Raw genomic sequence first — 112034 nt, 5'->3', positions numbered from 1 at the left:
CGTCCTGCTGTCATTCCGGTTGAACGATAACGAGGTGGTCGATGGCGGATCGGCTGGCGCTCCGGCATTCGACAAGGTGCCGAGCAAATTTGCCGGCTGGGGCGAGAACCGCTTTCGCGAGGCGGGTTTCCGCATCGTGCCCGGCGCGGTGGTGCGGCGTGGTTCGCACATTGGGCGCGGCGTGGTGGTGATGCCCAGCTTCATCAACATCGGCGCCAATGTCGGCGATGGTTCGATGGTCGATACTTGGGCCACGGTCGGCTCCTGCGCGCAGATCGGCAAAAACGTCCACCTGTCGGGCGGGGTCGGCATCGGCGGCGTGCTCGAACCCCTTCAGGCCGGTCCTGTGGTGATCGAGGACGGCTGCTTCATCGGCGCGCGCAGCGAAGTGGTGGAAGGCGTGCGGGTCTGCGAAGGCGCAGTCCTGTCCATGGGCGTGTACATCGGCGCTTCGACCAAGATCGTCGATCGCGCCACGGGCGAGGTCCACTATGGCCGCGTGCCGCCCTATGCCGTGGTCGTGCCCGGCTCGATGCCCGGCAAGCCCCTGCCCGATGGCTCGCCCGGACCCAGCCTCTACTGCGCAGTGATCGTCAAGACCGTGGACGCCCAGACCCGCTCGAAGACCGGCATCAACGAGCTGCTGCGCGACTGATCGGCGTTCCCCGACACCGCCCCGACGGAACGATTCGCCCGGTGAACCGTAGATTCCCCACTGGCAAACAGGCCACTGAAGGGATCGACAATGGAACGCCGCGGAGAAGAAGTTCATACCGAAACCAACGAGGCGCGTGCCGGATCCACCCCGGGCATCGTGCGCTATGTGCTGGGCTTCAGCCTGCTCCTGGCCGTGATCGCCATGTCCGCCGTGTGGATCATCCCGGCAATGACGCAAAGCGATACCGTAGATGAAACGAATCGCACCGCCGATCCCGCTGTAACCCAAGGCATGGAATAGCCGCGCCCTTTGGCGGCGAGCTAGTTAACCGGCGTTTCGAGTGGAGCCATGCCCGTCAGGCTGGCAGCGTGCGCCTCTACCTCGCGCAAGACCCGGAGCATATTGCGGTTGGCGATCTTTTCCAGATCGGTCCGTGAATAGCCGCGCCGCGCCAGTTCGGTGAACAGGGCGGGATAGCCCGAAACGTCCTCCATCCCGACCGGTCCCGTGGCCATGCCGTCATAGTCGCCGCCGATGCCGATGTGATCGATACCCGCTACCGCGCGGACATGGTCGATATGGTCGGCCATGTCCGAAACCGTCGCCAGTGGCGCGGCATTCGCCCTGTCCCATTCGGCCATACGGGCGGCAACTTCCTGCGGCTGGCCGAGGAACAGGTTGTTGAGCCGCGCCTGTTCGGCGGCCCGGTTGGCGCCGTGCTGGCGCAGGTCTTCGTCGAGGAAGGCCGGCAAGCCCACCACCATCACGATGCCGCCTTCCTGCGGCAGGCGTTCGAGCACGCTATCGGGCACGTTGCGCGCATGGCCGTTCACCGCCCGCGCGCCCGAGTGGCTGAAGATCACCGGCGCGCCGATGGCATCCAACGCATCGTGCATCGTCTCCTCGCTGACATGGCTGAGATCGACCATCATGCCCAACCGCGCCATCTCGCGCACCACCAGCACGCCGAATTCGCTCAAGCCCCCGTGGCGCGGCACGTCCGTCGCGCTGTCGGCCCAGCGGGTCGTGGCCGAATGGGTGAGGGTGAGATAGCGTGCGCCCAGCGCGTGCATCTGGCGCAGCACCGCCAGGCTGTCGGCGATCGCATTGCCGCCTTCCATCCCGATCATCGAGGCGATCCGGCCACGCCGCATCGCCGCCTCGACTTCGGCCGCCGTGGTCACGAGTTCGAGCTGGTCGGGGTAACGGGCGATCAGCCGCTTCGTCACGTCGATCTGCTCCATCACCGCAACGGCAGCTTCGGGTCCGGGCAGGCTGGCCGAGACATAGACCGACCAGAACTGGGCACCCACCTGGCCCTGGCGCAGGCGCGGCAGGTCTGTGTGCATCGAAGGGCTGCCCCACCCGCTGGGCGGTACGTCGATCCCGTCGTTGAAATCGAAACTGCCGATGACGTTGCCGAACCTTTCACGCAACTGGCCGGGCATGTCGTTATGGCCGTCGAACACCGGAGCATTCTCCAGCGCGGCACGGGCGACTGCCTCGGGCGACTGGCGCTGGGCGGCGGCGGGATAGGCGAGGAGGGCGAACGCGGCAAGCGGGAGGAGATATCTCACGGCGGGGTTCCTTTTGCGCCGGCACACATGGCCGCGGTTGCACTGCAACATGGCGCAGAATCCCTGCCTTGAAAAGCAGATCGGCGGCCCTCCGAGGAGGACCGCCGACCGATTTTTCCTGATCTGTATCCGAAAAGGATCAGAACTTGATGCTGGCACCCACGCCGCCGCCAACCGCGTCTTCCGAGAAGCCGATATTGGCACCGATGCCAAAGCCGTTTTCGGTGACGAACTGGGCGCGGACGGCACCGGCGTATTCACCTTCGAACACGCCGCCGCCGACTGCGATACCGCCTTCGCCATTGGCGAGGTTGAGCGGCGCAGCGTTCATCGCGAAGCCCATGGCAACACCCTGGAAGGCCTGTGCAGAGCGGCCTTCGAGGTCCGTCACGCGCAGGTTGGTTGCATCGATGCGGGCGTTCAGCGTTGTGACTGCGCCGTTAAGCTGGCCGAGGTTGACCGCATCGGTCGCCGCAACACCGTTCGACACACCGGTGATCCGGCCGGTCGAGCTGTCGAGACGGATCCCGCCGGCCACAACGTCACCGGTCACGGTGACGATGTCGCCGCTGGTGGTCGAGATGTTGCCGCCAGCCGTGATGCTGGTGCCGACAGCCAGCGAGGTGCCGATCGTGGCAGCGCCGGTGGTGGTGAGCGTGCCGGTGCTGGTCAGGCCGGTCACCGTGGCCGAGCCGGCGTTGACCGCACCCGTCGTGGTGATCGAACCTGCGCCGGTGTTGATCGTGCCGCCGGCCGTGGTGATGTTCGCACCATTGGTGGCCAGGCCGCCGTTGGCATTGGTGAGGCCAGCCACAGCCAGATCGCCACCGATGGTGGCGTTGCCGGTGGTGCTGAGCGTGGTGGTGGCGATGTTGCCATCGTTGATGATGCCGTCGGTGGTCGTGACACCATCGACGTCGAGGTTGCCAACGACCGTGGCATTATTGGCGACAAAAAGGGTGCCGGTGTTCGTTGCCGAAGAGTTCACCGTGCCGATGTTGGCCGTGTTGCCGTTTGCCACATTGAAGTTCACCGTGCCGACGTTGGCGGTGGTGGCGTTCACCGTGCCGATCGTGGCGGTGGTGGAGTTCACGGCAGAGGCGTTGACCGTGGCAATGTTGCCGGTCGTGGCGTTCACCGTGCCCAGGTTGCCGGTGGTCGCGTTGACCGACCCGGCATTGACGGTGTTGGCGTCGACCGTGTTGGCGTTTACGTCATCGGCATTCACTTGATCGGCATTCACGGTCGGTGCGTTGACGCTGCCGGTGAAGTTGCCATCCACTGCCGCCACGTTGCCGGCGAAGGTGCCGTTGCCGGCATCATCAAGGGCGAAGGTCTGACCGTTGGTGGTGTCTTCCACCAGGATGCCGTTGTCATCGATTGTCACCGTGGTCGAGGACGAGCCGCCATGCAGCACAATGCTTTCCTCGTTGATGGCAATGTTGCTCGGCCCGGTCGAGCTGAGCGTCAGCGTGCCGGTGGCCGAGGTCACCTGATCGGTTTCCACATCACCCGCGGCCAAAGTGCCCGCCACACCGACATCGCCGCTGAAGCTGCCATCCTCTGCGGCCACATCGCCAATAACCGTCAGGTCATCGGCAATGAGGACGTCCGAGAAGGTCGAGGAGAAGATTACACCGTCGACATCCAGGTTGCCGGCGATATCCACGCTGCCGCTAAAGTTGCCGTTGGTGGCCGACACATCGCCGGTTACCGCCAGATCGCCGCCAACGGAGGCATCATTGTCAACTACCAAATTGTTGTCGACAAAGGCATCGGTAGCCCCGATCGCGCCGACAACACCCACGTCGCCAAACACAACAAGATCACCGCCCACGGCAGCATCACCGGAAGTGGTAAGTGTGGTGGCCGAAACGGTTCCACCAGTAACATTGCCGGTCAGGTCGCCAGTCACATTACCCGTGACGTTGCCGGTCAGGTCGCCGGTCACATTACCCGTGACATTGCCGGTGAAGCTGCCCGCCGAGACATTGCCAGTCGCGCTGAGGGTGGTGGTGGAGATATTGCCGTCGTTGGTGATGCCATCGGTGGTGGTGAAGCCATCGACATCGAGATTGAGTGCGACCGACACGTTGCCGCCGAACGAGCCGGCGTCTGCGACGATCAGGTCGTTGCCAGTGGTCAGGTTGCCCGATGCACTCACATTGAAACCGTTGATGTCGCCACCTTGGGTGAAGATGTCGCCCCCGCCAAGTTCGATATTGCCACCATTGGTGTCGAGCGTTGCACCATTGTTGATCCCGTCGGGAGCACCGTCGTTAACTTCGATCGGATCGAAACCGATGGTGATCTGTGCTTGCGCCGGAAGGGCAAACACCAGCGCCGAAAGGGCGGTGCCGCACAGAATGGTTTTTCTGACTTTGATCATCAATTGTCTCCAATAAATCGAATACGAAACGCTGCAATTGCTAGCATGACGCTTGTCGGGTGTAGGGACTTCTCGAAGACAACGACCTCGCATAGAATGGGACTGCGACCTTACGGCCCGCAAGCGGCAAACAACGCGCCCGCCCTCCATCCAATGTGTGAAATGCCCCTGTTACCCTGTTCTCCCCAAGACCCCATGCCCGGGCCTGCATTATCCTTAACGCACTACGTGTATTTACGTAAAGAGCACTTTGATGACAAAGTTTGACAATCTCGGGCCAAAACGGGACTCGATCAGGTGGGTGGGCTGGAATCCCATACCGATGCCTGCGAAACCCCGGTTTTTGCGTGACGGCCCATGCGGCCGCCCAACTAAAGGCGAAATGAACAAGATGGTTAAGATTTTGAGGATGCTGGTCATTCCGCCGCTACTTGTGGCGGCAGCGGCGGCGCTCCCTGCTCCGGCGCTGGCTGAAGGTTTCGTCAACACCCGGGCCGGCTGGATCGCACTTTCGGCCGAGGCCAAGGCGGCCTATGTCCAGGGCCTCAATGACAGCCTGAACTACTTCTTCGTGGACGACTCGCTGACCGAGGCGCTGGCCAAGCGCGGACGCACCCGTTGCCTGGTCGAACAGCGCATTACCGCTGCTGTCCTGTCGGCCCAGATCACTGCCGCCTACGATGAGCCCCAGTTCAACCGGTTCTCGCCGGTGGCCGTCTATATCCTCAAGATCGGCGAACTGTGCCGGCCCTATATCAACCGGGAAAGGGCCGAGTTCGGGCTCGGCCCGCAGTAGGGTTCATGGGAGCGTCACGGCAGATCATCCAGCAGCTGGGCCTCCAGCCGCATCCGGAAGGCGGCTGGTATCGCGAAACCTGGCGCGGCCCGGCGGGTCGCGAGACTGCGACGGCGATCCACTTCCTGCTTGCAAGCCACCAGTCCAGCCATTGGCACCGGGTCGATGCCGCCGAAACATGGCTGTGGCACGCTGGCGATCCGTTGTTGCTATCCCTCGCCAAGGCCGATAGCGATCCGGTGCGCGAGATCGTGCTGGGCGGCAATGTCCTGGCTGGCGAACAGGTGCAATACGTGGTGGAACCGGACGAATGGCAGGCCGCAGCGCCGCTTTCCGGGCCACAGGGCTACACGCTGGTGTCCTGCGTCGTTGTCCCGGCCTTCCGTTTCGAGGGCTTCGTGCTTGCCCCGCCAAGCTGGCGGCCGGGGGCATGATCCGCGCTGCCCTGCGCCTCCTCCTCGCCGCCTTCTATGCCTATGCCGGCTATGCCCATCTCGTCCGACCCGAACCATTCCTGGCAATCATGCCGTCCTTCGTGCCGTGGCCAGAACAGGTCGTGCTGCTGACCGGGATCGCCGAGCTGTTGGGTGCCACTGCCCTTGCCCAACCCTTTTCTGCCTGCTTGCGCCAGGTGGGAGGCGTGGGGCTGGCACTCTATGCGCTGTGCGTCTGGCCGGCGAATGTGAATCACATGCTGATCGATCTGGCCGTTCCGGACGGTGGCTGGGGCCTTGCCTATCACGTGCCGCGCATGGCCGCCCAACCACTGCTGATCTGGCTGGCACTGTGGTGCAGCGGTGTCACAGGCTGGCCTTTCCGGCGCCGTCCTCGCCCACCTGCCGCATAGCCATGGCAATTGGCCCGCTCTCCTGTTAGGGGGCGCCGCCATGCTGACCATTTCGGACCTGACCGTGCGCCTTGGCGGACGCACAATCATCGAACGCGCCAGCGCTTCGATTCCGCCCGGCGGGCGAGTGGGCCTGATCGGCCGCAACGGTGCAGGCAAGTCCACCTTGATGAAGGCGCTGATCGGCGAGATCGACCCGGACGACGGCGTCATCGCCATGCCGCGCCGCACGCGATTGGGCTATATCGCGCAGGAAGCCCCGCACGGCATTGCCACCCCGCTGGAAGCCGTTCTCGCCGCCGATACCGAACGGCTGGAACTGCTGGCCAAGGCAGAAGAGGCCGCCGATCCCGAACTGCTGGGCGATATCTACGAACGGCTGATCGCCATTGATGCCTATACCGCCCCCACCCGCGCCGCGGTGATCCTGACCGGCCTGGGTTTCGACGAAGAGATGCAGAATCGCCCGCTCGACAGCTTCTCGGGCGGCTGGAAAATGCGCGTGGCGCTCGGCTCGCTGCTGTTCTCGCAGCCCGATGTGCTGCTGCTGGACGAACCCTCGAACCACCTCGACCTCGAAGCCACGCTGTGGCTGGAGAACTTCCTCAAGAGCTATCCAGCCACGCTGGTGGTGATCAGCCACGAACGCGACCTGCTCAACAACGTGGTCGATCACATCCTCCACCTGCAGGGCGGCAAGCTGACGCTCTATGCCGGCGGCTATGACAGTTTCGAACGCCAGCGGGCCGAGCGGGCCAGCCAGCTCGCCGCCGCCAAGGCCGCGCAGGATGCCCAGCGGGCGCGGCTGCAGGACTATGTGGCGCGCAACTCCGCCCGCGCCTCCACCGCCAAGCAGGCGCAGAGCCGGGCCAAGATGCTCGCCAAGATGCAGCCCATCGCTGCGCTTGCCGAAGATCCCAGCCTGAGCTTCGGTTTCCCCGATCCCACCGAACTGCGCCCGCCGCTCGTCACGCTGGACATGGCGGCAGTCGGCTATGGCGACACCCCGATCCTCAAGCGGCTAATGCTGCGGATCGACCCGGATGACCGGATCGCGCTCTTGGGTCGCAACGGCAACGGCAAGACCACGCTGGCCCGCCTGCTGGCGGCGCAACTGGCGCCGATGGAAGGCGCGATGGCGGCTTCGGGGCAAATGAAGGTCGGCTACTTTACCCAGTACCAGGTGGAGGAACTGGCCGGCGGCGATACTCCGCTGGAACACATGACCCGCGCCATGAAAGACAAGACGCCGGGCGCCGTGCGCGCGCAGCTTGGCCGGTTCGGCTTTTCGGGCGCGCGCGCCACGCAGCAGGTCGGCAAGCTGTCGGGCGGGGAGCGGGCGCGGCTGGCGCTGGCGCTGATCACCTATGAAGCGCCGCACATGCTGATCCTCGACGAACCGACCAACCACCTGGACGTCGATGCGCGCGAAGCGCTGGTCCAGGCGCTCAACGACTATTCCGGCGCGGTTATCCTGATCAGCCACGATCGCCACATGGTCGAACTGACCGCCGACCGGCTGGTGCTGGTCGATGACGGCACGGCGCGCGATTACAACGGCAGCATGGAAGATTACATCGACTTCGTGCTGGGCCGCAACCAGCCCAAGGGCGATGCAGCCTCGCGCAGCGGCGGCAAGAGGGACAAGAAGGCGCGCGAGCAGGCCAATGGGCAGGCTAGCGAGGAATTGCGCGCGCTGAAAGAGCGGCTGAACGCCGCCGAGCGCGAACAGACCAAGCTGCAAAAGCAGCTGGCGGCCATCGATGCGGCCCTCGCCAACCCTTCCAACCGGCAATCGGACCTGAAGCGCCTGTCGATGGAGGAACTGGCCCAGCGCCGCGCCTCCGTCGCCGACGCGCTGGAAATGGCCGAGGCACTGTGGCTTGATCTGGGCGAGCAGGTCGAGGCGCTGGCCTGACGTCCGGGGCCTAACCCACCGGGTCGGCCTCTACCGAATAGTTGATCGCCGCATTCCGGGTCTTCTGGAATTCAGGTACAGTCATGCCTTTCATCGCGGCATAGACATCAATGTTGCCCAGCCCCACCACTGGCGCCAGCTTCTCAAGGTTAAAGAAGATCACGCCGTACCGGATCATGCCGATCCAATCGAGGTCGCGGATCAGGGTCTTTTCCTCCTCGGTCAGCGCGTGCTCGTCGGCCAGGGACTCGAAATCGGTCTTGAAGCGGGCGCGAAAGGCCGGATCTACGATGGTGTGGAGGAACTGGTTGATCCGCCACGCCCTGGCACTGCGGGTCACGGTAAAGGGATAGGTGCCTTCCAGCTCCAGCGCCGGCGCCACGTCCCAGTAGATGCGCTTGGCGTAGTCCTCCATGCTCTCCGGCGAGGGATCGGGCTCGGCATCCTCGAACACCATTGACGCGATGGAAGTCATGCTTGGCAGGAAGAAACTGCGGTGCAATTCACTGACCTTGGGTGCGAGAGCCCCGCGCATCAGCATCCACATCACGATTTCGGCGCCTTCCATGCCGCCCAGTTTCACCAGCTCGCCCACCGGAATGTCGATCAGGCTGGTCGGATCGTTGGCCAGCCGGTCCATGAATTCGTGGTCCCAATCCACGTTGTTGAAACCGCAGCGTTCGCCGTGGACCTGGTGCGACAGGCCGCCGGTGCCGGCAATAGCCACCTTGATGTCGGCCGGATAGTTCTGGATCGCGCGGCGCAGGGATCGGCCAAAGTTCCAGAACCGCCTGGCTTTGGGGATCGGCAGTTCGAGCACACCACACTGCAGCGGCACGATCTTGCACGGCCAGCCGTCCTCCTCCGAATGGGGCAGCAGCACCGACAACGGCGAAAACGCGCCGTGGTCCAGCCCCATGCCCTGCCAATAGGACAGGTCGAAGTCATCGGCCACCATGCCGAAGGCGAGGTGCTGGGCGAAATCGGGATCGCCCTTGATCGGCGGGATGTGCCGCGGGCCGCCGCCTTCGTCTGCTGCGGCATATTCCTCGCCGATACCGATGGCGAAGTGGCTGTAATGCTGCATCCAGAAGCTGGTCATGTGATCGTTGTAAACATAGACGATCACATCGGGCTTCACTTCGGCCAGCCAGTCCTTGACCGGCTGGAAACCGTCGAAAATCGGCTTCCATACCGGATCGTCCTGCTTGCCCGCGTCCTGCGCGAAGGCGATAGTGGGGGTGTGCGAAACGGCGAACCCGCCGACGATCTGGGCCATTGCTGCTATCTCCTGCGGACCGAATCGACGGCCCAATGCAGAAGGGGGGCTATGGCATGCAGCGCTGACGATCCTTGAGCGGGGTCAAACCGGGGCTGCGGTAAAGCCCTGCAGATACTGGCGATAGGGCCCGGCAGAGCCGATGCCCCGGCGGTTAATCGGCTGGCGCACCTGACTGGCGCTGGCCGTGGTGACCGCGCGGCGGGTGTGGTGCGGGGTGAACACCTGCGGTTCCGCCGCCAGCCCGCAATGGTCCAGGATGCGGCCGATCCACGGCGCGGGATCGCCGGCCAGCTGTTCGTAAGGCACTACCAGCAGCCGGTCACCCAGCAGGTCCTGCCAGCGGGCGAGCAACTGCTCCTCCTGCCGGAAGAGCCAAGCGATATCGGCCATGTCGTAAGTCCACGGCATGCTCTGCGGAAAGAAGGTGCGGAAGCATGACCAGGCACAATCCAGCGGATCGCGCTGCACCCAGATCACCGGCGCGCCGGGCGCGATACTGGCGGCCAGCCCCAGGAAGCGGCTGGTGTTGAGCGACTTGTCCACCACCAGCCCCGGTGCTGGGAAGCGCTGCCCCAGCAGGTGATCCCACAAGCCCGCCAGCGTTGCCGCATCGGCAGCTCCTGCACTTGAGCAAGCCTCCTGCGCCAGCAGCGGCAGCAGGCTCAGCTCCCCGCCGCCGGCCACCTTGCTGTGGCTGGCGAGGATCTGCTCCACCAGCGTGGTGCCCGATCGCGGCAGGCCGGTAACGAACAGCGTGCGATTGGGCAGCTCGGCCGCCTGCCGTCCCGCTGCCGCCAGAGTCTCGCGGGTAAGCTCGGCGCGGGTAAGCCCGGTCACGGCCGCCGCGGCACTTTGGGCATCGGCAGCGCGGTTGAAGGGCTCGACCCGGCGCATGATCGCCGCGCCCGAAGCATAGCTGGCAAAAGCCTGGTGGTGATCACCCTGCGCATCAAACAGGTTGCCCAGCGCATAGCGATAGGCCGCCTGCGGGACCGGCGCGGCCCGTGCGGCATGGGGCGCGGCGGCCAGCATGGACCGGGTCAGCGCGGGATCGCCTGCCAGATTGCTTACCATCCCCAGCGACAGCCAGGCAAAGCCGTTGCCCGGATCAAGCCGCGCCGCTTCGGCCAGGTGCTCGCGCGCTTCGTCTGCCCGCCCCAGATGCAACGCACTGGTGCCAAGGCCGAAGGCGTGCGCGGCGGGCGAGGGAATATGGCGTGGCACCAGCGCCATCGCGGCGCGCGCCTCCACCAGTCGGCCCGCCTGTTCCAGCACCGCCGCCTTCAGGCAATGCGCCAGCGGCTCGCCGCCGGTGTGCGCCAGATGGATCTCGGCGATCTGGCAAGCCAGGTCCACTTCACCAAGGCTGAGGGCGATCTGCGCCAACTGCTGCCATTGCGGGCCCAGCGGCGCATTCAGCGCCACCAGTTCGCGCATGATCGCCACCTGCCGTCCGCGATCGCGCCGCGCCATGGCGGGCGAAAGCTGCTGGAGCAGGCGCAGGGCGGCAGCAATATCGCGCTGTCCGCTGGCTGGAGGCCGCGAATTCAGGGGCACAAGGGTAAGGTCACTTCACGTCAGGTTTGGGGGGTGATCAGGGTCAACCTTGCCAGCCGGGGCCTGTGGTTCAAGCGCGGAAATGTCGCGATTTGTAATGCCGCAGTCATGCTCGCCGATGGGCTGCAGATTTGTCGTAAATTGTATTGAACGCAGGCAGGACTCAGGTCATACCAAGGCGGGGAGCACGGGACACGGACCGCATAAGGCATCCGGCCCGTCCAGTTGGGGAGGCTGGGTCGTCGCATAGGGACACCAACGGGGCGCGTTGCGCCGCTGCATATTCGCTCATCAGCAGTAAAGGGCGCGGGCTCATCCCTGCGGATTTGCACGGGTAGCGGCATGACCGCCTTCCCGCTTGACGCCGCCCAGCCCGGCCCGGCCCCGATGAAAAGCGGCATCTGGCGCGAGCAGGACTTGCGCCGCGCTCTGGCCTTGGCCCGCAGCGCCCGGTTGCGCGACTACCGCGTGGAAATCGCCCCTGATGGCACCATCAGCATCGTGGTGGGCGACGCCTAGGCCCAACCGCCCAGTGGGCGGAGCTTACTTCTCCTTGCCCGCCACGCCATAGTTGATCGCGGCGTTCCGCGTCTTCTGGAACTCCGGAACGGTCATGCCCTTCATGGAGGCATAGATGTCGATATTGCCGATGCCGGTCACCGCGCCGAGCTTTTCCAGCATGAAGAAGATCACGCCGTAATGGATCATGCCGATCCAGTCGCGTTCCCGCACCAGGCGCTTTTCCTCGTCGGTCAGGCCACCCTTTTCATAGGCGGCTTCCTCGTCCTCGCGGAACAGCTTGCGCATCTCGGGCTGGGTCAGGGAGTGCAGGAAATGGTTGAGACGGAAGCCCTTGACCGCGCGTTCGATGGTGAAGGGATAGGTGCCTTCCATGTCTTCCGCCCCGGCATAGTCGCGGTCGGCACGGGCGCGGGTCACGGCTGGATCTTCCACCGGCGCATCCATGCTGCGCTCTTCCATGATCATAGTGGCGATGGGGCACATGGAGGGGAGGAAATAGGTCTTGTGGGTGCATTCGACTTCCGCCGACAGCGCCCCGCGCATCATCAGCCACATCACGACTTCCGCGCCTTCCCAGCCGCCCAGCTTGGCCAGGTCCGCCACGGTCATGTCGAGCAGGCTTTCCGGATCCTTTTCCAGCCGGTCCATGAACTCGTGGTCCCATTCGGGATTGTTGAATCCACAGCCTTCGCCGTGGACCTGGTGCGACAGGCCACCGGTGCCAGCGATGGCGACCTTGATGTCCTCGGGATAGGACAGGATCGCCTGGCGCAGGCTCTTGCCGAACTTGTAGAACCGGCGCGCGCTGGGTAGCGGTACGGTCAGCACGCCGCAGACCACCGGCAGCAACTTCAATGCCCAGCCGTTCTCGTCGTCATGGTCGACCATGACCGACAGCGGGCTGAACGCGCCATGGTCCAGCCCCTTGCCCTGGAAATAGGACAGGTCGAATTCGTTGGCGACCATCACCCGGGCGACATGTTCGGCAAACTTGGGATCACCCATGATCGCCGGGATATCGCGCGGCCCGCCGCCCTCGTCGGCCGCCTCGAACTTCTCGCCCACGCCCAGCGCGAAGTGGCTGTAGTGGTCGAAGAACGAGGTCATGTGATCATTGTAGATGTAGATCAGGACGTCGGGTTTCTTGGCGCGGAACCACTCCTGCACCGGCTTGTAGCCATCGAAAATGGGCTTCCACACCGGATCGTCGAACTTCTTGGCATCCTTGGCAAAGGCGATGGTGGGGGTATGCGACGTGGCGACGCCGCCGACGATGGTTGCCATGGTCTAAGATCCTGTCCTCTCGCGCTCGGCGGAAATGCACCTGCGCAGCCTGTCATTTGGTGGGCGAATTGTGCCAGCCAAGCGAGGGCGCGGCAACAGGGTTTTACAGGTGAGTGAAGTTTTCACATAGGTGAACCCGGAACTGCCCGAAGGTCCCGCTGGTTTCGATTGCTCCCCTTTGCGATAAGTTGTCCCGTCATGTCCCGATACCTGCCTCTGCCCCCGCCCCTGCTTTGCGCCGCGATTGCCGTGGCAGCGCCCCTCCCCGCCTTGGCCCAGGGTGGCCCTCCGCCGCAGGAGGATACGATCACCGTGGGCCTCGGCCTGGGGGTCACCACCGACTATGACGGCGCGAACGAATACAAGCTCATCCCCGGCGGTGTGCTGCAAGGGACGGTCCGGGGCCACGACTTCCGGCTCAACGGGCCGCGCCTGTTTATCGATGCCATTCCGAACGATCCGGCCCGGCGGGTCGAGCTGGAACTGGGCCCCGTGGTCGGCCTGCGCACCAATCGGACGGGCAAGGTGGAAGATCCGCAGGTCAATGCGCTGGGCAAGCTCGACACCGCGGTGGAACTGGGCCTGCGTGGCGGAATCGGCATCAGTGGCATCGCCAGCCGGACCGACAAGCTGTCGTTCACCGCCACCGCCGTCCGGGATGTGGCAGGAGCGCATGACAGCTACCGCCTCAGCCCGGCCATCGAATATTCCACCCTGGTGGGCCGCCGCACCTTTGTGCGTGCAGCGATTACCGCCGATTTCGCGCCCGGTGACTATGCCCGGTACTACTTCGGCGTGACCCCGGAAGGCAGCGCGGCGAGCGGGCTGGCGGCGTTCGATCCGCAAGGCGGGCTGGAGAGCGTCGGCGCCAATGTGCTGGCCACCTATTCGCTGTCGGGCGGACGCAAGGGCTGGTCGCTGTTCGGTATTGCCAGCTACAGCCGCCTGCAGGGCGATTTCGCCGCCAGCCCGCTGGTGCGCGATGCCGGATCGGCCAACCAGTTCTTCGGCTCTGCCGGGGTGGGCTACACATTCTAGGCAAAACAAAACGGGCGGGAAGCGCAATCGCCTCCCGCCCGCCAAGTGTCTCTGCCCCGAAAGGCGGATGACTTAGCTCAGGTGCTTCGACACCGCAGCGGTCATCTTGAACATCGAGATCTGGTCCTTGCCGATCACCGCGCCCAGCTTGGCATCGGGGTTGATCTGGCGCTTGTCCTTGCTGTCCTGCAGGTCGTTGGCCTTGATATAGACCCACACCTTGCTGGTCACTTCGGCGCGGGTCATCGGGCCCTTGCCGACCACGTTTTCCAGCTCGCTCGACAGGGTAACCGGCTTGTTCAGCGCGTTGTTCTTGGCAGCCATAGTACTTTCCTTCCCTCTTAAAAATGATCATCCGAACCTGTGGGCTCGGTCCCAAACTCAGTCTTCGTCCTCGTCCTCGAAATCGTAGTCGCCACCCTCTTCCCGGGCATAGGTCCCGGTCAGCAGCGCAACGGAGGTTACATGGCCACGGATGGCCTCCACCAGTTCTTCGCGGCTGGCCCCCGGCATCAGGGTGAGCGGCAGGTCAAGCGCGAAGAGCTGGAATAGGTAATCGTGCGGGTCCGCGCCGGTCGGCGGATCGGGCAGCAGCCATTCGGAATTGCCGAAGCTGTTCTTGCCCACGCGCGGCGGCACTTCGCCTTCCAGCAATTTGCCGCGTTGCCCGGCAAGGCCCCACACTGCCCAGTGGCAGAACGGCGCGCCGTCCTTGGCGGCCACCGCATCGGGATCTTCCACGATCAGCACCAGTTCGAAAGTGCCCGGCGGCGGTGCGGTCCATTCAAGCGGCGGTGCCACCGAATCTTCCTCGTCGGCCGTAAAGCTGGGGTCCAGCGCCTCGCCATCGGCAAAGGCGGCGCTGGTCAGCTTCAACCCGCCCTTGCCCAGCATGCCTTCGGTAATTTCGCCAGCAGCAGCCAGCCGCGCAACAACCAGCCCGGCATGGCCGGGACGCGGGTTGTGCAGCGCCTTGGCGAGCCATTGGGGCACAACATCGGACATGGTGACTTCGCGCTTCCTCAATTTGCCGCCCGTCGATGCGGGCAGGCGTAAACGATTCAGTCCCTCCCCAAAGGACTGCGGTGGGCCGATGTGCCTCGCAACAAGCGCCTTGGCAAGGGCGCGAGCGGCTTGTTCTGTCGATCTTTCGCCTTTGAGCGCCACTTTTCAGCAGAATGGCCGCTTTACTCCGCTTGCCAGCAGCCCGACCCGCCGATAGCCTCCCCCCAAGGGCGCAAGAACCCTAACCCCCAGACATCCATGACGATTCCCTTATGGAGAGAAGCCGCCGCCATGAAATCCTCGCATCTCGCGCTGACGCTGGCCTGCGCGGCCATGGTGGCATCCTGCGGCGGATCGAGCGGCCCGACCGGCGGGACCGGCCCCACCCCAACGCCCACCTCCACGCCTACGCCCACGCCTACGCCCACGCCCACCAGCGCGACCTGTTCGCTGTCGTCGCGGCAGGACTGGGTGCTGGCGCAGATGCAGGAATGGTATCTGTTCCCCGACCTGCTGGCATCGGGCGTGAACAAGGCCGCCCATACAAGCGTACAAAGCTATATCGACGCGCTGGTAGCCCCGGCCCGCGCCCAGTCGCGCGACCGATACTTCACCTACATCACCTCGATCGCCGAGGAGAACGCCTTCTTCGAACAGGGCGAGACTGCCGGCTTCGGCTTCCGCCTTGGCTATGACACAGGCGCCCGCCGGGTCTTCGTGATCGAGGCATTCGAGGGTACTCCGGCCCTGGGCCAGGGGCTCGACCGCGGTAGCGAACTGCTCGCCATCGGCACCAGCGAGGCAAACCTGCAGACAGTCAATTCGCTGATGGCGACGCAAGGCCCGTTCGGCGTGATCGAGGCCATGGGGCCCGACAGTCCAGGCACCACGCGCGTCTTCCGCATCCGCGATGCCGGCGGGGTGGAGCGTGTGGTAACCATGGCCAAGGCCAATTACGCGCTCGATCCGGTTTCCAACCGCTATGGCTTCTCGATCATCAACGATGGCGGGCGGCACGTCGGCTATATCAACCTGCGCACCTTCATCGACACCGCCGATGCGGACCTGCGCGCGGCCTACCAGTCGTTTCGCGATGCCGGTGTCACCGAACTGGCGATCGACCTGCGCTACAACGGCGGCGGGTTGATCTCGATCGCCGAACTGATGGGTGACCTGATGGGCCGCAATCTCAACGGCCAGGTGTTCGATTACATTACGTTCCGCCCATCGAAAGCGGGGCAGAATTCCACTTATCGCTTCCGTACCCAGCCACAATCGATCCAGCCCACCCGCATCGCCTTCATCACCAGCCGGGGATCGGCCAGTGCCAGCGAGATGATCATCAATTCGATGCAGCCCTATCTGCCCGCAACCGAACTGGCGCTGGTGGGCGAGAACACTTTCGGCAAGCCGGTCGGCCAGATCGCGCTCGACCGCGCCGCCTGCGATGACCGGCTGCGCGTGGTGGCGCTGCGGGTGGAGAACGCCAACCGCCAAAGCGACTATTACACCGGCCTCGCCAGCACCGTTCCGCAAACCTGCCGTGCCAATGACGATATCCGCTTCCAGCTTGGCGACCCGCGCGAGGACATGCTGTCGGTCGCGCTCGATTTCGTCGGCGGGCGCGGCTGCACGCCGTTCGGCACCACGGCCACAACCCAGCGCGCCAGCGGACGCGAGCTGTTGCAACCGGAGCGGCCCGATACCGTGCAGCAGAACGTGCCGGGGATTTTCTGACCACAGCGGGAAAGGTTGCCGGGCCGGCCGTGCTGACCGGCTTCCGCGCCTTTCCCGGCGTGGCCGCCAACCCGACCGAGGCGCTGGTGGCCCATCTGGCAGCGCGGGATCCCGGCCTGCTGCCCGCTGCCACGCGCCTCGCCATGCTCGATGTCGATTACCGGACAGTAGGCCCTACGCTCGATCTGTTGCTCGATGAAGGTCCCGCAGCCCTGGTCCTGACCGGCTATTCGCACCGCGCAACGGGGATCACGCTGGAAGCGCGGGCAACCACGATGTGTGCGCCCGACGCGCCCGATGTGGCGGGCTTCGTGGCCCGGCAGGGCAATGGCCCCGCGATTGCCACCCCGATTGACCTTGGTGAATTGCGGGATATCATCGCGCCCCACGCGCCCTGTTCGATCTCGCACGATGCCGGACAGTACCTGTGCAACTTCGCCTACCGCCATGCGCTGGACCGGGTGACCACGCGCGGCCTGTCAACCAGAGCGCTGTTCGTCCACCTGCCTGCCATCGCCGGAACGCCGCTGGCAGCAAATGCCGCTTCCACCTTGCCGCTCGATGTCATGGCCGATGCCGTGGCGCGGATCGTGCGGACGCTGGCCGGCTATTCGCCGCCCGAATAACCCTCGTTCTCGCTCCAGGCGCAGCCGTGCAGTTGCTGGTCGCCCAGTTGCACCGTGGCGACATAGGGATAGGTCCGGTCGCTCATCCCGTCGGAACACGAGGCCGGGGTTATAGCGATGTCGAACAGGCGCATGTCGAGCTCGCCGCTGAACGACAGCCCGCCGCGCCCGGCAAACCGGGTGACCGGCACCCGCTCGCCGTCGATGTTTTCAGGCGTGGACCAGGTGAGCATGCCATGGGCAATATCGCCGCCCCAGAACGGCTCCGTGCCGACAAGGCGGATCGTCTCGTCCTCGCCAATGGCGGCAAAGGGCTGGTCGTCTGCTGCATTGCCGGGCAGGTCGGCCTCGGGCCCGCTGTTGCAGGCGGCCAGGGCCAGGGAGAGCGCCAGGGCGAGATTAATGGCTGTAGGTGTTCGCATGGCCCCGGCATAGCGGGGCCGGCGGCAGCGCGCCAGTCGGCTATTCCGCCGCCTGGCTGTAGTGCGCTACCTGCTCCTGTTCGAGCTGGGCGGCCTGTTCCTGCGCCAGTTCATCGGCCTTGCGGGCAAGGCGTTCGACTTCGGCGCGGGCGCGGTCGGATTCAACCTTCAGCGCCTTGTCGGCCATGGTGCGCCAGGTCGTGGCGGAGCGCATTGCGCGTTCGCGGACGTTGTCGAGGGTGGCGCGGGCAGCCTCTGCCTCGGCCTCGCGTGCGCGGGCATCGAGGAATGTGAAGGACTGGTTCATTGCAGCTGCTCCTTTGTGCGGGCCTGCCTGTAAGACGGAGCCGCAAGGGAATTGCCGGGCGCAGCAGGATGCCGCGCCCGGCAGTCAGCTGAAATCAGTCGGCCGACGACAGGTTGACGGCGCTTTCCTTGCCGTTGCGGCCCTGCTCGATCTCGTAGTTGAGGCGCTGGTCCTTATCGAGCGAGGTCATGCCCGCGGCCTGCACGGCCGAAATGTGGACGAAGCTGTCGGCCGAGCCGTCGTCGGGCTGGATGAAGCCATAGCCCTTGTCCGAGTTGAAGAATTTGACGGTGCCAGTCTTGGCCATGATGTATTCCTTTCACAGAACATTGGTAGTGACTGCAACATGCAGCCAGGGTCGTGCGTCAGTGCGTCCAGAGAAAGGAAGTCGTCGTCTAATTTGCGCCGTTAGGCGGTCGTCAAAAGCCGAAGTCCGTCGCAATATTCGACGTCAGCGATTGCCTTGTAGCATGCCTGCGGCGGAAAACCTAACGATCGCTTCCCTCGCCCGCCCAATGGTGCCATGCGGCCCTCTGCAACCGAGGGAACAGAGCCATGAGCGACGAAGACTATGTCTATGACGAGGACAGCGGCGAGTGGCTGCCTGCCTCCGAACTCGCCGCCCGCAACGAACTGGCGCGTGAAGCCGAGAACGTGGTCGAGGTGCGCGATGCGGTGGGCAACCTGCTGGCGGATGGCGATGCCGTCACCCTCATCAAGAACCTCGACGTCAAGGGCGCGGGGCAGACGCTGAAGCAGGGCACCGTGATCCCCTCCATCCGCCTGACCGGCGATCCGCAGGAGATCGACTGCCGCTATCCCGGGATCAAGGGCCTGGTCCTGCGCGCCGAATTCGTCCGCAAGAGGTAGCGCCTATCACCAGCCTCACCATCCTCGTCGATGCCGATGCCTGCCCGGTGAAGGAGGAGATCTACCGCGTGGCCCTGCGCCACAAGGTGCCGGTCAAGGTCGTCAGCAATTCACCCTTCCGCATTCCCGATAGCCCCTCCATCACCCGCGTCGTGGTGGACGGCGGGTTTGACGCGGCGGATGACTGGATCGCCGACCACGCCAGCCCCGCAATCGTGGTCATCACCGCCGACATCCTGCTGGCCGACCGCTGCCTGAAGGCGGGGGCGACCGTGATCGGCAACAACGGCAAGCCGTTCACCCAAGGCTCCATCGGCGGGGCCATTGCCACCCGCGCCATCATGGCCGACCTGCGGGCCGGGGCCGACGGCATCACCGGAGGCCCTGCCCCTTTCAGCAAGGCCGACCGGTCGCGCTTCCTGCAGCAACTCGACACCGTGCTGGTCAAGCTGGCCCGCAGCGGCCTATAGCCTGCCCCGGGCATCCCGCCCGCGATCGGAACCACCATGGCCAAGGGTCAGAAGAAGTCGAACAAGGAAATCCGCAAACCCAAGGCGGAAAAGCCCAAGACCAACGCCGCGCTCGCCCCGCTTGCTCCCGGCGGCGTGAAGGGCCTCGAGAACATGAAGAACCGCTAGGCCCCCACGCTCAAGCCTGCGTCCCTGCCTTGCCCGCCACCTTGGCCCCCAGCTTCGCATCGGCCTTCGCCTTGTGCTCGGCCAGCAGGCGGTCGAGCTCGTCGATCCGCATTCGTTCGGGGGTGCCTTTGGGCAGGCCCTTCAGCCGGCAGGTGGCCCACAGCTGCTTGCGCTCGGCCTCCAGCGCTTTCAGGTAAAGGTCGGCCATCAATCGATGACCGGTTCTTGTGGAGCCGGGTGACGCCCCGCCTTGCCGAACTGGCGGTCCAGCACGGTGACCAGCTTGTTCGCCGCATCGCGCGCGGCGGCATCGACAGTGGCGGAATTGGCCGTGACCGACAGCGGATCGCCCCCGCGCGGCCGCGCCTCGATCATGCAGCGCACATCGTCGGCCCCGCCCTTGGCGCCATTGGTATCGGTCAGGTGCACCTCCAGCCGGGTGAGCCGCTCGGCAAAGCGCGAGAGGCGATCGCGCAGATGCGCTTCCACCCGTTCGGCCACGTTCTCGGTGCCCATGATGCTGCTGTCGGTGTTGAACTGGATATCCATGATTGCTCCGTTTTGTGGTTGGCGGTGATACCCGGTCAACCGGACAGGCTGCACCGGGGTTCCCCGTCTCCCCTCCGCTGGCGATCATAGATCAGGCGGCCAGCGGGATAAAGCGGCAAAGGTGACAGAAGTGACAGGGTGTCACCTTTGTCGCGCGCTGGAAATGGCGGATTTGTGCGGGTTTGCGCCGGGTTTCGGGCGGGTGGACAAAGTGACACCCCCCCCGGGAGAAGCGCGGACCCATCCCTGCCCGCCCCCAACCCCTCCCACAGGGAGGGGAGCAGGAAGGAAGGCGCTGGAAACTCCCCTCCGGGGGGCGGGCAGTCTGTGTCTCGAGCCTCACTCCCCCTCCTCACAATCCCCCACATCATCCGCCCACAGCTCGTCGCCGCCAGCCACCCGCTCCACCAGCGCCTCGAAATCATCGGGCGCGAAGTCGTATTGTTCGGCGTGGCGATCGGGCGGGATGGGGGTGAGGCGGTGGTGGCGGGCGAGCAGGCCCAGGGTCAGCGTTTCGTTGAACACCCGGTGCGTGCCGACCAGCTCGCCCCGGTAGTAATGCGGCACCTCCACCCCGTTCATCGCCCGGTCGAGCGCGGCCTCGGCCAGGGCATCGAACTGGCGGCGGAATGCGCAGGCCCAGGCAATGTCGAACGGCTGGCCCTTCAACCGGTTGCGCAAGCGATAGGCCGATTGCCGCGCCATCCCGACAGACCGCGCTGCCGTGCTGACGCAGTGCGTGGCGGCAAGCTGCCGCAGGAACTCCGCCTGCTTGGCCTGCGTCCACTCGCGCGGGTTCTGCACGCGGGCGAGGCTGGTGTTGGGGCTGGCGCCAGATGCTGACAGTGCGGGAGCGGGCGCGGCGGCGGTGGGGAGGTTTTGCTGGGTCATGCGCGGGAGCCGAGCATGGTTTGGGGGGTGTAGGAAAGGGTTTTAGAAACTCTCAGAGACTGGGAACATTAACCACACAAACCATCTGGGAACTTGGCACGTCAATTTGTCATTCACCGGATATCAAGGGCCTTCAAAAGGCCAACGTGAATACAAATGTTTTCCCTCGGGTTCAGTTTTTTATTATTAGAGGAATAAGAAAAGACTTGATGATTCGAACCTCTAACAACGTTTCCTATGACATTAAAATGATATAATAGCTTCAATACCTCGTTCGCGCCGAGTTTATAGCTATCAGAAACGTCATTTTTAAACTCTGCATCATACAGCTTTCTAAATTCATCTTGTGAAAATATGTATTTTCTGTGCTCCGCAAGCATATCTAGTATTTCTTGGATATTTTCCAAAATAGAATATGTCTCGTCGATGATTTCTCCTCTCAAGTACTCCGAGTGACCCTCGTTCGCGCGCTTAATCATTGCCCCCGAAACAAAATCGACACCATCATTTAGAGCTAATTTTGCGCATTCACGGATATAACTCACAAAATCCCTAGGTCTACCGTAAGTAAAACGTCGAACATAAGTAAATGCGTCCTCCGTCTTTCGATGCCTTCGGTCATGCCTCACAGCATCGGAAAAATATTTCCCCCAAATTTTTTCGAAATCTTGCGGACTTGCATTAGCATCCAATGCCCGAGTTAACCTATAGGCAACGAGCTTCTTTATTGAGCTCAAATTCCAGTCTAAAACTATCGCCCGATCTAGCCATTTGTTCTTGTCAGGATCCCTGCACAAATCAAATATATCATCTCTCAGGAAGACTAGCGGAACCACGTTATGCGTTTCACCCAATGAGCGCCTAACGTTCTGAACCGCTTTAAGCAATCCTATCAAAAGATCGAAATATTTTTCCTTTCTATCCGGACGAAGGACTCCCTTATAATCCTCATCGAGTGCATCAAATAAAATGTAATATGATCTTTTCGAAATATTCTGTGATATATACTTTTTTAATATTTCATTTCTTTGAGAAATTTCAAGAAATGCATTTTTGTCTTTAGCTCCACCAACTCCACCGCCGAGGCCCAATATATTTAAACTAAATGAACGATCGCTGATCTTCTGTATTGAGTTCGACAATGCATTCTCGATATCAATATCAAAAAAGCCCCTAAGCTGCCTCCTCCTAAGTTCATCAACTGTATTATCTTCGATCATCATGCAGCATATCGTGCAATAAATAACATATTCCCAAACAGAAATATACTGATTTGGCGAAGTGTAAGAATTGTCGTCAAGGCTATAAAGCTGGTTGAATGGAAAATTCTTAAATGAAAGAAGTTTTGCGACGCCAATATTTTTACTTTTATTCCTTATGTATTCCGCAATGGCTGTCTTTCCTGTTCCCTTCCTTCCAATTACTACGTTTCTTTTACCGCCCTCAATCAAAGATACGTCCTCAAAGTGGTAAAAGTACCGTGCAATATCTTCGTCGAGCGCTTCAATAGGCCAACTAGATATCTCCTTGAAAAAATCCCGAGGTTGGCTCATTCGATCCTCACTTCAAATTTGATTTGCGCGAGATAATGGGCAAACAGCTCTGGATATGTCCAGAGATTTTGTTGGAAGTTGGTGGATTGGTATAGGTGTCGGAAGCAAGGTGCCCATCTTTGCGGCAGACCTTCCTGGCAATGAGAATGGAAATATCAGTCAGGGTTCCCTCCAACAAAAAAGGGCAGGCCCTCCACGGACCCGCCCTCTCTTGGCTCACGCCGCTTTACGCCGCGCTATGCGATAGAAATCATTCCGGCATCAGCACCGTGTCGATCACGTGGACCACGCCGTTGGAGGCGTCCACGTCGGTCATGGTCACCATGGCGGTGTTGCCTGCAGCGTCGGTCAGCTGCACGCCGCCTTCGGCCATCATGGCAGTCAGCGTCGCGCCGTTCACCGTGGTGATGGCATAGCCTTCATCGCCCGCGCCCTGGATGGCGGCGATCAGGTCTGCGGCCATCACTTCGCCGCTCACCACGTGATAGGTGAGGATCGAGGACAGCTGCTGGGTCTCGGTGGTGGTGAGGGTCTCGACCGTGCCATCGGGCAGCTTGTCGAACGCCGCGTTGGTGGGGGCGAACACGGTGTAGGGGCCATCACCGTTCAGCGTTTCGACCAGTCCGGCGGCCTGCACGGCGGCGACCAGGGTGGAGAAATCGGGGTTGCCGCTGGCGACATCAACGATGGTGTTGCCTTCTTCCATCGTCATGGTGTCGGCCATGCCGTCATCCATGGTGGTGTCTTCGGCCGCGTCGTTGCCGCAGGCCGAGAGGGTCAGCGCGGTGCCGAGCAGCAGGGGGAGCATAAAGCGTTTGGTCATGAGTGATCCTTCCGGGACAGGTGTCGTTAAGGGGGGAGATTCCCGTCCACAACGCAGATGCAGCACGAAGGGTTCCGTGGCGACCTGTCCAAAGGTTCAGGGTTGGGTCAGCTTCGCTCGCGCCGGATGGTCTCGGTCAGGCGGGCCACGGTGATGCCGAAACGGCGGATGCGCATGACGTTCTCCGCGCTCTGCCCGCCGGGGTTCACCGTCACGACCTGGTGGACGTTGAGGTTGTTATCCAGCGTATAGGTCAGCGTCAGGGCATTGCCCGATACCGAGCCGCTGACCGGCCCGGCATCGGTAATCGTACCCGCAAAGCGGCCCGGCGCAGTCTCGCGCAGGCGCCAGGTGCGCTGGCGGGTGGGTTCGTTGCCGATCGTCACCTGCTGGTCCAGTTCCATGTCGCCGGGGGCACGCAGGGTGCCGAAGGTGGTGACATTGGTCTCCTTGGTGGACGAAAAGATCTGCGACAGCGTGCCCTGGCTCACCGTGCGGCCGGTGAAGAAGGCGGCGGGATCGAAGGTCGCGGCCCTGGGTGCCGACTGGGCGTGCAGCCCCGCCGAACCCACCAGGGCGAGCGCGGCCATGGTCAGCTTCATGGTGCGGCGCACGCTCAATCGTGCTCCCTGTCGCCCTGCCCGATATAGAGCTCGCGCCCGCCTTCGTTATAGACCCGGCTCATCTGTTCCATGCCTGCTTCCGCTTCCTCTGCCGCAACAAAGGTTTCGATGCCGGAGTTTTGTTTCGCCGCGAAGTCACGCACTTCCTGGGTGATCTTCATGCTGCAGAACTTGGGCCCGCACATCGAACAGAAGTGCGCGGTTTTCGCGCCTTCGGCAGGCAGGGTCTGGTCGTGGTACTGTTCCGCCGTATCGGGATCGAGGCTGAGGTTGAACTGGTCGCGCCAGCGGAATTCGAACCGGGCGCGGGACAGGGCATCGTCGCGCACCTTGGCCGCCGGGTGGCCCTTGGCGAGGTCCGCCGCGTGGGCCGCCAGCTTGTAGGTCACCACGCCCACCTTCACGTCATCCCGGTCGGGCAGGCCCAGATGCTCCTTCGGCGTGACGTAGCAGAGCATGGCCGTGCCATACCACCCGATCATCGCCGCGCCGATGCCGCTGGTGATGTGGTCGTATCCCGGCGCAATGTCGGTGACGAGCGGCCCGAGGGTGTAGAACGGCGCTTCGCCGCAGGCCTCCAGCTGCTTGTCCATGTTCTCCTTGATCTTGTGCATCGGCACGTGGCCGGGGCCTTCGATCATCACCTGCACGTCCTGCGCCCAGGCGCGCTTGGTCAGCTCGCCCAGGGTGTAGAGTTCGGCAAACTGCGCCTCGTCGTTGGCATCGGCGATGGAGCCGGGACGCAGGCCGTCGCCCAGCGAATAGGCAATGTCATAGGCTTTGCAGATCTCGGTGATGTCGTCGAAATGCTCGTAGAGGAAGCTCTCCTTGTGGTGGCTGAGGCACCACTTGGCCATGATCGATCCGCCACGGCTGACGATCCCGGTCACGCGCTTGGCGGTCATCGGGATATAGGGCAGCCGCACGCCGGCGTGGATGGTGAAATAGTCCACGCCCTGCTCGGCCTGTTCGATCAGGGTATCGCGGAAGATCTCCCAGGTAAGGTCCTCGGCCACGCCGCCGACCTTCTCCAGCGCCTGATAGATCGGCACGGTGCCGATCGGCACGGGGCTGTTGCGGATGATCCATTCGCGGGTGTCGTGGATGTTTCGCCCGGTCGAAAGGTCCATCACCGTGTCCGCACCCCAGCGGATCGACCAGACCATCTTGTCCACCTCGTTCGCCACATCGCTCGCCACGGCACTATTGCCGATGTTGGCGTTGATCTTGACGAGGAAGTTGCGCCCGATGGCCATCGGCTCGGCTTCGGGGTGGTTGACGTTGCTGGGGATGATCGCGCGGCCCCGCGCCACTTCGTCGCGCACGAATTCGGGCGTGACATAGTCGGGAATGCTCGCGCCGAAATCCTGCCCGTCGCGAATATGCGCCCGCACCATCTCGCGCCCGATATTCTCGCGCACGGCGACATATTCCATCTCGGGCGTGATGATGCCGCGGCGGGCATAGTGCATCTGCGAAAGGTTCATGCCCGGCTTGGCGCGCAGCACCCGCTTGTGGACATTGGGAAACGGCGCCACGCCGCCGCTGCGATCGGGGCCGAGCTGGCCGTTGTCCTCCGGCTTGGTTTCGCGCGCTGTGTATTCCTCCACATCGCCGCGCGCCAATTGCCATTCGCGGCGCAACTGGTGCAGGCCCTTGGCGATGTCGATCTGCACACTGGTATCGGTATAGGGGCCGGAGGTGTCATAGACCCGCACCGGCGGTTCGCCGCTCGAAGGCTCCAGCGAAATCTCGCGCATGGCCACTTTCAGCGGCCCGACATGGACCTTGGCAGAACCACGGATCGGACCCGTCGTAACGCCTATTTCGAGCTTGCTGTTAATGTCAGCCATTTGATCCGTCTTTCTCTTGTAGATTGATTATCAGAAACGCAGCAGGGCGACGCAGATCAGCACCAGCCCGATGCCGAAGGCCAGCAACGCCCACACGCGGTTGACCGCGCCCAGCAACAGCGATGCAAAGTGCAAGAACGGGCGGCCCCAGGCCAGGATCACCACGCCTTCCAGCACCATGCCCGCGCCGATCAGGGTGACCACCACGCTCAGCCAGTCGGCGGAATTGTATGGGTTGACGAGGTAGATCGCGGCCCCCAGCGCCAGCACCACGATGCCGGTCAGGAAGCGCAGCCCCTCGCCCTTCTCGAAGTTGTCGAGCATGACGGCCCAGCTTCCCGGACTGCGCAATTCGCCCATCGCCGCGCCCAGCGCATAGAGCCCCATGAACAGGGCGATCCAGGCGGAAATATCGGATTCTTGGGCCATGTGCGTGCTCTCCTGCGATAGGCGGGAGAGGGTTCTGCGGCATGTGCGCCGGCCCTCCCTCCGCCCGTGCTAACGGGTTCAGGTTCAACGGGTCGGGTGGAGCCTAGCCCACCCCTCTCAGCGCAGGCGCGCTCCCCGGGGATGGATGGAGGTTAGGGGAGTGGGGGGGATGTGGCAAGCGGTGTGGAAGGGTGAGGTGACGCGCCGCGCTGACTGGCGCCCGCTCCTTGCCTTTTGGGCAGGCGCGCAGCCGTTAATTGCGCCGCGCGTGGCCTGTGAGCAGGAGGTGGCGTTCGGTAAGGCCGTCATTGTTCTGGTCGAGAAATGCCGAAATCACAAAGCCCGTCTCGATGCCGCCGGGGCCAAAGAAGCCGCCATTGATGGAATACTCCAAAACACCCGGCAGTGCCGTAGAGGGGCTTGCTTCCAGTTGTGAGGTATAGCCCAGCCGATTGTTCGTTTGGTCAAAATCCGATGTGCCGGTAAGCGGCCCAACCATCACCGGACTGCCAGAGGTGTTTAGCTGAAATGACAGCGAAAACGACACCTCGCCTGTCTGCGTGTTGCGCGTGATTGTGCCGCTACCTTCGGTAATGCCGATCGAATCTGTTGGCGAAGTCGAAGTCGCGGTGAAGCCTTCTACATCGATGATCGTGTAGGTGACGGCGGGCGCGGCGGGTATATCTGCAGAAAAGGAAGGGATGCCGAAAGCACACAAGGTGCCGCCGGTCTCGTTGCTCGCCTGCAGGACTTTGTAGTGCCCAAAGCGGCCATATTCAGCAGCATCAGCGGTGGCCGATCCGGGATTGGTGAGAAGCAAGGTTTCGGTGGGATTGAGATTGCTGGGGAAGGAATAGGCAGTGAACTGGGGCAAATTGGATGTGATTTGCTCGGGCAAAAATGTCCTGACCCCGTCCAGCGTCCAGCCTTGATTGGCTGCGGTGTATTTCCCCTGCCCGACAGTGTTGAATAAATCGGTGCCATTGAGGGCGAAGGCGCCGCTGGCGAGCCGTCCATAGCGGATGCAGGCAGTGGCGAAACTCTGATCCGCCGTCAGCGCGTTGATCTTGGCATAGGAAAATATCGGAGCGGTAGTGGGAGTTGGCGTCGGAGTTGGCGTCGGAGTTGGTGTCGGGCCAGGCGTGGGTGTCGCCCCGCCGCCGGAACCGCCACCACTTCCACCACAACCGGCGAGAGCGAGTGAACTGGCAGCTATTGTCGCCAACACAGTGATCAAACGCATGAATACCCCCCTTGCCCGAGCCCCCTATCGAGCAATGGACGCGGATTTTGTTATCGAGCCATCCGGCGCAGTCAACTTGATTGGCGGCAGTGCCTTGCTGCGAACACAACCCCGCCCAGAGCCCCGCCCAGAGCCCTGCACCGAGCACTGTTCCATGGGTTTAGACCGTGGGCCCGAGGCGACATACCGTTGAGTTGGGCCTTGGCACCGGGCTGGCGCTAGTACTCCATTTCCTCATGCTGCCAGGGTACATCAGTTGCGGCGGTGCGCGGCCAACCTGGCGCTGCTGCTTGCCCGCCCATCTCATCCGCGCCATCACGTCGGCACATGACCATGCTCTACCGCCTCGACGCCCCGGCGGCCCATATCGCCCGCGCCTTTGCCGCCCGCGCCGGGGACGATCCGTGGGCGGGCGGCTATGTCGCGCCGGGCAATTTCGCGCCGGTCATCACGGCGGGGCGCGAGTTCATTGCCGGACCGAGGCCGGAGCGGGGGCCGCGGCGGATGGTCCCCAGGCTGTGGGGCGTGCCGCCGCCGCCGTCGGCCCATGATGCCGGGCGCGCCATCACCAGCGTGCGCAACACCGACAGTCCGTTCTGGATCGGCAACCTGCGCAACAGCGAGTTCCGCTGCCTGGTGCCGGCCACAAGCTTCTTCGAATGGGGCGCGGGCGTGGATGTGGAGGGGCGGCGCGAGCGGTTCTCCATCACTTGTCCCGGAACTGGCCCGGGCCAGCCACTCATCGCCTTTGCCGCCGTGTGGAAGGATAGCGAGGTGCCGGGCTTTGCCCTGCTCACCTGCCCGGCCAATGGCTTGCTGAAAGGCCTGGGGCGCGAACGGATGCCGGTGATCGTGCCGCCCACGTCTGCCGCGCAGGACCTGTGGCTCCACGCCGGGTGGGACAGGGCCAGCGCGCTGGTCGCGCCCTTTCCGGCCGAAGCAATGGAAGCCCGCCTGCTCGATCCCTTCGCCTGAGGCGCGACCTGTGCTATAACCTGCGTCCGAGGGGATGAACGCACAAGGAGATTGGCCCATGAAACGGTCCCTTATCGCCCTGCCCGCCGCTGCCGCCGCCGCCGCGCTGGCTCTTCCGCCTACCTCTGCCGCCCACCACGGCTGGGGCTGGACGCAGGATGCCGAAAGCCGCCTGACCGGCGAGATCCTGTCGATCACTTTCACCAACCCGCACATGCATCTGCGCCTGCGCGATACGATGGGCATGGAATGGTCGGTCGATCTGTCCCCGCCGATCGTGGCCGAAAGGTCGGGCTTTGGCGCAGACCATGCCGCTGCGGGCGACCGGGCAACCGTTACCGGCCACCGGGCGCGCGATATGTCGGTGCGCAGTTTCAAGGGTGAGACGATCACCGTGCGCGGGCGGACGTTCGACGTCTATCCCCAGCGCGAGAAAACGCTCTCGCCAACAGGCTGAACGGCAACCGAAATCCGCGCCGCCTGCCGCCAGGGCTCTTGCCTTGTCCTGACCAGCGGCTATGGCGGTTACACCCGTAACCTGATTCCACGAGGCGTAGCCCCCCATGAACACGACCCGCCGCGCGCTGCTTGCCAGCGCCCTGTTGCTGTCCGCCGCCATCGGCCATAACGCCCATGCCCGTCCGATGACGCCCGAGGACGTGGCGCGGATCGAGTTCACCGGATCGGTGGCGATCTCGCGCGACGGTTCGCACATCGCCTATACCACCGCCTCACGCCCCGATGTGACGGCGGGCGAGGATAACGGCGGGCTTACCCAGCGGCTCTACCTCGCCGATGCCCCGATGCAGGCCCGCGCCTATCTGCCGGAAGATGTCAGCCCGGGATCAATCGGCTTCTCGCCCGATGGATCGATGATCACCTACCTGTGGGCCGATAGTGACGACAAGCGCGCCGTGTGGGGCGTGCCGGTGAACGGCGGCGCACCGCGCAAGCTGGCGGCCGTGCCTGAAGTCAACGTGCTGGCCTATGCCATGGCCCCCAGCGGCGAGAGCACCTACCTGCTGGCCGGCCCTGCTCCCGATACCGCCCGCGAAGCTGAAGCAGGGCGCGGTTTCAATGCCCGCGTTTACGAGGAAGAGCAGCGCTTCAACCGCCTGTTCGTGGCCGCCAGCGGCACTGCCGAGGTGGATGCAGCGCCGCGCGAGCTGGAAGTTCCCGGCCACGTGGACCAGATCATGCTGGCCCCCGATGGCACCTTCATGGTGATAACCTCGGCCCCCACCACGCTGGTGGACGACAACCTGATGGCCCGCCGCCCCCATATCCTCGACCTTGCCAGCGGCACGGTGCGGGTGGTCGAAACGCCGGGCAAGATCGGCGATATCGAGATCTCGCCCGATGGCCGCCACCTGTCGCTGATCGCCGGGGTCAGCATCAACGATCCGGCGGAGACCACGCTGCACCTGGTCGATGTCGCCACGGCAGAAATAACCGCGCTCAATGCCGGCGCCGCCGAAGCTGCGACCGATGCCGAATGGATGGCCGATGGTCGCCTGGCCGTGACGGTCGATGTCGGCGTGCAGAGCGTGCTGCGGTTCTATGATGCCAATGGCCGGCTGGAACGCGAGATCGACCCGGATGGCCTGATCTTCACCCGGCTGGAGCAGGGCGGCAACCGGCTGGTGGCCCTGGCCAACAGTCCTGCCCATCCGACCGAACTGTTCCTGCTGACCGGCGGCGAGTTCCAGCGCTGGACCGCACACAACCCGTGGCTGGCCGAGATCGACATGGGCGTGCAGCGCGCCGTGACCTTTACCGCGCGCGACGGCCAGGAGATCGAGGGCGTGCTGATCGAACCGGTCGGCGGCGTCCCGTTCGAACGCGCACCGCTGATCTTCGATGTCCACGGCGGGCCCGAAGCGCACGAGAGCAACGGCTGGCAGACCGGCTATTCAAAGCCCGGCCAGGTGGCGGCGGGCCGCGGCTATGCGGTGTTCCTGCCCAACTACCGTGGCTCCACTGCCTATGGAGTGGATTTCTCGATGCAGCACCAGGGCGACTATGCCGGCAAGGAATTCGATGACCTGGTCGATGCCAAGTATGCCCTGGCCGAAATGGGCATTGCCGATCCGGACCGCGTGGGCATCACCGGCGGGTCATATGGCGGCTATGCCAGCGCCTGGGGCGCGACCTATTATAGCGCGGAATTTGCCGCATCGGTCATGTCCGTGGGCATTTCCAACAATATCAGCAAGTTCGGTACGAGCGACATTCCCAACGAATTGTACCTCGTGCATGATCGCAAGTGGCCTTGGGAGGAATGGGACCGCCTGCTGGAAGGCAGCCCCATTTTCCATGTCGACAAGGCCGAGACCCCGCTGCTGATCCTGCACGGCGAGGAGGATACCCGCGTGTCCGCCACCCAGAGTATGGAGCTTTACCGCCACCTGCGCATCCGCAAGCCGGAAACCCCCGTGCGGCTGGTGCTTTATCCGGGTGAAGGCCACGGCAATGCCATGGCGGCATCGCGCTATGACTATACCCTGCGCATGATGGACTGGTTCGACACCTACCTGATGACCGGCAACCGCCAGGCCGAAATGCCCGGCCCCCGGCCCATGGTGGCAGCGGTGGAGGATGAGGGGGAGGATTAATCTCCTCAGCCCCCCGCCTGTCCTAAGCTGTCTGCCCTAGCCCGCCTGCTCTATCCCGCCTGCCATTGGGCCACGGCGTCAACCGGATAGAGCAGCATCAGCACGTTCAGCGTCAGGTTGTCGCGGATCACCGCCAGGGCAAGCAGCTCGAGGAACAGGCCTAGCGCCACGCTGGCCCAGCCGGGCAGGCGCAGGGCGAGGAGGAAGCCTGCCACCATCCAGCCGATGTCGGCGGCAGAATTGACGATGCTGTCGCCGGTATAGCCCAGGCTGATCGTCGCCTCGCGGTAGCGGTTGATGACCATCGGCGTGTTTTCGGCGATTTCCCAGGCGGCTTCAACCACCACTGCAATGGGCAGCGCCCATCGCGAGGGGTAGCCGCCGAACAGCTTCCACTTGCGCCACAGCAGCCAGGCCGCGCCCGCCATCAGCAACCCGTGAGTGAAATGGCTGGGGGCATACCAGTCGGTGATGTGCTGGCTGTTCTCGCTCGATTGCACCACGCCGTGCCACAGCTTGACCGTGCCGCAGGTGCAGATCGGCGGGCGGTCCATGGCGAACAGCACAGCCACCGCCGCCACGAAAACCACCAGCGCCGCAATCCACGCACGCCTGTGCGGCCACAGCCTCCTGCCCTGTATCATCCGACCCTGCGACCCCCCGCAATATTTGCCTTGTATTTACCTGATCTTGTTCCCTGTCCGCGCCTGCTTGGCAAGTGCCCCTTCTGCCCCTTGGCCCATACCGCCTTGCGCCCATGATTGCGCCTTTCGCTCAATAGGCTAGGGATTTGGGCATGAGCGGGCGGACATGCGATATAGCCATTGCCGGGGGCGGCCTTGCAGGAGGCCTGATCGCGCTGGCCCTGGCGCAGGAGCGACCCGACCTGTCTGTGCGGCTGGTCGAGAGCGGCGACATGCCCGGCGGCAACCACCGCTGGTCGTGGTTTGCCAGCGACCTGTCTGCCGAAGGCGAGGCGCTGCTCCATCCGATCCGCAAGACACAGTGGGACGCGGGCAACGAAGTGGTGTTTCCCGGCCACCGCCGCCGTCTTGCCACCCCCTATTGCTCGATGGCCTCGGCCGATTTTGCCGCCGCCCTGGAACGCGAGCTGGCACCCGGAACGATCATACTGCGCCAGCAGGTGGCAGGCCTGGATGCTGGCGGAATGACCCTGGCCGATGGCAGCCGCATCACCGCCCGCGCCGTGATCGATGCGCGCGGCTTTGCCCCTTCACCCCACCTTTCGGGCGGTTGGCAGGTGTTCATGGGGCGCCACCTCAGGACGCACGAACCCCATGGGGTGGAGCGGCCAGTTATCATGGACGCCAGCGTCGACCAGCTTGGCGGCTACCGCTTCGTCTATGTCCTGCCGCTGGGCGCACACGAGCTGTTCGTCGAGGATACCTATTACCAGGACACGCCCGAACTGGATCGCGCCGCCCTGTCGCACCGGATCGACCTCTATTGCCGCCAGCACGGCTGGGAGGGCGAGCTGCTGGGATTTGAAACGGGCGTGCTGCCGGTGATTACCGGCGGTGACCCGGCGCGCCACCTGGAACCCTTGCGCATTCCCGGCGTGGCCCTGGTGGGTGCGCGCGGGTTGTTCACCCATCCGCTGACCAGCTACACCCTGCCCTTCGCAGTCAAGGCAGCGCTGGCCGTGACAGCCGAGGCGGACCTCCCGGGCGACCAGCTGGCAGCGCGCATCGATGCCATGGCGCGGCGGCACTGGGCCGCGACCGGTTTCTACCGCCTGCTCGGCTCCATGCTGTTCGGCGCGGCCCTGCCGCACCGGCGTGCTGGGATATTCGAGCGATTCTATCGCCTGCCCGAACCCCTGGTGGAACGGTTCTATGCCGCACGTTCGACTTTTGCCGACAAGGCGCGGATCCTGATCGGCAAGCCGCCCGTTCCCGTGATGCGTGCCATGCGGGCACTCGTCACCAAGCGTCCATCCCTCGACCTGACCCAAGAAAGCGATCCACGATGACCAGCTCCACAACCCGCACCGCCTGCGTGATCGGAGCCGGGTTCGGCGGCCTCGCGCTCGCCATCCGCCTGCAAAGCGCCGGGATCGCCACCACGGTGATCGAAAGCCGCGACAAGCCCGGCGGGCGCGGATATTTCTGGCAGAAGGACGGCTTCACATTCGATGCCGGACCAACCGTGGTCACCGATCCCGCCTGCCTGCGCGAGCTGTGGGAACTGAGCGGTGCCGACATGGCGAAGGACGTGGAACTGATGCCGGTCATGCCGTTTTACCGGCTGAACTGGCCCGATGGCACCAACTTCGACTATTCGAACGACGAGCCGCAATTGCGCAAGGAGATCGAGAAGCTCGATCCCGCCGACGTGGCCGGATACGATGCCTTCCTGCACTATGCCGCAGGCGTGTACCAGGAAGGCTATGTCAAACTGGGCACAGTGCCGTTCCTCGATTTCAAGTCGATGATCAAGGCCGCCCCGGCGCTGATGAAGTACCAGGCCTGGCGCTCGGTCTATTCGATGGTGTCCAAGTTCATCCGCAACGAGAAGCTGCGCGAGGCCTTGAGCTTCCACACCCTGCTGGTGGGCGGCAACCCGATGAAGACCAGCGCGCTCTATGCCCTGATCCACAAGCTGGAGAAGGATGGCGGCGTCTGGTGGACACGCGGCGGCACCAATCGCCTGATCGCCGGCATGGTCCGCCATTTCGAGCGGCTGGGCGGCACGGTGCGGCTGTGTGACGGGGTGGAACGGGTCGAAACGCTGGGTAACCGTGCCACCGGCGTGCGCACCAAAAGCGGCTGGTCGGGCACTTTCGATGCCGTGGCCAGCAATGCCGACATCATGCATTCCTACCGCGACCTTCTGGGCGACAGCTATCGCGGCAAGTCGCAGGCCAAGAGCCTGGGCCGCAAGACCTTCTCGCCCAGCCTGTTCGTTGTGCACTTCGGGATCGAGGGCACCTGGCCCGGCATCCCGCACCACATGATCCTGTTCGGCCCGCGCTACAAAGGCCTGCTCGACGATATCTATAGCCACGGCGTGCTGCCGGAGGATTTCTCGATCTACCTGCATCACCCCACGGTAACCGATCCCGGTATGGCGCCCGAAGGCAAGAGCACGTTCTATGCGCTGGTGCCGGTGGCGCACCGGGGCAAGCTCAATGTCGATTGGGACGTGGTCGGCCCGCATCTGGAAAAGCGCATCCTGGATGAGATCGGCCGCCGGCTGATCCCCGACATCCATGACCGGATCGTGACCAGCTTCCATTACAGCCCCAAGGATTTCAGCCAGGACCTGAACGCCCACCTCGGCAGCGCCTTCAGCTTGGAGCCGGTGCTGACGCAAAGCGCCTGGTTCCGCGGCCACAATCGCGACGATGTGATCTCCAACTTTTACCTTGTGGGCGCAGGCACCCACCCCGGCGCGGGCATTCCCGGCGTGGTCGGTAGCGCCAAGGCGACGGCAGGGTTGATGATCGAGGACCTGCTGGGTTGATCCTCCCCGGCACGGGGAGGGGGACCATGCGCAGCATGGTGGAGGGGCGCGCACCGTGATCACCGGCACCAAGGGCACGGTGAAACTCGCCCGCAAACTCCGCAGCGAGATGAGCCTGCCCGAGACAATGCTGTGGCGCGAGCTGCGCAAGCGCCCGGGCGACTACAAGTTTCGCCGCCAGCATCCGGCAGGGCCATTTGTGCTGGATTTCTACTGTGGCGCGCTCCGCCTCGCCATCGAAGTCGATGGCATGGCACATGACAGCGAACCGCGCGTTATGCGCGATCAAGAGCGTTCCGCCTTTCTGAGCACCCAGGGGGTTGCCACCTTGCGAGTTCCTGCCAAGGCTGTGTTGCAGGATATCGAGGCTGTGGTGTTGAGGATTGTGGTTGTCTGTCAGGAACGAGAAGCGCGTTTGGCAGAGCGCCGCTCGCCCCTCCACCATCCTGCGGATGGTCCCCCTCCCCCGCTGGGGGAGGATTTTCTATGAAGCGGCTTGCCGTTTATTGCGGGTCTGCCACGCCGGCCGATCCGCGCTATATCGCGCTGGCGGGCGAGGTTGGCCGCACGCTGGCGGAGCGCGGGATTGGCGTGGTCTATGGCGGGGGCCGGGTCGGCCTGATGGGGGCGCTGGCGACCTCTGCGCTAGAAGCTGGCGGCGAGGTGATCGGGGTGATCCCGGAAGCGCTGGCGGGGCACGAGTTGTCCAACCACGATTGCACCCAATTGCATGTCGTTCCCGGCATGCATGAGAGGAAGCGCATGTTCACCGACCTGTCGGACGGCTTCGTCACCCTGCCCGGCGGGGTCGGCACGATGGACGAATTGTGGGAAGCGGTGAGCTGGGCGCAGCTTGGCTATCACGCCAAGCCGGTCGGCCTGCTCAATGCCTTCGGGTTCTATGACGGCCTGCTGGAATTCAACCGCAAGATGGGCGATGTGGGCTTTGTCCGCCCCGCCCATCGTGGCATCATCATCGCTGCGGAAACGATCCGCGACCTGTTGGAGAAGATGGCCACCTTTACCCCCACCACCAATGTGCTGCAGATCAGAGCGGACGACCTGTGAAGCGCAAGGGAACCACCGGGCGCAAAGCCGGGCGCACGCTCGTCCCCTCGCTCCATGTGCGGGAGACGCCGCGCCAGCCGGGCGGGTGGCATGAGCGGGCCGAACTGGTGGACGAAGCGCGCGAATCCATCGCCAGGGGCTCCAAAAGCTTTGCCGTGGCCAGCCTGCTGTTCGACAAGGCCACGCGCGAGCGGGCGCACCTGCTCTATGCCTGGTGCCGCAAGTGCGACGACGTGGCCGACGGGCAGGATCACGGTGGCGAGCTGTCGCAGGCCGATGGCGCGGCGGTCGAACGGGTTCAAGCGATCCGCGCCCTCACCCACCGCGCGCTGGACGGCCAGCCCACCGCCGACATCGCCTTCGACGCATTGGGCCTGGTAGCCGACGAATGCGGCCTGACCCGCGAGATGGCCGATGACGTGGTGGACGGCTTCGCGCTCGACGCCGCCGACTGGCGTCCGCGCACCGAGGGCGACCTGATGCGCTATTGCTTCCACGTGGCGGGCGCTGTCGGCGTGATGATGGCCCGCGTCATGGGCGTTGCGGCCGACGATCACGACACGCTGGACCGCGCCTGCGACCTCGGCCTTGCCTTCCAGCTCAACAATATCGCCCGCGACGTGTGGGAAGACGATGCGGCGGGGCGCTGTTACCTGCCGGTCGAATGGCTCGTCGAGGCCGACATTCCCCCCGGCCAGCACATGAAGCCACGCTACCGCCCGCAACTGGTCACCATGGTGCGGCGGCTGGTGGACATGGCCGAGGAACACGAGGCCGCCGCCCGGCTTGGCGCCGCACGACTCACCTTCCGCCAGCGCTGGGCCGTGCTGGCCGCGGCGAATATCTATGGCGCGATCGGACGCGAGGTGCGGCAGCGCGGAGCAGCAGCCTGGGATCACCGGGTCCACACCGGCGCGCTTGCCAAGCTGGGCCACGTGCTGCGCGCCTTCGGCCAGGCGCTGCGCCAGCCCCCGCCGGTGGCAACAATGCCGCGCTGGAGCCGGGGCGACCTGATGGCCATGGCGCGCATGGCCGGCGATCCCGCGCCGATTCCCGATACCCCGCTCAGGGACGAGGACGTGCGGCCGGCCTGATCAGCCGCCCATATATTCCTTCAGCGCCGCCTGCTGGCCCTCGTCCATGTGGAGGCCGAGCTTGCTGCGCCGCCACAACACGTCTTCTGCCGTCACCGCCCATTCCGCCTCGCGCAGGTAGTCCACTTCGGCCTCGCTCAGGCCGCTGCCGAAATCGCGGCCGAGGTCGGCGCGGCTTTTTGCGTCGCCCAGCCAGACCACGGCATCGAGGCCATAGGCCCGCGCCAGCCGCGTGGCCTCGGCCTTGTCGAGGAAGGCATATTCAGCCAGCAGTTCGGCCACCAGCAGGCCCGCCGCATCGCGCGGGAAATCGCCGCCGGGCAGCGCCTCGCCTGCGGTCCAGTGATCGCCCTTGAGAGCCGGTAACCGCGTAGCCAGCAGGTCCACCGCTTCTTCTGCCACATGGCGATAGGAGGTGAGCTTGCCGCCATAGATGCCCAGCATCGGCGCGCCCTCGTCCTCGGCGCTCAGCACCAGGCGATAGCCGCGCGTTGCCGCTTCAGGGCGATCCTTGCCGAAATCCACCAGCGCCCGCACCCCGGCATAGGTCGAGACAATATCGGCCGGGGTAATGTTCTTCACGAAATAGCGGTTCACCGCATCGCACAGATAGCGGATCTCGTCCGCATCGGGCTCCACCTTGTCGAGCGGGCCCTTGTGGTCGGCATCGGTCGTGCCGATCAGCGTGAACTGGCCTTCATAGGGGATGGCAAAACAGATGCGGGTATCGGGCTGCTGGAAGATGTAGGCGTAATCGTGATCGAACAATTTCGGCACCACGATGTGCGATCCGCGCACGCGACGGACGGAATACTTGGGCGCGGTTCCGGCCAGCCTCGCCAGGTCGTCCACCCCCGGGCCTGCCGCATTGACCAGTGCGCGGGCAATGTAGTGTTCTCCGCCTGCCGTCACCTGCCACAGCTCGCCCTCGCGGGTGATCGCGGTGACTGGCGCGCGGGTCCGCACAGTGGCCCCGCGCCGCGCCGCATCGACTGCGTTCAGCACCACCAGCCGCGCATCGTCCACCCAGGCATCGGAATACTCGAATCCCGACATGATCTCGGCATAGAGCGGCTCGCCCGCCGGATGGTCGTCGAACGAAATCGCCGCGCTGCCCGGCAGGCTACGCTTTCCGCCGATGTGGTCATAGAGAAACAGCCCGGCGCGCAGCATCCAGTGGGCGCGCATGGCCTTGTTCACCGGCAGGACGAAGCGCATCGGGCGCACGATATGCGGCGCAATCCGCCACAGGGTCTCACGCTCGCCCAGCGCCTCGCGCACCAGGCCGAATTCGCCATGTTCGAGATAGCGCAGCCCGCCGTGGACCAGCTTGGTCGATTTGCTGGACGTGCCGCTGGCAAGATCAGCCGCTTCGAGTAGCAATACGCTCGCCCCGCGCCCCGCAGCATCGCGCGCCACGCCGGCGCCATTGACCCCGCCGCCGACGACGATGAGGTCGAATGTCGGCATGTCGGTCACGGTATGATGCGCTCCTTCGGCGGCTTCACGTTCAGGCGGCGGAACAGCACGCCCCTTTCGCTATAGAGCACGAAACATAGCGCCAGGGTAGAACAGATCAGCAGCGCCAGGGCAAAGGGCCGCGCCGTGCCGTCATAGGATTGCCCGATTAGCAGCCCAACCATGGCCGCGCCGAACATGCGGAAAAAAGCCTGCACAGAACTCGCCGCGCCAGCGATATGCGCGAAGGGTTGCATGGCGATGGAGCCGAAGTTGGCCCCCAAAAAGCCGAGCAGGCCCAGGTTCAGCGCCATCAGCGGCAGGAACCATTCGATCTGGCCGGCGCGGTAGTGGCTCGCCCAGACCTGCATCGCGCTCACCGCAATGAACATGAAAATGCCGGTATGGCTCACCCGCCGCGCGCCAAACCGCATGACGATGCGCGAATTCGTGATATTGGCCACGGCCATCATCGCCGCCGTGCCGCCGAACAGCAGCGGGAAAGCGTCATCGCTCACCCCGAAATGTCCGATGAACAGCTGCTGCGCGATGTTCACGTAACCGAACACCCCGGCCATCACCAGCAGGGTGCCGATGACATAGCCGATCGACTGGCGGTTGATCAGGGCGGCATGCATGTTGCGCGCGATCACCGGCAGGTTGATGAGCTGCTTGTTTTCCGGCGCGAGAGTCTCGGGCAGGCGATACCACACCCACACCGCCGCCAGCGCGCCGATGGCCGCCTGGGTCACGAAGATCCAGCGCCATCCGGCCACCTGCAGCACCGCGTGCCCCAGGCTGGGGGCAACCACGGGGACAGTAATGAAAACGGCCGCCACGATGGACATCAGGCGGGCCATGCGGTCGCCTTCATAGAGGTCGCGCACGATGGCCATGGGGGCCACCATCAGGCCCGCCCCCAGCACTCCGCCGACAATGCGGGCGAGCAGCACCATCTCGAAATCGCGCAGCACGGCAACCAGCAGGGCAAAGCCGACATAGCAGCCCAGCGCCAGCAGCAGGATCGGCCGCCTGCCATAGCGGTCGGCATAGGCGCCAGGCACCAGGCAGCCCACCCCCATGGCGATCGAATAGACCGCCACCACCAGTTGCCGCCGGTTGCCGTCGATCACGCCGAGGTCGGCCGCCATGTCCTCCAGCGCGGGCAGCATGGCATCGATGGCGAGACCGTTGAGGCTCATCAGCAGGGCAAGCAACACGATCAGCTCGCGCTTGCCCATTGGTAGCTTGGGGGCAGACTCGGTCGTGGTTGGGGTTTGTGGCATCATGGTCGCTTAGACAATGGCGCTGGCTGTGCAAAGTGCCCTAAAGATCCATGATGGCCAATGATCCGCCAGGCGAGGACGATGAAGGCAAGGCCGCCATGGGCCTGAGGAAGATTATCCACGTGGATATGGACGCCTTCTTCGCCAGCGTGGAACAGCGGGACAATCCGGAGCTGCGCGGGAAGCCGGTGGCCGTGGGCGGCGCGGGCGGGCGCGGCGTGGTGGCGGCGGCAAGTTACGAGGCACGCAAATTCGGGGTGAAAAGCGCCATGCCCAGCGTGACCGCCCAGCGCCTGTGCCCGGACCTGATCTTCTGCAAGACCCGGTTCGACGTCTACCAGGAGGTATCGGCCCAGATCCGCGCGATCTTCCGCAGCTTCACCCCGCATGTCGAACCGCTGAGCCTCGACGAAGCCTATCTCGACGTGACTGACGACATTCGCGGGATCGGCAGCGCCACCCGCATTGCCGAGCTGATCCGCGCCGAAATCCGGGCGCAGACCGGGCTGACCGCCAGCGCGGGGGTGTCCTACAACAAGTTCCTCGCCAAGCTGGCGAGCGACCAGAACAAGCCCGACGGCCTCTGCGTGATCCGTCCGGGACAGGGCGAACGCTTCGTGCAATCGCTGCCGGTGCGCCGGTTCCACGGCGTAGGGCCGCGCGGGGCGGAGAAGCTGGCGAACCTCGGCGTCGTTACCGGCGCGGACCTGGCGGCTAGGGATGCCGACTGGCTGCGCAGCCACTTCGGCAGCTTCGGCGAATACCTGTTCCGCGCGGCGCGGGGGATCGACCTGAGGCCCGTCCGCGCCAACCGTATCCGCAAGTCGATCGGCGGCGAGCGGACCTTCTTCGAGGATATCTCCGCGCCGGAGGAACTGCGCGAGACGCTGGAACGGATCATCGCCATCGTGTGGGACCGGATCGCGGAGAAGGACGCAAAGGGGCGGACGGTTGTGCTAAAGCTCAAGTACACCGATTTCCAGCTCGCCACCCGCTCGCGCACCCTGGCCCAGCCTGTGGCGGACCGCGCAACCTTCGCCGCAACGGCCCGCGGGTTGCTGGAGGACGAGATGCCGCTCTCCCGCCCGATCCGCCTGATGGGGCTGACCCTGGCAAACCTTGAGAACGAAGGCGGCAGGGAGGCAAGGCGGGAGGACGGGCAGTTGAGTTTGCTCTAGTCTCCCTGCCCGTTCGCATCGAGCCCTTCGGCTTCGCTCAGGATGAACTTCGGACCTGAAGGTCCGAAGTCGAGATGCCGCGCGGTGGTGTCTCGACTTCGCTCGACACGAACGGGCCTTTGCCTATTTGCAATTGAAACAAGGCCAGCCGCTCCGCCACCACCCGTACCTTGTCCTGCGGCAGGGCGTCCGCTGCAAAGAACCGCGCGTCCACGATCTCGCGCATATCGGGTCGGGGCGTGCCATCGACCTGGCCGGTAACCACATGGGCCTCGTGACGCGCGCCGTGGTAGGTTTCGTCCAGCGTGGCCACAAGTCGCAGGTCCACCAGCGCGCAACCCAGTTCCTCGGCAAATTCGCGGTAAGCACCGGCCAGCGGATCCTCGCTGCGGCCAAGCCCGCCGCCCGGCAGGCTCCACAGGCCCGAGCCATAGGAATGGCGCACCAGCAGCACCCTGCCATCCCCATCGCGGGCGATGATCGAACATCCCCGCACATGGCCGCCGCGCAACCGCAGCCACCTCTTCCGCGCCCGGTGCGCCCAGCGGTAGAGCAGGCGGTGGAGCGAAGCCGGGATCAGGTGAAGCATGTCACCGGCTGGCTCGCCGCCGCCAGCAGCCGCGCCACGGGGAGATCATGCTCGCCCCGCACTGCCGCATCGAACACCGCGCGCTTGTCCGCCCCGCGGATCACCAGCATCACCGCATCGCTATCCAGCAGTGCGGGGATGGTCAGGGTAATACGGTCGAACGGCGCTTCGGGCGGCAGCGGATCGGGCGTGAGGCGGCGGACAGACTGCGGATCGTCCGCCTGCGGATCGGTGTTGGGAAACAGGCTTGCCACGTGGCCATCTGCCCCCATGCCGAGCCAGGTGATGGCGAAATGCGGCGGCTCTGTGCCTTCCGCCAGCGCGCAGACATCCACGCCTAGCGGTTCGAGCAGGGTGCGCAGCTTGCCGGTGTTGCTGGCCGAGTGATCTTCCGGCACCAGCCGGTCATCGCCCGGCAGGACCACGATCCGGTCCCATGCCAGATCCCGCTTTGCCAGCTGGCCGAGGATCGGAAAGGGCGTGGAGCCGCCCGGCAGGCACAGGGCCACGGTCCCGTCGCTGTGCGCCAGGGCATCGGCCAGTTGCGCCTCGAGCCAGTCGGCAATCGCCGCGTCGGTCGCATCTTCGATGATCGTCACGTCAGTCATGCCATCGCCTTAAAGCAAAGGCCGCCGGAGCGCGATGGCTTCCGGCGGCCTCCGTTTGCGCGCCCGCGAGGGGGGGGAGCAGGCGCGCGGGGGGTTGATGAGGTGTGGCTAGTCAAGCAGGCTGGAAAGGAACCACACCCGTTCCTCGGCCATGTCGGTCCAGCCGTCGATCAGGCCTTCGGTGGCATTGTCGCCCGCGCCGGTGGCATGTTCCTTCAGCGCCTTCAGGCTGGCGACCAGCGCGGCGTTGTCATCGCGCAGTTCGGCGATCATCTTGTCGGCCCCCAGAGAATTGCTGTCTTGGTCGGCGACACTGGTGGCCTTGGCGACCGAGCCGATCGAGGTGAGCGTCTTTGCGCCGTTCTTGCGCACCCGCTCGGCAATCAGGTCCACCTGGGCGAAGATCGCGGTCGCCTGTTCGTCGAACAGCAGGTGCAGCTCGCGGAAGCGGCCGCCGGTCACGTGCCAGTGGAAATTCTTGGTCTTGAAATAGAGCGCCATGTGATCGGCCAGCAGGCCGTTGAGCCCGTCGATCAGCGCGGTCCTGGAGTTGTCGCCCTTATCGGCCATGATACGTGTCCCTTTCCGTCTGGTTCATTGCCTATAACCGCGAAGGGGGGCGAAAGTTTCACGCAACCTTGTGCCCAGACTGATCGTCTCAAGCGATCAACCAGTCAGGCCGCGCGCGGAAAGTCCGATTACTGCCGCACCCACGAGCAGGAGGCCGGCAAGGCCCAGTGCCACGGGACCCAGGGGCACGCGCGCCTCCCACTCGCGCCCGGCCATTGCGGCGAGTGTCAGTGCCACCCCGCTGCCCAGCGCGCCGCCCGCTGCTGCCAGCCACATGTTGCCGGTCAGCGCCATGGCCAGCACCACGAGCCGCGCACTGTCGGTCACTTGCGCGGCCACAAGCACCAGCAGGATCGCACCGGTCGAGCGAGTCGGCTCGGCCGGAGCAGGCGGCGCCCGGCGCAGGACCAGCTCCAGTGCCGCCAGCCCCAGCACCAGCGCCACGAACATCTGCCGCGCTGCGGGCGGCAACAGCGGAGCGAGCAGAGTTGCCGCCCATGCTGCCGACATGCTCGCGGCAATGGCGCTCAGCCAGATCGCCACCAGCAGCCCTGCTCCCGGCCCCAAGGCCGCGGACAGCCGCGCCACGCGCACCTGGTCACGCCCGGCGGCAACCAGCAGCAGGCAGGCGAGGAACGAGAGGAAAAAGGCGGGCATGGCCGCTGTGGACTATAGCGCGGCAGGGGCCTGGTAAAGCATGGCCACGAAGGCCAGAGCATAGCCCATCACGGCAAGCCCGGCGAGCCAGCGGTCGAATTCATCCTGCGCCCGCGCCCGCCAGGCCAGCGCGCGCCTCGCCAGCCACAGATCGAGCGCCAGCGCCGCCAGCGTTACCGCCAGCACCAGCCATCCGGCCAGCGCCTGCCCCGGCCAGACACTGGCGATGCCATAGACCGCCACGAAGTGCGCCGCCCACAGCACCAGACCGCCAAGGAAGGTGAGCCAGCGCCGCATGTCAGGCAGGCACCAGACGGATAAGCATCGCAGTGATGGATCCTTGCGCACAGGCATAGAGGAAGAACAGGGTGAGCAGGTCGAACGTGGTATTGCGCGGCCGGGTGACGAGGCCGCGGGCGGTACGGGCCGCCAGATAGATCGCCATCAGCACCACCACGGCCACCAGCTGCCCCTGCAAAGCCAGCAGGGCGTGGCTGAAGGCGCCCTGCACTGTCAGTTGCGGATCAAGCCCTTCGGTCTGCCACGAGAACCAGTCCGTCGTCAGCGCCGTTGCCACCAGCCCGGCGGCAAACAGCATGGCCGCCGTCGGGCTCCACACGCTGGCCGATTTCTCGCGCGCCATCAGCCGGTTGCCATAGAACACCAGTGCCGCCGCCCCGGCATAGAGCGCAACCACCGGCACGGCCCACCACCGGCCCTGCGGCGCGGTCCAGAACTGCGGGTGGACGCCCATGGTGAACAGGTAGCCGAACACCGCCATGGTGAAGATCATCCCCGCCACCACCAGCACGCAGACCATGGCCCACCAGCCGTGGGTGCTGGGGCCGGTGACGTATGTGGGCAGGGTCACGCCTGCCCCCACATCGACCAGGTCCATCCCCACCTTGCGGTCGGTGTCCCACAGCCAGCGCATGATGCACAGTATCGCCAGCGGCAGGCAGATCAGCGACGGGATATAGGCTTGCACCGTCAGCAGCAGGAATACCCCGGCGGTAAAAGCCGCGGCCAGCAGCGGCCAGACGCTGGGGCCCATGATGATGGCGAGGTACTGCGGTTCGGCCTGCAGGGGGCTGGTTATCAGCGTCTCGCGTCGCCCGGTGGGGGCATAGGGCAGGAAGTGGCGTCCTTCCTCCACTTCCCTGGCCAGGTCGGGATTGTCCCACAAGGGATGGCGGCTGCGCACCACCGGTATCGAGCGGGCGGAGTAGATTCCGGTCGGCAACCATTCCAGCGTGCCGCCGCCATAAGTGTTGCCTACCCCGCCTTCGACTGTGAAGCGGAAATTGCGCGCCAAGTCATACAACAGCAGCACTACGCCTGCGCCCATGATGAAGGCGCCGACCGTCGAAATCAGGTTGGTCCATTCCCACTCCATCCCCGGCAGGTAGGTATAGACCCGGCGCGGCATACCCATCAGGCCAGTCAGGTGCATCGGCAGGAAGGTGATGTGCATCCCCGCAAACATCAGCCCGAACACCCAGCGACCCAGCTTCTCCGACAGGCGGCGGTCGCTCGACATGCCGAACCAGTAATAGAACGCCGCAATCAGCGGAAACACCGCCCCGCCAATCAGCACGTAATGCAGGTGGGCCACGATGAAGTGCGTATCGTGCGCCTGCCAGTCGAACGGCACCATGGCCACCATCACGCCCGTCAGTCCGCCCATGACAAACGTCACCAGGCCGCCGATCACGAACAGAGTAGGCGTGTTGGCGCTGGGTTTCCCGGTCGCCAGCGTGGCGATCCAGCTGAACACCTGGATACCCGCCGGAATACTCACCGCCATGCTGGCCGCAGAGAATACCGCGATCGACAATCGCGGCATGCCAGTGGTGAACATGTGGTGCGCCCAGACGCCGAAGCTGATGAAACCGGTGGCCACCATGGCCAGCACGATCAGCTGGTAGCCCACCAGTTCGGTCTTCGCCAGGCTCGCCACCATCATCGAGACAAGGCCCGCGGCGGGCAGGAAGATGATATAGACTTCGGGGTGGCCGAAGAACCAGAACAGGTGCTGCCACAGCATCGGATCGCCGCCGCGTGTGGCATCGAAGAACGGCCAGTTGAGCGCGCGTTCCAGCTCCAGCAGCAGGGTGGCCAGGATCACCGAGGGAAAGGCGATCAGGATCATCGCGGCAAAGACCAGCATGGCCCAGGCAAACAGCGGCATCCGCGCCAGGGTCATGCCGGGGGCGCGGGTCTTGAGGATGCCGACGAGGATCTCGATGGCCCCGGCGATGGCGCTGATCTCGATAAAGCCGATCCCCAGCAGCCAGAAATCGGCATTGATGCCGGGCGAATAGGTCGTGCTGGTCAACGGCGGATACATGAACCAGCCGCCATCGGGGGCAAGGCCGAAGAACAGCGAGCAAAAGAACGCCAGTCCGCCGATGAAATAGGCCCAGAAGGCATAGGCCGACAGCCGCGGGAACGGCAGGTCGCGCGCCCCCAGCATCTGCGGCAGCAGCATCACGCCCAGTGCTTCCATCATCGGCACCGCGAACAGGAACATCATGATTGTGCCGTGCATGGTGAAGAACTGGTTGTAGGTTTCCTGTGGCAGCACACCCAGCATCGGCAGCGACAGCTGCGCCCGCATCACCAGCGCCAGCACGCCCGCCAGCAGGAAGAACAGGAAGGCGGCGGCGACATACCACACGCCCACGAAGTTGTTGTTGACGATGGTCAGCCGCCCCCACCCCTTGGGTGCGGCCCAGATGTGCTTCAGCTCCTCCACCTCGCTTTGCGGGCGGGCCTCGGCGGTGGGGAACCGGTCGTATAGCGCGTGGTCGAACCCCGTTTCGGACTTCACCGCTGGGCCTCCAGATAGATCGCCAGGGCCTGCAACTGGTCGGCGGTCAGGTTGGCATAGGGCGGCATGCGGTTGTTGGGCTTGAGCGCCTGGCTGTCGCCGATCCAGCCCATCAGCGTGCCGCGATTGTTCGGCAGGATGCCCGCCCCCAGCGTGCGGCGGCTGCCCATGTGGGTGAGGTCCGGCCCGGCCAGGCCATTGGCCGTGGTCCCGGCGATGCGGTGGCAGGCGGCGCAACCGGCGACATCGAACAGCAGCGCGCCATCGCTCTCGTCAGGTGGCACAGCAGCCACCTCGCGCGCCGCCCGCGCCTCCATCAGCGCGGCGAACTGCGCAGGCTCGTGGGCGATCACGGCAAAGCCCATCAGGGCGTGCGGACCGCCGCAATATTCGGCGCATTGCCCGCCATAGGTGCCCGGCACATCGGCCTGGATGCGCATCAGGTTGCGGCGACCGGGGATCATGTCGAGCTTGCCCGACAGGCGCGGCACCCAGAAACTATGGATCACATCGGCCGATTCCAGCTCCAGCACTACCGGCTCGCCCACCGGGATGTGCAGTTCATTGGCATCGTGCCACAAGGCCTGCCCGCCATCATCGAGATAGGCCACCCGCCACCACCACATCTCGCCGGTAATCCGCACGCGCAGCTCGTCCCCCTGGATCGGGTCGGACAGGTGGCGGGTCAGGGTGAGGCCGTAGATCAGCAGCGCGGTCAACACGACCAGCGGGAAGATGATTCCGCCCAGCCAGATGGCCTTCTTGCCGCCGATCTTCAATTGCGTGGACCGCCTGCCGAACAGCGCCAGCCACAGCGTTGCCACCACGACCAGCGTCACGGTCACGGCCATGGCGATGAGGATCCAGCCCAGCGTGCTCACCGCATAGGCATAGGGCCCTGCGGGATCGAACACCGGGGGCGGCCATCCTTCGAACATCAGCGGGCTCCTGCCTGGTAGAGATAGGCGGCGATGTCGCGCGCCTGTTCAGGGGTAATCGGCATGGCCGGCATGCCCGTTCCCGGCACCAGCGAGGGCGCATCGCGGATATAGGCGGCCAGCACATCGGGCCGGTTGGGCAGTTGCCCGCCGATCAATCCGCGCGCCTCCATGTTGTCGAGCGGCGGGCCGACAGTGCCCTGGGGCCAGGCGATGCCGGGGATCGCATGGCACGCGCCGCACCCGGCGGCGATAGCTTCCTCGCGGCCATTGCCGGCATCGGCCAGCGGCATTTCGCGGCGGTTCTCGGGCTCACCCTGACAGGCCGTGACAGGCAGCAGCAGCATGGCGGCAAGCACGAGGCGGAACAAGTCTGCGCGTGGGCGGGTTATGGCACCATGCGCGCCATTGCTCCCCTCGCCTGTGCCCTGATGACAGGTGGCCTGCTGGGCGGCTGCGCGGCGGTGGAAACCACTTCGGCCGATCGCTTTGCCGCCAGTGGCGAATTGATCGCCATGTCGGGCGCCGATGCGGGCGCGGCCAATGCCTGCTTCACCTGCCACGGGCTCGATGGGCTGGGCGACGGAGTCGGCGCGCCGCGCCTTGCCGGGCTCGATGCCGGATACCTTGAACGCCAGCTTGCCGCCTATGCCGATGGCCGCCGCCAGCATGCGCAGATGGCGTGGATCGCCGGACGGCTGGATGCTGCCGAACGCGGCGCCGTGGCGGCGCACTATGCCCAGATGCCGGTCGAGGCCCGCATAGTTGCGGGAGTGGAGCGGCTCGACCTTTACCACAGTGGCGATCCCGCGCGCGGATTGCCCGCCTGCGCCGCTTGTCATGGCACCCAGGGCGAAGGCGCGGGTCCCGGTAACCCGCCGCTTGGCATGCAGCCGCCGACCTATCTGGCGCAGCAGCTGGACGACTGGCGATACGCCCGCAGGCGCAACGATCCCGGCGACGTGATGATGCGGATCAGCCAGCTTCTGACCCCTTCGGAAAGCGGGGAACTGTCGGCTTATGCGGCGGCACTGGCGGGTGTCCCGGACGATCCTCGATCTCCGGCAGCATCCCGCTCAGCACATCGTGGTGATCCACGAAGTGGTGTTTCAGCGCTGCCGCTACATGTGCCGGAACAAGCACGCACAGCACGATGACCGAAGCCGTGTGCACGTCTTCGGCGATGTCGAGCACGGCCATCCGCATGACCGGGGACAGGGTGTCGAGCGGCATTTGCGGCCAGGTCAGCACTCCGCCCAGGTACAGCGGCCCGGGCGGGGCGACGGCCGACCACATGGCCCAGCCCGACAGCGGCAATGTGAAAAAGGTAATGTAGAAGATGATCGCCGTGGCATGGGCGATCTTCGTCTGGAATCCCTGGCTGTCGGCATCGTTGTAGGGATCGGTCACCATGGCGCGCCAGCCCAGGCGCGCGATCGCCAGCAGCAGGATCGGTAGGCCCGCAGCGCTGTGGATCTCGTAGGCGCGCAGCTTGTCGCCGCCGGGCATCATGAAATCGGTCCAGAACCCCCAGCCCATCTGGAACAGGATCAGCGCGGCCATTATCCAGTGAAAGGCAATCCCGACCGGCGAGAAGCGCCCGCGCCGGGTATAGCTGTTGCCCCACTCTTGCAGCCGACCGATCACACAGCCACCCGTCCGTCGGCCCGCGACAATTCGTGGTGGCCCAGCCACAGTGCTGCCGCCAGGTAGAGCGCGGCGGACGGCACCCACATGATCAGGCCCGCCAGCTGCTGGTCCTCCAGCGGGCTCATACCCCAGGCGGCCGTGGTGATATAGTGCGGCGCATACATCGGCACCCCGGCAAAGGTGATGAGCGCGCCGAGCAGGCCCATCAGAACCGTGCTGGCGAGCAGGGCGGCAATCGCCGGGACCACCCGCGCCTCGCGCAGCGCGGCCCAGAACCCGATGGCGGAGCCCAGGATCGTCAGCTGCATGGCCCAGTACATCGCGTCGGACGACAGGGCCGCGCTATAGGCATCGGGCGCATGCCACAGCCAGAACACCACGGTCTGCACTCCGGTCCACAGCGCCAGCCCGCCGGGCAGCCGCGTGCGCAAGGCAGGCAGGGCAAAGACCAGCATGGGGGCCAGCACCGCAGCCAGCAGCACATGGTGCGCCACCCTTGCAGAGAACAGCGCGGAGCTTAGCGCACAGAACGGCGATACGAACAGCAGTGCAGCCAGCAGTGCCGCGCCCACCGTGCGCCGACGGCCCGCCGCGCCATCGGCCATGCGCCACCACCAGGCGGTTATCGCGCCCATCACCGCCCACATCACCAGATCGACATTCCACCGGCCGAGCCATTCGTGCGGAGCGGGTGCGACACCGCAGTAGGGCAGCCATTGGCTGACTGCGGCCGCCCTCATCCCATTTCGGCCGGAGATGGCGCCAAGTTGGGCGGCGCATTGCGGGTAATCCGCCACACCGTGTTCGACAGGTCATCGGCCACGATCAGTGCGCCTGCCGGGTCCACTGTCACGCCCACTGGTCGGCCATAGGTTTCGCCATCGACATGAAAGCCGGTCACGAAGTCCACCGGATCGCCCGCCGGGCGGCCATTGCGGAACGGCACGAAGACCACCTTGTAGCCCACCGGCACCTTGCGGTTCCAGCTGCCATGCATCCCGACGAACACGCCCTCGGCATAGCCCGCGCCCATGGCAGTGGAGGAGAAATCGACTCCCAGTGCGGCCACATGCGCACCCAGCGAGTAATCGGGGCGGATGGAGCGGGCGACCATATCCTCCTTGAACGGACGCACCCGGCGGTCGGGATAGGTACCCCAATAGGCATAGGGCCAGCCATAGAACCCGCCCGCGCGCACCGAGGTGAGGTAATCGGGCGGCACGTCCGGACCCATCTCGTCGCGCTCGTTGACCACGGCCCACAACTGGCCGGTGCCGGGCTGGATGGCCAGGGCGGTGGGATTGCGCAGGCCGGTGGCATAGCGCCGGTGCGCGCCGGTAGCGACATCGACCTGCCAAACCATGGCGCGCTCTTCCTCGATCGCCATGCCGCGCTCGCCGATATTGCTGTTCGATCCGATCCCGACATAGAGATACTGCCCGTCGGCACTGGCAGTCATCGCCTTGGTCCAGTGGTGGTTCACTTCGGACGGCAGCGGGGCCAGTCGGCGCGGCGGACCGCTCGCCACGGTCTGGCCGGGCTGGTAATCGAACACCACGATGGCATCCTGGTTGGCCACGAACAGCCGGTCGTCGATCAGTGCCAGGCCATAAGGCGCGTTGAGATCTGCCGCAAAGATGCTGCGCGTTTCGTAAGTCCCGTCGCCATCGGCATCGCGCAGCAGGGTCAGCCGGTCGCCGCCTTCCACCGAACTGGTGCCCTGGCTCTTGATATAGCTGGCAATGATGTCTTTCGGGCGCAGCGCAGGGGCGCCCCCGCCCATGCCTTCCGCAACCAGGATATCGCCGTTGGGCAGCACGATGCTCTGCCGCGGGATCGCCATGTCGGTGGCAATGGCGGTGACGGTGAAGCCTTCGGGAACACGCGGGCGGCGGTCGCCCCAGCCGGTGGGATCGGCCACATTCATGCTGGGCAACAGGCCGCGATCTGGGTCGGGCATTTCGGCCACCGCGCCAGTCTGCTGCACTTCGTCGGCACCACTGCCGCAGGCTGCCAAAGCCAGCGATGCAATCGAGCTCAGAACAATCCGCTTCATCGCCAGTTTCATCGCCAGTCTCCCCGAAAGCCGCGACTGAAGGCCGCCCAGTTGGCGGCAATGGCCACAGCCAGTGTCAGCAGCGACAGCACCAGCCCGTCAGGCATGGTGGCAAAGGCATCGCGCGCATGAACAAAGGCGCCGAACAGGCCGAGCACGAAGGTCGCGGCCACCAGCGCCACGACCAGCCACCAACCGCGCCAAGATCTGCGGCTGAACACGGCCGCAATAATGCTGGTCGCCAGGGCGATGCCGGTCAGCACCATGGCCCCGGCATTGAGCCAGGCGGCAAAGTTGATCCACTGGATATGCTCGGTCCGGTAATAGGCCCAGTCACTCAGGAACGCGCCCAGGAAGAGCGCAAGCAAGCCCGCCAGCGGAATGGCGACAGATGCAAGATGCCCGCTGCGGCGGGCCGGTCGGTTGGCGATGGCCAAGGTCTTTCCCCTGTAACTGAGCCGGTCTCGGTGGCGCGCGGCAGGCACCCGCCCGTGGCTGGCACCCATGGAACTCCAAAGCCCGGAACCGGCGTTGGTTCCAAACAAGCGCGCATTTGCGGCCTAGGGTCAGGACGCGCCCTGTCTGCTGGTGGATGATCCAAGCAGGTCCGCCAGTTCGCCATCGAACCCGCGCGCCGCAGCATGCATCGCCGTCAGTGTTTCGGTCTGGTCACGCAGCCCGAGTTGCCGGGCGAGCGCCAGCGCGGTTTCCAGCGAGGCAAGGTCGGCTGCCATCAGCTTGCGCACCGCGCCAACCAGCGCGATATCGCGCAGGGGCCCTTCGGGCAGTGTCTCGCTGTCGCGCTGCGCGTCGTCGAGAATGCCGCGCATCCAGATGTTGGCGGGGCCGCTGGTCCTCATTCCGGCATGCGTGAAGATGTCCACCTCGCGTCCGTGCCCCTCGGCAATGCGGTGCAGCAGGTCCCTAAGATCGTCCCCCGCCTTTTCCGCGATTTGCGGTAAGCGACCGGTCACCAGGCGCGCACCTTCGGCAAGATCCTCGATACACAGCGCGAGCAGGTCGTCGCGGCTTTTCACTTCATCCGTCATCGGCTGGATTCTCCTCCCTTGGCTGAGGGACGAGGATCAGCGTGCCTCGTTCCACCCGCCAAGAATCGAGCTGCGACAGGAAATTCATCCCCAGCACGTCGAACCCGCCCAGCGCAGGAGAGATCACCACGTTGAGGTCGCGCGCCTCGATTCCGCCCAGCGTCAGGTTATCGACCGTGCCGGTCTCGGCCCGCACCGCGCCATTGGCGGTCTGCAGGATCACCGGGACCAGTGTGGTGCCTGCGGCCACCTGCGCTTCGTCGGCGGTTTGTTGCGACAGGGCGGTCACGGTCGCCCCGCTGTCCACCAGCATCCGCCGCTCCACCCCGTTAATCCTCGCCATCGCCCAGAAATGGCCGTCGCGCGACATGGGGATGCGCACCTCGTCGCCCACCACCTGCTGCCGGTCGAGCCCCAGCCCGCCGGCCAGCCGCGACATGGTTGGGTCGAACTGGGCATGCTGGAACAGGAAGAACAGGCCAAGCGCCAGCAACCCCACCGAAAACAGCGCACGGAACGCCCGCCCGACAAAGGGCAGGTTGAACAGCACGATCAGGAGGACAGCGGCCGCGACGGCGTAGAGCGCCACCTGCTGCCATTCGTGTTCGATTGAAAGGGGCAAGGAAACCTCGACTGGATGGAATACCCTGCCAACTGACGCGAGGCGCATTTTGATCCCGCGCGGGCCAATTGACCCAGCGGCACGAGGGATCGCTAGGCAACAGTTGCGATAAAATGTGACTGGTCTGCTCGGCTTCCGGTGTTAGTCTTCCGCGCGAGGGGTTAACTCTTGCCGAGGGAGCGACCATGCGCACATTTGATCGTCGGGACATTCTGGCTGGCATTGCCGCCGCCCCGTTGTTGACTGCCGGAGCAGGCCTGTTGCCGGGAAGCGCCGTTTTTGCCCAGGCGGGCTACAACACCCGCCCGCTGGTTCCGGCCGGTGAAGTGCCGCTGGTCGGCATGGGCACGGCCCGCAATTACGAGAACCCGCAAACCGAGGAGGACTATGCTCCGCTGCGCGCCACGATCCAGCGCATGGCGGACCTTGGCGGCAGGGTGATCGACACCGCGCCGTCCTATGGCCGGGCCGAGGAAGTGATGGGCCGCCTGATGGCCGAGACCGGCACGCGCGACAGCTTCTACCTCGCCAGCAAGGTGGGCGCTTCCAATGCCGAGGAAGGCCGCGCCCAGCTCGAACGCTCGTTCGAACTGCTGCAGACCGATTTCATCGACCTGATGGCGGTGCACAACCTGCGCGATCTCGATAACCAGCTTGCCCTGCTGCGCGATGCCAAGGCGGCGGGCCGGATCGGCGCCGTGGGCATCACCACATCGTTCAAGCCGCAGTACGATGAATTCGCAGCCGTGATGGAGCGCGAGGAGCTCGACTGCATCCAGGTGGACTATGCGCTCGACAACCGCAGCGCCGCCGACCGCATCCTGCCGCTCGCCGCCGAGCGGGGCATGGCGGTGATGATCAACCTGCCGTTCGGCCGCGGGCGGCTGTTCTCGGCCACCGAAGGCATGGACCTGCCCGATTGGGCGCGCGAGATCGGCGCGGAGACCTGGGCGCAGGTGTTCCTGAAATACATCATCTCGCACCCTGCCCGCCCCATCGCCATCCCCGGCACCGACAAGCCGCATTACGTGGACGACAACCTTGGCGCGGCACGCGGCACCCTGCCCGATGCCGCCCTGCGCACGAGGATGGAACAGTTCATTGACAGCCTCTGACGGCGCGACCCTCGGCGGTGCAGGTGCACCCCGGGGGCTCGCCCGCCTGATCGTTGCCGAACCGGAGGAAGTGCCGGCCGTGGCCCACGGCTTCGGCCTGTTTTTCTTCCTGTTCGCCAGCTATTTCATGCTCCGTCCGGTGCGCGAGACTTTCGCCATCGCCGGCGGGGTGGACAATATCCAGTGGCTGTGGACCGGAACCTTCGTGGCCACGCTGGTCGTCGTGCCGCTCTACGGCTGGGTCGCCTCGCGCATGCCGCGCCGCCAGTTGCTGCCGATCCTCTACAGCCTGTCCGCCATGGTGATGTGCCTGTTCGCCTTCAGCCTGTGGCGCGACCCGGACAACGTGTGGATCGCGCGCGGCTTCTACATCTGGCTGTCGGTGATGAACCTGTTCGTCATCTCGATCGCCTGGAGCCTGATGGCCGACCTGTTCGAGCGTGACCGGGGCCATCGCCTGTTCGGCCAGATCGCCGCCGGAGCAAGCCTGGGGGGCCTGACCGGGCCATTGCTGTCGGGCCTGCTGGTGGCCCATGTGGGCGAGCCCGGCCTGCTGATGATCTCCACGGCACTACTGATGGTAACGCTGGTCTTCGTGCGCCGCCTGCTGGCCTGGCGTGAACGGCAGGGACCGCGGCTGGATGCGGCGCCGCCGGATCGCATGGGCGGTTCGGTCTGGGCGGGCCTGTCGCTAATCGCGCGTTCGCCCTACCTGCTGGCCATATCCGGCTTCGTCATGCTGCTGACCACAGCCACGACCTTTCTCTATTTCGAGCAGGCCCGCATCGTGGAAGCGACTTTCCCCGACCGCGCGCAGCAGACCCAGGTCTTCGCCGCGCTCGATGTAGCGGTGCAATCGCTCACCATCGGCATCCAGCTGTTCTTCACCGGGCGGCTGGCCAAGCGGCTGGGGGTGACCGTGCTGCTGGTGGCGGTGCCGGCCACCATGATGTTCGGCTTCGGCCTGCTCGCCATGGCGGCCACTTTCCCCGTGCTCGCCTTCGTGATGATCGTGCGGCGGGTGGGCGAATATGCCCTGGTCCGCCCGGGCCGCGAGATGCTGTTCGCCCCGCTAGACACCGAAACCAAATACAAGGCCAAGAACGCCATCGACACGCTGGTCTATCGCGGCGGGGACCTGGTGTCGGGCTGGGCCTATACCGGCATCGTCGCGGTCGCCTCGCTCAGCGTGGTGGGCTTTGCGGGCATGGCTGTGGCCGGCATATGGGCGGCCCTTGGCTTCGCCATCGGCCGCCGCCACGACCGCGAGCCTGCGACAGCACCTGCCTAAGAAGTGGACTCAGCAATTGCGGGTGGAGCGGGTGAGGGGAATCGAACCCCCGTCGTCAGCTTGGGAAGCTGCTGCTCTACCATTGAGCTACACCCGCAAGGTGCTGATTTTTCGAGGTTTTCTAAAACTGCTCGAAAAAAGTTTACAGTACGGTTTACAGCCCGTCCCGCAGCCGCTCGCCGATTGCCATAACAATCTGTTGCGGGTCAACATAAGAACGCCGGATCCCGCGCACCTGATCAGGCGACCACCAGCCCTGATTTCGCGGAGGTGCGCTCGCGCACGACTAACACTGGGCAAGAACGCGGTGAAGCGAGCCTCGGCCGGACCGATCACGCCCCACAGAAGGCGCAGCCCCAGAATGGCGGCGAGCGCGTAGCCAACCCAGACATGGGCACTCGACCCTTCCTCGGTAAGGACGGCGTTGGCCAATACGGCTGCGACGATGGACCAGTGCGTCAGCTTGACCATCGGGTCCCATCGGGACCGCTTCGGTATTGTCGGTGTCATGTGATTTTCCTTTCGACGGTGAGCCAGTCGAAAGTGACCGCGGTCTTGAGTTGTCGCCATTGGAGAGACGCTTATCCGGAGCCTTGTAAGCGCGTGCTTATTATTTGCGGACCTGTTCTTTTGATCACACTCAATTATTTGAAAGTGACTGGCAGGTAGCTCTTCTGCTTGTTCAACTCACAGTGAGTCTGATTTCTATCGCGAGAAAGTTCCACTGTCTGTCTTTGGGTCACGAGAAGTTCCGCGACAGAAGCTGCCAAGGGTGAGATAAGCGTGCAGCAGTTGAAAAAGAGGAAGTCTGCCATGCGCAACGTCCATCCCGAGCTTCACCTGGTCGAGCGGATCGGGTGGTTGCGCGCGGCCGTTCTCGGTGCGAACGACGGGATCGTATCGACCGCGAGCCTCATCCTCGGCGTTGCCGCCGCCTCTCAGGGCCGCAGCGAGATCATGCTAGCCGGCGTGGCCGGACTGGTCGCCGGGGCAATGTCAATGGCCGCCGGGGAATATGTCTCGGTTAGCTCGCAGGCGGATACCGAAGCAGCCGATCTGACGCGGGAGCGAGCAGAACTCGCATCGTCTCCCGAGGCGGAGCTCGACGAACTCTCCGGAACCTACCAGCGACGCGGCGTGGCGAAAGCGACGGCAGATGAAGTTGCCCGGCAGATGATGGAGCACGACGCACTGGACGCGCATGCACGCGACGAACTCAGTATAACCCACGTCACGACGGCTCGGCCCATTCAGGCCGCTCTGACCTCAGCGGCCACCTTCACGCTTGGTGCGGCGCTTCCTCTGCTGGTTGCCAGCGTGCTTCCTCTCGGGCGGCTGCTTACCGGCGGCGTCGCGCTTGCCTCGCTGGTGTTTCTTGCTGGCCTGGGCGCGATCGGCGCCAGAGCTGGCGGTGCACAAGTCACAAAGGCTGTCCTCCGGGTAACCTTCTGGGGAGCCGCTGCGATGGCTGTTACCGCAGGGATCGGTTCGCTCGTGGGGACGGTCGTTTAGTAAGTGGCTGACCAGCGTTTTCCGCGACGGGAACAGCCACCAAAGATAGCGCGGCAATCGAGAAGGAGAGCCCGGTGTATTCAAGGATTTTAGTCGCCGTGGATCTGGATGAACCCAGTTCCTGGCAAAAGCCCATTTCCACGGCTCTTGCCCTCGCAGACTGCTTTGGAGCCAAGCTCGCGCTTGCCTATGTTGTGCCCGACAGGGTGCTGATGTTGCAGGCGCAATGGTCGGTATCGTCAGTCCGCGCGATCATGGAGGACGCGCGGATCAAGCTGATGAAGGTCGCGCGCGATCACGCCCCTGGCAGGGATGTCGAGGGAATTGTCAGAAGTGGCTCCGTCTATGCCGGACTGATCGAGGCTGGCGAAACCTTTGGGGCCGATCTGTTTGTGCTGTCGTCGCACCGACCGGAAATGAAGGACTATCTGCTGGGGGCCAACGCCTCGCGCGTCGTCCGTCATGCAAAGTGCTCGGTGATGGTCGTGCGGGAATAACGCCGGTGCCCGGGCGACAAACATGAAGCGCAAGGTTCCGCCGGAACGCGAAGCACTGCTGCGCGCCGGGGACCTGGAAGGAATCACTGATTCTGAAGCCAGCTCGCTGCGCGAGCGTTTCGGCAACAACGTCATCGCCGAATATCAGGCGAGGTCGGCGCGCCAGTTGGCCGGCGATACCGCGCGCGATCCGATGCTCTGGTTTCTGCTGGTCACGAGCCTCGTGTTTGCCGGCCTGGGCGAGTTGTCAGATGCCGCTGTCCTGATGCTTGCCCTGGTGCCGCTCGTCGGGATGGATTTCTACCTCCACCGGCGGACCGAAGCGTCGCTCAAGGGCCTCAGAAGTGCTCTGGCCACACGGGCGGTCGTGATCCGTCGCTCCGGCAAGCGGGCTGTCGCCGCAGATGAATTGGTCGCGGGTGATCTGGTGTTGGTCACTGCCGGCGAGGCGTTTCCGGCGGACGGCGTAATCGCGGCGGGCGATGACCTGCAGGTGGACGAATCCTCGCTGACCGGGGAAGCGTACCCGGTTGCCAAGCGTCCTGTGTCGCCTGGCGAGCCCGTCCCGGTCGAGGAAAACTGGGTCTTTGCCGGCACCCGCCTTCTGACCGGGGCGGCGCAGGTGCGGCTGCTCTTTACGGGACGAGAATGCCTTTATGGCGAGATCGTCGCGGCGGCGACCGGGACGCGCGACGAGCGGACGCCGCTTCAACTCGCCGTGGCAGGGCTCGTTCGCCTGCTCCTGCTTGTCGCGGTTGCGATCTGCCTCTTGCTCGCCGGGATCCGTCTCTACCAGGGACATGGCCTGATTGACGCATTCCTTAGCGCCGCGGTCCTGGCAGTCGCCGCCATTCCCGAAGAATTTCCGGTGGCACTGACCTTCTTTCTTGGCGTCGGGGCCTTCCGCCTTGCCAAAAGCAAGGCTCTGGTACGCCGCGCCGTGGCAGTGGAGAATATCGGCCGGGTCGGGGTGATCTGCAGCGACAAGACCGGCACGATCACGGAGGGTCGGCTGCTCTTGCAGGAGCTGCGAGGGGCTGGGGACACGAGCGATGAACGCCTGCTGGAATTGGGCGCTATGGCTGCGCGCGAAGCATCCCACGATCCGCTCGACGAGGCGCTCAGGGCCGCAGCCCCGTTCGCACCTTCCGGATGGACGCTTGTCCGCAACTTTCCTTTTACCGAAGCGCGCAGGAAGGAGGTGGCGATCTGGGAAGGGGGATCCGAAACGCTCGCGGTCGCTAAGGGTGCCCCTGAAACGATTGCCGTTCTGTGCGATCTCTCGCCCGCACAGCTCGCGCAATTCGATAAGGTGCTATCGGAACTTTCGGCGAGCGGCCAGAAGGTCATTGGATGTGCGTTCAGACCTGCACCGAAAGGCGATCTTGAACCTTCTGACAGCTTCAACTTTGCCGGTCTGATCGGGATTTCTGATCCGGTTCGCAAAGGTGTCCGCGAAGCCGTTGTGATCGCCCATGGCGCCGGAATCCGCGTTGTCATGGTCACAGGAGATCACCCTCGCACAGCCGCAGCGATCGCCCGCGAAGCGGGATTGGCCACGAACCCGTCTATAATGTCGGGCGACGAACTGGAGCAGCGCATCGACGGCGGGGAGCGCTCGTTCCTCGGCGCGCTGGATGTGATCGCCCGGGCATCCCCGTCCCAGAAGGCCAAGCTGGTCGAGGCCATGCGAGAGGACGGAACGGTCACGGCTGTGACTGGGGACGGCGTGAACGATGTGCCTGCGCTCAAGGCGGCCGATATCGGCATTGCCATGGGGTTGAGGGGCACGCAGAGCGCGCGCGAAGTTGCCGCGATCGTGCTGATGGACGACAACTTCGCTACGATCATCAAGGCTATCGCCGAGGGACGCCAGCTGTTCGCCAATCTCCGCCGAAGCTTCGCGTTCCTGCTGATCGTGCATATTCCCCTGGTGACAACGGCGGCGGCGGTTCCGCTGCTCGACTTCCCCCTGCTTTACCTGCCGATCCACATCGTTGTGCTGGAACTTTTCATCCATCCGGCAGCAATTCTTGGCTTCCAGCAGAAACCCGGACCCGCCGCCATGAAAGGCGTCGCGCGAGCTGGAGGGCTTTTCAGCGCATACCAGGTTGCTGCAATCATTATCACGGGCCTGGCGGTTGCTATCGGCGTCGGCTGGCAATTCATCTCTGCTCTTGGCGATGGAGCGAGCGTCGGTGAAGCGCGAACGCTGGCGTTCTTCGTCCTGCTCTCAGCCCTGTCCGCGACGCTCGCTGTTCTCAGCGGCCTGAAGAACCTCTCTTCCAGGCTGGTCGTGTGCGCCGCGGCCGCTTTCGTGCTAGGGATAGCTTGTGTGTCTGGCGTAGCCAGCTGGTTCGATTTTACCACTGTGGGATGGAAAGCCGGATTGCTGGCTTCCGGCCTGGGCATTCTTTTTGCTCTGCCGGGTACATCTTTCCATTTGGCAAATGGGCACAGACTCGCATCGGAAGGGTCGCGCACTCCTGCCGTCGGAAGTTCGATCTAGCGCACCACGTTTGCCGCGGGCTCCGGAAAGGGAGAATACGCATGGCGATGATGAAAGCCGCAATACTCGTTGAGCCAGGCCGTATCGTTCTGGATGAAAGGCCCATCCCCCCGCGTCGGGTCACCCGACGTGCTGATCCGTGTAACCACAACCAACATCTGCGGTGCCGACGTGGACATTCTGAAAGGCGAGTATCCCGTCGCCTAGGGACTGACGGTAGGCCCCGAACCTGTAGGCATTATCGAGAAGCTTGGGCCGGCGGTCCTCGGCTATCGGGAAGGGCACGCATAATCGCCGGAGCCATACCTAGCGCCATGGACGACAGCTTTTAGGATCCCTGCTGCCCCAGCGGTGCGACCGAGATCAGGGCGCATTGCTGCCTTCACCACAGCGCATTCCACATACAACGCCTGTGACCACCGCCCCGATAGAGTATACCCCCGCGAGGCGTTTGGGCGAGACATGGGTTATGCGCAAGTCTGTCTCATTTGGGTTGACTCCGTATATTTGGGACACCTAAGCAAGGTGGTCTAGAACCAAACGAGACGGGGTCGCGATATGCTAGTGGGATATGCTCGGGTGAGCACCTCATCTCAGTCCTTGGACGTACAACTGGAAGCGCTGCAATCGGCAGGATGCGATGAGATCTTCTCGGAGAAGCGCTCAGGGTCGAGCACCACTGGACGTGACGAGTTGAAAAACGCGCTGTCGTTCGTGCGCAAGGGTGACACCCTGGTGGTCACTCGCCTGGATCGACTGGCGCGCTCTGCTGCCGACCTTCACTCCACCATCAAGATGCTAAGCGAGAAGGGTGTAGCCTTTCAGTGCCTCCAGCAATCGTCCATTGATACGAGCACCTCGACCGGGAAGCTACTGCTCGGCGTGCTTGCATCGATTGCTGAATTTGAAGCCGACATTCGCCGGGAGCGTCAACGCGAGGGGATCGAGCGAGCGAAGTCAGCAGGGGTCTACAAGGGGCGCAAAGCAACCATAGATGCGTCTGCGGTGCGTGCACTGCGTGACCAGGGGCTGGGGGGCACCGAGATAGCTAGCAAGCTCGGTATCGCGCGAGCGAGCGTATATCGTGCTCTCGCGAGCGGTGAATAGCCGAGCCACGGCAGCGTTTGCATATATGCGTGAGGTGATGGATGTCCTAGAGATTGCCGCAATCTCCCACCCGGATGGCGCCTATCAGGCGGTGTCCGACGTACTTGTGCCATTCACTAGATAATAGTGAGCGGGCAGATTTTGGTTCTCTCTAATATCACTCCATAGGCGAGTTGATGCCGATCGCCGCAACGAAAGCAATCACGGCCGCCGCCAACAATAGCTCGATTGCCAGGCTTCCCCGCAACGCCGTAAGCGCCGCCGGGTCAGACCCGATTGATGGGTGCCCCGACTTATGCCGCCGCCGACTAATTGCTGCGTTACGCGCGCCGCAGCCCAGCATTGCGCCAACAAACAGGACTTTCACCAGCAGTAACCGGCCGTACTCGGTTTCGAGAGTTTTCAGGGTCGCATCGAGGCCGAATATAAGGTGCACATTAATGAGCCCGGTCAGTGCAACCGTTGCGACCAAGCTGACCCCCCACGGTGCAAACCTGTGCAAGCGTTCGAGCAAGGGCTGCGGCGCGAAGCACTGCGGGTCTCTATGCGCCTTCACCGTCAGGACCAGAAACCAGACGACAGCCCCGATCCACAGCCCACCCGCCAGCAAGTGAGCCCAATTGTTGATGCGGTGGATATGCCCCAAGGGCCCCTCAGTAGCTGCCGCATGACCCGTCCATCCCAGCGTCAGCAACGCCAGCGCATAGAAAATCGCGGCAAGCCCTAAGCCTCGCCGAAATTTCGTCCACACAACAATGATGGCCAGGGCTGCGAGCAGGAACGCCAGACGGGCAAGAAAGGCCCAGCCCATTTCGGTCGACAGGACCATGGCTTCGATGGTCGCTGCGTCCAGCTTCCACGGCGATTGTCCCATCATGCCGCCGATGCTGACAAGAAACAGGGCAGCCGACAGCACAGGAGCAAGCGTCGCGCCTGTGACCGCGAGTGCCGCTATCGTCCCCGACGCATCCCTGACATCGAATTTGCGAAACCCGGTCACGCGGTACGCAATCAGACCGAACAGCCCAATCAGCACCACGTAATGCAGGAAACGCAGCAGCAGATGTAGCCAGTCAGTCATCGACAATTAGCTTACCGTGAAGTGGACCGTTCCCGTCATTCGGTGCCCATCGGCTCCAGCTGCCTGCCAGCGAACTTCGTAGGTCCCGGTGCGCAGCGGCTCCCGAAGGTTCAACGTAAGCGTCTTGTTTCCGTTCGACCAAGCGGTCTGAAAATTGCGAATGACCATCGGACTATGGTTTGCCATGCCTGGCATCGCAGTCATGACGATGGATGTCGCCACTGTCGGCGTAAGCAGTGGTTCGCTGAAGGTCAAAGTGAGCGCGCGCGGCCGGGAAACCGTGGCGCCTTCAGTCGGGGAAGAACTGACAACCCTCGTATGGGCTACTGCCACACTAGGCGCACCTACCGTGGCTAAAGCCAGCGCAGCGGCGGCAATGATCGTGCTGAAGCGCATCTTATTATCCTTCATCATCAGAACCAGAAACGGATGCCGGCGACAAAATCCATGAAGCCAGTGTCCTCGCCACTTACTTGTGCAAGATAAGCACTGCGACCCAATCGCCAACTTTGCTCGACCCCAACGTAGGGGGCGAATTCCCGTGCAATCTCGTATCGCAAGCGTACCACAACTTCGTTAGAGTGAATCTCGGCACCAATGCCGAGTTCTTCTACATCTTGAGTCGCCAAAATAGCCTCTGCTCGTGGCTGAAGGATGAACCGCTGTGTTATGCGCTGGTCAAGTCCGGCCTCCAAGCGGGCCGTCACGTGGCGGATGCCCGCTTGCAGATCGAAAATTGAGCGCCTGCAATTCGGGTCGAAGTGCATGTGCGTGATGGCGCGATCTAGGAACAGCACAGCGAATGGTTCGTCTGCCCAATGTGGCCACGCACATTGCCGGTGGACGATCTACCCTGACAAAGGCGGAAACTGAGCGGGCTCCAGCCGTGGCGTGAACCTTCCTTCCGCAATTTCAGACCATCAGGCAGTACCGCGACTGAACAACTATCGGCGAAGACTACCAAAAGGAGCGCGCAATGCCCAAAGTCGATCCGCTGGAAGATCACTCCCCTTCGGGCGCCAACACACCCATGCCCCATAATCGTCGAGGTGCAGCCGGTGAGCATGCTGCAAGCATCGATCCTGTTTGCGGTATGACAGTTACTCCGACCTCGGAGACGCCGACCGTCACCTTCGCAGCCAAGACTTTCTATTTCTGTTCGGCAAAGTGCCACACGAAGTTCAGCGCTGATCCGTGGTTCTACGCCTCGGGTCGTGCAAAAGGCCGCACCAAGCAGACCTCTGCCGCCGCAAAATACACCTGTCCCATGCACCCCGAAATTATTCGTGACGAGCCAGGCGCTTGCCCGATCTGCGGCATGGCACTGGAGCCGATGTTGCCTTCAGATGCACCCAGTGAGGAACTGACCGACTTCACCCGGCGGATGTGGATCTCGATTGCGGCAGCAATCCCCCTCATGGTGCTGACGATGGGCGAAATGGTGGCACTGCCTGTCCGCGACTGGATCGGGCATCATGTCGCCAGCTATCTGGAATTCGCACTGGCGACGCCGATCGTACTGTGGGTCGCACAGCCGTTCTTCAGGCGTGGCTGGGATTCGGTGACAAACCGCTCGCCCAACATGTGGACCCTCATCAGCCTCGGCGTCGCGGCCGCCTACCTCTATTCCCTGGTGGCGACTTTTCTACCGGGCGTGTTCCCGGAAGCCTACCGGATGGGCCACGGCGTTGGCACCTATTTCGAGGCGGCAGTGGTGATCGTGGCACTGGTCTACGTCGGGCAGGTGCTGGAATTGCGCGCACGTGAGCGGACCGGAGACGCAATTCGAGCATTGTTGGACCTGGCACCCAAGGTCGCACGGCGCGTCCTGCCCGATGGCTCGGAATATGATGCCCCACTGGAAAACATCATGGAGGGTGACCGGCTGCGCGTGCGCCCCGGTGATGCGGTGCCGGTCGATGGGGTCATTATCGAAGGCCGCTCATCGCTGGATGAAAGCATGCTCACTGGCGAATCCATGCCCTTGGAGAAGGGGCCGGGTGATGCGGTGGTAGGGGCGACAATCAACAAGAACGGATCTCTGGTAATCGAGGCAGCGAAAGTAGGCGCCGATACGGTGCTGGCACAGATCGTGACGATGGTGTCCAACGCACGCCGTTCACGCGCGCCGATCCAGGGGTTGGCAGACCGTGTCGCCGCGGTGTTCGTGCCAACCGTGGTCACCATTGCAGTCGTCGCCTTCATCGCCTGGCTGATTTTCGGGCCTGAACCGGAGCTGGTGTTCGCACTGGCTTCGGCGGTGTCCGTGCTCATCATCGCCTGTCCCTGCGCGCTGGGACTTGCCACGCCGATCTCGATCACAACGGCGGCAGGCCGCGGAGCGCAAGCGGGTGTGCTGGTAAAGGACGCCGAGGCGCTGCAACGCATGGCGTCTGTGGACACGCTCATCGTCGATAAGACCGGGACCTTGACCAAGGGAAAGCCGCAGCTGACCGACATCGTCCTGCTCAACGATCTGGCGGAGGCTGACCTTCTGACTTTGGCCGCTGCGCTGGAACGTGGCTCGGAGCACCCCCTCGCCGAAGCGATCATCGAAGGGGCAGAAGCGCGCGGTGCGACAAAAGCCCAAGCGACGGAATTCGAAGCCATCACCGGCAAAGGCGTGCGCGGGAGTGTTTCCGGGTCTGCCGTGGCGCTTGGCAATGCAGCCATGATGCGCGAGATGGGTTTGACCACCACACAGGCAGAAGCAAAGGCCGACATCCTTCGCGCAGAAGGAAAGACGGCCATGTTCGTCGCAGTCGACGGGCAGCTTGCAGGCATTATTGCCGTGGCTGATCCGATCAAGGACAGCACAGCGCAGGCAATCCGGGAACTGCACGCTCTGGGATTGCGCGTCATCATGGCGACCGGGGATAACGAGCGCACTGCTCAAGCTGTCGCCAGCAGCCTTGGCATTGACGAGGTTCGTGCTGGCGTCCTACCCGAAGCCAAGAAAGACCTGATCGAGCAATTGCGTCGTGAGGGCCATGAGATCGCCATGGCTGGCGACGGGGTGAATGACGCACCTGCGCTCGCTGCGGCCGATGTGGGAATTGCCATGGGCACCGGGGCGGACGTGGCGATGGAAAGTGCTGGGATCACCCTTCTGGGTGGCGATCTTTTGGGGATTGTCAGGGCGCGCAAGCTGGCGCGTGCGACACTTCGCAACATCAAGCAGAACCTGTGGTTCGCCTTTGCCTATAACGCGCTGGGCGTGCCACTGGCAGCGGGCCTGCTTTACCCTATCACCGGGCTGCTGCTTTCACCGATGATTGCCGCCGCGGCGATGAGCCTATCTTCCGTCTCGGTCATCACCAATGCGCTGCGGCTGCGGTACGTCAAGTTGTGACGAGGGCGTTTTCGACGATCCGAGCAGGATACTGGAGCGGCGGGAAAAGCTCGACTTCATCTCGCGACCCAATTGCGACCTGACTAGGATGAAGGCTCATTAGCGTCACGCGCCTTGCAACCTCGTTGCAAGGAGTCGTCTATAACACCCGCAAGCTCGCGGATGTTCAGGCGGATGCAAGGAACTCTCTGCCGGCCGTTACGTTTAGGTCGAGCAATCTTCCCAAGACATTGGCGAACATTCAGCAGAAAAATGGGAAAAAGAAATGAAACAGATGATCATCTCAACTGCACTTGCCATCGGTCTAGCCGCGTCACCGGCTTTTGCGCAGAGCGCACCACACCAGCACGCTCCAGCGCCTGCCGAGTCAAGCCAGATTGACCAGGGCACAACGATGAAGATGGGCTCTGAGGGAATGCAGCAGCACCGACAGTCAATGGAGGAAATGCGCGCGCTTATGCAGCGAGCGCATGCTGCTACCGATCCCGCTGAACGCCAGCGCCTGATGGGTGAGCATCGTCAGCTGATGCAAGAACGGATGGCGAATATGAGGGAGGGTGGCCACGCGATGATGCAATCGTGTCAAGACCACATGGCGATGATGCATGACATAATGGGGCAGATGGCTGCTCATCACGAAATGATGCCGTCCAGCTAAATCTGAGTGTGGGCGGTGGGCGACGACACCGTCCTTGAAAGTCAACGTAGCATTTGATCAGCTCAAATGGAGCCCATGTGACAAGAGAGCGTATCACGTAATATGTCACAGTTTGTGTCACACTGATTTTTTGAAGAAACCGCAGACTACTAAGGCATTTGAAGATTGCCGGGGAGAGAGGATTCGAACCTGCGGCTCAACTCCTCCCGCATATATTCAAATGCAGCCGAGGTTTTGCGGCTCAACCAACCGACAGCGCACGATACATGCTCGCTCGCGCGGTGCCGAGCGTGTTCGCAATCGCTTCAAACACATTGGTGAGCGAGGAGATGGATGTCCTAAAGATTGCCGCAATCTCCCACCAGGATGGTTCCAATCAGGCGGTGGTCAGCCGACTTGTGCCATCCATCTGATACAGTTGGCACCGTCATGGTCGCACCCCGTCTCTGATCGGTCCCATCAGATCGCATCGACGGCCTTCGCCAGTAGGTTCCGCACCTCACCCTCGACAGACGTCAATTCGGCATTCTCGATCGCCTGCATGGACGCCACCGGGTCGATGGCGCTGACCTCGACACCACCATCGACTTCCCGAAGGATGACGTTGCATGGCAGCATTGCGCCAACCCGAGGCTCTATACCGATCGCTTGATGCGCCATCTTCGGATTGCAAGCGCCGAGGATGCGGTAAGCGGGCATCTCGATATCGAGCTTCTTTTTCATCGTCGCCTGGACGTCGATCTCTGTCAGGACCCCGAAGCCGTGGTCCGCAAGAGCCTTGCGAGTGCGGGCGTCCACGTCGTCAATAGCTGCATCGGGAAACATACGATTGATTGTGTAAGCCACAGTGAATCCTTTCACCTGAATGCGAAGACTTTTGAACATGACGACAGCCGCAAGGTCCTTGCTCGCAATGAGCTGGATGACGGTATCCGGCGAGTTCCATTGGTAGGAACAAAGCTAGGCACCACTTCGTTCCGCACGCCTAACCGTCGGTCTGAACGCCGTATACGGGTCGCGAGCTTGGCCACCTCACACCCCAGCCATCGCGCACCACCTTCAGGTAGATAGGCGGCAGTACGAGCATGTTCAGCGCCGTCGAACTGGCCAGCCCGAACAGAATCACAATCGCCATCGGTGCCTGGATCTCGCTCCCCGGTTGGCCCATGTTGATCGCCAACGGGAGCAAGGCCAAGCCCGCGGAGATGGCCGTCATCAGGATCGGAACCAACCGCTCCTCCGCACCGCGACGAACAGCATCAGCGAGTTCAACCACGCCTTCGACCTTTTGTAGATGCTGGATATGGCTGACCAGCATGACCCCGTTGCGGGTGGCGATACCGAACAGCGTGATGAATCCGACAATCGTCGCCACCGACAGAAACCCGCCGGTCACCCACAGGCCGACCACGCCGCCGACCAGAGCCAGCGGCAGGTTGATCATCACCAGCAAGGCATCGCGGGCCGATCGGAATGCCTGTCGCAACAGCAGGAACATGCCCACCAGCACAATCAAGCCAAGGGCCAGCAAGGTGCGCGAGGCACTTGCGGCGCTTTCGAACTGCCCGCCAAGCTCGATCCGCGCGCCTTGCGGCAGTTCGATCTCAGTGAGCGCGCTGCGCACATCTTCCACCACTGCGCCAAGATCGCGGCCCGAAACATTGGCAAGCACCAGCTGAACCCGCTCGACGCTCTCGCGGCTGATGGCGTTCGGTCCCTGGTCACGCACAACGTCGGCCACTGCGCTAAGTGGCAGCAACGTGCCATTCGGAGCAGCCAGCAACATGACTTCAATCTGGCCCGCATCGGCATACTGTGCAGGATCATAGCGCACGACCACATCGGTGATGACAGGACGCTCGATCAGCTGGCCGACGGTGGCGCCGCCGATTGCAGCCTCGATAGCGCCGGTGGCGTCACCTACACTCATGCCATAGTTGGCCAGATCGTCCCGCCGCAGGCGCACCCGTAGATAAGGCACCATGCTCTGGGTGTCCTTCTGCACATCGACCGCGCCCGGCACTTCGGCAATCCGGCTTTCGACCTGCGTGGCGAGGCGTTGCAGCGTATCGGTGTCAGGCGCGAAGATCTTGATCGCGATGTTGGCGCGCGCTCCCGACAGTATGTGGTCGATCCGGTGGCCGATGGGCTGGCCGAAGATCGCCTGGACGCCCGGCACCGTGCCCACCGCTTCGCGCAATGCGGTCAGCAGTTCCTCCCGCTCGCGCCCCTCGCCCGTCAGCGTGGCTTCGATTTCAGAAGCGAACACTTCCTGCGCGTGCGGATCGCCCGGCGCGCGGCCCGTGCGGCGGGCGGTGGTTGCGACTTCCGGCTGCGAAAGCAGGGCCGCCTCGACTTCACTTGCTGCGCGGTCGCTGTCCTCCAGACTGGTGCCGGGCAGTGTCGTGACGTTGACTGTCAGCGAGCCCTCGTTGAACTCGGGCAGGAAGGCGCGGCCAGCGAGCGCAATGCCGATCGCAGCGACGATCACCAGAGCGACCGAGCCAAGGGCCACCGCCTTCCACTGGTCCATCAGCCGACCAAGAAGGGAACCATAGCGCATCTTCATCCGCGCGACCCATTGCGGTTCGCGTCCCACAGCCTCCGAGTTGCGGGTCAGCAGGTCCTGGCACAGCGCCGGGGTCAGCGTCAGCGCGATGAACAGGCTGGCCAGGAGGGATACGCCATAAGCCAACGCCAGCGGCTGGAGCAATCGCCCTTCGATGCCCGAAAGGCCGAACAGCGGCAGGAACACCAGCAGGATAATCAGCGTGGCAAACAGGATCGAACCCTGCACCTCGCCCGTAGCTGACGCGATGACCGCGATATCGCCCTGCTGCTCCGCATCCGGCTTGGCGCGTTCGAGCCGCAGCCGCCGGACCACGTTTTCGACCACGATGATCGCATCATCGACCAGCATGCCCAGTGCGATGGCGAGGCCGCCCAGCGTCATGGTGTTGATCGTGCCGCCACCTGAATTGATCACAATGATCGCGCTGACCACCGATACCGGGATGGCCGCCAGCGCAACTGCGGTTGCCCGCCAGCTGAGCAGGAACAGGAACACGATCACCGCCACCAGCACCAGCCCTTCGACCAGTGCATTACGGACATTGTCGACCGAGCGCTGGATGAAGTCGGACTGCCGGAACACCCGGGTTTCCAGCACCATGCCTTCCGGCAGGGTCCGTTGTAGCTCGGCGAATACCGTATCAAGCCGGTCGGTCAGTTCGAGGGTATTGGCGCCCGGCTGCTTCTGCACCGCCAGGATTACTGCGGGCGCACCGTTGAATGCTCCCGTTCCTCGCTTAAGGCCCTCGCCGATCACGATGGTGCCCACGTCACGCGCCAGCACCGGCAGGCCAGCCTGCTGCCCCACCACAACGTTTCCGAATGCCTCGGCATCCTCGGCACGACCCACGCCTTCGACCAGCCACTCCTGGCCATTTGCGAGCACGACCCCGGCGGAACGGTTGTTACTCGCCCCACGCATCGCCTCGACCACTTCGTTCATGCCTACGCCGCGGGCGGACAGGCGCGTGGGATCGACCAGCAACTGCACCTGCCGCTCGTCCCCCCCGATGGTCATCACCTCGGCAATTCCAGGAACTGACATAAGGCGGCGGCGCACGATCCAGTCGGCGGTGGATTTTAGCTCCATCGGGCTGGCGGTGTCCGAACGCATGGCGACGAACATGATCTCGCCCATCACAGACGAGGCAGGCGTCATGTGCGGCGGGGGCAGGTCGTCGGGCAACTCGTCGCCCGCAGTTTGAAGTCGCTCCGAGATAATCCGCCGCGCGTCGGCAGGATCGGTCGCCCAGTCGAACTCCAGCGTAACCACGGACAGACCCGTGGTGCTATTTGAGCGGATGCGGCGCAGGCCCGGCGAGCCGTTGAGCGCGGTTTCCAGCGGGATGGTGATCTGCTGCTCGACCTCGGTCGGCGTGTAGCCGCCCGCATCTACCACCACGGTAACCGTGGGTGCGGTGAGATCGGGGAGCACGTCCACCGGCGTTTGTGATGCAGTCCAGGCGCCGAACAGCGTCAGCAGTACGGCCAGCGCATAGACGACCGGACGGTTGGTGAGGCTCCAGCGAACCAGGGTTTCGATCATCTCCTCGCCCTCAGTGCGCATGGCCATGCCCGAAGGCATCGGGGGTAGAGGCTGCGGCACGCACGGCGGAGGCACCTTGTGAGACGACCCGCTCTCCGGCTGCCAGTTGGCCTTCAACGGCCACGCGGTCGCCGCTGCGGCGCAGGACGGTCACAGGCCGACGTTGGAAGGTTTCCCCGGCGATCTGGACATAGACCACGTCTTGCCCGCCTTCATTGAGGATCGCGCTCGCTGCAATTGTCAGCGCCGGGCTGCCTGCACCGATCAGCAGTTGTCCCTGCACCCGCTGGCCGGGGCGCAATTGGCGGCTGTTCCACGCGAAAATCACCGGCAGGGTGCGGGTGGCGGGATCAATCGCCGCGCCGCCTTGCACCAGTGCCAGGCCGTTGCCGGCGGTAAGCGACAAGCTCTCGCCCGGCAGGGTGATCTCCAGCCCCTGGGGTTGGGCTACTTGCGCTGCGCTGCCTTCAGGCACGCGGGCCACCAGCCACAGGGCGGCGGGATTGCCGATGCGCAGCAATTGCTGGCCGCCGGTAACGCCCTGACCCTGCACTATCGCCGTTTCGAGAACCTCGCCGGATATGGGGGCGACCACGGGAACACCCGCGCCGCCACCTGCCAAGGCAGCGCGCCGCGATTGGGCCGCGCGCAACCGCGCTTCGGCCAGCTGCGCCTGTGTACGCGCCTCGTCGAGCCTTCGCTGGGGCACGGCCTCTGCCTCCACCAGCGCCTCCATGCGCCGCACTTCGGTCGCCGCTGCGTCGCGGGCGATCCGCGCCTCGTTGATCGACAGATCGAGCGTGGCGACATCCTCGCCGCCGCCAAGGGTAGAGGAGATCGTGGCAATCACCTGGCCGCGCCGCACCGCCATGCCGGGTGACGGAATCCGCGTTGCCCGCACGATACCGTCCACCGGGGCAGAGATCACCGCTTCGGCTTGCGGCTGCATCTGCACGTCGATCGTCACCGGGATCGCTTCCGCCATATTGGTCATGACCGCCGCCTCGGCCAGGAACGGCACGCGCCATTGCACCTCCTTGGTGAAGGCGATGGCACCGTCCACCTCCTCTTCGGCCGGTGCAGCAGCCGCGCCCTCCTCGCTGGTGGCCCATACGGTCACTTCGCCCAGTTCGTGTGCATCCACGCTGCCACGCGAATCCAGCACCAGCCGCAACCGGGCCTGTCCAGAACGGGTGGCCCTGAGCAGCGGGCGGAAGATGCCCGGCGTGTCGGAAACCTGCGCGCTGGCACGGTCGATCGCTCCATCCGGCCACACCAGTTCCGCTGTCAGCGTCCCTTCGGTGACCGCGCGGTAATCCTCCAGCCACGACAGGTGCGCATCGAACCGCCGGTCCTTGTCCATCACCAGCGGGCGATGTTCGACGAACAGCTCGGTCGCTTCGGTATAATGGGTGACCTTGATCCCGCCGTCGAAGTGGCCGGCTGCTGCTTCGGATGCAGGCGTATCCGCGCCGCCGGAACAACCGGCGAGCGCAAGAGCAAGAGTGGAGACAGCAAGGGCCACCAACAGGCGGGATCGGATCATGGTTCGGTTCTTCTCTGCGTCAGCGGATCAATGGTCGTGGGGGACGGTTTCGTCGTGCGGCTCGGCCTCGTCATGCGGTACAACCACAGGTTCGGGCGCGTCGTTGTCGTCGTCGGCCACAACGGCTTCGGCAGGGGCGGCTTCTTCGGCAACGTCGGAGCATGCACCGAGCGCAAGAACCAGCGGCAGGGCGGCAAGGGCAATAGTCGTCTTCATGGGGCAGTCCTTCCAGTTGCAAGATCGAAAGCGATGGCTGCCTGGGCGGCAGCGGTGGCATGGCGGATGACAGCCAGTTCGGCGTCCCGCTGTGCGGCATGGGCGTCGAGCAGTTCGACGACGCCGATTTCTCCTGATTGGTATGCGATGGCAGCAATCTGGCCGAGCCGGGCCGCATCGTCGCGCGAGCGGGCGGCGCGGACCGCTGCCTCCCGCGCGGCATTGGCACGAGCGGCGGCGGCCTGTTGTTCAGCCTCGACAGTGCGGCGGGCAATCGCGAGTTCGGCCTGCAAGGCGCGCTGCTGCGCCTGCGCCTGCGACACCGCAGCACCGCCGCCATCGAAGATAGGCAAGGTCACTCCTACGGAGACCGCTGGACCGACAGCGCTGCCCATGCCGTCGCTGACATGCTTGATGCCCGCCCCCACGGAAAACTGCGGAACCCGCGACCGGCGTGCGGCGACCACACGTTGGCTGGTAGCCAGGAGGCGCTGCTCCTGAGCGGCAAGATCGGCGCGATCGCCTGGCACCTCGCCACTGCGCAGGCTGGTGATCGCGGTCGGCGGAACGACCGGGTCAGCCAGCCCGGTCAGCGATGCAAGGCTGGCGCAATCCGCTGCACGCTCGCCCTCGGCCATGCTCAGTTCGGCATCGGCGCTGCTGGCGGCCACGCGCGTGCGCCGCAGGTCATAGACCGCCGTATCGCCTTCCCGCGCCCGTGCACCGGCGATCCGCTCGGCCTCGGCCAGGGCGGTCGCGTGGTTCTGCCACACTGCGAGTTCGGCCCCGGCGGCCGCGCAAGATACGAAGGCGCTACGAACCTGGGCGATCAGCCCAATCCGCGCCCAGGCAATGTCACTCTCGACTGCGCTTACCTCGCTGCGGGCCGCATTGCGCAAGGCGTCGCGCTGGCCTGACAGGTCGATGGGCTGGACGATACCAAGCTGCCATTCGCGCTCACCACCAACACTTTCGCGCGACACCTCCAGCGAAGGGTTGTCGAACGGACGCACCAGCTCGACCCCGGTCGCCGCAATATCGCGGCTGGCGGCTTCAAGATCAGCGATACCTTCACGGGCCAGGGCGCGTTCGATCGCCAGTTGCTCGGTCAGGGCTTCCTGCGCGGCAAGGGCCGAAGGCGCGGCGCACAGCGCCACCGCAAGGCTGAGGGATGCATGGCGCATCCGCAATTTGGGCATGGTATCCTCCACATGGTCTGACAGCCGGGCACGCGCCCGGCAAAGGCGTCAGGCCAGCCGTGGAGGTCTCAGGAGGGATTCCGGGCGTCGAACCACGGTAAAGTGCTCTGACCGCGCCTCATGCATCGAGCGGCCGACTAGTGGGAGCGCGTCGGCCGTTGCGCCATTGGAAACGACGTCCGCAGAAGCCAGGGCGAACGATGGGCTGTGATCGTGCGTCAACGAACCATCGCCGTCTTGCGCGTCGGCCAGGGCATGCTTCCCCGAGCTATCATCGTGTTCATGGGCATGTTCGCTGTGATGCGTGTGGACAGCACCGGATACCGCCAGTTCTTCATGCCCCACCAGATGCGCGTCCCATGCAGTGCGCGGCACGATCAGCGCGCATAGAAGCAAAAACAGGGAAAGACGGGCGAGCATTTCGCCGTTTCTACGAGGGAAGCTAGGTTTAGGCAATCAACTAACTCATTCCCGAGCGTGTCGGCGCTCATACTAAAGAAGTCCTGCTGGAACCCCAGAATTCTGCGGTTTATGAAGAATGGTCGGAGAGACCGGATTCGAGCAGCCAGCGCTTGGTATCACACAGATGGCAGCACAAAGTATGGCCCTCAACCACCTCTTATCCCACAAATGTTGTACTTATGATATTTGTGGGATAAATATGAGTTTGTGACCATCATCAAACCGTTCACCGCTGAGCAGGAACGCTCGCTCATCAACATGCGCCAGCGCTATGACGCATGGATTGAGGCGGAACGCGAGTTGTTCGCCATACCTTATGACCTCCGACGCAAGAAGATCGGCGAACACGAATACCTCTACGAGATCTTCGATCGGTCTGGGAACGGTAGAAGTCTGGGTCCATGGGATGAAGAGAAGCAGGCCAGGTTCGAACAGTACAAGACCGCAAAGGTTGCCTTGAAAGAGCGCCGCGATGGTGCTCGCGATGCACTGGGAGAAAGCAGTAGAATCGCCCGCGCGCTGCGCCTCCCAATGATTTCTGCTGATGCAGGACCAATCCTGCGGGAGGCGGACCGCCGCTCGCTTCTTGGCAGTCACCTTCTCGTCATCGGCACAAATGCCATGGCAGCCTATGCACTCGAAGCCGCCGGCACCTTTCGCGATGTGCCGGATGAGACCGAAGACTTCGACCTCGCATGGACGGCAGATGAGCCAGAGGACTGTACGCTGGTGTGGGATATGCTCAAGGCTGTAGATCCGACATTCACGGTCAACACCGAACGGGAGTTTCAGGCGAGAAACGCCAAGGCATATGAGGTGGAACTGCTGGTTGCGCCATCCCTCGCCAACACTCTGGGCGGAACGGACCGGCCGCGCCCCGTCGCGTTACCCGAGCAGGAATGGCTGCTGCCCGGTCGGCGCGTCGATCAGGTTGTACCCTGTCGTGATGGCACCCCCGCACGTATCGTCGCACCCGATCCGCGCTGGTTCGCGCTGCACAAACTGTGGCTAGGCGCGCAAACCAAACGCAACCCTCTCAAGCGGCGCAAAGACACGATCCAAGGCAATGCCTTGCTCGACGCGATTGCCGAGGTCATGCCCCATTACGATCTGGGCGGTGCGTTCTCGACCACCCTGCCCGATGAACTCATGCCCTATTGGCATGATTGGCAACGGCGGAACGCCTGACCTGGAGCACGGGCTTGGGAGGGTGGAAAGGCACAGAGTGCAGTTTACAGCCCGCCCGTAAGGTATTGATTTGAATGAGGGTACCTTCAGCGAAGTTTACAGCAAAAACCGCAGAAACCCGCCATTCTCGTCAGCTTGGGAAGCTGCTGCTCTACCATTGAGCTACACCCGCATTTCAGAGACTTATGCCAAGACAAAGGGCGTCTTTTACAATACCGTTCACAAAGGCCGTCCCGAGCGCCCGCATTTGCCGTGTCGGCGAGGAGAGGTCAACGCCCTTGTAACTTGCAAAGTTGCAAGGTGATTTCATCCGCCCGGCTCAACCGGTCAGGCGGTTGGCGCTTCGTCAGAGCACCCTGGCAAAGGCCGCCACGCCGTTGAGCGATGGTGCCGCCAACTGCTCGGCGGGCCGCGCCAGAGTGGGCAGTGGCTCACCGCCACAGAAGATCAGTTCCATCGTCTGGACGCAGGTCACCGCCCCTTCGTCGGCCAGGGCATACCACACCTGCTTGGCTTCCTTGCGCGTGCTGACGAGATCGGCGCGGCGAAGTTCGGCCAGCTGCTGGCTCAGGGCCGGCTGGGTGATTCCTGTCACTTCGCCGATTTCGCTGACAGTCCGCTCGCCGCGCAGCAGGCAGCTCAGGATCATCAGGCGCTGCGGCTGGGCGAACACGCGCAGCTTGTCGGCAATGCCTGTTGCCACGTCCCGGTCCTCGTAAATCGCGCTCATGCCAGCGGCCGGCAGAACCAGTCCGCCCCTTCTTCCGGTGCGTCGTCGCCATCGGGCGGAGGGGCCAGCAGGGCATCGCCCGGCTGCCAACCCTCGGGCGCGAAGCCCCTGCCATCGCCAACAGCTTTCAGCGCGGCAACCAGCCGCAGCATTTCGTCTGCCGAACGCCCCACATTGTGGGGATAGGTGGTGATGGCACGGATGATGCCATCGGGATCGATGAAATAGGCCGATCGCATGGCCATGGCATCGGTACTGCTGTCATCGACCATGCCATAGGCAAGGCCGACCGCCATGCTCGGGTCTTCGATGATCGGGAACTGGATAGTCACGTCAAACTGCTGCTCGATCGCCTTGACCCAGGCCAGATGGGAGTAGAGACTATCGACCGAAAGGCCCACCAGCGCGCAGTCCAGCGCATCGAATTCGGCCTGCCTCCTGGCCAGGCCGACGAATTCCGTGGTGCAGACCGGGGTGAAATCCGCCGGGTGCGAGAAGAATAGCAGCCAGCGCCCGCGATAGGAGGAGAGCCGCACCCGCCCCCGGGTGGAGCGGGCGATGAAGTCTGGCGCGGGATCGCCAATCCTCGGGGGACGGGCGGGTTTGCTGGACACAGGTTCGGTCATTTACGGATCGTTCTCATTCGGGTTGCTCTTGCCGTCCAAAGACACTTGACGCAATGCCTCTAACAAATTACATAGTTTATGTAAATATGAATTACAGGAGTTTGTCATGACCGATTCTGCAACCGACGCCGCCCTGGCAAAGGCCAGTTCGCAGGTGATCGCTGCACAGGCCGGCGTTCCCGTCATCAAGGCGTTCTTCGATCCGGCGACCTTCACCGTAACCTATGTGGTCCACGATCCGGAGACCCGGCGCGCCGCGGTGATCGACAGCGTGCTCGACTATGATCCCAATTCCGGCCGCACCTCCCATACCTCGGCTGACCAGGTGGTCGCCTATGTCGGCGAAAAGGCGCTGGTGGTCGATTGGCTGCTGGAAACCCACGCCCATGCCGATCACCTGTCAGCCGCGCCCTATCTGCAGGGCAAGCTGGGTGGCAAGATCGCCATCGGTGAACATATCGCCACAGTGCAGGACGTTTTCGGCAAGCTGTTCAACGTGGGCGAGACCTTCCGCCACGATGGCTCCGATTTCGACCAGTTGTGGAAGGATGGCGACCAGTTCGCCATCGGCAACCTTGGCGTGACAGTGCTTCACGTCCCCGGCCACACACCGGCCTGCGTCGCCTATGTGATCGGCGATGCGGTGTTCGTTGGCGATACGATGTTCATGCCCGACTATGGCACGGCCCGCGCCGATTTTCCCGGCGGCGATGCGCGCACGCTGTACCGTTCGGCCCGTCGAATCCTTTCGCTGCCGCCCGAAACCCGGCTGTTCATGTGCCACGACTACCTGCCCGAAGGTCGGACCGAATATGTCTGGGAAACCACGGTGGAGGCCGAGCGCGCCGCCAACGTCCATATCCATGACGGCCTGACGGAAGACGAATTCGTCGCCATGCGCGAGGCGCGCGATGCCACGCTCGACATGCCCCGCCTGATCCTGCCTTCGGTCCAGGTCAACATGCGCGCAGGCCACCTGCCTGCGCCCGAGGAGAATGGCGTGACCTACCTCAAGATCCCGGTGAACGCCGTATGATCCCGGGCTTTCCCCATGCCATGCCGGTGGAAGGCTTTGCCGGCGGCCTGCTGATCGGGCTGGCGGCGGCCGTGATGCTGCTGGGCCTTGGCCGGATCGCCGGGGTCAGCGGCATGGCTGCCCGCGCCACGGGCATTGCCGATACTGGCGCGCCGCGCGGCCTTGCCGTGGCCTTCGTGGTCGGCTTGCCCCTGGGCGCACTGCTCGTCTCGCTGCTGGCCGGCGGGGTGGAGGTGCGCTTTCCTCCTTCCGTCTGGCCGCTGGTGATCGGCGGGCTGCTGGTAGGTTTCGGTACAAGGCTGGGTTCAGGCTGCACCAGCGGCCACGGCGTATGCGGCCTGTCGCGGCTGTCGCGCCGGTCGATGGTGGCCACCGGCCTGTTCATGGCGAGCGGCTTTGTCACCGTGGCCCTGCTGCGCATGGGAGGCCTGCTGTGAAACAGAACCTGACTGCCTTGGCCGCAGGCCTGCTGTTCGGTGCAGGGCTGGCATTTTCTGGCATGGCCGATCCGGCCCGGGTGCAGGGCTTCCTCGACCTGTTCGGCAACTGGGATCCGACGCTGGCCTTCGTGATGGGCGGGGCGATGATCCCGATGGCCCTTGCCTGGCTGGTGCAACGCCGGATGGCCAGCCCGCTGGCAGTGTCGAAGTTCAGCCTGCCGGGCACAGTGCAGCTCGACCGGCCGCTGGCCGTGGGAGCCGTGCTGTTCGGCATGGGCTGGGGCATTGCGGGCCTGTGCCCGGGGCCTGCCATCGCCGATCTCGGAATAGCGCCTCTGGCGGTCCTGCCGTTCGTCGGCGCGATGTTCGCCGGCATGGCGCTGCACCGCGTCCTCACACGCTGAACTGGATCAACCGATGACTTTCAAGCGGCTTTCGGCAGACTACTTTGTTTCACCCCAGGTGACGCCGGAGGATCTGCGCGAAGCTGCTGCCCGCGGGTTCAAGTCGGTCATCTCCAACCGCCCCGATGGCGAGGAAGAAGGCCAGCCCAGCGCCGCCGAGATGCGCGCGATGGCCGAAGCGCGAGGCATGGAGTTCTTCCACCTGCCGGTCATTCCCGGCGCCATAACCGAAGCTGACGGGGCCGCCATGGCCGAGGCGCTGGCAAGGCTGCCCGGCCCCGTCCTGGCCTTCTGCCGCTCGGGCGCGCGGGCGGAGAAGCTGTTTGAAATGGCCCGCACCGAAAAGCCCGTTCCGGCAGGCGCCAAGACCTATGACGTGGTCATCGTCGGGGGCGGCAGCGCGGGTATCGCCACCGCCGCCAGCCTGCTCAAGCGCCGCCGCGACCTGTCGATCGCGGTGATCGAGCCGAGCGCGGTGCACTATTACCAGCCCGGCTGGACCATGGTGGGCGCAGGCATATTCTCGGCCGAATTTACCCGCCGAAGCGAGAAATCGGTGATGCCGAGCGGGGTCGAATGGATCCGGCAGGCAGCATCAGGCTTTGCCCCCGACGAGAACCGCGTACTGCTGGCCGACGGCACTGCGGTGACCTACCGCGTCCTCGTCGCCTGCCCCGGTATCAAGCTGGACTGGGATGCCATTCCGGGCCTTGCCGAAACGCTCGGCCAGAACGGTGTGACCTCGAATTACCGCTATGACCTGGCCCCCTATACCAACCGGCTGGTGAAAGACCTGAAGGGCGGCCGCGCCCTGTTCACCCAGCCGCCGATGCCGATCAAGTGCGCCGGTGCGCCGCAGAAGTCGATGTATCTTTCCTGCAGCAAGTGGGAAAAGAGCGGCATCCTGCAGAACATCGATGTCCAGTTCCACACCGCCGGGGCCGTGCTGTTCGGCGTGGCCGCCTATGTCCCGGCGCTGATGGAATATGTGACGCGCTACAACGCCCATCTCAACCTGGAATCCAAGCTTGTCGCGATCGACGGCCTGGCGAAGATCGCCACTTTCGAACAAAAGCGCGGCGACACAGTCACACGGGTCGAAGAGAAATTCGACATGATCCACGTGGTCCCGCCACAGGTCGCGCCCGATTTCGTGCATAGCAGCCCGCTTGCCGCCGCCAGCGGCTTCATCGAAGTGGACGAGGCAACGCTGCGCCATGTGCGCTATCCGAACGTGTTTGGGCTGGGCGATGCCTGCTCTGCCTCCAATGCCAAGACCATGGCCGCCGTGCGCAAACAGGCGCCGGTGGTGGCGGTTAACGTGCTGGCTGCGCTGGCAGGCAAGCCGCCGGTGGCCGACTATGATGGCTATGGCAGTTGCCCGCTGACGGTGGAGAGCGGCAAGGTCGTGCTGGCCGAATTCGGCTATGGCGGAAAGCTGCTCCCCAGCTTCCCCAACTGGCTGATCGACGGCACCCGCCCGTCGCGCCTGTCGTGGTTGCTGAAGGACACGATCCTGCCGCCGGTCTACTGGCACGGCATGCTGAAGGGCCGCGAATGGATGGTCGCGCCGCACATGATCGACGCCTGAGATGAAAGCCCTGGCGCGCTATCTGCCGATCCTGGACTGGGGCCGCGGCTACAACCGCACGGTCCTGACCAGCGACCTGGTGGCCGCGATCATCGTCACGATCATGCTGATCCCGCAAAGCCTGGCCTATGCCATGCTGGCGGGCCTGCCGCCCGAAGTGGGCCTCTATGCCTCGATCCTGCCGATCATGGCCTATGCCCTGTTCGGCACCAGCCGCACGCTGGCCGTGGGACCGGTGGCGGTGATCTCGCTGATGACGCTGACCGCAGCGAGCAGCGTTGCCGCGCCCGGCAGCGCCGAATTCATCGCCGCTGCGCTGATCCTGGCACTGCTGTCGGGCCTGATGCTGATTGCCATGGGTGTGCTGCGGCTGGGCTTCCTCGCCAACCTGCTGTCGCATCCGGTGGTATCGGGATTCATCACGGCCAGCGGGATCATCATTGCCACCAGCCAGGTGAAATCGCTGCTGGGCGTGAATGCCAGCGGACAGGCCATGCCCGAGCTGGTGACAACCCTGCTGGCCGCCCTGCCGCAAACCAACCTGCCGACGCTGGTGATCGGCGTCAGCGCAACAGCTTTCCTGTTCTGGGTGCGCAAGGGGCTGAAACCGCTGCTGATGAAGGCAGGCCTGCCCGCGCGCCCCGCCGATCTGATCGCCAAGGCCGGGCCGATCGCGGCTGTGGCCGTATCGACGCTGGCGGTCATCGCCTTCGACCTTGAAGCGGCGGGCGTGAAAGTGGTCGGGTCGATCCCGCAAAGCCTGCCGCCGTTCACGGTCCCTATGTTCGATGCGGGGCTGTGGCAGCAATTGGCCGTGCCCGCCCTGCTGCTGTCGATCATCGGCTTTGTCGAGAGTGTCTCGGTGGCGCAAACCCTGGCGGCCAAGAAGCGCCAGCGCATCGTGCCCGACCAGGAGCTGATCGGTCTTGGCGCAGCCAATGTCGCGGCCAGCTTTTCCGGCGGCTATCCGGTAACGGGCGGCTTTGCCCGCTCGGTGGTGAACTTCGACGCTGGCGCCGAAACCCCTGCGGCGGGCGCCTTTACCGCGGTAGGCATCCTGATCGCCGCGCTGTTCCTGACGCCGCTGCTCGCCTCGCTGCCCATCGCCACGCTTGCGGCCACCATCATCGTGGCGGTCCTCAGCCTGGTCGATTTCAAGACCCCGCGCGAGGTGTTCCGCTATTCCAGGGCCGATTTCAGCGCAATGCTGGCGACCATCCTTGTCACCCTGCTGGTCGGGGTGGAGCCGGGCGTGATCGCCGGGGTGGCCCTCAGCCTCGCGCTGTTCCTGTGGCGCTCCTCGCGTCCGCATGCCGCCATCGTCGGCCGCGTCCCGGAAACCGAGCATTTCCGCAATGTGAAGCGCCACGCGGTGTTCACCGATCCGCGCGTGCTGACGATCCGCATCGATGAAAGCCTGACCTATCTCAACGCCCGCTGGCTGGAGGAATTCGTGCTGGAGCAGGTGGCCGAAACGCCTGACCTGAAGCACCTCATCCTGATGTGTTCGGCGGTCAACGCCATCGATGCCTCGGCGCTGGAAAGCGTGGAAGCGATCAACCACCGCCTGTCCGATGCCGGGGTGACGCTGCACCTGTCGGAAGTGAAGGGGCCGGTGATGGACGCGCTTGAGCGCAGCCATTTCCTGTCCGCGCTGACGGGGCAGGTGTTCCTGTCACAGAATGCCGCATTCGACGCCGCAGTGGCCCTGGCCGCAGCCGACGAGGAAGCCAACGGAGAGCCAGACCCGATGCTGGCAAGGGGATTGATATGAAACCGACCGGAATTTCCATCGTAGCCATGGGTGCAGGCCTTGCCCTGTCTTCCTGTGCCACTGTTCCGCCGCCCTCGGCTGGCCTTGCGGATGCCGACCTTGCCAGCGCCGGGGCTATTGCCGACCAGTTCCAGCAGCGCCTCTCGCTGCAATTGATCACCGCGCTGCGCGAAGGCGGGCCGGTGGCAGGGATCGAGGTCTGCGCTGAGCAGGCCCCGGCAATCGCGGCCGCCCTGTCGCAGGAAACCGGCAGCGAAGTGCGGCGCATCTCCCTTGCCCCGCGCAATCCTGCTGCCATGCCCGAGGCATATCTTCAGGGCCCCTTGCGGGATCTGCAGGCCCGCCCGCTGGATGAAGAAGGCAGGCCGCGCATGGTCGGCTGGATCGAAGGGCGCGGCGCGGATGCCCGTCAGCTAACACTGCGCAGCGTGGTGATGCTGGACCAGCCCTGCGGTGTTTGCCACGGGAAAGACATCGCCCCCGATGTGCAGGCGGCGATTGACCGGCACTATCCCGCAGACGTGGCCACCGGCTTTTCGGCGGGCGAACTGCGCGGCGCGATCCTGGTTGCCCGGAATGTCGCCAGTTCACACTAGTAACTCATTTAATTTAGCAATTATTGAAAGTGTGTAATTGAATTGGACCAGCAGCCCGGAAGGGTGCATTGCGAACCGGACACATCGTGAAAGGAACCACCATGACACTGCACATCGGCGACATCGCCCCCGACTTCACCACCGAAACCCAGCTCGGCCCGATCAGCTTTCATGAATGGGCGGGCGATAGCTGGGTTTTCCTGTTCAGCCATCCGGCCGATTTCACCCCGGTCTGCACCACCGAAATGGGACGCACCGCGCAACTCGCCGGCGAATTCGCCCAGCGCAACGTCAAGCCGCTCGGCCTTTCGACCGACACGGCGGATGAACACCTCAAGTGGATCGAGGACGTCAACGACACGCAGAATACCGAATTGAAGTTCCCGATCCTGGCTGATGCCGACCTGTCGGTGGCCAAGCTCTATGACATGATCCACCCGCAGCAGAGCGAGACTGCGGCCGTGCGATCGGTCTTCATCATCGATCCGGACAAGCGGATTCGCCTGACCATGACCTATCCGATGAGCGTGGGCCGCAACTTTGCCGAGATCCTGCGCGTGATCGATGCGCTGCAGGCCGGCGACAAGTATCGCATTGCCACGCCGGCCGACTGGGAAGTGGGCAAGGATGTCATCATCCCGCCGTCCATCAAGGATGAGGAAGCGGCCAAGCTCTTCCCGCAAGGCTGGAAGGAACTGCGGCCCTATCTGCGGACCACCAATCTCGGTTGAACTGCGCTACAAGGCATTGCCCGGCCACTACGGAGTCGCCGGGCAATGCCTCTTACCTTCTGCCACTTTGCTGAACGGGGCCGGACATGATCGAACAGGAATGGGCCATATTGCTGGCACGCATCCAATTTGCGTTTACCGTCAGCTTTCATTTCATCTTCCCCGCCTTTTCCATCGGGCTCGCCAGCTATCTGGCGGTGCTCGAGGGGCTGTGGCTGAAAACCGGCAAGGGGGTCTATGCCAACCTCTATCGCTACTGGCTGAAGATCTTCGCCATCGTCTTTGCCATGGGCGTGGTCTCGGGCATCGTCATGTCATACCAGTTCGGCACCAACTGGTCGGTCTTTTCGGACAAGGCCGGGCCGGTGATCGGGCCGCTGATGGCCTATGAAGTGCTGACCGCCTTCTTCCTGGAGGCAGGCTTCCTTGGCGTGATGCTGTTCGGCATCAACAAGGTGGGCCGCAAGCTGCACTTCGTGGCGACGCTGGCCGTGGCAGTAGGCACTTTCGTTTCGGCCTTCTGGATCCTGTCGGTCAACAGCTGGATGCAGACGCCGGTGGGCTTCGAAATGGGCGCCAACGGCCAGTTCTTGCCGGGCGAAAGCTGGTGGACCATCGTGTTCAATCCCAGCTTCCCCTATCGCCTGGTTCACACCCTGCTGGCCGCCTACCTCACCACGGCTTTCATCGTGGGCGCGGTCGGGGCCTGGCACCTGCTGCGGGACAAGGCCAACCCGGGCGCGCGCAAGATGTTTTCCATGGCCATGTGGATGGCCACGATCGTCGCCCCGCTGCAGATCCTGGCGGGCGACATGCACGGCCTCAACACGCTGGAACACCAGCCCGCCAAGGTCATGGCGATGGAAGGCCATTACCAAAGCCATCCCGATGGCGCGCCGCTGATCCTGTTCGGCATTCCCAACAGCGCGGAGAAGCGCGTGGACTATGCCATCGAAATCCCCAAGGCTTCGTCGCTGATCCTCAAGCACGATCTCAATGCTCCGCTGGCCGGGCTGGACACTATTCCCGAGGCTGACCAGCCGCCGGTCGGCATCGTATTCTGGGCTTTCCGCATCATGGTCGCCATCGGCTTTGCCATGCTGGGCATCGGGCTTTGGAGCCTGTTCGCCCGCTGGCGGAAGCGCTTGTATGACTGGCCGCTGTTGCACAAGTTTGCCGTGGCCATGGGGCCATCGGGCCTGGTCGCCGTGCTGGCCGGCTGGGTGGTGACGGAAGTGGGTCGCCAGCCGTTCACTATTTATGGCCTCCTGCGCACGGCGGACAGTGCCTCGCCGCTCGATGCCCCTGCCGTCGCAGCCTCGCTACTGGCGTTCGTTGTCGTCTATTTCGCCGTATTCGGCATGGGCATCTGGTACCTGCTGCGGTTGATGAAGAAGCCGCCCGAAGCGCACGAGGCGCCGCTCAGCGATGCCCCCATCCGTACCGCTGGCCTGACCCCGGCACCGGCGATCCTTGAAGGAGAAAACAAGTGATCGACCTTACCGTAGTGTGGGCCGTCATCATCGGCTTTGCCATCGTGGCCTATGTTGTGATGGACGGGTTCGATCTTGGCATCGGGATCCTGTTTCCCTTCTTCAAGGTGGGCAAGGACCGCGACACGGCGATGAATTCCATCGCCCCTGTGTGGGATGGTAACGAGACCTGGCTGGTCATGGGTGTGGGCGGACTGCTGGCGGCCTTTCCGCTGGCCTATGCCATCATCCTGCCTGCGCTCTATGCCCCGATGATCGCCATGCTGCTGGCGCTGGTGTTCCGCGGCGTGGCGTTCGAATTCCGCTGGCGCGATCCGGCGCACCGGGCGCTGTGGGATGTCGCCTTCACCGCCGGATCGGTCGTTGCCACCTTTGCCCAAGGGATTGCGCTGGGCGCGCTGCTGCAGGGCATCACGGTGGAAGGGCGCGCCTATGCCGGCGGCTGGTGGGAATGGCTTTCGCCCTTCAGCGTGCTGACCGGGTTCGGTCTGATGGTGGGCTATGCCCTGCTGGGTGCCTGCTGGCTCAACTGGAAAACCGAAGACGGGCTCCAGCGCCAGGCTATCACCTATGCCGGACGGCTGGGAATCGCCCTGCTGCTGATGATCGGCGCGATCAGCCTCGCCACGCTGACGCTGGAAGCGCAGTACTCGCAGCGGTGGCTGAGCTTCCCCGGCGTACTGGCCACCGCCCAGGTGCCGCTCGCCACGCTGGTGGTCACCTTCATGTTCTATCGCAGCCTGAAACTTAAGAAGGATGCGCAGCCGTTCGTCTGGGCGCTGGCCTTGTTTGGCCTGTGTCTGGTGGGCCTGGGCGTATCGATCTGGCCCGATGTGATCCCTGCGCGGGTGACGATCTGGGAGGCCGCCGCGCCTTATCGCAGCCAGGTGTTCATGCTGGTGGGTGCCAGCATCATGATCCCGATCATCCTTGCCTATACCGCCTGGTCCTATTGGGTGTTCCGCGGCAAGGTAGGGCACGATGGATACCACTGATGTCTGACGGGGCCAGAAAAGTTGCCTGGTTTGTGGGCATCTGGGCACTGGGCGTGCTGGCGATCAGCGTGGTCGGCTTCCTGATCCGCGCAGTAATCGCTCCCTAGGCCTCCGCGCTTTCACGAGCGCTAGCACTTGGGATTGCGGGCCCTTTCTGGCACACTATCGGCAAGGCGCTGCCAGCAGGCCGGACAAAATCATCCTGAAACCCCGCCGCGGCACGCATTGACGGGTGGCGGGGTGGGCCGACACTGGTTATGGAGCCGATTCGAAAGGCCGCACGCTGGGGAGCTTGGGCGGGCCTTGGACTAGAGCTTAGAGGAGCATCGACATGCCGTTGGTCAACATGAAACCGCTTCTGCGCCACGCAATGGACAACCATTACGCCGTGGCCGCATTCAACCTGGTGGACTACAGCTCCACCAAGGCGATGGTGAAGGCCGCCGAGGAGCTGAACGCTCCGGTCATCTGCCAGACTTCGTCGAAAACCATCAAGTATTTCAGCCACAAGGAAATCGTTTCCTGGGTACGCACCGTGGCCGAGGATTCGCCGGTGCCGGTCGTGCTCCATCTCGACCACTGCCATGACTTCGACATGATCGAGGAATGCGCAAAGTCGGGCTGGACCTCGATCATGATCGACGCATCGGAATTCCCGTTCGAGGAAAATCTCGCCCGGTCGAAGAAGGTGCGCGACATCGCCGAGAGGTATGGCGTCGGCATGGAAGCCGAACTGGGCCAGATCATGGGCGTGGAAGACGACATGGTGGTGGACGAGGCGGACAGCGTGCTGACCGATCCCGAAGATGCCAAGCGCTTCTGCGACGCGCTCGACCTGTCGGCCTTTGCCTGCGCGGTCGGCACGGCCCACGGTTTCTACAAGGGCGAGCCGGTGGTCGATTTCGAACGCATCGCCGCGATCAACGCCCTCACCCGCACGCCGATGGCGCTGCACGGCGGCACCGGCCTGTCGGACGAGACTTTCGCCATGGCGATCGCCCGCGGCGCGGCCAAGATCAACATCTCGACCAACCTCAAGCACGTGTTCGTGCAGAGCTTCGTCGATTACCACACCGCCAATCCCAAGGATTACGAGCCGCTGCGCGTCCTCGATGCGCAGTACCAGGCGATCAAGACCATGTTCCACGGCTTCATCGAGAAGTTCGGCGGGACGGGCCAGGGTGCCAAGTTCCTCCAGAGCCAGCGTGAAATGGCTTGAGGGGGAACCGGGGCACATGATGAAGGCACTGATTTTCGACTGTGACGGCGTGCTCGTCGATACCGAGCGCGATGCCCACCGGGTGGGCTTCAACCTCGCTTTCGCCGAAGCCGGGATCGATGCGGAATGGAGCGTGGAGCTCTATGCCCGCCTGCTGCTGACCGCTGGCGGCAAGGAGCGGATGCGGGTCTATTTCGATGAATTCGGCTGGCCCGAAGGCATCGATACCGAAGATGCCAAGCAGGCGCTGATTGTCGATCTGCACCAGACCAAGACCCGCCTGACCAGCGAGATCGTGGCCGACCTGCCGGTGCGTCCGGGTATCCTGCGGATCATCGACGAGGCGCGCGCCGAAGGCATCCGCCTCGGGGTTTGCACCACATCGAACCCCAAGTTCATCGACGCCGTGCTCGACCTGTTCGGGCCTGAGCGCAAGGCCGCGTTCGAATTCGTCCATGCCGGCGATGTGGTGCCCAAGAAGAAGCCCGCGCCCGATATCTACCTGCTGGCGCTGGAAACCCTCGGCCTTGCCGCCACCGATTGCATGGTAATCGAGGACAGCCGCAACGGCCTGCTCGCCGCCACCGGCGCAGGCATTCCCACACTCGTCACCACCAGCACCTATACTGCCGAGGAAGATTTTGCCGAAGCGGTCAAGGTCGTCCCCGAACTGGGCGATGCGCCCGACATCCAGATCACCATCGAAGACCTGAAAGCGCTGAACGCGGCGGCGACCGCGGCAGCGTAAGGGAGGAACAATGCCTACACTGAATGTTGCCCAGATCGAGCAGACGCTCGACGTTACCTGCGATACGGTTATCCGTAACGAACAATACTTCTCCGACCTCGACGGCCTGGCCGGCGATGGCGATTTCGGCACTTCGCTGGCCACCGGGTTCAAGGTCATCAAGGCCGAGCTCCCCGGCATGGACAAGAGCGCGGTCGGTGCCATGCTGCTCAAGCTGTCGATGCTGTGTTCCAAGCATGTCGGCGGCTCGTCCGGCCCGATCTGGGGCACCGGTTTCATGAAGGCCGCTTTCGTGTCCAAGGGGCTGGAGGAAGTCACTTATGACCAGCTGACCCAGATGGTCGGCGCGGCGGTCGAAGGCATCATGGCCCGCGGCGGCGCGGTGCGCGGCGACAAGACGCTGCTCGACGCGCTGATCCCGATCCACGAGAAGATGCAGGAAATGGACGGCTCCGACCTTGGTGCCGTGCTGGCCGCCGTGACCGCCGAAGCCGACAAGGCAATCGACGAAACCCGCACCCTGGTGGCCCATCGCGGCCGCGCCAGCCAGGTCGGCGCCCGCAGCGCCAACACGCCCGATCCGGGCATCGTCGGCGTCGCCACCATCCTTTACGACTGGTGCAAGCACTACGGGGTGGATTACAAGCCCCAGGCCGCCGAACTCGCCCGCTGAGTCAGGTCAACAATTCGCATACCCAATTCCACGGAGAGGAATGAACCATGAAGAAGCTTGTCAACGATCCTGCCAATTTCGTGCCCGAATTCATGGCCGGCGTGATTGCCGCCAACAGCGACCTGCTCGAAGCCATCCCCGAATTCCAGCTGATCAAGCGCAAGAACGTCGATGCCAGCAAGGTGGCCATCGTCCAGGGTTCGGGTTCGGGCCACGAGCCGGCCCACGTCATGGCCGTTGGTCCGGGCATGCTGACCGCCGCCTGCCAGGGCCCGGTCTTCGCCGCGCCGCCGGTCGATGCCTGCTATGAAACGATCAAGTCGGTTGCCACCGATGCCGGCGTACTGGTGCTGGTCAACAACTACCAGGGCGATCGCATGGCCTGGGACATGGCTTGCGAAATGGCCGAAGCCGAAGGCATCCGCCTGAAGCAGTTCATCATCAACGATGACGTGGCCGTGCAGGACAGCCTCTACACCGTGGGTCGCCGCGGCGTAGCCGGCAACTTCTTCGTCATGAAGGCCTGCGGCGCGCTGGCCGAAACCGGTGCCAGCCTCGACGAGGTTTATGCCGTGGCCGAGAGGGTCAACGCCAACGTCCGCACCATGGGCCTTGCCCTCACCAGCTGCATCCCGCCGGCCAAGGGCACCCCGATCTTCGACATCGGCGATGACGAGATGGAAGTTGGCGTGGGCATCCACGGCGAACCGGGCCGCGAACGCACCAAGATCAAGCCTGCCGACGAGATCACCGAGATCCTCTACAAGGCCGTGCAGAGCGACCTGCCGTTCTCCAGCGGTGACCGCGTGGCCATGATGGTCAACGGCCTGGGCGGCACCCCGCCGGCCGAACTCTATGTGATCTACAACAAGGCTGCCAAGCTGGCCGCCGAAACGGGCCTGACCATCGCCCGCAACTATGTCGGCGAGTATTGCACGGCGATCGAAATGGCCGGCTGCTCGCTGACCATGCTCAAGCTGGACAGCCAGCTGGAAGAACTGCTGGCAGCCCCGGCCCAGACCGCCTGCCGCATCTTCTGATCCGGTAAGCCACCACACACGAAAAGGCCCGGCCCCTGCGAAGGGACCGGGCCTTTTTCATGGGAACTGGCGGGCGATCAGGTGCGGGTGATTTCACCAGTGCACTTTTCAATCCTCAGGACCGCGGCGGACTGGTCGCTCACCAGCCAGTAGCCGGTATCGCGCTCATCGTGTTCGACCCGGAGTGCCTCGACGGGCACGGCAAGGTGTGTGCTGGCCAGTTCGACAGCGGCCTCTTCACTCGCCACCGCCTTGGCCTGGCCATCGGCGCAGGCTGGCTCGATCACCAGCCGCAGGCCAAACTGCGCAGTCGCGCGCTCCGCGTGAGCGGGCACTGCTGTCGTGGCCAGGGCGGCAAGCAGGAGATGAACGGGACGCAAGTGCATAAGGCTCCAACACGGATGGAGCCGGTTTGTGCCCGCTGCGCGCTGACAGGAATGCTAAACCCCGCTTAAGTATCTTTCCTGCAACGGCAGGCCGTTGCCGGCTGCCGCATAGCATGGCGCCAGCCCTGGCAATGTCGAGCGCGAAGACAGCCCTGTCCCGTCGGGCGACAGTCCGGAACCGCGCCCCTAGCGGCCGCTGTCGCGCGCGGCGTTGATATCGACGACCTTGGGCGTGGCGGCAAACAGTTCGGTAAACGGATCGTCGAGCTCAAGGCTGCGCGGTTCGGTCCCTTCGCGCACGGTGGTGCGGCGCATGTCGCGCTTTTCGTTGGCATAGTCGTATTCGCCGCCCTTGTGCATCGAACACAGGTTGTCCCAGATCACCATGTCGCCGACGTTCCAGCTGACGCTGAAGATATACTTGTCCTGCGTGCAATGGGCGATCAGGTCCTGGATCAGCTGGCGCCCTTCCGCCTTGTCCATGCCCTTCACGTCCATCGTGTGGGCGGCAATGAACAGCGCCTTGCGGCCCGATCCGGCGTGGGTGTGGACCAGCGGGTGCTCGGCCTTGAAGCGCGCGTCGATCTCCTCGTCGGGGATGTCGGCGCCCGCCAGCTTGCGGCTCCACCACAGCGAATTGATCCCGATCTTGTCTTCCAGGAAATGCTTCATGTGATCAGGCAGGTCGTCATAGGCAGTGCGGGTATCGGCAAACCAGGTCTGCCCGCCCTCGCCCGGCACCGAATGGGCCAGCAGCAGCGAATAGGAGGTGCGCTTGGTCATGAAGGCGCTGTCGGTGTGCCACAGCCGGTCACCCTTGCGATACTGGATGGCGGCTTCATCCTGCGTGATCTCGCCCTCGGCGTTGAGGTTCGATGCATCGAACAGCTCGCGGAACGGCAGGCGATAGGTTCCACCCTCGCGCAGCGGCACCCGCTCCAGATAGCCGAAATTGCGGCTGAATTCGACGTGCTGCTCGTCATTCATGCCGGTGTTGCACCATACGGTGACGCCCCACTTGTCCATCGCATCGGTGACCTGTTTCACCTCGTCTGCAGACAGCTGGCGGGTGAGATCGAGGCCCGAGCAATAGGCTCCGAACTGCGGCAGGATGGGTTCGACGTGAAGGCTCATGGGATCCTCGCTTGACTTTGTCCGTCCCCATAACAGCGCGTGATCGACAATGCGAGAGGGCGCGCTAGGATGTGCGATCAGGAGAGATGTGATGAAGACGATAGCGATTCTGGGAACGGGCGCCGCCATGCTGCTGGCAGGCTGCGCCACGGCGGCGGACGGCAATGGCGAACTGCCGGTGCGCGGACCGGACGGCGAGTGCGATGCCAGCGGGGTGCAGGACCACATCGGCCACCGCGCCAGCGCAGAAGCCGGCCAGACCCTGCTGCGCCTGACCGGTGCGCGCACCTTGCGCTGGGTTCCGCCACGCACCGCCGTGACGATGGATTTCCGGCCCGACCGGCTAACCGTGTCCTATGACGACAACATGATGATCGAGAGGATTTCCTGTGGCTGATGACACCCGTCCCGCAGATCCCGGCCCGCATGATGGCCGCCAGCGCATCCCGCCATTGGGCGCCTTCGAGGAAAGCGCCAAGTTCACCCGCGCCATCCGCGTGGGTGAGCGGATCATCGTGGCGGGCAACATCGGGGTGGAGGAAGACGGCTCGATCAGCCCCGATGCCGGGCGGCAGGCCGAACGCTGCTTCGAACAGATCATCGACTATATCCAGCAACTTGGCGGCCGTTCGGACGACATCGTGCGCGTGCGCATGTTCGTGACCGACATTGCCGATGCGATGGTGGTGACCAATGCCTTCACCAAGGCCTGCGGCCATGCGCGGCCCGCCGGGACGCTGGTGGGGATTAGCGCATTGGCAGGGCCAGCCTTCAAGGTGGAGATAGAGGCCGAGGCGATCGTAGGCGCTGGGCAGTGAGGTTGTCCGCTTCGGCCGCAGTCATAATGGCAGGGATGTTGCCACTCTCGGCGTCCGCACAGGTGCAAAATCCCACAACGGTGAACGGGCAGGTGCTGGGGCCAGTAGAGAATTTCACCACCCATGGACCGGCGCTGGTCTGCATGGAGGGGATGGGTGTCCACGTCCGACAGGGCGAAACCGTCTATCTTGAATATCTCGGCATTCACGATGGTCGACTGCGCAAGGTGATGAGCGATGGCTCCAGCCTTTCGCTGGCGCACGGCGACGCCTGGGTCGATCAAAGGGGAGCGGAAGATCCGGCCTTCGGAGCTGACGGTGTTCACTACTTCCAGATCGATTTCTCCCCGCAATATCAGGTGTTTCTGGGAAACGGGCTGGCTCATGAGCGTCAGTCCCCCCGTAGTTATTCTGTCTGGCAGCGCGCTAAAGGGGACCGTCGAGGATGCTTGGCTGGTCGACGCCATTTCGTTCAATCTCGCGGAGGGTATCGAATGCGACCGCAAGTATTGGTACGGTTGGGACCGGGTCGCCTGGACGCGCCCCGCTGGTCAGGAACGGCCTGAAGAATGACCAACGAAATCCTGTCCAGCCGCCAGGGCGCCCTCGCCACCATCACCCTCAACCGCCCGCGCGCGCTCCATTCGCTGAGCCACGGCATGTGCGAGGCGATGAGCGTGGCGCTGCTCGAATGGCGGAGCGATCCGGCGGTCGAGGCCGTGGTGATCGACCACGCGGGCGAGCGCGGCTTCTGCGCAGGCGGCGATGTGGTGTCGGCCCGGCGCAGCGTGCTGGAAGATGGCTGCGTGGCGGCGCGGGCGTTCTTCATGGCCGAATACCGCCTCAACCACCTGCTCTATACCTATCCCAAGCCGGTGATCGCCTTCATGGACGGGGTGACGATGGGCGGCGGCGTGGGAATTGCCTTGCCTTGCACATACCGCGTGGCGACCGAGAACACTTTGCTCGCCATGCCCGAAGGTGCAATCGGCCTGTTTCCCGATGTCGGCGCGGGGCTCTACCTGTCGCGTCTGCCCGGGCGGCTGGGCCAGTTCCTGGCGCTCACCGCCGCGCGGCTCGACGGGGCGGAATGCCTGTGGGCGGGGCTGGCGACACACTACCTCAAGGCCGAAGACCTCGCCGAAGCCAAGGAGGCCATTGCGCGCGAGCCGCTGGCAGCGGGCGATATCCTGAAAGACCTGTCGAGCCCGCCCCCGCCCGCCCGGCTGGAACGCAATGCGGAGAGGATCGACGGGCTGTTCGCCTCTGACAGCCTCGAAGGCATCATTGCCGCCCTCTCGGCCGACCCGTCCGACTGGGCGGCAAAGGAACTGAAGGCGGTTACCGCCAAGTGTCCAACCTCTGCCAAGGTCGCCTTGCGCCAACTGGCCGCAAAGCCAACCGATTTTGCCGCCGAGATGGCGCTGGAATATGCCCTCGCCGCCCGCATGATCGCGCGGCCCGATTTTGCCGAAGGGGTTCGCGCGGTGCTGGTGGACAAGGACAATGCGCCGCGCTGGCAGCCTGCCGCGCCGGAGGATGTCTCCGATGCCATGCTTGATGACATCTTCGCGCCCCAGCCCCCGGCCGAAGGCTGGACGCCGTTTCCATAGGCCGATTGACGTGTTGAAAGAATTTCTCGCAAGCGATTTGCTCACCGATGGGCCATGTGCCCCGGCATGAAAAGCCTTACCCATCTCCAGCGGCTTGAGGCCGAATCGATCCACATCATGCGAGAGGTTGCTGCCGAGGCGACCAAGCCCGTGATGCTATATTCCATCGGCAAGGACAGCGCGGTGATGCTGCACCTGGCGAAAAAGGCGTTCTATCCTTCGCCGCCGCCGTTCCCCTTGCTGCACGTCGATACGACGTGGAAGTTCAAGGACATGTACGACCTGCGCGCCAAGGCCGCCGCAGAGGCCGGTATGGAACTGCTGGTTTACCAGAACCCCGAAGCGGCGGAACGCGGTATCAACCCATTCGACCACGGCCCCTTGCACACCGACATGTGGAAGACCGAAGGACTGAAGCAGGCGCTGGACCTTTACGGCTTCGATGCTGCCTTCGGCGGCGCCCGGCGCGACGAGGAAAAGAGCCGCGCGAAGGAACGCATCTTCTCGTTCCGGACTGCCAGCCACGGGTGGGATCCCAAGAGCCAGCGACCCGAGCTGTGGAACGTGTACAACACGCGAAAATCCAAGGGCGAGTCCATCCGGGTGTTCCCGATCTCCAACTGGACCGAGCTCGACATCTGGCAGTACATCATGGCCGAGAACATCGAGATCGTGCCGCTCTATTTCTCCGCGCTGCGGCCCACCTATGAATACGAGGGCGGCCTGTTCATGGCCGACGATATCGATCGGCTGGAAAAGGTGATGGGCAAGAAGCCCGAGATCTCCATGAAATCGATCCGCTTCCGCACGCTGGGCTGTTCGCCGCTGACCGGCGCGGTCGAAAGCGAGGCAGCGACCCTCTCTGAAGTGGTGCAGGAAATGCTGCTGACCACCACCAGCGAGCGGCAGGGCCGCGTGATCGACAAGGATGCGGGTGACGGTTCAATGGAGAAGAAGAAGCAGGAGGGCTATTTCTGATGGCCGACCAGTCCCTGAACGATTCCGCGAACGATTCCGCCTACCAGACGGAAACCCTCATCGCCGAGGATATCGACGCCTATCTTGCCCAGCACCAGAACAAGACGCTGCTGCGCTTCATCACCTGCGGCAGTGTGGATGATGGCAAAAGCACGCTGATCGGGCGGCTGCTGTACGATTCGAAGATGATCTTCGAAGACCAGCTTGCCGCGCTGGAAGCCGACAGCAAGCGCGTGGGCACGCAAGGGCAGGAGATCGATTTCGCCCTGCTGGTCGATGGCCTGACTGCCGAGCGCGAACAGGGCATCACCATCGATGTCGCCTACCGCTTCTTCAGCACCGAGAAGCGCAAGTTCATCGTCGCCGATACCCCGGGGCACGAACAGTACACCCGCAACATGGTGACAGGAGCCAGCACGGCGGACCTCGCCGTGATCCTGATCGATGCGCGCAAGGGCGTGCTGGTGCAGACGCGGCGGCACAGCTTCCTGGCCCACCTAGTGGGCATCCGCCACATTGTGCTGGCGGTCAACAAAATGGACCTTGTCGGCTATGACCAGTCCACTTTCGAACATATCGTGGCCGATTACCGTGCCTTTGCCAAAGACATCGGCATCACGGAGTTCACCGCCATCCCGCTCAGCGGGTTCAAGGGCGACAACATAACTGCGGCGCCGTCGGCCAATACCCCGTGGTATTCCGGTCCCAGCCTGATCGACCATCTCGAAACGGTGGAGATCGACAATGTCGCGGCCCAGGCCCGCCCGTTCCGCATGCCGGTGCAGTGGGTCAACCGCCCCAACCTCGATTTCCGGGGCTTTGCCGGGCTGATTACCGCAGGTTCGGTGAAGCCGGGCGATGCGGTGCGGATCGTGCCTTCGGGCAAGACCAGCACCGTCGCCAAGATCGTTACCATGGGCTGCGATCTTGTCGAGGCCGTGGCCGGTGAATCCGTGACCATTACCCTTGCCGACGAAGTCGATTGCAGCCGTGGCAGCGTGATCGCCGCCGCCGATGCCCCGCCGGAAAGTGCCGACCAGTTCGAAGCCAGCCTGGTCTGGATGAGCGACGAAGACCTGATCCCCGGCCGCGGCTACTGGCTGAAACTCGCCAGCCAGACCGTGACCGCCACGGTCGCCCAGCCGAAGTACGAGATCGACGTCAACAGCCTCGAACATCTTGCCGCCAAGACGCTCAAGCTGAATGGCATCGGCGTGACCGAGATCACCACCGACAAGCCGATCACTTTCGAAGCCTATGCCGACAGCCGCGCGCTGGGCGGGTTCATCCTGATCGACAAGCTGACCAATGCCACGGCGGCCGCCGGCACGATCAACTTCAGCCTGCGCCGCGCGCAGAACGTCCACTGGCAGGCGCTGGAAGTGACCCGCGAACAGCACGCGGCGATGAAGAACCAGAAGCCCGCCGTGCTGTGGTTCACCGGCCTGTCTGGCAGCGGCAAGAGCACCATCGCCAACGTGGTGGAAAAGAAGCTGCACCGGATGAACCGGCACACCTACCTGCTCGATGGCGACAATGTGCGCCACGGGCTCAACAAGGACCTGGGCTTTACCGAGACCGACCGGATCGAGAATATCCGCCGAGTCGGCGAAGTGGCGCGGCTGATGGCCGATGCGGGCCTCATTGTCCTAACCGCCTTCATCAGCCCGTTCCGCGCCGAACGGCAGATGGTCCGCGAGATGCTGCCCGATGGCGAGTTCATTGAAGTCCATGTCGATACCCCGCTGTCAGTGGCGGAATCGCGCGATGTGAAGGGTCTGTACAAGAAGGCCCGCGCGGGCGACCTGAAGAACTTCACCGGCATTGACAGCCCCTATGAAGAACCCGAAGCCCCCGAGATCCGCATCGACACCACGGCGATGACGGCGGAACAGGCGGCGGATATCATCATCGACCGGCTGCTCGGGTGAGCGGCATGACCGACGCCGAACTGGCGACCCATTTGGCACAACAGGCTGGCGACATCCTGCTTGCCAAGCGAGCTGAGCTTATTGCGCAGGGCATCGATGGGAAGGCTCTTGGCCTTGCCGGCGACGCAGCCGCCAATGCATTTCTCGTCAAAATGCTGCGCCGTTTGCGTCCCGATGACGGACTATTGTCGGAAGAAGAAAAGGACAATCTCGACCGCCTGTCCAAAAGCCGCGTGTGGATCGTCGATCCGGTCGATGGCACCCGCGAATATGGCGAGGCGCGCAGCGACTGGGCGGTCCATGTCGGCCTTGCAGTGGATGCTGTTGCCACGGTGGGCGCAGTGGCCCTGCCTGGAATGGACGGCGGCGTGGTCCTGCGCACCGACAAGCCGCGCCCCCTTCCCGCCGCGCCGGAACATCCGCGCCTGGTGGTCAGCCGCACGCGCCCTGCCGCCGAGGCTGTGGCCGTGGCCAAACTGCTGGGCGGTGAGCTAGTACCGATGGGCAGCGCCGGGGCGAAAGCCATGGCTGTGGTCATGGGCGAGGCGGAAATCTACCTTCACTCGGGCGGCCAGTTCGAATGGGACAGCTGCGCGCCGGTGGCCGTGGCGCTGGCCCATGGCTTGCACTGCAGCCGGATCGACGGCAGCCCGATGGTCTATAACCAGCCGGACACCTACCTGCCCGACTTGCTGATCTGCCGCCCCGAATGGGCTGAATCGGTACTTGCCCACCTGCGCCAGATCAGCGCCTGAACAGGATCAGGTCCAGGCCCACGGCCCGCTGATCGCCAGGGTGCGCGTGGGGCTGAACACGTTGACGAACAGCGTGCGGCCATCGGGCGAGAAACAAGCCCCGGCAGTCTCGCTCTGAAGGCGCAGCCGGGCAAAAGCATAGGCACGGCCATCGGGCGTGATACCGCGCAGGTGGTTATCCACGCTGTTGCCGGCCTGGTCTTCGCAAACGATCAGGTGGCCATCGGGCGCGATGGTGAGGTTGTCGCCATAGCTGTATTCTTCGCGCGCGCCGCTTTCGTAGAACAGGTCGAGCGCGTCAGGGCCATGCATCGACGGCCTCAGGCGGAAGATCTGCCCTTCGCGCGCCGCGCCGCCCGACGTGGCGGTGAAATAGAACTCGCCCTCGCCCATCCAGATGCCTTCGCCGCGGGCGAACAGCGCCGCACCCATTGCCGCGCCGCGCTGGCGCAGGTCGTCGTCGGGGCTTTCGGGATTGTCGAGCGTGATCCACCGGCCTGCCACCAGCTGGCCCGGCACGATCGAGACCGCACCATCGCGGTTGCGTGTGTCGGTCACACCATCAAGCACCAGCGCCTGGAGCACGCCGCCCTCGACCAGTTGCCCGGGCCGGGTGGGGATGAAGCGATAGAGCAGGCTGTCGTCGCGGTCCTCGGTCAGATAGACCACGCCGGTGGCCGGATCGACGCAGGCCGCCTCGTGGTTGAAGCGACCCATGGCGGTCAACGGAACGGGCTCCACCTGCCGTTCGGCATTGGCGGGCACTTCGAACACCCAGCCATGGTCGCGATTGGCGCGGCGGCCGTCGGCGCGGGACACGTCTTCCTCGCAGGTCAGCCAGGTGCCCCAGGGCGTGACGCCGCCAGCGCAATTGCGGATCGTGCCTGCCAGGCTGCGGTACTCGCGCTTCAAGTCGAGCGTTGCCGCATCGAGCACAAGCGTCGTCGTCCCGCCGGGCAGCGGGATCAGGCTGCGGGCAACAGTATCGAAGGCCGGGCCGGTTGCACCGCCGCTGTCCTGCTGCGGCGACAGCTCGTGGTTGCGGACCAGCGCGAGTTCGCCGTTGCCGATGTCAAAGCAGCCCATGCCGTCGGCGAAATCGGGGACAGTGCCGCCATCGCTCATCGTATCGCCCAGCGACGACAGCACGCGGTAGGAAAAGCCGCGCGGCAGGTCGAGCAGAGCGGCGGGATCGGGCACCAGTTCGCCGTAGCCCTCGACCGTCGGGAGGCCCGCCATCCCGCCGGAACCACGCGCCGCACAGGCCGAAGCGGCGAAGGCGGCAAAAGCGCTGCCGGTGGCACGAAGAAAGAGGCGGCGGTCGGCGTGCATGGTCTGCTCCCTGGTAAATCAGCTTCCTTGCATAGGCGACATTTGCGACAATTGCATGTCCCCTCGCGCATGTCCCCTTGTGCCAGCGCGATGCAGTGTGCTGTTATCGTTACCAACAAGGAGAGCGATGATGAGATCGGCCAAACTGCTGCTGGCGGCAACTGCACTGGCATTCGCGGCACCCGCCGTGATGGCACAGGAAGCCCCGCCCGTCCTGGCGGCCGAGACCACCGGCACGCCGGACGAGCGCGCAGCCACGATGCTGGCGCAAATGACTTTGGACGAGCAGTTGTCCCTGCTGATGGGCTTTTTCGGGGCAGATTTCGAGCCTGCCCGCTATACCGCCATGGAGGGCTCGCGCGCGGGATCGGCCGGCTATGTCCCGGGCTTGCCCCGCCTCGGCATACCGCCGCAATGGCAGGCCGACGCCGGGATAGGCGTGGCCACGCAGGGCGGTGCGCCGGACAAGCGAGGACGCACGGCCCTGCCTTCGGGCCTCGCCACGGCGGCCACCTGGGACCGCGGCATGGCCCATGCCGGCGGCGCGATGATCGGGCGCGAGGCGCGGGCGGACGGTTTCAATGTCTTGCTGGCAGGCAGCGTCAACCTGATGCGCGAGCCGCGCAACGGGCGCAATTTCGAATATGCGGGGGAAGACCCGCAGCTGGCTGGCGTGATGGTGGGCGAGCAGATCGCCGGGGTGCAGTCGAACAACATCATCTCCACTTCCAAGCACTTCGCCGTCAATGACCAGGAAACCGCGCGCGGCACCGGCAATTCGGTGCTGGAGGAAGCCGCCATGCGGATGAGCGACCTCCTCGCCTTCCAGATCGCGCATGAGGTGGGCGATCCCGGATCGGTGATGTGCGCCTACAACCGGGTCAACGGGCCCTATTCCTGCGAGCATCCGTTCCTGCTGACCCAGGTTTTGCGCAATGAATGGGGCTGGCCGGGCTACGTGTTGTCGGACTGGGGCGCGGTCCATTCCACCGCCCCGTCGGTTAATGCCGGGCTTGACCAGGAATCGGGCTTCGGCCTGCAAAGTGCCGCCTGGTTCCGCGCCGACCGCTTGCGGGCCGCGCTCGATGCAGGCGAGATCAGCCGCGAGCAGATCGCCACGATGGTCGCCCGCATCCTGCGCACGATGTTCGCCCACGGCGTGATCGATAACCCGGTGGAGGAAGGCCAATACATCGACTTTGCCACCAACCGCGCCGTGTCGCAGGCAGGGGCCGAAGCGGGCATCGTATTGCTCAAGAACGAGGGCGGCCTCCTGCCGCTCGCCGCCACGGCGCGGCGGATCGTGCTGATCGGCGGCCATGCCGATCGCGGCGTGCTGTCGGGCGGCGGATCGAGCCAGGTCTATCCCGGCGACGGTCCCGATGGCGGGAACGCCGTGCCGGGGATCGAGCCGACCAGCTGGCCTGGCCCCGTGGTCTATTACCCTTCCAGCCCGCTGGAAGAACTGCGCGCGCTGCTGCCCCACGCCGACATTTCCTACCACGACGGGCGCGACCACGAAGGTGCGGCGGCAGCCGCCAATGCGGCAGACCTCGCCATTGTCTTTGCCAACCAGTGGGCGAGCGAGAGCATCGATGTGCCGATGCATGTGGAGGACGATACACTGGTGGAGTCGGTCGCGCTCAACCAGCGCAATACGGTGGTGGTGCTGCAAACGGGGGGGCCGGTGCTGATGCCCTGGGCAGGCAGGGTGCGCGCTATCGTGCAGGCGTGGTATCCCGGACGCATGGGCGGCGCGGCCATCGCCCGCGTGCTGACCGGCGCGGTCAACCCTTCGGGCCACCTGCCCGCGACCTTCCCCCGCAGCCTGGACCAGCTACCCCATCCCGGCGATCCACAGGAAGGGGACGTGGTCTATACCGAAGGTGCGACGGTGGGCTACAAGTGGTTCGACGCCAACGGACTGGAACCGCTGTTCCCCTTCGGCCACGGCCTTAGCTACACCAGCTTTGCCTATTCCGGCCTCACTCTCAGCCGCGCTGGCGAAGGGCTGGTGGCCACGTTCCGCGTGACCAATAGCGGCGATCGCGCCGGAGCCGATGCGGCGCAGGTTTACGTGAGCGGATCGGGCTGGGAAGCCCCGCAGCGGCTGGGCGGTTTTGCCAGGGTCATGCTAGAACCGGGCGAGACGCAGATGGTGAGCGTGGCGGTGGACCCGCGTCTGCTGGCACTGTGGGACATTGCCAATCCCGGCTGGAGCCGCGCGGCGGGAACCTACCGCGTGCACCTGGGCGAAAGTTCACGGATCATCGTCGACAGCGCGGAGATCACCCTCCCCGCTGTCCACCTGTCACCGCACTGGCGCCCGCAATAGGAGATCAGATGCGCCCGCGCAGGCCGATCATCCACAGCCGCGGCGCACCGGGGCGCGCACCCGAGGGCGAGAAGCCCGCGTTGTAGGTTTCGCCGAACACATTCTGCACCGTGCCGAACACCGATACGTTGTCCGTCACATCGAACTCTGCCGCCAGGTCCACCAGCACTCGGGCATTGATCCGGTCGCCAACGGCGATCGGGCCCTGGCCAGCCGTGGAGCGGGTTTCGCTGACCCAGTTTATCGCGGTGTTGAGGCTCATGCGGTCCAGTTCGACCCCGGCGTTGAGGGCGATCTGGTGGGTCGGCTGGTATGGCAGGCGGTCACCCTTCTGGACCGCACCCCACGGCTCGTAACCGCTGACGAAGTCGGACTGGAAGCGGGCGTTGGTAAAGGTATAGGCCAACGAAACGGGGAAGGCCGGGCCGCCCTGGACGCTGCGGTCGCCCAATGTCGTGCCTGCCAGCACCTCCAGCCCCTTCACATCAACCCCGCCGCCATCGAACTGGTCGCCGATGTTGCAGTTGCCGCCGGTGGATGCGGTGCAGGTGCCGACCATGTTGGTATAGTCGTTGAAGAAGCCGATCGCCTCGAACTGCCAGTCGGCATTGCCCAGCTTGACGCCAGCCTCATAGTTCCACGACGTCTCGATATCGACCGTGGACCCGGGCGAAGGCGTGTTGAAGCCCTTGTGGGCCCCGGCCACCAGCCGCACGTCATCGGCCAGCCGGTAGGCGGCGGAAATGCCGGGGATGAACACATCGACCTTGCGCGTGGTCACCGAAGTCGGCGTGGTGCGGGCTACGTCGCCCAGCGCCCAGCGGGTCTGCCGCAGGTCGATGGTCTCGTAACGCAGGCCGGGAACCAGGGTCAGGTCGCCCGCCTCGATGGTGTCGCGGATGAAGAAGGCCCAGGCCTTGGCATCGCCCACGCGATTGTCCTGGCTGCCCGGCGCGCCGGCACTGGTCAGGAACATGCGCTGGTTGACGATCTGGTAGCGGTCATCCTGCTGGAAGCGATCTTCGGAATCCTCGTGATAGCGGGCCGACAGTTCCAGCGTATGGCCGATCGAGCCGGTGGCAAAGCCGGCCGACAGGACCGACTGCACGCCGGTTGTCTGGTACACGCGGTTGTTGTTGCGCACCCTCAGCGCGCCTGCCCGTCCTGTATAGGCTTCCGCCCCGACAATGTCGGCGAAAGGAACGGCGAAGGCAGTGGGGTCGGCCAGCACGGCGGACAGCGAGTTCCACCCGGTATCGGCCGCATTGCGCACGTCGTTGAGCTTGTACCACGAACGCGCCGTGTCGGTGCGATAGGCGATGGTGCTGAACGACAGTTCGGGTGCCAGTTCGAGATAGTGGCTGAGCTGGTATGTCTCGTGCTCGACATTCATCTCGTCGAGCTGGCTGGAATTGTAGCGGCGGTTGGGCGTGGCGGCGAAATCGGCCAGCGTCAGGCCGAGATAGGTTTCGTCGCTGCGCTCGTCATTGCGCTGGTACTTCAGTTCGAGCGAGTGGGTGCGGTCGGCCGAACGCAGGCCGAGGCGCGCGGTATAGTCGCTGATCTGAAAACCGGTCGATCCGCCGATGTCGAGATCCTTGAAACCGTCGGAGTGCTCGTAGAGCCCTTCCACCAGCGCACCGATCTCAACATCGCCGCCCAGCGGTGCCCAGCCGCCCACCCAGCCGTGCAGGCGCTGGCTGTCATGGTTGCCATAGAGCGCCGTGGCGCGCGCTGCCACTTCGCCTGCATCCACATCGGGAATGGGGGTGGCAAAGAAGTTGATCGCGCCGCCCACGGTGGACGGACCATACTTGATGGCCGCCGGGCCCTTGGCCACTTCGATGGCGTGGATGCGCGCCATGCGCGGGAAATAGTAGGCCGCCGGGGCGGAGTATGGGGCAGGCGCCATCAGCACGCCGTCCTCCATGATCGCCACGCGCGCGTTGCGATCCGTGCCCGACCCGCGGATGCCGATGTTGGGGCGCAGGCCGAAACCTTCTTCTTCCTGCAGGAACACGCCCGGCACCTGGCGTAGGATGCGGTTCACGTCGCCCGAAGCGAAAGTCTCCAGGTCCTCGATATCGAGCCGCTGGACCGATCCGCCCACATCGAGCGCATCTGCCTTCGATGCCGTCACGGTAATGCGGTCGATCGCCCTGTCCTGGCTGTCTGCTGCTTCATTGGCCATGGCTGGCGATGCAGCCGCGCAGATGATGGCAGCCAGGCTAGTGCTGGTCGAAAGGCGCATTGTCGTTTTTCCCCGAATCCGTGTGGTTTCCGTGCCCCTAATGCACTTGATAACCACTCGCAACAACTTTCTTGCGAGTAATTCGCAGTCTTGCTTTGCGGTGAATTGGCCATTATCGGAGTCGGCGCAACAAGGGCCTGGCTTTGGCAGGAACGGGAGATTTCACATGGTGCGGAACAAGCGGATTTTCACCTTGCTGGCAGGTATTGCCGTTCTTGGCGGATGCACTTCGCAGGACAACGCCACCAGCGAAGGCGGCGAGGTCAATCTCTATTCCGCCCGCCACTATGACAGCGACCAGGCGCTCTATGACCGTTTCACCCAGGAAACAGGCATTACCATCAACGTGATGGAAGGCAGCCCCGACGAACTCGTCGCCCGCATGACCGCCGAGGGCAGCAACAGCCCCGCCGACCTGTTCATCGCTGCCGATGCCGGCGCCCTGTGGCGCGCACAGCAGGCAGGCCTGTTCCAGCCGACCGCTTCGGCCACGCTGGAAGATCGGATCCCCGCCAACCTGCGCGAGCCCGAAGGCCTGTGGTACGGCTTCATGCGCCGCGCCCGCGTGGTGGCCTATGATCCGGCCAAGGTGCAGCCGGAGGAAATCGACGACTATGCCAAGCTGGCGACCCCGCGTTTCCGCGGCCGCATCTGCGTGCGCTCGTCCGATAGCGTCTATAACCTGTCGCTGGTCGGCGCCTTGATCGAGGCCTGGGGCGAGGAGCGGGCCGGTGAATGGGTGCGCGGCGTGGTGGCCAACATGGCCCGACCGCCCGAAGGCGGCGACCGTGACCAGATCCGCGCCGTGGGTGCCGGTGTCTGCGAAGTGGCCCTGACCAACAGCTACTATTACATCCGCATGGCCAACAGCGACGATGCCGCCGATCGCGCAGTGACCGAACGGGTCTCCCTCGGCTTCCCCAGCCTCGATGGCCAGGGTGCCCATGTGAACATCTCGGGCGGCGGCGTGGCGGCCAATGCGCCTAACCGCGACAACGCCGTGCGCCTGCTCGAATTCCTCGCTTCCTCCGAATCGCAGACACACATTTCGGCCAACAACAACGAATATCCGGCCTCGCCCGACGTGCCGGCGCCTGCCCCGGTTGATGCCTATGCAGAGTTCACCGCGCACCCGATGCCGGTGGCGGCTTTCGCTGCGCGGCAACCTCAGGCGCAATCGCTGATGAGCGCGGCGGGCTGGCGCTGACCGCAGCCAGCTTCCCCCGACCTGCGGCATTGCGCTGGCCATCGCCGCTTGCGGTGATGGCGGCGATTGCCGGGCTGATCGTCCTGCTCCCTCTTGGCGGAGTGATCCTTGCCGCGATGGGCAGCGGGACAGCGGACATCGCCGGGCGGGATATCGCCCGCTATGCCCTGACCTCGGCATGGCTGGCGCTGCTGGTGGGGGTTGTCGTGGCTTTCACCGGCACGATTGCCGCGTGGCTGGTGGCGATGCACCGCTTTCCTGGGCGCTCATTCTTTGCCTGGGCCCTGGCCCTGCCGCTGGCCGTCCCGGCCTTTGCCATGGCCTACAGCTATGCCGACCTGCTCGACGTGGCAGGCCCCCTGCGCACCGCCATGCGGGCCTCGCTGGGAACGGACCTGCCGTTTTCCATCCGCAGCACGGGCGGCGCAGTGTTCATCCTGTCGGCGGCATTCTATCCCTATGTGTACCTCGCCATGCGGGCTGCCTTCATCAACCAGTCGGTCAACGTGCTGGAAGCCGCCGCCATGCTCGGCTGCAACGGCAGACGCGCGCTGTGGCGGGTGGCCCTGCCGATGGCGCGACCGGCGCTGGCGGCCGGTACGGCGCTCGCCATGATGGAAGTGCTGGCGGATTTCGGTGCCGTGCGTTTCCTCAACGTCCAGACCCTGACCACGGGAATCGTGCGGGCCTGGACGGTCTATGGATCGACCGTGAGTGCCGCCCGTTTCGCCCTGCCCCTGCTGGCGGCTGCCGCCCTGCTGCTGTGGATCGAGCGCGCCGGACGCAAGGGACGTACGCACGAGAGCGGCAGGGGTCGCTGGCGCCAATGGGAACCGCAGGCGCTTTCGCCCGCACGCGGCTGGCTGGCTGCGAGCTATTGCCTGTTCCTGCTAACCGCCGGGTTGCTGCTGCCGGTCGGCTGGCTGGCGTGGAATGTCGGCTCCGCCTCGCCTGACTGGGCGCGGCTGCTGGCCGCCCTGCAAAACAGCCTGTCGCTGGCGGTCGCCGGAGGCCTGCTCACCGTTCTGCTCGCCACGATGCTGGCGCTCGGCACCCGCCGCCTGCCGCTGGCCGGGCGGATCGCCAGCCTGGGCTATGCGACACCGGGAGCGGTCATGGCCATCGGCCTGCTGGCCCCGGCTGGCGTCATCTGGTCGCTCGCCCCTGGATCGGGCATGGCCATCGCCATTTCCCTGCTGCTGCTGGCCTATGCCGCGCGGCTGATGGCAGCGGCACTGGAGCCGATCGACGCCGGACTTGCGCGGGTAACGCCATCGATGGTCCAGGCTGCACGCACCCTCGGAAGGTCAGAGACCCGCGCCGTTATCGCGGTGGACCTGCCGATCGCCCGCGGGGCCATGCTGACCGCCGGGCTGATCGTGTTCATCGATATCCTGAAGGAACTTCCCGCCACGCTGATCCTGCGGCCGTTCAACTTCGATACCCTGGCCGTAACCGCCCACCACTATGCCATCGACGAGCGCTTGCCCCAGGCCGGGCCGCCCTCGCTGCTGATCCTTGCCCTGTCGATCCCGACGGTCCTGTGGCTCACACGGAGAATTGCGCTGGCGCGCCCGGGCACCTAGGACGCATGTCCATGGAACCCGGACCGATCCTTACCCTGCGCGATGTGACGCGCCGCTATGGTGCACGCGAAGTTGTGCAACAGGCCGGATTCACGCTGAAGCCGGGGCGGATCACCTGCCTGCTCGGCCCATCGGGTTGCGGAAAAAGCACGATCCTGCGCCTGGTCGCGGGGCTGGAGCCGCTGGACGAAGGCGAAATCGCCATTGGCGGACAGACGGTATCGGCCCCGGGCCTGACAGTGCCGCCGGAACAGCGCGGCGTGGGGCTGGTATTCCAGGATAACGCCCTGTTCCCGCACCTGACCGTGCGCGACAATGTGGGCTTCGGGGTGCAGTCCCTCGGCAAGGTGGCCCGACAGGCACTGGTGGATGAGCTGCTTGCCCGGCTCCACGTCGATCACCTGGCCGACAAGTGGCCGCACACCCTTTCGGGCGGCGAGCAACAGCGGGTGGCGATTGCCCGTGCACTCGCGCGCGAGCCCGTGCTGCTGCTGCTGGACGAACCGTTTTCCGGTCTCGACGGGCATCTCAGGGCCCAGATCAGGCGCTCGCTGATGCTCGATCTGCAATCTGTCGGCACCACCGTGCTGGTCGTGACCCACGATCCCGATGAAGCGATGGCAATTGCCGACGACCTCATCCTGATGGCCGATGGCAGGATCCTGCAAACCGGATCCCCTGCCGACTGTTACGACCACCCCGCCTCGCTGGTCGCCGCTCGCCTGTTGGGCGATGCGCTGGAAGTGCGGGTCACAATGAATGGTGCAACTGCCGCCAGCCCATTCGGGCCTGTGCCTGCGGGACACGGCGCAACGCTGATCGTGCGCCCCAGGGACATGTTCATCGCACGGGAAGGAATGCCAGCCACGGTCCTATCAGTCCGCAAGATCGGCCACGAGACCTTGGCAACCGTCGAAAGCGAGGTCGGCGAGTTCTCGATCGACCCGGGATCGACTGCTGTTACGGCCGGGCAGGCAATCCATCTGCAGCTGCGCGCCCGGGTTCCCAACTAGTCCTGGTGCAGGCCGACGTACGCAGGCTGCGGCGCCAGCTCCTGCGCAAAAATGCAAACGGCGAGGGCCCTAGCCCCCGCCGATGCGATCACAATTGGCTCACGAACTAGAAGTTCACCCGCGCGCCAATGAAGTAGAGGCGACCGAACTTCTCGTACTCGGTCACGCGGGCACGGTTGCCCGCATAACGCACGCCCGGCGTATTGGTGAGGTTCTTGCCTTCGAAGAAGATGTTGACGTTATCTGTCACATCATAGCTGGCGGTCAGGTCAACCTGCTCGCGCCCTTCCCAGAAGGTATCGAGCCGCGCGTCTTCGTTGAACTCGTCGACGTAGTCGGTACGGCGGGTATAGGCCAGGCGCGCATTGAACCCGCCCATTTCGTAGAAGATCGCTGCGTTGTAGGTCCATTCGGACTGGTTCGGCAGCGCCACCTTCGAGGCCCGGCCGGCAATCGTGCCCGGCAGGGTGATCTCTGCGTCCGCATAGGACAGGTTGCCGAACACGCCGAAGCCGGACAGCGCACCGGGCAGGAAAGTGAACTGCGCCTGTGCAGCCAGTTCGAAGCCCATGATGTGGCCGCTGGTGGCATTAAGCTTTTCGGAAATCCGCGCCGGCAGGCCGTTGAAAGTGCCGGGCGTCGTCAGCGTGAACTCGTAGTCTTCCAGATCCTTGTAGAAGAAATTGGCCGAGAGCAGGCCGAGCGGCGGGAAGTAGTATTCCAGCCCGAAGTCGAGGTTGTTCGACAGGGTCTGCTTCAGGTCCGGATTGCCGCGCGAGACATCGACCACCGTGGTGGTGCTGTCGCTGTTCTCCTCCACCCGCGGAACAACGTCGCGGAAATTGGGACGCGAGACTGCGCGGGTCAGCGCGAAGCGGGCGACAAGGTCATCCGCCAGTTCATAGCGCAGCGTCAGGTTGGGGAAGAAATCGGTGTAGCTGCGATCCACCTGGCCCACGGTGAAGGTTTCGGTCTCGGTGTTGAAGACCGGCGCCGATCCGGAGAAGCTGGTGTGCTCCACACGCAGGCCCAGCACCAGGTTGGCGCGGTCGAATTCGACGCGGGTCATCGCGTAACCGGCATAGATGTCCTCGCTCGCTTCATAGTCGGAAACGATGGAGTTCGAGATGCGACGGGTGGCATCGGTCTGCGCAATTGGGCGCACATCTTCGAAGTAGGCCCGGACCAGGTCCGAATCATATTTGTTGCCCAGGAGGTAGGCAAAGTTCTGCGACGGGATGTCCGACATCAGGTTGGCGAAGGACTGAGTCGGGGCAGCCGCACCACCGCGGTTGCGCCACTGTTCGTTATCGGTGCCAATTTCCGCCAAGCGCACGCGCGCGCCAGTCTGGAAAGTGGCCGGCGCTCCAAACAGTTCACCCGCAACCGACACATTGGCCTGGAAGGCCCACTCGTCCTGCATCGTATCCTGTTCGCGGAACGTGATCTCACGGAAGGAGTAGCGGCTGAAATCCAGATGCTCTCCGGTCTCGAACAGCGAGATAGTGGGCGCGTCGGGCGTGGTGAAATCCTGCGTGATGTCCGGGCGCAGGCTGGAACGGAACAGCAGCTGGGCGCGGATCGGATAGGTTTCTTCGGCCCGCGAATAGGATGCGGTGTAATCGAGGCTGAGAGTGCTGAAATCGTGCACGCCGCCTGCACTGACCACGAAGGATTCGTCGACCTTCACCCGGTGGCGGAATTCGCGCGCGACCCGCGTGTCGTTCCAGGTGGCCACGGTCTCGGTCGCGCCCGGCTGGAGATCGCCATCGGCATAGACAACGGCCAGCAGGTTGCGGAACTCGTCATCTGTCCGCTTCGACCATGTTCCACGCACAAAATAGCGGCTGACGTTGTCGGGCTCCAGCTCGATCGCGCCGGTCAGCGCCAGGCGCTCGCGGCGGGTGTCGTAGTCCTTGAACTCCTGTTCCGGCACACCGAGGATTTCGTTGCCTTCGGGCCGCTCTACAACTTCCCAGACGGATTCGAAGTTATCCACCTTGCGGTCGGTCTGCGCCAGGCTGCCAGACAGCAAGAGGCCGACCGGACCGGACACGGTGCTTACCGTCCCGCCAAAGCGATAGTCATTGGTGTTGCCGAACTGGTTATGGCTGACACCGCCGTTGGCCGAAATGCGCAGCCGCGGATCGTCAAAGGGCGAACGCGTGGTCAGGTTGACCGAACCGGCAATCGAATCCGCGCTCTGGCTGGGCAGCAGGGTCTTGGAAACTTCCAGCGAAGAAACGACATCCGAAGGAATGGACCCCAGGTCAACCGCGCGGGTATCGGCGCTTGTCGAAGGCAGGTTGATGCCGTCGACCGTGATCGAGGTGAATTCCGAAGGCGCACCGCGGATCGAGATGAAATTACCTTCGCCCTGGTCCCGCTCGACGCCGAAGCCCGGTACGCGCTGGAGCGCTTCTGCAATGTTGCTATCGGGGAAGCGGCCAATGGAATCGGACGAGACTACGTTGGTCGTGGCATCGGCATTGCGCTGCTGGTTGAGCGCGCGGGCCGTGGAATCAAGGATCGTCCCGTAAACCGTGATGACATCGGTGCTGTAAGTCGCATCCATCGTGATCGCAAAGTCGTTGGCAGAGCCCGACGACACGGTCACAGTCTGGCTCACACTTTCGAGCCCCTGATAGATCACGTCGATCACCAGTTCGCCTGCCTCGATCGAGGGGACGACGAAGCGGCCCTGGCGATCCGTCACGATGCGTTGACCGCTCTCGCGCAACACGACAACAGCACCCGGCAGACCGACGCCAGCGGCATCGACCACGCGGCCGGTCACGGTGTTCTGCGCCTGGGCAGCAACGGGGACCACCAGGGCCAAAGCCGTAGCTGACAGCAGCAGGGGACGAAGCAGATTGCGGGAAAAGGCAGACATTGGCGACAAACCCTCATTTTTTGATGACGGGCAGCGGCTAGGTCCGGAATGCGAAAGGAACGCGTCAGTTATGTTGCAAAGCCATGACGGCAGAAACTGGTGCCAATCTGCAACAATTGCCATCCGCGCGCCGACGTCTGCAGCGGATAAAAAAATAGCCGCTCCCTGCGGAACGGCTGTTTTGGAAAAAGGGGGTGGTTGCGGGGGTTGGATTTGAACCAACGACCTTCAGGTTATGAGCCTGACGAGCTACCGGGCTGCTCCACCCCGCGTCACCTCCCGATGCTTGGCGCACCGGCGGAACCTCGCGGCCCCGTTGGCCGGGCAAAACCTGATGGTTCTGCGGCCTTGGCGTCATTTCGGCATGACTGCGCAAAAGACGCCAAAAGGGCCATCCCGTGAGGGACAGCCCTTTGACTGTGAATGGGTTATCCCCTGCGTGCTCGCCGGCTACAATGCCTGGCGGCGACCTACTCTTCCAACGCTTGAGCGTTAGTACCATCGGCGCTGTCTGGTTTCACGGCCGAGTTCGAGATGGGATCGGGTGGGTCACAGACGCTATGACCACCAAGCAATGAAGCCGGCGTGCATGCAGGGTTTTTAAATCGATGTTTGTTGTCTTGAGGCATCATCGTGCTGAGGATATCCTCCACAATGCATGTCTGCGGCATAAGCCACAGGCCTGACATTGATGGTGGGATCAACAAGCGCGAACAGAACTATTAGGACCGGTTAGCTACACACATTACTGCGCTTCCACACCCGGCCTATCAACGTGATGGTCTATCACGGTTCGATGATTGCTTATCTTGAGGGAGGCTTCCCGCTTAGATGCTTTCAGCGGTTATCCCGTCCATACATAGCTACCCTGCTGCACTCCTGGCGGAATGACAGGTACACCAGAGGTATGTTCACCCCGGTCCTCTCGTACTAGGGGCAACTCCTCTCAACAATCGACGCCCACGGCAGATAGGGACCAAACTGTCTCGCGACGTTCTGAACCCAGCTCACGTACCACTTTAATTGGCGAACAGCCAAACCCTTGGGACCTGCTCCAGCCCCAGGATGTGATGAGCCGACATCGAGGTGCCAAACACTGCCGTCGATATGAGCTCTTGGGCAGTATCAGCCTGTTATCCCCGGCGTACCTTTTATCCGTTGAGCGATGGCCCTTCCACGAGGGACCACCGGATCACTATGACCGACTTTCGTCTCTGCTCGACTCGTCAGTCTCGCAGTCAGGCAGGCTTATGCCATTGCACTCTAACAGCCGGTTTCCAACCGGCCTGAGCCTACCATCGCGCGCCTCCGTTACTCTTTAGGAGGCGACCGCCCCAGTCAAACTACCCGCCACAGAGGGTCCCTACACCGGATAACGGTGCGAGGTTAGACATCAGAAAACAGCAGGGTGGTATTTCAAAGGTTGGCTCCACTCGGACTGGCGCCCAAGTTTCAAAGCCTCCCACCTATGCTACACAACTCTTTCCTAATGCCACTCTGAAGCTGCAGTAAAGGTGCACGGGGTCTTTCCGTCTAACCGCGGGTATCCCGCATCTTCACGGGAACTTCAATTTCGCTGAGCATATCCTGGAGACAGTGGGGAAGTCGTTACGCCATTCGTGCAGGTCGGAACTTACCCGACAAGGAATTTCGCTACCTTAGGACCGTTATAGTTACGGCCGCCGTTTACTGGGGCTTCAATTCGGAGCTTGCACTCCTCCTCTTAACCTTCCAGCACCGGGCAGGCGTCAGACCCTATACGTCGTCTTGAAGCCGACTTAGCAGAGTCCTGTGTTTTTGATAAACAGTCGCTACCCCCTGGCCTGTGCCCCCTGAAAAGAGTTGCCTCGATTCAGGGCCTCCTTCTTCCGAAGGTACGGAGGCAATTTGCCGAGTTCCTTCAGGATACTTCACTCAAGCGCCTTGGTATACTCTACCTGACCACCTGTGTCGGTTTCGGGTACGGTCTATACGGTGGGGCTATTTCCTGGAACAACTTGGCTGCCGAACCAATCCGATAAGGATCGACAACTTCCATCATCCGTCACACACCACCAGGCCCACGAATATTAACGTGGTTCCCATCGACTACCCCCTTCGGGCTCGTCTTAGGGGCCGGCTCACCCTGCGCCGATTAGCGTTGCGCAGGAACCCTTGGTCTTTCGGCGAGAGGGCATCTCACCCTCTTTATCGCTACTCATGTCAGCATTCTCACTTCCGATACCTCCACGACCCATTACCAGATCGCTTCACAGGCTTACGGAACGCTCCGCTACCGCTTGATCCGAAGATCAAACCCTAAGCTTCGGTGCATCACTTTAGCCCCGTTACATCTTCGCCGCAGGAACCCTTATTTAGACCAGTGAGCTGTTACGCTTTCTTTAAAGGATGGCTGCTTCTAAGCCAACCTCCTGGTTGTTTTGGGATTCCCACATGCTTTCCCACTTAGTGATGACTTGGGGACCTTAGCTGTAGGTTAGGGCTGTTTCCCTTTCGACGACGGACCTTAGCACCCGCCGTCTGTCTGCCGGATAAGACTCGTTGGTATTCGGAGTTTGGTTAGGTTTGGTAGATCTCGCGACCCCCTAGCCCATCCAGTGCTCTACCCCCAACGGCATACATCCGACGCACTACCTCAATAGTTTTCGCGGAGAACCAGCTATTTCCCGGCTTGATTGGCCTTTCACCCCTAAACACAGCTCATCCGATAACTTTTCAACGTTAAACGGTTCGGTCCTCCAGTGCATGTTACTGCACCTTCAACCTGGCCATGCCTAGATCGCCGGGGTTCGGGTCTAATTCATCGAACTCAGTCGCCCTATTCAGACTCGCTTTCGCTGCGCCTACACCTAACGGCTTAAGCTTGCTCGATAAATTAAGTCACTGACCCATTATACAAGAGGTACGCTGTCACCCCTCAAGGAGGCTCCAACTGATTGTAAGCAATCGGTTTCAGGTACTGTTTCACTCCCCTAATCGGGGTGCTTTTCACCTTTCCCTCACGGTACTTGTTCGCTATCGGTCATGTACGAGTATTTAGGCTTGGAGGGTGGTCCCCCCATGTTCAGACAGGATTTCACGTGTCCCGCCCTACTCGAGTCCTTCATCATCACTTTCGCATACGGGGCTGTCACCCGCTATGGCCACTCTTTCCAAAGTGTTCTGCTAGTTGAAATGAAGGCACTGGCCTGGTCCCGGTTCGCTCGCCACTACTACGGGAATCTCTGTTGATGTCTTTTCCTCCAGGTACTGAGATGTTTCAGTTCCCCGGGTTCGCTTCACCAAACCTATTTTATTCAGTCTGATGATACCTTATCCACCTCTTCTATGCCCCCCGAAGGAAACACAGAGGAAATGGTGAAGGTGGGTTTCCCCATTCGGAAATCGCCGGATCAAAGTTCGCTCACAACTCCCCGACGCTTATCGCAGCGTGCCACGTCCTTCTTCGCCTGTACATGCCAAGGCATCCGCCAATTGCTCTTACCTCACGCTTGAGATCCACACCATCAACGACAAGCCTGTATAACACTTGACCGTTTTCACGATGGTATGGAGGATTATCTCAGCCAGATAATACATCTATTAGTGTCGCACACACACGGTGACCCTAAGATCACTGAGAGCTGTGCTCCACGGCATCGATTTAAAAACCCATTCACAATGTCAAAGATGCGTGGAGCAAATCTC

At 63.8% G+C, this 112034-nt stretch carries 108 protein-coding genes, 2 tRNA genes, 2 rRNA genes, 1 pseudogene and 1 riboswitch (1 of these 114 only partly in view); of the genes and pseudogenes, 56 read left to right on the top strand and 57 right to left on the bottom strand.

All coding sequences use genetic code 11. The annotated features are described in order from the left end of the window. Nucleotides 1-655, top strand: the 3' portion of a protein-coding gene (gene dapD, locus M3P36_RS05620) for a 2,3,4,5-tetrahydropyridine-2,6-dicarboxylate N-succinyltransferase (RefSeq protein ID WP_249702266.1). Its footprint begins 185 nt before the window's first position; only the last 655 of its 840 coding nucleotides appear in the window; its start codon lies off the left edge, out of view; the stop codon is at nt 653-655. 90 nt (nt 656-745) lie between these two features. Then, entirely contained in the window at nt 746-958 is a 213-nt protein-coding gene (locus M3P36_RS05615; protein ID WP_249702265.1) for a hypothetical protein, read from the top strand. 20 nt (nt 959-978) lie between these two features. On the opposite strand, the gene M3P36_RS05610 is transcribed toward M3P36_RS05615, so the two are convergent. Both M3P36_RS05610 and M3P36_RS05605 read right to left on the bottom strand, forming a co-directional pair. After that, nucleotides 979-2235 (bottom strand): dipeptidase, encoded by a 1257-nt coding sequence (locus M3P36_RS05610; protein ID WP_249702264.1) that lies wholly within the window; start codon nt 2233-2235, stop codon nt 979-981. Nucleotides 2236-2374: 139 nt separating this feature from the next. Beyond that, nucleotides 2375-4624: a beta strand repeat-containing protein gene (locus M3P36_RS05605; protein ID WP_249702263.1), complete on the bottom strand. Its 2250-nt coding sequence runs from the start codon at nt 4622-4624 to the stop codon at nt 2375-2377. Nucleotides 4625-5006: 382 nt separating this feature from the next. Between M3P36_RS05605 and M3P36_RS05600 the strand changes: the two genes are divergently transcribed. The 4 genes from M3P36_RS05600 to M3P36_RS05585 are packed head-to-tail and all read left to right on the top strand — an operon-like array spanning nt 5007 to nt 8185. After that, a complete protein-coding gene (locus tag M3P36_RS05600; RefSeq protein ID WP_249702262.1) occupies nt 5007-5420 on the top strand; it encodes a hypothetical protein in 414 nt (137 codons plus the stop codon). A gap of 5 nt (nt 5421-5425) precedes the next feature. Next, nucleotides 5426-5854, top strand: coding sequence for a cupin domain-containing protein (locus M3P36_RS05595; protein ID WP_249702261.1), 429 nt, complete (start codon nt 5426-5428; stop codon nt 5852-5854). Continuing rightward, a complete protein-coding gene (locus M3P36_RS05590; RefSeq protein WP_249702260.1) occupies nt 5851-6267 on the top strand; it encodes a DoxX family protein in 417 nt (138 codons plus the stop codon). The genes M3P36_RS05595 and M3P36_RS05590 overlap by 4 nt, the downstream gene beginning before the upstream one ends. Before the next feature lie 40 nt (nt 6268-6307). Next, nucleotides 6308-8185, top strand: coding sequence for an ATP-binding cassette domain-containing protein (locus M3P36_RS05585; RefSeq protein ID WP_249702259.1), 1878 nt, complete (start codon nt 6308-6310; stop codon nt 8183-8185). A gap of 10 nt (nt 8186-8195) precedes the next feature. On the opposite strand, the gene M3P36_RS05580 is transcribed toward M3P36_RS05585, so the two are convergent. Further along, on the bottom strand, nt 8196-9464 hold the full coding sequence (locus tag M3P36_RS05580) for a gallate dioxygenase (RefSeq protein ID WP_249702258.1): 1269 nt from the start codon (nt 9462-9464) through the stop codon (nt 8196-8198). Between the two features lie 84 nt (nt 9465-9548). Next, nucleotides 9549-11024: a sulfotransferase gene (locus M3P36_RS05575; RefSeq protein WP_249702257.1), complete on the bottom strand. Its 1476-nt coding sequence runs from the start codon at nt 11022-11024 to the stop codon at nt 9549-9551. 342 nt (nt 11025-11366) lie between these two features. Here M3P36_RS05575 and M3P36_RS05570 point away from each other — a divergent pair, with 342 nt between their 5' ends. Beyond that, on the top strand, nt 11367-11543 hold the full coding sequence (locus M3P36_RS05570; RefSeq protein ID WP_249702256.1) for a hypothetical protein: 177 nt from the start codon (nt 11367-11369) through the stop codon (nt 11541-11543). 24 nt (nt 11544-11567) lie between these two features. On the opposite strand, the gene M3P36_RS05565 is transcribed toward M3P36_RS05570, so the two are convergent. Then, nucleotides 11568-12830 carry a gallate dioxygenase gene (locus M3P36_RS05565; RefSeq protein ID WP_249702255.1) on the bottom strand — a complete coding sequence of 421 codons (1263 nt, stop codon included), beginning with the start codon at nt 12828-12830 and terminating at the stop codon, nt 11568-11570. Between the two features lie 198 nt (nt 12831-13028). Here M3P36_RS05565 and M3P36_RS05560 point away from each other — a divergent pair, with 198 nt between their 5' ends. After that, entirely contained in the window at nt 13029-13868 is an 840-nt protein-coding gene (locus M3P36_RS05560) for a MipA/OmpV family protein (RefSeq protein WP_249702254.1), read from the top strand. 72 nt (nt 13869-13940) lie between these two features. On the opposite strand, the gene M3P36_RS05555 is transcribed toward M3P36_RS05560, so the two are convergent. Both M3P36_RS05555 and M3P36_RS05550 read right to left on the bottom strand, forming a co-directional pair. Beyond that, the gene (locus M3P36_RS05555; protein WP_249702253.1) at nt 13941-14192 is read right to left on the bottom strand and encodes an SWIB/MDM2 domain-containing protein; all 252 of its coding nucleotides are present in this window, start codon (nt 14190-14192) and stop codon (nt 13941-13943) included. A 57-nt stretch (nt 14193-14249) separates the two neighbouring features. After that, nucleotides 14250-14873 (bottom strand): YbhB/YbcL family Raf kinase inhibitor-like protein, encoded by a 624-nt coding sequence (locus M3P36_RS05550; RefSeq protein WP_249702252.1) that lies wholly within the window; start codon nt 14871-14873, stop codon nt 14250-14252. Between the two features lie 291 nt (nt 14874-15164). Here M3P36_RS05550 and M3P36_RS05545 point away from each other — a divergent pair, with 291 nt between their 5' ends. Together M3P36_RS05545 and M3P36_RS05540 are read left to right on the top strand one after the other, a co-directional pair. Further along, nucleotides 15165-16610, top strand: a complete 1446-nt coding sequence (locus M3P36_RS05545; protein WP_249702251.1) for a S41 family peptidase — start codon at nt 15165-15167, stop codon at nt 16608-16610. A gap of 29 nt (nt 16611-16639) precedes the next feature. Continuing rightward, nucleotides 16640-17236, top strand: a complete 597-nt coding sequence (locus M3P36_RS05540; RefSeq protein ID WP_249702250.1) for a pyroglutamyl-peptidase I family protein — start codon at nt 16640-16642, stop codon at nt 17234-17236. Here the strand turns inward: M3P36_RS05540 and M3P36_RS05535 are convergent. The 3 genes from M3P36_RS05535 to M3P36_RS05525 all read right to left on the bottom strand — a co-directional run bounded on the left by M3P36_RS05535 (nt 17218) and on the right by M3P36_RS05525 (nt 18272). Next, nucleotides 17218-17658: a COG3650 family protein gene (locus M3P36_RS05535; protein WP_249702249.1), complete on the bottom strand. Its 441-nt coding sequence runs from the start codon at nt 17656-17658 to the stop codon at nt 17218-17220. The two genes, M3P36_RS05540 and M3P36_RS05535, sit on opposite strands and share 19 nt — an antisense overlap. 40 nt (nt 17659-17698) lie before the next feature. Continuing rightward, a complete protein-coding gene (locus M3P36_RS05530; protein ID WP_249702248.1) occupies nt 17699-17965 on the bottom strand; it encodes a hypothetical protein in 267 nt (88 codons plus the stop codon). 94 nt (nt 17966-18059) lie between these two features. Beyond that, the gene (locus M3P36_RS05525) at nt 18060-18272 is read right to left on the bottom strand and encodes a cold-shock protein (RefSeq protein ID WP_249702247.1); all 213 of its coding nucleotides are present in this window, start codon (nt 18270-18272) and stop codon (nt 18060-18062) included. 248 nt (nt 18273-18520) lie between these two features. On the opposite strand from M3P36_RS05525, the gene M3P36_RS05520 reads away from it, so the two are divergent. Genes M3P36_RS05520 through M3P36_RS15145 form a run of 3 tightly spaced genes read left to right on the top strand, consistent with a single transcriptional unit; the run spans nt 18521 to nt 19473 of the window. After that, nucleotides 18521-18835 (top strand): alkylphosphonate utilization protein, encoded by a 315-nt coding sequence (locus M3P36_RS05520; RefSeq protein ID WP_249702246.1) that lies wholly within the window; start codon nt 18521-18523, stop codon nt 18833-18835. 5 nt (nt 18836-18840) lie between these two features. After that, entirely contained in the window at nt 18841-19305 is a 465-nt protein-coding gene (locus M3P36_RS05515) for a YaiI/YqxD family protein (protein ID WP_249702312.1), read from the top strand. A gap of 36 nt (nt 19306-19341) precedes the next feature. Next, complete coding sequence (locus M3P36_RS15145; RefSeq protein WP_283773338.1) at nt 19342-19473, top strand: hypothetical protein; 132 nt, start codon at nt 19342-19344, stop codon at nt 19471-19473. A 10-nt stretch (nt 19474-19483) separates the two neighbouring features. Here the strand turns inward: M3P36_RS15145 and M3P36_RS05510 are convergent, their stop codons facing one another. The 9 genes from M3P36_RS05510 to M3P36_RS05470 all read right to left on the bottom strand — a co-directional run bounded on the left by M3P36_RS05510 (nt 19484) and on the right by M3P36_RS05470 (nt 27437). After that, the gene (locus M3P36_RS05510) at nt 19484-19681 is read right to left on the bottom strand and encodes a hypothetical protein (RefSeq protein ID WP_249702245.1); all 198 of its coding nucleotides are present in this window, start codon (nt 19679-19681) and stop codon (nt 19484-19486) included. After that, on the bottom strand, nt 19681-20022 hold the full coding sequence (locus M3P36_RS05505; RefSeq protein ID WP_249702244.1) for an HPF/RaiA family ribosome-associated protein: 342 nt from the start codon (nt 20020-20022) through the stop codon (nt 19681-19683). The genes M3P36_RS05510 and M3P36_RS05505 overlap by 1 nt, the downstream gene beginning before the upstream one ends. A 339-nt stretch (nt 20023-20361) precedes the next feature. Then, complete coding sequence (locus M3P36_RS05500; RefSeq protein ID WP_249702243.1) at nt 20362-20913, bottom strand: hypothetical protein; 552 nt, start codon at nt 20911-20913, stop codon at nt 20362-20364. 113 nt (nt 20914-21026) lie between these two features. Further along, nucleotides 21027-22466, bottom strand: coding sequence for a P-loop ATPase, Sll1717 family (locus tag M3P36_RS05495; RefSeq protein ID WP_249702242.1), 1440 nt, complete (start codon nt 22464-22466; stop codon nt 21027-21029). 250 nt (nt 22467-22716) lie between these two features. After that, the gene (locus M3P36_RS05490; RefSeq protein ID WP_249702241.1) at nt 22717-23289 is read right to left on the bottom strand and encodes a fasciclin domain-containing protein; all 573 of its coding nucleotides are present in this window, start codon (nt 23287-23289) and stop codon (nt 22717-22719) included. Between the two features lie 107 nt (nt 23290-23396). After that, a complete protein-coding gene (locus M3P36_RS05485; protein WP_249702311.1) occupies nt 23397-23903 on the bottom strand; it encodes a DUF3833 family protein in 507 nt (168 codons plus the stop codon). 2 nt (nt 23904-23905) lie between these two features. Then, the gene (thiC, locus tag M3P36_RS05480) at nt 23906-25765 is read right to left on the bottom strand and encodes a phosphomethylpyrimidine synthase ThiC (RefSeq protein WP_249702240.1); all 1860 of its coding nucleotides are present in this window, start codon (nt 25763-25765) and stop codon (nt 23906-23908) included. Between the two features lie 30 nt (nt 25766-25795). Next, the gene (locus M3P36_RS05475) at nt 25796-26194 is read right to left on the bottom strand and encodes a hypothetical protein (RefSeq protein ID WP_249702239.1); all 399 of its coding nucleotides are present in this window, start codon (nt 26192-26194) and stop codon (nt 25796-25798) included. A gap of 38 nt (nt 26195-26232) precedes the next feature. Continuing rightward, nucleotides 26233-26342: riboswitch (TPP riboswitch) on the bottom strand. A gap of 105 nt (nt 26343-26447) precedes the next feature. Further along, the gene (locus tag M3P36_RS05470) at nt 26448-27437 is read right to left on the bottom strand and encodes a hypothetical protein (RefSeq protein WP_249702238.1); all 990 of its coding nucleotides are present in this window, start codon (nt 27435-27437) and stop codon (nt 26448-26450) included. 327 nt (nt 27438-27764) lie between these two features. Between M3P36_RS05470 and M3P36_RS05465 the strand changes: the two genes are divergently transcribed. From M3P36_RS05465 to M3P36_RS05455, 3 genes are all read left to right on the top strand, one after another. Further along, entirely contained in the window at nt 27765-28412 is a 648-nt protein-coding gene (locus tag M3P36_RS05465; RefSeq protein WP_249702237.1) for an SOS response-associated peptidase family protein, read from the top strand. A gap of 58 nt (nt 28413-28470) precedes the next feature. Further along, nucleotides 28471-28869 (top strand): DUF6152 family protein, encoded by a 399-nt coding sequence (locus tag M3P36_RS05460; RefSeq protein ID WP_249702236.1) that lies wholly within the window; start codon nt 28471-28473, stop codon nt 28867-28869. 106 nt (nt 28870-28975) lie between these two features. After that, on the top strand, nt 28976-31027 hold the full coding sequence (locus M3P36_RS05455; protein WP_249702235.1) for an alpha/beta hydrolase family protein: 2052 nt from the start codon (nt 28976-28978) through the stop codon (nt 31025-31027). Nucleotides 31028-31077: 50 nt separating this feature from the next. On the opposite strand, the gene M3P36_RS05450 is transcribed toward M3P36_RS05455, so the two are convergent. Next, a complete protein-coding gene (locus tag M3P36_RS05450) occupies nt 31078-31671 on the bottom strand; it encodes a DUF2585 family protein (protein ID WP_249702234.1) in 594 nt (197 codons plus the stop codon). 152 nt (nt 31672-31823) lie between these two features. Here M3P36_RS05450 and crtY point away from each other — a divergent pair, with 152 nt between their 5' ends. Genes crtY through M3P36_RS05425 form a run of 5 tightly spaced genes read left to right on the top strand, consistent with a single transcriptional unit; the run spans nt 31824 to nt 36675 of the window. Then, nucleotides 31824-33020, top strand: a complete 1197-nt coding sequence (crtY, locus tag M3P36_RS05445; protein ID WP_249702233.1) for a lycopene beta-cyclase CrtY — start codon at nt 31824-31826, stop codon at nt 33018-33020. After that, nucleotides 33017-34513, top strand: a complete 1497-nt coding sequence (locus M3P36_RS05440) for a phytoene desaturase (RefSeq protein ID WP_249702232.1) — start codon at nt 33017-33019, stop codon at nt 34511-34513. Before crtY ends, M3P36_RS05440 begins: the two co-directional genes overlap by 4 nt. 55 nt (nt 34514-34568) lie before the next feature. Next, nucleotides 34569-35003, top strand: coding sequence for an endonuclease domain-containing protein (locus M3P36_RS05435; RefSeq protein ID WP_249702231.1), 435 nt, complete (start codon nt 34569-34571; stop codon nt 35001-35003). Continuing rightward, nucleotides 35000-35581 (top strand): LOG family protein, encoded by a 582-nt coding sequence (locus tag M3P36_RS05430; RefSeq protein WP_249702230.1) that lies wholly within the window; start codon nt 35000-35002, stop codon nt 35579-35581. Before M3P36_RS05435 ends, M3P36_RS05430 begins: the two co-directional genes overlap by 4 nt. Nucleotides 35582-35637: 56 nt before the next feature. Continuing rightward, entirely contained in the window at nt 35638-36675 is a 1038-nt protein-coding gene (locus M3P36_RS05425) for a phytoene/squalene synthase family protein (RefSeq protein ID WP_249702310.1), read from the top strand. Here M3P36_RS05425 and glpD read toward each other — a convergent pair whose 3' ends face one another. Both glpD and M3P36_RS05415 read right to left on the bottom strand, forming a co-directional pair. Further along, on the bottom strand, nt 36676-38145 hold the full coding sequence (glpD, locus tag M3P36_RS05420; RefSeq protein WP_249702309.1) for a glycerol-3-phosphate dehydrogenase: 1470 nt from the start codon (nt 38143-38145) through the stop codon (nt 36676-36678). It lies immediately after the preceding gene. 5 nt (nt 38146-38150) lie between these two features. Beyond that, entirely contained in the window at nt 38151-39422 is a 1272-nt protein-coding gene (locus M3P36_RS05415) for a multidrug effflux MFS transporter (protein ID WP_249702229.1), read from the bottom strand. Between the two features lie 50 nt (nt 39423-39472). Here M3P36_RS05415 and dinB point away from each other — a divergent pair, with 50 nt between their 5' ends. Next, entirely contained in the window at nt 39473-40597 is a 1125-nt protein-coding gene (gene dinB, locus M3P36_RS05410) for a DNA polymerase IV (protein WP_502798363.1), read from the top strand. 37 nt (nt 40598-40634) lie between these two features. On the opposite strand, the gene M3P36_RS05405 is transcribed toward dinB, so the two are convergent. From M3P36_RS05405 to M3P36_RS15310, 8 genes are all read right to left on the bottom strand, one after another. Continuing rightward, nucleotides 40635-41186, bottom strand: a complete 552-nt coding sequence (locus M3P36_RS05405; protein ID WP_249702227.1) for an NUDIX hydrolase — start codon at nt 41184-41186, stop codon at nt 40635-40637. Further along, nucleotides 41174-41794: a 6-phosphogluconolactonase gene (locus M3P36_RS05400; protein WP_249702226.1), complete on the bottom strand. Its 621-nt coding sequence runs from the start codon at nt 41792-41794 to the stop codon at nt 41174-41176. Before M3P36_RS05400 ends, M3P36_RS05405 begins: the two co-directional genes overlap by 13 nt. Nucleotides 41795-41902: 108 nt before the next feature. Then, nucleotides 41903-42364, bottom strand: coding sequence for a Dps family protein (locus tag M3P36_RS05395; RefSeq protein WP_249702225.1), 462 nt, complete (start codon nt 42362-42364; stop codon nt 41903-41905). A gap of 96 nt (nt 42365-42460) precedes the next feature. After that, complete coding sequence (locus M3P36_RS05390; protein WP_249702224.1) at nt 42461-43021, bottom strand: hypothetical protein; 561 nt, start codon at nt 43019-43021, stop codon at nt 42461-42463. A gap of 12 nt (nt 43022-43033) precedes the next feature. After that, nucleotides 43034-43318, bottom strand: a complete 285-nt coding sequence (locus M3P36_RS05385; RefSeq protein ID WP_249702223.1) for a hypothetical protein — start codon at nt 43316-43318, stop codon at nt 43034-43036. 1 nt (nt 43319) lies between these two features. Next, nucleotides 43320-45854, bottom strand: coding sequence for a cbb3-type cytochrome c oxidase subunit I (locus tag M3P36_RS05380; protein ID WP_249702222.1), 2535 nt, complete (start codon nt 45852-45854; stop codon nt 43320-43322). Further along, the gene (gene coxB / locus M3P36_RS05375) at nt 45851-46792 is read right to left on the bottom strand and encodes a cytochrome c oxidase subunit II (RefSeq protein WP_249702221.1); all 942 of its coding nucleotides are present in this window, start codon (nt 46790-46792) and stop codon (nt 45851-45853) included. Before coxB ends, M3P36_RS05380 begins: the two co-directional genes overlap by 4 nt. After that, nucleotides 46792-47085: a c-type cytochrome gene (locus M3P36_RS15310; protein WP_502798360.1), complete on the bottom strand. Its 294-nt coding sequence runs from the start codon at nt 47083-47085 to the stop codon at nt 46792-46794. Before M3P36_RS15310 ends, coxB begins: the two co-directional genes overlap by 1 nt. Here M3P36_RS15310 and M3P36_RS15305 point away from each other — a divergent pair. Next, nucleotides 47020-47418 (top strand): annotated as a pseudogene (locus tag M3P36_RS15305) (hypothetical protein); the annotation flags it as partial. The gene M3P36_RS15310 and the pseudogene M3P36_RS15305 sit on opposite strands and share 66 nt — an antisense overlap. A gap of 349 nt (nt 47419-47767) precedes the next feature. On the opposite strand, the gene M3P36_RS05365 reads toward M3P36_RS15305, so the two are convergent. From M3P36_RS05365 to M3P36_RS05340, 6 genes are all read right to left on the bottom strand, one after another. Then, a complete protein-coding gene (locus tag M3P36_RS05365; RefSeq protein WP_349630542.1) occupies nt 47768-48439 on the bottom strand; it encodes a cytochrome b in 672 nt (223 codons plus the stop codon). Beyond that, nucleotides 48436-49182, bottom strand: coding sequence for a cytochrome c oxidase assembly protein (locus tag M3P36_RS05360; RefSeq protein ID WP_249702218.1), 747 nt, complete (start codon nt 49180-49182; stop codon nt 48436-48438). Before M3P36_RS05360 ends, M3P36_RS05365 begins: the two co-directional genes overlap by 4 nt. Further along, the gene (locus M3P36_RS05355; RefSeq protein WP_502798362.1) at nt 49179-50498 is read right to left on the bottom strand and encodes a PQQ-dependent sugar dehydrogenase; all 1320 of its coding nucleotides are present in this window, start codon (nt 50496-50498) and stop codon (nt 49179-49181) included. The genes M3P36_RS05360 and M3P36_RS05355 overlap by 4 nt, the downstream gene beginning before the upstream one ends. 8 nt (nt 50499-50506) lie before the next feature. Continuing rightward, the gene (locus M3P36_RS05350; RefSeq protein ID WP_249702216.1) at nt 50507-50935 is read right to left on the bottom strand and encodes a hypothetical protein; all 429 of its coding nucleotides are present in this window, start codon (nt 50933-50935) and stop codon (nt 50507-50509) included. Between the two features lie 129 nt (nt 50936-51064). After that, nucleotides 51065-51547 carry a DUF892 family protein gene (locus M3P36_RS05345; protein ID WP_249702215.1) on the bottom strand — a complete coding sequence of 161 codons (483 nt, stop codon included), beginning with the start codon at nt 51545-51547 and terminating at the stop codon, nt 51065-51067. Then, nucleotides 51537-52169: a retropepsin-like aspartic protease family protein gene (locus tag M3P36_RS05340; protein WP_249702214.1), complete on the bottom strand. Its 633-nt coding sequence runs from the start codon at nt 52167-52169 to the stop codon at nt 51537-51539. The genes M3P36_RS05345 and M3P36_RS05340 overlap by 11 nt, the downstream gene beginning before the upstream one ends. Nucleotides 52170-52354: 185 nt before the next feature. Between M3P36_RS05340 and M3P36_RS05335 the strand changes: the two genes are divergently transcribed. Further along, a complete protein-coding gene (locus tag M3P36_RS05335) occupies nt 52355-53284 on the top strand; it encodes an aldo/keto reductase (RefSeq protein WP_249702213.1) in 930 nt (309 codons plus the stop codon). Next, a complete protein-coding gene (locus M3P36_RS05330; RefSeq protein WP_249702212.1) occupies nt 53271-54575 on the top strand; it encodes an NTP/NDP exchange transporter in 1305 nt (434 codons plus the stop codon). Before M3P36_RS05335 ends, M3P36_RS05330 begins: the two co-directional genes overlap by 14 nt. A 23-nt stretch (nt 54576-54598) precedes the next feature. Here M3P36_RS05330 and M3P36_RS05325 read toward each other — a convergent pair. Together M3P36_RS05325 and M3P36_RS05320 are read right to left on the bottom strand one after the other, a co-directional pair. Continuing rightward, nucleotides 54599-54672, bottom strand: a tRNA-Gly gene (locus M3P36_RS05325). Next, entirely contained in the window at nt 54663-55046 is a 384-nt protein-coding gene (locus tag M3P36_RS05320; RefSeq protein ID WP_249702211.1) for a cytochrome b/b6 domain-containing protein, read from the bottom strand. Before M3P36_RS05320 ends, M3P36_RS05325 begins: the two co-directional genes overlap by 10 nt. Nucleotides 55047-55388: 342 nt before the next feature. Between M3P36_RS05320 and M3P36_RS05315 the strand changes: the two genes are divergently transcribed. The 4 genes from M3P36_RS05315 (at nt 55389) to M3P36_RS05300 (ending at nt 60200) form a co-directional block, all read left to right on the top strand. After that, complete coding sequence (locus M3P36_RS05315) at nt 55389-56087, top strand: VIT1/CCC1 transporter family protein (protein WP_249702210.1); 699 nt, start codon at nt 55389-55391, stop codon at nt 56085-56087. Between the two features lie 74 nt (nt 56088-56161). Further along, nucleotides 56162-56584, top strand: a complete 423-nt coding sequence (locus tag M3P36_RS05310; RefSeq protein WP_349630541.1) for a universal stress protein — start codon at nt 56162-56164, stop codon at nt 56582-56584. 22 nt (nt 56585-56606) lie between these two features. After that, entirely contained in the window at nt 56607-59093 is a 2487-nt protein-coding gene (locus tag M3P36_RS05305; RefSeq protein ID WP_249702208.1) for a cation-translocating P-type ATPase, read from the top strand. 558 nt (nt 59094-59651) lie between these two features. Next, nucleotides 59652-60200, top strand: a complete 549-nt coding sequence (locus M3P36_RS05300) for a recombinase family protein (protein WP_249702207.1) — start codon at nt 59652-59654, stop codon at nt 60198-60200. A 157-nt stretch (nt 60201-60357) separates the two neighbouring features. On the opposite strand, the gene copD is transcribed toward M3P36_RS05300, so the two are convergent. The 3 genes from copD to M3P36_RS05285 are packed head-to-tail and all read right to left on the bottom strand — an operon-like array spanning nt 60358 to nt 62048. Continuing rightward, complete coding sequence (gene copD, locus M3P36_RS05295; RefSeq protein ID WP_249702206.1) at nt 60358-61281, bottom strand: copper homeostasis membrane protein CopD; 924 nt, start codon at nt 61279-61281, stop codon at nt 60358-60360. 6 nt (nt 61282-61287) lie between these two features. After that, nucleotides 61288-61695: a copper resistance protein CopC gene (locus M3P36_RS05290; protein ID WP_249702205.1), complete on the bottom strand. Its 408-nt coding sequence runs from the start codon at nt 61693-61695 to the stop codon at nt 61288-61290. Then, nucleotides 61695-62048: a copper resistance protein B gene (locus tag M3P36_RS05285; protein WP_349630540.1), complete on the bottom strand. Its 354-nt coding sequence runs from the start codon at nt 62046-62048 to the stop codon at nt 61695-61697. The genes M3P36_RS05290 and M3P36_RS05285 overlap by 1 nt, the downstream gene beginning before the upstream one ends. Nucleotides 62049-62311: 263 nt before the next feature. On the opposite strand from M3P36_RS05285, the gene M3P36_RS05280 reads away from it, so the two are divergent. Together M3P36_RS05280 and M3P36_RS05275 are read left to right on the top strand one after the other, a co-directional pair. Further along, nucleotides 62312-64633: a heavy metal translocating P-type ATPase gene (locus tag M3P36_RS05280; protein ID WP_283773351.1), complete on the top strand. Its 2322-nt coding sequence runs from the start codon at nt 62312-62314 to the stop codon at nt 64631-64633. Between the two features lie 265 nt (nt 64634-64898). After that, nucleotides 64899-65291 carry a hypothetical protein gene (locus M3P36_RS05275; RefSeq protein WP_249702203.1) on the top strand — a complete coding sequence of 131 codons (393 nt, stop codon included), beginning with the start codon at nt 64899-64901 and terminating at the stop codon, nt 65289-65291. A gap of 459 nt (nt 65292-65750) precedes the next feature. Here M3P36_RS05275 and M3P36_RS05270 read toward each other — a convergent pair whose 3' ends face one another. From M3P36_RS05270 to M3P36_RS05245, 6 genes are all read right to left on the bottom strand, one after another. Next, a complete protein-coding gene (locus tag M3P36_RS05270; RefSeq protein WP_249702202.1) occupies nt 65751-66176 on the bottom strand; it encodes a DUF302 domain-containing protein in 426 nt (141 codons plus the stop codon). A 100-nt stretch (nt 66177-66276) separates the two neighbouring features. Continuing rightward, nucleotides 66277-69435, bottom strand: a complete 3159-nt coding sequence (locus M3P36_RS05265; protein WP_249702201.1) for an efflux RND transporter permease subunit — start codon at nt 69433-69435, stop codon at nt 66277-66279. Then, on the bottom strand, nt 69419-70954 hold the full coding sequence (locus tag M3P36_RS05260; protein ID WP_249702200.1) for an efflux RND transporter periplasmic adaptor subunit: 1536 nt from the start codon (nt 70952-70954) through the stop codon (nt 69419-69421). The genes M3P36_RS05265 and M3P36_RS05260 overlap by 17 nt, the downstream gene beginning before the upstream one ends. Before the next feature lie 27 nt (nt 70955-70981). Continuing rightward, a complete protein-coding gene (locus M3P36_RS05255; RefSeq protein WP_249702199.1) occupies nt 70982-71170 on the bottom strand; it encodes a hypothetical protein in 189 nt (62 codons plus the stop codon). Then, a complete protein-coding gene (locus M3P36_RS05250; protein WP_249702198.1) occupies nt 71167-72369 on the bottom strand; it encodes a TolC family protein in 1203 nt (400 codons plus the stop codon). The genes M3P36_RS05255 and M3P36_RS05250 overlap by 4 nt, the downstream gene beginning before the upstream one ends. A 48-nt stretch (nt 72370-72417) precedes the next feature. Next, nucleotides 72418-72789 carry a hypothetical protein gene (locus M3P36_RS05245; RefSeq protein WP_249702197.1) on the bottom strand — a complete coding sequence of 124 codons (372 nt, stop codon included), beginning with the start codon at nt 72787-72789 and terminating at the stop codon, nt 72418-72420. Between the two features lie 249 nt (nt 72790-73038). On the opposite strand from M3P36_RS05245, the gene M3P36_RS05240 reads away from it, so the two are divergent. Beyond that, nucleotides 73039-74019, top strand: a complete 981-nt coding sequence (locus tag M3P36_RS05240) for a GSU2403 family nucleotidyltransferase fold protein (protein WP_249702196.1) — start codon at nt 73039-73041, stop codon at nt 74017-74019. Nucleotides 74020-74365: 346 nt separating this feature from the next. Here M3P36_RS05240 and M3P36_RS05235 read toward each other — a convergent pair whose 3' ends face one another. Together M3P36_RS05235 and M3P36_RS05230 are read right to left on the bottom strand one after the other, a co-directional pair. Continuing rightward, nucleotides 74366-74749, bottom strand: a complete 384-nt coding sequence (locus M3P36_RS05235) for an ArsR/SmtB family transcription factor (RefSeq protein ID WP_249702195.1) — start codon at nt 74747-74749, stop codon at nt 74366-74368. Then, complete coding sequence (locus M3P36_RS05230; RefSeq protein WP_249702194.1) at nt 74746-75375, bottom strand: peroxiredoxin; 630 nt, start codon at nt 75373-75375, stop codon at nt 74746-74748. The genes M3P36_RS05235 and M3P36_RS05230 overlap by 4 nt, the downstream gene beginning before the upstream one ends. A 106-nt stretch (nt 75376-75481) precedes the next feature. On the opposite strand from M3P36_RS05230, the gene M3P36_RS05225 reads away from it, so the two are divergent. The 13 genes from M3P36_RS05225 (at nt 75482) to dhaK (ending at nt 88115) form a co-directional block, all read left to right on the top strand. Then, a complete protein-coding gene (locus tag M3P36_RS05225; RefSeq protein ID WP_249702193.1) occupies nt 75482-76411 on the top strand; it encodes an MBL fold metallo-hydrolase in 930 nt (309 codons plus the stop codon). Further along, a complete protein-coding gene (locus M3P36_RS05220) occupies nt 76408-76848 on the top strand; it encodes a YeeE/YedE family protein (RefSeq protein WP_249702192.1) in 441 nt (146 codons plus the stop codon). Before M3P36_RS05225 ends, M3P36_RS05220 begins: the two co-directional genes overlap by 4 nt. Beyond that, nucleotides 76845-77255 carry a DUF6691 family protein gene (locus M3P36_RS05215; RefSeq protein WP_249702191.1) on the top strand — a complete coding sequence of 137 codons (411 nt, stop codon included), beginning with the start codon at nt 76845-76847 and terminating at the stop codon, nt 77253-77255. Before M3P36_RS05220 ends, M3P36_RS05215 begins: the two co-directional genes overlap by 4 nt. 13 nt (nt 77256-77268) lie before the next feature. Continuing rightward, complete coding sequence (locus M3P36_RS05210) at nt 77269-78846, top strand: bifunctional protein tyrosine phosphatase family protein/NAD(P)/FAD-dependent oxidoreductase (RefSeq protein WP_249702190.1); 1578 nt, start codon at nt 77269-77271, stop codon at nt 78844-78846. 1 nt (nt 78847) lies between these two features. After that, complete coding sequence (locus tag M3P36_RS05205; RefSeq protein ID WP_249702189.1) at nt 78848-80620, top strand: SulP family inorganic anion transporter; 1773 nt, start codon at nt 78848-78850, stop codon at nt 80618-80620. Further along, nucleotides 80617-81216 carry a c-type heme family protein gene (locus tag M3P36_RS05200; RefSeq protein WP_249702188.1) on the top strand — a complete coding sequence of 200 codons (600 nt, stop codon included), beginning with the start codon at nt 80617-80619 and terminating at the stop codon, nt 81214-81216. Before M3P36_RS05205 ends, M3P36_RS05200 begins: the two co-directional genes overlap by 4 nt. Before the next feature lie 101 nt (nt 81217-81317). Then, complete coding sequence (locus M3P36_RS05195; RefSeq protein WP_249702187.1) at nt 81318-81947, top strand: peroxiredoxin; 630 nt, start codon at nt 81318-81320, stop codon at nt 81945-81947. Between the two features lie 86 nt (nt 81948-82033). After that, complete coding sequence (locus M3P36_RS05190) at nt 82034-83440, top strand: cytochrome ubiquinol oxidase subunit I (RefSeq protein ID WP_249702186.1); 1407 nt, start codon at nt 82034-82036, stop codon at nt 83438-83440. After that, nucleotides 83437-84435: a cytochrome d ubiquinol oxidase subunit II gene (gene cydB / locus M3P36_RS05185; protein WP_249702185.1), complete on the top strand. Its 999-nt coding sequence runs from the start codon at nt 83437-83439 to the stop codon at nt 84433-84435. The genes M3P36_RS05190 and cydB overlap by 4 nt, the downstream gene beginning before the upstream one ends. 331 nt (nt 84436-84766) lie before the next feature. Beyond that, a complete protein-coding gene (locus M3P36_RS05180) occupies nt 84767-85654 on the top strand; it encodes a class II fructose-bisphosphate aldolase (RefSeq protein ID WP_283773336.1) in 888 nt (295 codons plus the stop codon). A 16-nt stretch (nt 85655-85670) separates the two neighbouring features. Beyond that, nucleotides 85671-86402, top strand: a complete 732-nt coding sequence (locus tag M3P36_RS05175; protein WP_249702183.1) for an HAD-IA family hydrolase — start codon at nt 85671-85673, stop codon at nt 86400-86402. A 10-nt stretch (nt 86403-86412) separates the two neighbouring features. After that, complete coding sequence (dhaL, locus tag M3P36_RS05170; protein ID WP_249702182.1) at nt 86413-87075, top strand: dihydroxyacetone kinase subunit DhaL; 663 nt, start codon at nt 86413-86415, stop codon at nt 87073-87075. Between the two features lie 47 nt (nt 87076-87122). Then, nucleotides 87123-88115 (top strand): dihydroxyacetone kinase subunit DhaK, encoded by a 993-nt coding sequence (dhaK, locus tag M3P36_RS05165; RefSeq protein ID WP_249702181.1) that lies wholly within the window; start codon nt 87123-87125, stop codon nt 88113-88115. 77 nt (nt 88116-88192) lie between these two features. Here the strand turns inward: dhaK and M3P36_RS05160 are convergent, their stop codons facing one another. Together M3P36_RS05160 and M3P36_RS05155 are read right to left on the bottom strand one after the other, a co-directional pair. Further along, nucleotides 88193-88501: a hypothetical protein gene (locus M3P36_RS05160; protein WP_249702180.1), complete on the bottom strand. Its 309-nt coding sequence runs from the start codon at nt 88499-88501 to the stop codon at nt 88193-88195. Between the two features lie 186 nt (nt 88502-88687). Further along, nucleotides 88688-89635 carry a TauD/TfdA dioxygenase family protein gene (locus tag M3P36_RS05155; protein ID WP_249702179.1) on the bottom strand — a complete coding sequence of 316 codons (948 nt, stop codon included), beginning with the start codon at nt 89633-89635 and terminating at the stop codon, nt 88688-88690. A 91-nt stretch (nt 89636-89726) separates the two neighbouring features. On the opposite strand from M3P36_RS05155, the gene M3P36_RS05150 reads away from it, so the two are divergent. The 7 genes from M3P36_RS05150 to M3P36_RS05120 all read left to right on the top strand — a co-directional run bounded on the left by M3P36_RS05150 (nt 89727) and on the right by M3P36_RS05120 (nt 95730). Continuing rightward, nucleotides 89727-90032 (top strand): I78 family peptidase inhibitor, encoded by a 306-nt coding sequence (locus M3P36_RS05150; RefSeq protein ID WP_249702178.1) that lies wholly within the window; start codon nt 89727-89729, stop codon nt 90030-90032. After that, on the top strand, nt 90025-90453 hold the full coding sequence (locus M3P36_RS05145; protein WP_249702177.1) for a Rid family hydrolase: 429 nt from the start codon (nt 90025-90027) through the stop codon (nt 90451-90453). Before M3P36_RS05150 ends, M3P36_RS05145 begins: the two co-directional genes overlap by 8 nt. Before the next feature lie 26 nt (nt 90454-90479). Then, nucleotides 90480-91019: a hypothetical protein gene (locus M3P36_RS05140; protein ID WP_249702176.1), complete on the top strand. Its 540-nt coding sequence runs from the start codon at nt 90480-90482 to the stop codon at nt 91017-91019. A gap of 3 nt (nt 91020-91022) precedes the next feature. Next, a complete protein-coding gene (locus M3P36_RS05135; protein WP_249702175.1) occupies nt 91023-92066 on the top strand; it encodes an enoyl-CoA hydratase/isomerase family protein in 1044 nt (347 codons plus the stop codon). 66 nt (nt 92067-92132) lie between these two features. Further along, nucleotides 92133-93044, top strand: a complete 912-nt coding sequence (gene cysD, locus M3P36_RS05130; RefSeq protein WP_249702174.1) for a sulfate adenylyltransferase subunit CysD — start codon at nt 92133-92135, stop codon at nt 93042-93044. Continuing rightward, nucleotides 93044-94975 (top strand): sulfate adenylyltransferase subunit CysN, encoded by a 1932-nt coding sequence (cysN, locus tag M3P36_RS05125; RefSeq protein ID WP_249702173.1) that lies wholly within the window; start codon nt 93044-93046, stop codon nt 94973-94975. The genes cysD and cysN overlap by 1 nt, the downstream gene beginning before the upstream one ends. A 5-nt stretch (nt 94976-94980) precedes the next feature. Next, complete coding sequence (locus tag M3P36_RS05120) at nt 94981-95730, top strand: 3'(2'),5'-bisphosphate nucleotidase CysQ (protein ID WP_249702172.1); 750 nt, start codon at nt 94981-94983, stop codon at nt 95728-95730. Nucleotides 95731-95736: 6 nt separating this feature from the next. Here the strand turns inward: M3P36_RS05120 and M3P36_RS05115 are convergent, their stop codons facing one another. Continuing rightward, nucleotides 95737-97062 (bottom strand): alkaline phosphatase PhoX, encoded by a 1326-nt coding sequence (locus M3P36_RS05115; protein ID WP_249702171.1) that lies wholly within the window; start codon nt 97060-97062, stop codon nt 95737-95739. Nucleotides 97063-97192: 130 nt separating this feature from the next. On the opposite strand from M3P36_RS05115, the gene M3P36_RS05110 reads away from it, so the two are divergent. Then, on the top strand, nt 97193-99397 hold the full coding sequence (locus tag M3P36_RS05110) for a beta-glucosidase family protein (RefSeq protein ID WP_249702170.1): 2205 nt from the start codon (nt 97193-97195) through the stop codon (nt 99395-99397). A 4-nt stretch (nt 99398-99401) separates the two neighbouring features. On the opposite strand, the gene M3P36_RS05105 is transcribed toward M3P36_RS05110, so the two are convergent. After that, nucleotides 99402-101648, bottom strand: coding sequence for a TonB-dependent receptor family protein (locus M3P36_RS05105; RefSeq protein WP_249702169.1), 2247 nt, complete (start codon nt 101646-101648; stop codon nt 99402-99404). Nucleotides 101649-101814: 166 nt separating this feature from the next. Between M3P36_RS05105 and M3P36_RS05100 the strand changes: the two genes are divergently transcribed. Genes M3P36_RS05100 through M3P36_RS05090 form a run of 3 tightly spaced genes read left to right on the top strand, consistent with a single transcriptional unit; the run spans nt 101815 to nt 105454 of the window. Continuing rightward, nucleotides 101815-102855, top strand: a complete 1041-nt coding sequence (locus M3P36_RS05100; protein WP_249702168.1) for an extracellular solute-binding protein — start codon at nt 101815-101817, stop codon at nt 102853-102855. Between the two features lie 56 nt (nt 102856-102911). After that, nucleotides 102912-104441 carry an ABC transporter permease gene (locus M3P36_RS05095; RefSeq protein WP_249702167.1) on the top strand — a complete coding sequence of 510 codons (1530 nt, stop codon included), beginning with the start codon at nt 102912-102914 and terminating at the stop codon, nt 104439-104441. Between the two features lie 11 nt (nt 104442-104452). Then, nucleotides 104453-105454: an ABC transporter ATP-binding protein gene (locus M3P36_RS05090; RefSeq protein WP_249702166.1), complete on the top strand. Its 1002-nt coding sequence runs from the start codon at nt 104453-104455 to the stop codon at nt 105452-105454. 106 nt (nt 105455-105560) lie between these two features. On the opposite strand, the gene M3P36_RS05085 is transcribed toward M3P36_RS05090, so the two are convergent. The 4 genes from M3P36_RS05085 to M3P36_RS05070 all read right to left on the bottom strand — a co-directional run bounded on the left by M3P36_RS05085 (nt 105561) and on the right by M3P36_RS05070 (nt 111841). Then, entirely contained in the window at nt 105561-108347 is a 2787-nt protein-coding gene (locus M3P36_RS05085) for a TonB-dependent receptor (RefSeq protein WP_249702165.1), read from the bottom strand. A gap of 195 nt (nt 108348-108542) precedes the next feature. Beyond that, a tRNA-Met gene (locus M3P36_RS05080) sits at nt 108543-108619 on the bottom strand. Between the two features lie 185 nt (nt 108620-108804). After that, a 5S ribosomal RNA gene (gene rrf, locus M3P36_RS05075) occupies nt 108805-108919 on the bottom strand. A 130-nt stretch (nt 108920-109049) separates the two neighbouring features. Next, nucleotides 109050-111841: ribosomal RNA gene (locus M3P36_RS05070) — 23S ribosomal RNA — on the bottom strand. Nucleotides 111842-112034: the final 193 nt, after the last annotated feature.

Source organism: Altererythrobacter sp. KTW20L, assembly GCF_023501975.1.
In the GTDB taxonomy this organism is placed as follows: domain Bacteria; phylum Pseudomonadota; class Alphaproteobacteria; order Sphingomonadales; family Sphingomonadaceae; genus Alteraurantiacibacter.
This window is presented reverse-complemented; position numbering and strand designations above follow the sequence as displayed.

What these genes read in the sequence shown, in the direction of transcription:
- M3P36_RS05525 (WP_249702247.1), bottom strand. Translation starts at nt 18,272, where the DNA reads ATGGCCAAGACTGGCACCGTCAAATTCTTCAACTCGGACAAGGGCTAT.
- M3P36_RS05520 (WP_249702246.1), top strand. Translation starts at nt 18,521, where the DNA reads ATGAGCGACGAAGACTATGTCTATGACGAGGACAGCGGCGAGTGGCTG.
- M3P36_RS05600 (WP_249702262.1), top strand. Translation starts at nt 5,007, where the DNA reads ATGAACAAGATGGTTAAGATTTTGAGGATGCTGGTCATTCCGCCGCTA.
- M3P36_RS05455 (WP_249702235.1), top strand. Translation starts at nt 28,976, where the DNA reads ATGAACACGACCCGCCGCGCGCTGCTTGCCAGCGCCCTGTTGCTGTCC.
- M3P36_RS05430 (WP_249702230.1), top strand. Translation starts at nt 35,000, where the DNA reads ATGAAGCGGCTTGCCGTTTATTGCGGGTCTGCCACGCCGGCCGATCCG.
- M3P36_RS05120 (WP_249702172.1), top strand. Translation starts at nt 94,981, where the DNA reads ATGACCGACGCCGAACTGGCGACCCATTTGGCACAACAGGCTGGCGAC.
- M3P36_RS05115 (WP_249702171.1), bottom strand. Translation starts at nt 97,062, where the DNA reads ATGCACGCCGACCGCCGCCTCTTTCTTCGTGCCACCGGCAGCGCTTTT.
- M3P36_RS05535 (WP_249702249.1), bottom strand. Translation starts at nt 17,658, where the DNA reads ATGCGAACACCTACAGCCATTAATCTCGCCCTGGCGCTCTCCCTGGCC.
- M3P36_RS05530 (WP_249702248.1), bottom strand. Translation starts at nt 17,965, where the DNA reads ATGAACCAGTCCTTCACATTCCTCGATGCCCGCGCACGCGAGGCCGAG.
- M3P36_RS05220 (WP_249702192.1), top strand. Translation starts at nt 76,408, where the DNA reads ATGATCCCGGGCTTTCCCCATGCCATGCCGGTGGAAGGCTTTGCCGGC.
- M3P36_RS05500 (WP_249702243.1), bottom strand. Translation starts at nt 20,913, where the DNA reads ATGACCCAGCAAAACCTCCCCACCGCCGCCGCGCCCGCTCCCGCACTG.
- M3P36_RS05465 (WP_249702237.1), top strand. Translation starts at nt 27,765, where the DNA reads ATGACCATGCTCTACCGCCTCGACGCCCCGGCGGCCCATATCGCCCGC.
- M3P36_RS05320 (WP_249702211.1), bottom strand. Translation starts at nt 55,046, where the DNA reads ATGGTCAAGCTGACGCACTGGTCCATCGTCGCAGCCGTATTGGCCAAC.
- M3P36_RS05095 (WP_249702167.1), top strand. Translation starts at nt 102,912, where the DNA reads ATGGCGGCGATTGCCGGGCTGATCGTCCTGCTCCCTCTTGGCGGAGTG.
- M3P36_RS05135 (WP_249702175.1), top strand. Translation starts at nt 91,023, where the DNA reads ATGACCAACGAAATCCTGTCCAGCCGCCAGGGCGCCCTCGCCACCATC.
- copD (WP_249702206.1), bottom strand. Translation starts at nt 61,281, where the DNA reads ATGACTGACTGGCTACATCTGCTGCTGCGTTTCCTGCATTACGTGGTG.
- M3P36_RS05285 (WP_349630540.1), bottom strand. Translation starts at nt 62,048, where the DNA reads ATGCACTTCGACCCGAATTGCAGGCGCTCAATTTTCGATCTGCAAGCG.
- M3P36_RS05415 (WP_249702229.1), bottom strand. Translation starts at nt 39,422, where the DNA reads ATGATGCCACAAACCCCAACCACGACCGAGTCTGCCCCCAAGCTACCA.
- M3P36_RS05275 (WP_249702203.1), top strand. Translation starts at nt 64,899, where the DNA reads ATGAAACAGATGATCATCTCAACTGCACTTGCCATCGGTCTAGCCGCG.
- M3P36_RS05245 (WP_249702197.1), bottom strand. Translation starts at nt 72,789, where the DNA reads ATGCTCGCCCGTCTTTCCCTGTTTTTGCTTCTATGCGCGCTGATCGTG.
- M3P36_RS15310 (WP_502798360.1), bottom strand. Translation starts at nt 47,085, where the DNA reads ATGCCGCTGGCCGATGCCGGCAATGGCCGCGAGGAAGCTATCGCCGCC.
- M3P36_RS05405 (WP_249702227.1), bottom strand. Translation starts at nt 41,186, where the DNA reads ATGCTTCACCTGATCCCGGCTTCGCTCCACCGCCTGCTCTACCGCTGG.
- M3P36_RS05180 (WP_283773336.1), top strand. Translation starts at nt 84,767, where the DNA reads ATGCCGTTGGTCAACATGAAACCGCTTCTGCGCCACGCAATGGACAAC.
- thiC (WP_249702240.1), bottom strand. Translation starts at nt 25,765, where the DNA reads ATGGCTGACATTAACAGCAAGCTCGAAATAGGCGTTACGACGGGTCCG.
- M3P36_RS05105 (WP_249702169.1), bottom strand. Translation starts at nt 101,648, where the DNA reads ATGCGCCTTTCGACCAGCACTAGCCTGGCTGCCATCATCTGCGCGGCT.
- dinB (WP_502798363.1), top strand. Translation starts at nt 39,473, where the DNA reads ATGGCCAATGATCCGCCAGGCGAGGACGATGAAGGCAAGGCCGCCATG.
- M3P36_RS05395 (WP_249702225.1), bottom strand. Translation starts at nt 42,364, where the DNA reads ATGGCCGATAAGGGCGACAACTCCAGGACCGCGCTGATCGACGGGCTC.
- M3P36_RS05270 (WP_249702202.1), bottom strand. Translation starts at nt 66,176, where the DNA reads ATGTTCAAAAGTCTTCGCATTCAGGTGAAAGGATTCACTGTGGCTTAC.
- M3P36_RS05175 (WP_249702183.1), top strand. Translation starts at nt 85,671, where the DNA reads ATGATGAAGGCACTGATTTTCGACTGTGACGGCGTGCTCGTCGATACC.
- M3P36_RS05440 (WP_249702232.1), top strand. Translation starts at nt 33,017, where the DNA reads ATGACCAGCTCCACAACCCGCACCGCCTGCGTGATCGGAGCCGGGTTC.
- M3P36_RS05200 (WP_249702188.1), top strand. Translation starts at nt 80,617, where the DNA reads ATGAAACCGACCGGAATTTCCATCGTAGCCATGGGTGCAGGCCTTGCC.
- M3P36_RS05560 (WP_249702254.1), top strand. Translation starts at nt 13,029, where the DNA reads ATGTCCCGATACCTGCCTCTGCCCCCGCCCCTGCTTTGCGCCGCGATT.
- M3P36_RS05235 (WP_249702195.1), bottom strand. Translation starts at nt 74,749, where the DNA reads ATGAGCGCGATTTACGAGGACCGGGACGTGGCAACAGGCATTGCCGAC.
- M3P36_RS05545 (WP_249702251.1), top strand. Translation starts at nt 15,165, where the DNA reads ATGAAATCCTCGCATCTCGCGCTGACGCTGGCCTGCGCGGCCATGGTG.
- glpD (WP_249702309.1), bottom strand. Translation starts at nt 38,145, where the DNA reads ATGCCGACATTCGACCTCATCGTCGTCGGCGGCGGGGTCAATGGCGCC.
- M3P36_RS05260 (WP_249702200.1), bottom strand. Translation starts at nt 70,954, where the DNA reads ATGATCCGATCCCGCCTGTTGGTGGCCCTTGCTGTCTCCACTCTTGCT.
- M3P36_RS05190 (WP_249702186.1), top strand. Translation starts at nt 82,034, where the DNA reads ATGATCGAACAGGAATGGGCCATATTGCTGGCACGCATCCAATTTGCG.
- M3P36_RS05470 (WP_249702238.1), bottom strand. Translation starts at nt 27,437, where the DNA reads ATGCGTTTGATCACTGTGTTGGCGACAATAGCTGCCAGTTCACTCGCT.
- M3P36_RS05265 (WP_249702201.1), bottom strand. Translation starts at nt 69,435, where the DNA reads ATGGCCATGCGCACTGAGGGCGAGGAGATGATCGAAACCCTGGTTCGC.
- M3P36_RS05580 (WP_249702258.1), bottom strand. Translation starts at nt 9,464, where the DNA reads ATGGCCCAGATCGTCGGCGGGTTCGCCGTTTCGCACACCCCCACTATC.
- M3P36_RS05400 (WP_249702226.1), bottom strand. Translation starts at nt 41,794, where the DNA reads ATGACTGACGTGACGATCATCGAAGATGCGACCGACGCGGCGATTGCC.
- M3P36_RS05475 (WP_249702239.1), bottom strand. Translation starts at nt 26,194, where the DNA reads ATGGCCCAAGAATCCGATATTTCCGCCTGGATCGCCCTGTTCATGGGG.
- dhaK (WP_249702181.1), top strand. Translation starts at nt 87,123, where the DNA reads ATGAAGAAGCTTGTCAACGATCCTGCCAATTTCGTGCCCGAATTCATG.
- M3P36_RS05605 (WP_249702263.1), bottom strand. Translation starts at nt 4,624, where the DNA reads ATGATCAAAGTCAGAAAAACCATTCTGTGCGGCACCGCCCTTTCGGCG.
- M3P36_RS05110 (WP_249702170.1), top strand. Translation starts at nt 97,193, where the DNA reads ATGAGATCGGCCAAACTGCTGCTGGCGGCAACTGCACTGGCATTCGCG.
- M3P36_RS05510 (WP_249702245.1), bottom strand. Translation starts at nt 19,681, where the DNA reads ATGGCCGACCTTTACCTGAAAGCGCTGGAGGCCGAGCGCAAGCAGCTG.
- M3P36_RS05345 (WP_249702215.1), bottom strand. Translation starts at nt 51,547, where the DNA reads ATGACGGATGAAGTGAAAAGCCGCGACGACCTGCTCGCGCTGTGTATC.
- M3P36_RS05490 (WP_249702241.1), bottom strand. Translation starts at nt 23,289, where the DNA reads ATGACCAAACGCTTTATGCTCCCCCTGCTGCTCGGCACCGCGCTGACC.
- M3P36_RS05090 (WP_249702166.1), top strand. Translation starts at nt 104,453, where the DNA reads ATGGAACCCGGACCGATCCTTACCCTGCGCGATGTGACGCGCCGCTAT.
- M3P36_RS05155 (WP_249702179.1), bottom strand. Translation starts at nt 89,635, where the DNA reads ATGAGCCTTCACGTCGAACCCATCCTGCCGCAGTTCGGAGCCTATTGC.
- M3P36_RS05195 (WP_249702187.1), top strand. Translation starts at nt 81,318, where the DNA reads ATGACACTGCACATCGGCGACATCGCCCCCGACTTCACCACCGAAACC.
- M3P36_RS05140 (WP_249702176.1), top strand. Translation starts at nt 90,480, where the DNA reads ATGGCAGGGATGTTGCCACTCTCGGCGTCCGCACAGGTGCAAAATCCC.
- M3P36_RS05085 (WP_249702165.1), bottom strand. Translation starts at nt 108,347, where the DNA reads ATGTCTGCCTTTTCCCGCAATCTGCTTCGTCCCCTGCTGCTGTCAGCT.
- M3P36_RS05595 (WP_249702261.1), top strand. Translation starts at nt 5,426, where the DNA reads ATGGGAGCGTCACGGCAGATCATCCAGCAGCTGGGCCTCCAGCCGCAT.
- M3P36_RS15145 (WP_283773338.1), top strand. Translation starts at nt 19,342, where the DNA reads ATGGCCAAGGGTCAGAAGAAGTCGAACAAGGAAATCCGCAAACCCAAG.
- M3P36_RS05150 (WP_249702178.1), top strand. Translation starts at nt 89,727, where the DNA reads ATGAAGACGATAGCGATTCTGGGAACGGGCGCCGCCATGCTGCTGGCA.
- M3P36_RS05210 (WP_249702190.1), top strand. Translation starts at nt 77,269, where the DNA reads ATGACTTTCAAGCGGCTTTCGGCAGACTACTTTGTTTCACCCCAGGTG.
- M3P36_RS05335 (WP_249702213.1), top strand. Translation starts at nt 52,355, where the DNA reads ATGCGCACATTTGATCGTCGGGACATTCTGGCTGGCATTGCCGCCGCC.
- M3P36_RS05555 (WP_249702253.1), bottom strand. Translation starts at nt 14,192, where the DNA reads ATGGCTGCCAAGAACAACGCGCTGAACAAGCCGGTTACCCTGTCGAGC.
- M3P36_RS05505 (WP_249702244.1), bottom strand. Translation starts at nt 20,022, where the DNA reads ATGGATATCCAGTTCAACACCGACAGCAGCATCATGGGCACCGAGAAC.
- M3P36_RS05550 (WP_249702252.1), bottom strand. Translation starts at nt 14,873, where the DNA reads ATGTCCGATGTTGTGCCCCAATGGCTCGCCAAGGCGCTGCACAACCCG.
- M3P36_RS05280 (WP_283773351.1), top strand. Translation starts at nt 62,312, where the DNA reads ATGCCCCATAATCGTCGAGGTGCAGCCGGTGAGCATGCTGCAAGCATC.
- M3P36_RS05460 (WP_249702236.1), top strand. Translation starts at nt 28,471, where the DNA reads ATGAAACGGTCCCTTATCGCCCTGCCCGCCGCTGCCGCCGCCGCCGCG.
- M3P36_RS05495 (WP_249702242.1), bottom strand. Translation starts at nt 22,466, where the DNA reads ATGAGCCAACCTCGGGATTTTTTCAAGGAGATATCTAGTTGGCCTATT.
- M3P36_RS05100 (WP_249702168.1), top strand. Translation starts at nt 101,815, where the DNA reads ATGGTGCGGAACAAGCGGATTTTCACCTTGCTGGCAGGTATTGCCGTT.
- M3P36_RS05250 (WP_249702198.1), bottom strand. Translation starts at nt 72,369, where the DNA reads ATGCCCAAATTGCGGATGCGCCATGCATCCCTCAGCCTTGCGGTGGCG.
- M3P36_RS05355 (WP_502798362.1), bottom strand. Translation starts at nt 50,498, where the DNA reads ATGAAGCGGATTGTTCTGAGCTCGATTGCATCGCTGGCTTTGGCAGCC.
- cysD (WP_249702174.1), top strand. Translation starts at nt 92,133, where the DNA reads ATGAAAAGCCTTACCCATCTCCAGCGGCTTGAGGCCGAATCGATCCAC.
- dhaL (WP_249702182.1), top strand. Translation starts at nt 86,413, where the DNA reads ATGCCTACACTGAATGTTGCCCAGATCGAGCAGACGCTCGACGTTACC.
- M3P36_RS05360 (WP_249702218.1), bottom strand. Translation starts at nt 49,182, where the DNA reads ATGAGGGCGGCCGCAGTCAGCCAATGGCTGCCCTACTGCGGTGTCGCA.
- M3P36_RS05230 (WP_249702194.1), bottom strand. Translation starts at nt 75,375, where the DNA reads ATGACCGAACCTGTGTCCAGCAAACCCGCCCGTCCCCCGAGGATTGGC.
- M3P36_RS05390 (WP_249702224.1), bottom strand. Translation starts at nt 43,021, where the DNA reads ATGCCCGCCTTTTTCCTCTCGTTCCTCGCCTGCCTGCTGCTGGTTGCC.
- M3P36_RS05305 (WP_249702208.1), top strand. Translation starts at nt 56,607, where the DNA reads ATGAAGCGCAAGGTTCCGCCGGAACGCGAAGCACTGCTGCGCGCCGGG.
- M3P36_RS05565 (WP_249702255.1), bottom strand. Translation starts at nt 12,830, where the DNA reads ATGGCAACCATCGTCGGCGGCGTCGCCACGTCGCATACCCCCACCATC.
- M3P36_RS05300 (WP_249702207.1), top strand. Translation starts at nt 59,652, where the DNA reads ATGCTAGTGGGATATGCTCGGGTGAGCACCTCATCTCAGTCCTTGGAC.
- M3P36_RS05225 (WP_249702193.1), top strand. Translation starts at nt 75,482, where the DNA reads ATGACCGATTCTGCAACCGACGCCGCCCTGGCAAAGGCCAGTTCGCAG.
- M3P36_RS05255 (WP_249702199.1), bottom strand. Translation starts at nt 71,170, where the DNA reads ATGAAGACGACTATTGCCCTTGCCGCCCTGCCGCTGGTTCTTGCGCTC.
- coxB (WP_249702221.1), bottom strand. Translation starts at nt 46,792, where the DNA reads ATGTTCGAAGGATGGCCGCCCCCGGTGTTCGATCCCGCAGGGCCCTAT.
- M3P36_RS05450 (WP_249702234.1), bottom strand. Translation starts at nt 31,671, where the DNA reads ATGATACAGGGCAGGAGGCTGTGGCCGCACAGGCGTGCGTGGATTGCG.
- M3P36_RS05290 (WP_249702205.1), bottom strand. Translation starts at nt 61,695, where the DNA reads ATGATGAAGGATAATAAGATGCGCTTCAGCACGATCATTGCCGCCGCT.
- M3P36_RS05590 (WP_249702260.1), top strand. Translation starts at nt 5,851, where the DNA reads ATGATCCGCGCTGCCCTGCGCCTCCTCCTCGCCGCCTTCTATGCCTAT.
- M3P36_RS05570 (WP_249702256.1), top strand. Translation starts at nt 11,367, where the DNA reads ATGACCGCCTTCCCGCTTGACGCCGCCCAGCCCGGCCCGGCCCCGATG.
- M3P36_RS05615 (WP_249702265.1), top strand. Translation starts at nt 746, where the DNA reads ATGGAACGCCGCGGAGAAGAAGTTCATACCGAAACCAACGAGGCGCGT.
- crtY (WP_249702233.1), top strand. Translation starts at nt 31,824, where the DNA reads ATGAGCGGGCGGACATGCGATATAGCCATTGCCGGGGGCGGCCTTGCA.
- M3P36_RS05315 (WP_249702210.1), top strand. Translation starts at nt 55,389, where the DNA reads ATGCGCAACGTCCATCCCGAGCTTCACCTGGTCGAGCGGATCGGGTGG.
- M3P36_RS05585 (WP_249702259.1), top strand. Translation starts at nt 6,308, where the DNA reads ATGCTGACCATTTCGGACCTGACCGTGCGCCTTGGCGGACGCACAATC.
- M3P36_RS05205 (WP_249702189.1), top strand. Translation starts at nt 78,848, where the DNA reads ATGAAAGCCCTGGCGCGCTATCTGCCGATCCTGGACTGGGGCCGCGGC.
- M3P36_RS05385 (WP_249702223.1), bottom strand. Translation starts at nt 43,318, where the DNA reads ATGCGGCGCTGGCTCACCTTCCTTGGCGGTCTGGTGCTGTGGGCGGCG.
- M3P36_RS05160 (WP_249702180.1), bottom strand. Translation starts at nt 88,501, where the DNA reads ATGCACTTGCGTCCCGTTCATCTCCTGCTTGCCGCCCTGGCCACGACA.
- cysN (WP_249702173.1), top strand. Translation starts at nt 93,044, where the DNA reads ATGGCCGACCAGTCCCTGAACGATTCCGCGAACGATTCCGCCTACCAG.